Annotated in this window: 85 protein-coding genes, 4 tRNA genes and 2 pseudogenes (2 of these 91 cut by a window edge); 63 read left to right on the forward strand and 28 right to left on the reverse strand. The window is 71.7% G+C overall.

The genetic code is table 11. From position 1 onward, the window contains the following. The 3 genes in view from Sru02f_RS05515 to Sru02f_RS05525 are tightly spaced (at most 33 nt apart) and all read left to right on the forward strand, a layout consistent with a single transcriptional unit that may run on beyond the window. On the forward strand, positions 1-288 hold the 3' portion of the coding sequence (locus tag Sru02f_RS05515; RefSeq protein WP_109032900.1) for an EamA family transporter. Its footprint begins 675 nt before the window's first position; only the last 288 of its 963 coding nucleotides appear in the window; its start codon lies beyond the left edge, outside the window; it ends in the stop codon at positions 286-288. A 33-nt stretch (positions 289-321) separates the two neighbouring features. Continuing rightward, positions 322-1,263, forward strand: coding sequence for a DMT family transporter (locus Sru02f_RS05520; RefSeq protein WP_109032901.1), 942 nt, complete (start codon positions 322-324; stop codon positions 1,261-1,263). Between the two features lie 29 nt (positions 1,264-1,292). Further along, positions 1,293-2,195 (forward strand): LysR family transcriptional regulator, encoded by a 903-nt coding sequence (locus Sru02f_RS05525; protein ID WP_109032902.1) that lies wholly within the window; start codon positions 1,293-1,295, stop codon positions 2,193-2,195. Positions 2,196-2,305: 110 nt separating this feature from the next. On the opposite strand, the gene pepN (Sru02f_RS05530) is transcribed toward Sru02f_RS05525, so the two are convergent. Further along, positions 2,306-4,879 (reverse strand): aminopeptidase N, encoded by a 2,574-nt coding sequence (gene pepN / locus Sru02f_RS05530; protein WP_109032903.1) that lies wholly within the window; start codon positions 4,877-4,879, stop codon positions 2,306-2,308. Positions 4,880-4,991: 112 nt separating this feature from the next. On the opposite strand from pepN (Sru02f_RS05530), the gene Sru02f_RS05535 reads away from it, so the two are divergent. Continuing rightward, a complete protein-coding gene (locus tag Sru02f_RS05535; protein WP_109032904.1) occupies positions 4,992-5,468 on the forward strand; it encodes a DUF1203 domain-containing protein in 477 nt (158 codons plus the stop codon). 12 nt (positions 5,469-5,480) lie between these two features. Here the strand turns inward: Sru02f_RS05535 and Sru02f_RS05540 are convergent, their stop codons facing one another. Both Sru02f_RS05540 and Sru02f_RS05545 read right to left on the reverse strand, forming a co-directional pair. Further along, positions 5,481-6,704 (reverse strand): TerD family protein, encoded by a 1,224-nt coding sequence (locus Sru02f_RS05540; protein WP_109032905.1) that lies wholly within the window; start codon positions 6,702-6,704, stop codon positions 5,481-5,483. Positions 6,705-6,826: 122 nt separating this feature from the next. Further along, positions 6,827-7,849, reverse strand: a complete 1,023-nt coding sequence (locus tag Sru02f_RS05545) for an aspartate-semialdehyde dehydrogenase (protein WP_109032906.1) — start codon at positions 7,847-7,849, stop codon at positions 6,827-6,829. Between the two features lie 266 nt (positions 7,850-8,115). Between Sru02f_RS05545 and Sru02f_RS05550 the strand changes: the two genes are divergently transcribed. Further along, the gene (locus Sru02f_RS05550) at positions 8,116-8,652 is read left to right on the forward strand and encodes an RNA polymerase sigma factor (protein ID WP_087809326.1); all 537 of its coding nucleotides are present in this window, start codon (positions 8,116-8,118) and stop codon (positions 8,650-8,652) included. A 1-nt stretch (position 8,653) separates the two neighbouring features. Further along, a complete protein-coding gene (locus Sru02f_RS05555; protein ID WP_109032907.1) occupies positions 8,654-9,406 on the forward strand; it encodes a hypothetical protein in 753 nt (250 codons plus the stop codon). Positions 9,407-9,477: 71 nt separating this feature from the next. Here the strand turns inward: Sru02f_RS05555 and Sru02f_RS05560 are convergent, their stop codons facing one another. The 3 genes from Sru02f_RS05560 to pepN (Sru02f_RS05570) form a co-directional block, all read right to left on the reverse strand. After that, a complete protein-coding gene (locus tag Sru02f_RS05560; protein ID WP_109032908.1) occupies positions 9,478-12,774 on the reverse strand; it encodes a S8 family serine peptidase in 3,297 nt (1,098 codons plus the stop codon). 329 nt (positions 12,775-13,103) lie between these two features. Beyond that, positions 13,104-14,174: a hypothetical protein gene (locus Sru02f_RS05565; RefSeq protein WP_174855127.1), complete on the reverse strand. Its 1,071-nt coding sequence runs from the start codon at positions 14,172-14,174 to the stop codon at positions 13,104-13,106. Positions 14,175-14,377: 203 nt separating this feature from the next. Continuing rightward, entirely contained in the window at positions 14,378-16,951 is a 2,574-nt protein-coding gene (gene pepN, locus Sru02f_RS05570; protein ID WP_167469636.1) for an aminopeptidase N, read from the reverse strand. Between the two features lie 145 nt (positions 16,952-17,096). On the opposite strand from pepN (Sru02f_RS05570), the gene Sru02f_RS05575 reads away from it, so the two are divergent. Then, complete coding sequence (locus Sru02f_RS05575; protein WP_164278471.1) at positions 17,097-17,735, forward strand: mycothiol-dependent nitroreductase Rv2466c family protein; 639 nt, start codon at positions 17,097-17,099, stop codon at positions 17,733-17,735. A 60-nt stretch (positions 17,736-17,795) separates the two neighbouring features. Here the strand turns inward: Sru02f_RS05575 and Sru02f_RS05580 are convergent, their stop codons facing one another. The 9 genes from Sru02f_RS05580 to Sru02f_RS05620 all read right to left on the reverse strand — a co-directional run bounded on the left by Sru02f_RS05580 (position 17,796) and on the right by Sru02f_RS05620 (position 27,088). After that, positions 17,796-18,020, reverse strand: coding sequence for a hypothetical protein (locus Sru02f_RS05580; protein ID WP_109032911.1), 225 nt, complete (start codon positions 18,018-18,020; stop codon positions 17,796-17,798). Positions 18,021-18,119: 99 nt separating this feature from the next. After that, a complete protein-coding gene (locus Sru02f_RS05585; RefSeq protein WP_109032912.1) occupies positions 18,120-19,013 on the reverse strand; it encodes a TauD/TfdA dioxygenase family protein in 894 nt (297 codons plus the stop codon). A gap of 14 nt (positions 19,014-19,027) precedes the next feature. Beyond that, positions 19,028-20,407, reverse strand: a complete 1,380-nt coding sequence (locus tag Sru02f_RS05590; RefSeq protein WP_109032913.1) for an LLM class flavin-dependent oxidoreductase — start codon at positions 20,405-20,407, stop codon at positions 19,028-19,030. Further along, positions 20,407-21,138 (reverse strand): ABC transporter ATP-binding protein, encoded by a 732-nt coding sequence (locus Sru02f_RS05595; protein WP_109032914.1) that lies wholly within the window; start codon positions 21,136-21,138, stop codon positions 20,407-20,409. Before Sru02f_RS05595 ends, Sru02f_RS05590 begins: the two co-directional genes overlap by 1 nt. Beyond that, complete coding sequence (locus tag Sru02f_RS05600; protein ID WP_109032915.1) at positions 21,114-21,968, reverse strand: ABC transporter permease; 855 nt, start codon at positions 21,966-21,968, stop codon at positions 21,114-21,116. The genes Sru02f_RS05595 and Sru02f_RS05600 overlap by 25 nt, the downstream gene beginning before the upstream one ends. After that, positions 21,965-23,029, reverse strand: a complete 1,065-nt coding sequence (locus Sru02f_RS05605) for an ABC transporter substrate-binding protein (protein WP_109032916.1) — start codon at positions 23,027-23,029, stop codon at positions 21,965-21,967. The genes Sru02f_RS05600 and Sru02f_RS05605 overlap by 4 nt, the downstream gene beginning before the upstream one ends. A 237-nt stretch (positions 23,030-23,266) precedes the next feature. Beyond that, a complete protein-coding gene (locus Sru02f_RS05610; RefSeq protein WP_109032917.1) occupies positions 23,267-24,466 on the reverse strand; it encodes an ROK family protein in 1,200 nt (399 codons plus the stop codon). Positions 24,467-24,913: 447 nt separating this feature from the next. Further along, positions 24,914-25,555: a superoxide dismutase gene (locus Sru02f_RS05615; protein ID WP_109032918.1), complete on the reverse strand. Its 642-nt coding sequence runs from the start codon at positions 25,553-25,555 to the stop codon at positions 24,914-24,916. Positions 25,556-25,702: 147 nt separating this feature from the next. Continuing rightward, entirely contained in the window at positions 25,703-27,088 is a 1,386-nt protein-coding gene (locus tag Sru02f_RS05620) for an amino acid permease (RefSeq protein ID WP_109032919.1), read from the reverse strand. A gap of 390 nt (positions 27,089-27,478) precedes the next feature. On the opposite strand from Sru02f_RS05620, the gene Sru02f_RS05625 reads away from it, so the two are divergent. Further along, a complete protein-coding gene (locus Sru02f_RS05625; protein ID WP_167469637.1) occupies positions 27,479-28,060 on the forward strand; it encodes a biotin transporter BioY in 582 nt (193 codons plus the stop codon). 77 nt (positions 28,061-28,137) lie between these two features. Here Sru02f_RS05625 and Sru02f_RS05630 read toward each other — a convergent pair whose 3' ends face one another. Continuing rightward, positions 28,138-29,583, reverse strand: a complete 1,446-nt coding sequence (locus Sru02f_RS05630) for an amino acid permease (protein WP_109032920.1) — start codon at positions 29,581-29,583, stop codon at positions 28,138-28,140. Between the two features lie 208 nt (positions 29,584-29,791). Here Sru02f_RS05630 and Sru02f_RS05635 point away from each other — a divergent pair, with 208 nt between their 5' ends. Next, complete coding sequence (locus Sru02f_RS05635) at positions 29,792-30,277, forward strand: ribose-5-phosphate isomerase (protein ID WP_109032921.1); 486 nt, start codon at positions 29,792-29,794, stop codon at positions 30,275-30,277. 120 nt (positions 30,278-30,397) lie between these two features. Then, a complete protein-coding gene (locus Sru02f_RS05640; protein WP_109032922.1) occupies positions 30,398-31,240 on the forward strand; it encodes an Fpg/Nei family DNA glycosylase in 843 nt (280 codons plus the stop codon). A gap of 10 nt (positions 31,241-31,250) precedes the next feature. Here Sru02f_RS05640 and Sru02f_RS05645 read toward each other — a convergent pair whose 3' ends face one another. After that, the gene (locus Sru02f_RS05645; RefSeq protein WP_239106862.1) at positions 31,251-32,531 is read right to left on the reverse strand and encodes a GNAT family N-acetyltransferase; all 1,281 of its coding nucleotides are present in this window, start codon (positions 32,529-32,531) and stop codon (positions 31,251-31,253) included. Positions 32,532-32,693: 162 nt separating this feature from the next. Here Sru02f_RS05645 and Sru02f_RS05650 point away from each other — a divergent pair, with 162 nt between their 5' ends. After that, positions 32,694-33,881: a PP2C family protein-serine/threonine phosphatase gene (locus Sru02f_RS05650; RefSeq protein WP_109032923.1), complete on the forward strand. Its 1,188-nt coding sequence runs from the start codon at positions 32,694-32,696 to the stop codon at positions 33,879-33,881. Positions 33,882-33,904: 23 nt separating this feature from the next. Continuing rightward, a complete protein-coding gene (locus Sru02f_RS05655) occupies positions 33,905-34,390 on the forward strand; it encodes an HD domain-containing protein (RefSeq protein WP_109032924.1) in 486 nt (161 codons plus the stop codon). Positions 34,391-34,400: 10 nt separating this feature from the next. Here the strand turns inward: Sru02f_RS05655 and Sru02f_RS05660 are convergent, their stop codons facing one another. Beyond that, positions 34,401-35,570 carry an acyltransferase family protein gene (locus Sru02f_RS05660; RefSeq protein WP_109032925.1) on the reverse strand — a complete coding sequence of 390 codons (1,170 nt, stop codon included), beginning with the start codon at positions 35,568-35,570 and terminating at the stop codon, positions 34,401-34,403. 622 nt (positions 35,571-36,192) lie between these two features. Between Sru02f_RS05660 and Sru02f_RS05665 the strand changes: the two genes are divergently transcribed. Continuing rightward, positions 36,193-36,387, forward strand: coding sequence for a hypothetical protein (locus Sru02f_RS05665; RefSeq protein ID WP_003976178.1), 195 nt, complete (start codon positions 36,193-36,195; stop codon positions 36,385-36,387). Positions 36,388-36,500: 113 nt separating this feature from the next. Here the strand turns inward: Sru02f_RS05665 and Sru02f_RS05670 are convergent. After that, a tRNA-Gly gene (locus Sru02f_RS05670) sits at positions 36,501-36,571 on the reverse strand. A gap of 163 nt (positions 36,572-36,734) precedes the next feature. Here Sru02f_RS05670 and Sru02f_RS05675 point away from each other — a divergent pair. The 5 genes from Sru02f_RS05675 to clpX all read left to right on the forward strand — a co-directional run bounded on the left by Sru02f_RS05675 (position 36,735) and on the right by clpX (position 41,561). Next, positions 36,735-36,811: transfer RNA gene (locus tag Sru02f_RS05675), tRNA-Pro, on the forward strand. 167 nt (positions 36,812-36,978) lie between these two features. Further along, positions 36,979-38,385, forward strand: coding sequence for a trigger factor (gene tig / locus Sru02f_RS05680; protein WP_109032926.1), 1,407 nt, complete (start codon positions 36,979-36,981; stop codon positions 38,383-38,385). A gap of 331 nt (positions 38,386-38,716) precedes the next feature. Continuing rightward, positions 38,717-39,322, forward strand: coding sequence for an ATP-dependent Clp protease proteolytic subunit (locus Sru02f_RS05685; protein ID WP_030186848.1), 606 nt, complete (start codon positions 38,717-38,719; stop codon positions 39,320-39,322). Between the two features lie 50 nt (positions 39,323-39,372). After that, positions 39,373-40,083, forward strand: a complete 711-nt coding sequence (locus tag Sru02f_RS05690) for an ATP-dependent Clp protease proteolytic subunit (RefSeq protein ID WP_076974315.1) — start codon at positions 39,373-39,375, stop codon at positions 40,081-40,083. Between the two features lie 191 nt (positions 40,084-40,274). Next, on the forward strand, positions 40,275-41,561 hold the full coding sequence (gene clpX, locus Sru02f_RS05695; RefSeq protein WP_007449827.1) for an ATP-dependent Clp protease ATP-binding subunit ClpX: 1,287 nt from the start codon (positions 40,275-40,277) through the stop codon (positions 41,559-41,561). 547 nt (positions 41,562-42,108) lie between these two features. Here clpX and Sru02f_RS05700 read toward each other — a convergent pair. Beyond that, positions 42,109-43,113, reverse strand: coding sequence for a hypothetical protein (locus tag Sru02f_RS05700; protein WP_109032927.1), 1,005 nt, complete (start codon positions 43,111-43,113; stop codon positions 42,109-42,111). 137 nt (positions 43,114-43,250) lie between these two features. Between Sru02f_RS05700 and Sru02f_RS05705 the strand changes: the two genes are divergently transcribed. The 20 genes and pseudogenes from Sru02f_RS05705 (at position 43,251) to Sru02f_RS05800 (ending at position 73,073) form a co-directional block, all read left to right on the forward strand. Beyond that, complete coding sequence (locus tag Sru02f_RS05705; protein ID WP_109032928.1) at positions 43,251-45,875, forward strand: valine--tRNA ligase; 2,625 nt, start codon at positions 43,251-43,253, stop codon at positions 45,873-45,875. A 276-nt stretch (positions 45,876-46,151) separates the two neighbouring features. Next, positions 46,152-47,666: a bifunctional tetrahydrofolate synthase/dihydrofolate synthase gene (gene folC, locus Sru02f_RS05710; protein WP_109032929.1), complete on the forward strand. Its 1,515-nt coding sequence runs from the start codon at positions 46,152-46,154 to the stop codon at positions 47,664-47,666. A gap of 6 nt (positions 47,667-47,672) precedes the next feature. After that, a complete protein-coding gene (locus Sru02f_RS05715; protein ID WP_109032930.1) occupies positions 47,673-48,029 on the forward strand; it encodes a DUF4233 domain-containing protein in 357 nt (118 codons plus the stop codon). 124 nt (positions 48,030-48,153) lie between these two features. Further along, positions 48,154-48,567, forward strand: a complete 414-nt coding sequence (gene ndk, locus Sru02f_RS05720) for a nucleoside-diphosphate kinase (protein WP_003976187.1) — start codon at positions 48,154-48,156, stop codon at positions 48,565-48,567. 319 nt (positions 48,568-48,886) lie between these two features. Beyond that, positions 48,887-49,906 (forward strand): rod shape-determining protein, encoded by a 1,020-nt coding sequence (locus tag Sru02f_RS05725; RefSeq protein ID WP_007449816.1) that lies wholly within the window; start codon positions 48,887-48,889, stop codon positions 49,904-49,906. Between the two features lie 182 nt (positions 49,907-50,088). Continuing rightward, positions 50,089-51,114, forward strand: coding sequence for a rod shape-determining protein MreC (mreC, locus tag Sru02f_RS05730; RefSeq protein ID WP_109032931.1), 1,026 nt, complete (start codon positions 50,089-50,091; stop codon positions 51,112-51,114). A 13-nt stretch (positions 51,115-51,127) separates the two neighbouring features. Beyond that, the gene (mreD, locus tag Sru02f_RS05735; protein WP_109032932.1) at positions 51,128-51,799 is read left to right on the forward strand and encodes a rod shape-determining protein MreD; all 672 of its coding nucleotides are present in this window, start codon (positions 51,128-51,130) and stop codon (positions 51,797-51,799) included. Positions 51,800-51,906: 107 nt separating this feature from the next. Next, positions 51,907-54,204, forward strand: a complete 2,298-nt coding sequence (gene mrdA / locus Sru02f_RS05740; protein WP_109032933.1) for a penicillin-binding protein 2 — start codon at positions 51,907-51,909, stop codon at positions 54,202-54,204. Continuing rightward, positions 54,201-55,397, forward strand: coding sequence for a rod shape-determining protein RodA (gene rodA, locus Sru02f_RS05745; RefSeq protein ID WP_109032934.1), 1,197 nt, complete (start codon positions 54,201-54,203; stop codon positions 55,395-55,397). The genes mrdA and rodA overlap by 4 nt, the downstream gene beginning before the upstream one ends. A gap of 90 nt (positions 55,398-55,487) precedes the next feature. Next, positions 55,488-57,431, forward strand: a complete 1,944-nt coding sequence (locus Sru02f_RS05750) for a TIGR03960 family B12-binding radical SAM protein (protein WP_164279568.1) — start codon at positions 55,488-55,490, stop codon at positions 57,429-57,431. Positions 57,432-57,488: 57 nt separating this feature from the next. Then, positions 57,489-58,598, forward strand: coding sequence for a hypothetical protein (locus Sru02f_RS05755; protein WP_174855128.1), 1,110 nt, complete (start codon positions 57,489-57,491; stop codon positions 58,596-58,598). A 48-nt stretch (positions 58,599-58,646) separates the two neighbouring features. Continuing rightward, positions 58,647-59,423 (forward strand): TIGR03936 family radical SAM-associated protein, encoded by a 777-nt coding sequence (locus Sru02f_RS05760; RefSeq protein ID WP_109032937.1) that lies wholly within the window; start codon positions 58,647-58,649, stop codon positions 59,421-59,423. Positions 59,424-59,695: 272 nt separating this feature from the next. Continuing rightward, a pseudogene (locus Sru02f_RS05765) lies at positions 59,696-63,683 on the forward strand (Rne/Rng family ribonuclease). Positions 63,684-63,831: 148 nt separating this feature from the next. Next, a complete protein-coding gene (locus Sru02f_RS05770) occupies positions 63,832-64,893 on the forward strand; it encodes an iron-containing alcohol dehydrogenase family protein (RefSeq protein ID WP_003976203.1) in 1,062 nt (353 codons plus the stop codon). Positions 64,894-65,092: 199 nt separating this feature from the next. After that, complete coding sequence (rplU, locus tag Sru02f_RS05775; RefSeq protein WP_003976204.1) at positions 65,093-65,413, forward strand: 50S ribosomal protein L21; 321 nt, start codon at positions 65,093-65,095, stop codon at positions 65,411-65,413. Between the two features lie 14 nt (positions 65,414-65,427). Then, the gene (gene rpmA, locus Sru02f_RS05780) at positions 65,428-65,682 is read left to right on the forward strand and encodes a 50S ribosomal protein L27 (RefSeq protein ID WP_003976205.1); all 255 of its coding nucleotides are present in this window, start codon (positions 65,428-65,430) and stop codon (positions 65,680-65,682) included. 110 nt (positions 65,683-65,792) lie between these two features. After that, positions 65,793-67,229, forward strand: coding sequence for a GTPase ObgE (obgE, locus tag Sru02f_RS05785; RefSeq protein WP_109032939.1), 1,437 nt, complete (start codon positions 65,793-65,795; stop codon positions 67,227-67,229). Positions 67,230-67,440: 211 nt separating this feature from the next. After that, positions 67,441-69,249, forward strand: a complete 1,809-nt coding sequence (locus Sru02f_RS05790; protein ID WP_109032940.1) for a stealth family protein — start codon at positions 67,441-67,443, stop codon at positions 69,247-69,249. Then, positions 69,249-70,238: a hypothetical protein gene (locus tag Sru02f_RS05795; RefSeq protein WP_109032941.1), complete on the forward strand. Its 990-nt coding sequence runs from the start codon at positions 69,249-69,251 to the stop codon at positions 70,236-70,238. Before Sru02f_RS05790 ends, Sru02f_RS05795 begins: the two co-directional genes overlap by 1 nt. Positions 70,239-70,244: 6 nt before the next feature. Then, the gene (locus Sru02f_RS05800; RefSeq protein ID WP_109032942.1) at positions 70,245-73,073 is read left to right on the forward strand and encodes a stealth conserved region 3 domain-containing protein; all 2,829 of its coding nucleotides are present in this window, start codon (positions 70,245-70,247) and stop codon (positions 73,071-73,073) included. 76 nt (positions 73,074-73,149) lie between these two features. Here Sru02f_RS05800 and Sru02f_RS05805 read toward each other — a convergent pair whose 3' ends face one another. From Sru02f_RS05805 to Sru02f_RS05820, 4 genes are all read right to left on the reverse strand, one after another. Continuing rightward, positions 73,150-74,880, reverse strand: coding sequence for an FG-GAP repeat domain-containing protein (locus tag Sru02f_RS05805; RefSeq protein ID WP_109032943.1), 1,731 nt, complete (start codon positions 74,878-74,880; stop codon positions 73,150-73,152). Positions 74,881-75,050: 170 nt separating this feature from the next. Continuing rightward, positions 75,051-78,644 carry a bifunctional glycosyltransferase/CDP-glycerol:glycerophosphate glycerophosphotransferase gene (locus Sru02f_RS05810; protein WP_109032944.1) on the reverse strand — a complete coding sequence of 1,198 codons (3,594 nt, stop codon included), beginning with the start codon at positions 78,642-78,644 and terminating at the stop codon, positions 75,051-75,053. Positions 78,645-78,667: 23 nt separating this feature from the next. Then, a complete protein-coding gene (locus tag Sru02f_RS05815; RefSeq protein ID WP_109032945.1) occupies positions 78,668-80,899 on the reverse strand; it encodes a bifunctional glycosyltransferase/CDP-glycerol:glycerophosphate glycerophosphotransferase in 2,232 nt (743 codons plus the stop codon). A 228-nt stretch (positions 80,900-81,127) separates the two neighbouring features. Continuing rightward, positions 81,128-83,275 carry a hypothetical protein gene (locus tag Sru02f_RS05820; protein ID WP_109032946.1) on the reverse strand — a complete coding sequence of 716 codons (2,148 nt, stop codon included), beginning with the start codon at positions 83,273-83,275 and terminating at the stop codon, positions 81,128-81,130. Positions 83,276-84,051: 776 nt separating this feature from the next. Between Sru02f_RS05820 and proB the strand changes: the two genes are divergently transcribed. The 5 genes from proB to Sru02f_RS05845 all read left to right on the forward strand — a co-directional run bounded on the left by proB (position 84,052) and on the right by Sru02f_RS05845 (position 89,050). Beyond that, positions 84,052-85,176, forward strand: a complete 1,125-nt coding sequence (proB, locus tag Sru02f_RS05825) for a glutamate 5-kinase (RefSeq protein ID WP_109032947.1) — start codon at positions 84,052-84,054, stop codon at positions 85,174-85,176. A 135-nt stretch (positions 85,177-85,311) separates the two neighbouring features. After that, a complete protein-coding gene (locus tag Sru02f_RS05830) occupies positions 85,312-85,842 on the forward strand; it encodes a hypothetical protein (RefSeq protein WP_109033100.1) in 531 nt (176 codons plus the stop codon). Positions 85,843-85,914: 72 nt separating this feature from the next. Further along, complete coding sequence (locus Sru02f_RS05835; RefSeq protein WP_109032948.1) at positions 85,915-87,201, forward strand: glutamate-5-semialdehyde dehydrogenase; 1,287 nt, start codon at positions 85,915-85,917, stop codon at positions 87,199-87,201. Between the two features lie 122 nt (positions 87,202-87,323). Then, positions 87,324-87,893 carry an SCO2584 family spore wall biosynthesis protein gene (locus Sru02f_RS05840; protein ID WP_164270298.1) on the forward strand — a complete coding sequence of 190 codons (570 nt, stop codon included), beginning with the start codon at positions 87,324-87,326 and terminating at the stop codon, positions 87,891-87,893. 86 nt (positions 87,894-87,979) lie between these two features. Then, on the forward strand, positions 87,980-89,050 hold the full coding sequence (locus Sru02f_RS05845; protein ID WP_109032950.1) for an SCO2583 family membrane protein: 1,071 nt from the start codon (positions 87,980-87,982) through the stop codon (positions 89,048-89,050). A 13-nt stretch (positions 89,051-89,063) separates the two neighbouring features. On the opposite strand, the gene Sru02f_RS05850 is transcribed toward Sru02f_RS05845, so the two are convergent. After that, on the reverse strand, positions 89,064-90,254 hold the full coding sequence (locus tag Sru02f_RS05850; RefSeq protein ID WP_109032951.1) for a M48 family metallopeptidase: 1,191 nt from the start codon (positions 90,252-90,254) through the stop codon (positions 89,064-89,066). Between the two features lie 141 nt (positions 90,255-90,395). Here Sru02f_RS05850 and Sru02f_RS05855 point away from each other — a divergent pair, with 141 nt between their 5' ends. The 9 genes from Sru02f_RS05855 (at position 90,396) to Sru02f_RS05895 (ending at position 95,613) form a co-directional block, all read left to right on the forward strand. Beyond that, positions 90,396-90,557: a hypothetical protein gene (locus tag Sru02f_RS05855; RefSeq protein WP_174855129.1), complete on the forward strand. Its 162-nt coding sequence runs from the start codon at positions 90,396-90,398 to the stop codon at positions 90,555-90,557. Between the two features lie 97 nt (positions 90,558-90,654). Beyond that, positions 90,655-90,822 carry a hypothetical protein gene (locus Sru02f_RS05860; protein WP_003976223.1) on the forward strand — a complete coding sequence of 56 codons (168 nt, stop codon included), beginning with the start codon at positions 90,655-90,657 and terminating at the stop codon, positions 90,820-90,822. Between the two features lie 59 nt (positions 90,823-90,881). Further along, complete coding sequence (gene nadD, locus Sru02f_RS05865) at positions 90,882-91,598, forward strand: nicotinate-nucleotide adenylyltransferase (protein WP_109032953.1); 717 nt, start codon at positions 90,882-90,884, stop codon at positions 91,596-91,598. A gap of 16 nt (positions 91,599-91,614) precedes the next feature. Then, positions 91,615-93,408 (forward strand): polydiglycosylphosphate transferase PdtA, encoded by a 1,794-nt coding sequence (gene pdtA / locus Sru02f_RS05870; protein ID WP_109032954.1) that lies wholly within the window; start codon positions 91,615-91,617, stop codon positions 93,406-93,408. 94 nt (positions 93,409-93,502) lie between these two features. Continuing rightward, positions 93,503-93,949 (forward strand): ribosome silencing factor, encoded by a 447-nt coding sequence (gene rsfS / locus Sru02f_RS05875; protein WP_109032955.1) that lies wholly within the window; start codon positions 93,503-93,505, stop codon positions 93,947-93,949. Beyond that, the gene (locus tag Sru02f_RS05880) at positions 93,946-94,617 is read left to right on the forward strand and encodes a histidine phosphatase family protein (RefSeq protein WP_109032956.1); all 672 of its coding nucleotides are present in this window, start codon (positions 93,946-93,948) and stop codon (positions 94,615-94,617) included. Before rsfS ends, Sru02f_RS05880 begins: the two co-directional genes overlap by 4 nt. A 108-nt stretch (positions 94,618-94,725) precedes the next feature. Beyond that, positions 94,726-94,798 (forward strand) — tRNA-Ala (locus Sru02f_RS05885). 378 nt (positions 94,799-95,176) lie between these two features. After that, positions 95,177-95,410 (forward strand): hypothetical protein, encoded by a 234-nt coding sequence (locus Sru02f_RS05890; RefSeq protein WP_030779348.1) that lies wholly within the window; start codon positions 95,177-95,179, stop codon positions 95,408-95,410. 130 nt (positions 95,411-95,540) lie between these two features. After that, positions 95,541-95,613 (forward strand) — tRNA-Ala (locus Sru02f_RS05895). Between the two features lie 55 nt (positions 95,614-95,668). On the opposite strand, the gene Sru02f_RS05900 is transcribed toward Sru02f_RS05895, so the two are convergent. Together Sru02f_RS05900 and Sru02f_RS05905 are read right to left on the reverse strand one after the other, a co-directional pair. Next, positions 95,669-97,279, reverse strand: a complete 1,611-nt coding sequence (locus Sru02f_RS05900; RefSeq protein ID WP_164270301.1) for an NADH-quinone oxidoreductase subunit NuoF family protein — start codon at positions 97,277-97,279, stop codon at positions 95,669-95,671. Beyond that, positions 97,276-98,559 carry a ferric reductase-like transmembrane domain-containing protein gene (locus Sru02f_RS05905; RefSeq protein WP_109032957.1) on the reverse strand — a complete coding sequence of 428 codons (1,284 nt, stop codon included), beginning with the start codon at positions 98,557-98,559 and terminating at the stop codon, positions 97,276-97,278. The genes Sru02f_RS05900 and Sru02f_RS05905 overlap by 4 nt, the downstream gene beginning before the upstream one ends. Positions 98,560-99,095: 536 nt before the next feature. Here Sru02f_RS05905 and leuS point away from each other — a divergent pair. The 9 genes and pseudogenes from leuS to holA all read left to right on the forward strand — a co-directional run bounded on the left by leuS (position 99,096) and on the right by holA (position 110,859). Further along, positions 99,096-101,996, forward strand: coding sequence for a leucine--tRNA ligase (gene leuS / locus Sru02f_RS05910; RefSeq protein ID WP_109032958.1), 2,901 nt, complete (start codon positions 99,096-99,098; stop codon positions 101,994-101,996). 170 nt (positions 101,997-102,166) lie between these two features. Beyond that, positions 102,167-102,943, forward strand: a complete 777-nt coding sequence (locus tag Sru02f_RS05915) for a hypothetical protein (protein WP_109032959.1) — start codon at positions 102,167-102,169, stop codon at positions 102,941-102,943. Between the two features lie 91 nt (positions 102,944-103,034). Beyond that, entirely contained in the window at positions 103,035-103,880 is an 846-nt protein-coding gene (locus Sru02f_RS05920; RefSeq protein WP_109032960.1) for a DegV family protein, read from the forward strand. A gap of 154 nt (positions 103,881-104,034) precedes the next feature. Further along, complete coding sequence (locus Sru02f_RS05925) at positions 104,035-105,063, forward strand: ComEA family DNA-binding protein (RefSeq protein ID WP_109032961.1); 1,029 nt, start codon at positions 104,035-104,037, stop codon at positions 105,061-105,063. After that, positions 105,060-107,626, forward strand: a pseudogene (locus Sru02f_RS05930) (ComEC/Rec2 family competence protein). Before Sru02f_RS05925 ends, Sru02f_RS05930 begins: the two are co-directional and overlap by 4 nt. A gap of 4 nt (positions 107,627-107,630) precedes the next feature. Then, a complete protein-coding gene (locus tag Sru02f_RS05935) occupies positions 107,631-108,488 on the forward strand; it encodes an arylamine N-acetyltransferase family protein (protein WP_109032963.1) in 858 nt (285 codons plus the stop codon). A gap of 170 nt (positions 108,489-108,658) precedes the next feature. After that, positions 108,659-109,540: a YceI family protein gene (locus Sru02f_RS05940; protein ID WP_109032964.1), complete on the forward strand. Its 882-nt coding sequence runs from the start codon at positions 108,659-108,661 to the stop codon at positions 109,538-109,540. Between the two features lie 25 nt (positions 109,541-109,565). Beyond that, positions 109,566-109,811, forward strand: a complete 246-nt coding sequence (locus tag Sru02f_RS05945) for a hypothetical protein (protein WP_164276875.1) — start codon at positions 109,566-109,568, stop codon at positions 109,809-109,811. A gap of 58 nt (positions 109,812-109,869) precedes the next feature. Then, entirely contained in the window at positions 109,870-110,859 is a 990-nt protein-coding gene (gene holA, locus Sru02f_RS05950; RefSeq protein ID WP_218030719.1) for a DNA polymerase III subunit delta, read from the forward strand. A gap of 259 nt (positions 110,860-111,118) precedes the next feature. Here the strand turns inward: holA and rpsT are convergent, their stop codons facing one another. Continuing rightward, entirely contained in the window at positions 111,119-111,385 is a 267-nt protein-coding gene (gene rpsT / locus Sru02f_RS05955; RefSeq protein WP_109032966.1) for a 30S ribosomal protein S20, read from the reverse strand. 237 nt (positions 111,386-111,622) lie between these two features. Between rpsT and lepA the strand changes: the two genes are divergently transcribed. Together lepA and Sru02f_RS05965 are read left to right on the forward strand one after the other, a co-directional pair. Further along, positions 111,623-113,491, forward strand: coding sequence for a translation elongation factor 4 (gene lepA, locus Sru02f_RS05960; protein WP_109032968.1), 1,869 nt, complete (start codon positions 111,623-111,625; stop codon positions 113,489-113,491). Between the two features lie 307 nt (positions 113,492-113,798). Next, on the forward strand, positions 113,799-115,343 hold the 5' portion of the coding sequence (locus Sru02f_RS05965) for an AMP-dependent synthetase/ligase (protein WP_167469640.1). The gene runs 333 nt beyond the window's last position; the window shows 1,545 of its 1,878 coding nt (coding positions 1-1,545); it begins with the start codon at positions 113,799-113,801; the stop codon falls past the right edge of the window.

A 115,343-nucleotide genomic window follows, 5' to 3' on the forward strand; every position in this document is an offset into this window, starting at 1 on the left:
CTCTGGTTCCGCGGCATCGGCCGGCTCTCCGCCACCCAGGTCACCTTCCTAGGACCGCTCTCGCCGCTGACCGCCGCCGTGATCGGCTGGGCGGCGCTCGGCGAGGCGCTCGGCCCGGTGCAACTGGCGGGGATGGCGCTGGCGTTCGGGGCGACCCTCGCGGGCCAGGCGGTGCCGAGCGCACCGCGCACGCCGCCGGTCGCCATGGGCGGCGGATCTTTCAGTTCTGCTTCACGGAACGGTCGAAAAGATTCGATGGACCTGACGGGTACGGCCCTGCGACGGTAGGCCCGCCAGGCCTCCGACCAGGAAAGGACCTTCGTGGCCACAGCCGCCCGCCGCATCACCACCCACCCCGCCGAAGCCCCCACGCCGATCGGCGACCCGGCGCGGCCGACGGCGCCCGTCGCCCTCGGTCTCGCGCTCGCCGTCCTGGCCACCCTCGTCTGGTCCGGCAGCTTCGTCACCTCGCGGGCACTCGGCGACAGCGTGCCGCCCGTCCAGCACGCGTTCTGGCGCTGGGTGGTGGCCCTCGCCGTCGTCGCCCCCTTCGGCGCCCGGCGGGCCTGGCGGCAGCGCGCACTGATCCGGCGCCACCTCGGCTTCGTGGTCCTCGCCTCCCTGCTCGGCGTGACCGTCTACAACACCCTCGTCAACCAGGCCGGCGTCACCACCCCCGCCGCCAACATGGGCATGATCATGGCGGCGTCCCCGGTGCTCATGGCCCTCTACGAACGCGCGGGCGGCGTCCGGCTCGGCGCCCGCCGGGTCGCCGGTCTGGCCGTCGCCTGTGCGGGCGTCCTGCTGCTCGTCGGAGGGGACGGCGCGTCCTTCTCGGCCGGCGACCTGTGGATGATCGCCGCCGCCTGCTGCTTCGGGTCGTACAGCGCGCTGCTGCGCCGCAGGCCCGAGGGACTGGACGGGGCGGGGTTCCTGTTCACCACGTTCCTCGTCGGCACCGTCCTGCTGCTTCCCGCGCAGGGCGTCAGCCTCGCCGTCCAGGGCGGCTTCCGGCCGACACCGGGTACCGTCTGGCCGCTCCTTTACGTCGGTGTCGCCTCCTCCGCCGTCGCCTTCTTCGCCTGGAACAAGGCGATCTCCCTGATCGGACCGTCCCGCGCCGGGGTCGTCTACTACCTCCAGCCGGTGTGCGTCGCCCTGCTGTCCTGGGCCCTGCTCGCCGAGCCGACCGGCTGGGCGCAGGCGGGCTGCATGGCGCTGATCCTCGGTGGCGTCGTCCTGGGGGCGGGGGCCCGCCGGTAGGTCGCGGGGGCCGCCGGTAGGTTGCCGCCATGGCCGACTGGGACATCCGCAAGCTGCAGATCCTGCGGACGCTGCGCGAGAGGGGCACGGTGACCGCGACGGCCGAGGCGCTGCACATGACGCCGTCCGCCGTCTCCCAGCAGCTGACGAACCTTTCCAGGCAACTCGGCGTGGAGCTGCTCCAGGCGCACGGCAGAAGGGTCCGGCTGACGGACGCGGCCCGGCTGGTGCTGCGCCACGCCGAGGCGGTGTTCGAGCAACTGGAGCGCGCCGACGCCGAGCTGGCGGCGCACATCCGGGGCGAGGCGGGCGAGGTCCGGGTCGGTGCCTTCTCCACCGCCGTACCCGCCCTCGTCGTACCGGCCGTCACCGCGCTGCGCGCCACGCGCCCCGGCATCGCGGTGCGGGTGCGGGAGGCCGAGGCGCAGGAGGCGTACGAGCTGCTGGCCGCCGGGGAGGTGGACCTCGCGCTGTCGCTGGCCGCGCAGGCGCCGAGCGCCGTCGACCCGCGCTTCACCCGCGTCCCGCTGCTCGCCGACCCGCTGGACGTCGCCCTGCCCGGGGACCACCCGCTGGCCCGCGCGGAGCGGCTGCGGCTGGCCGACCTCGCCGCCGAGCCGTGGATCTTCGGCGGCAGCGGGCCCTGGTCCGACATCACCCGCGGCGCCTGCGAGGCCGCCGGGTTCCGGCCGCACCAGGGGCACGCGGCCGCGGGATGGCCGGCGATCCTCGCCATGGTCGAGGCGGGCATGGGCGTCGCCCTGGTCCCGCGCATGGCCGCCGTCCCCCGGGACGGGGTGGCGATGCGCGAACTGCGCGCGGACCGCCCCGTCCGGCACGTGGTCGCGGCCGTGCGCAAGGGGGCGGAGGAGGACGCCGCCGTCGCCACCGTGCTGACGGCCCTGCGCACGGCGGCGGACGCGCGCCCCTGAACACCCGCCCGAGCGCACGCGAAGGGGCGCCCGGCGCGACACGCGCACCGGACGCCCCCTCCTGCGCAACTGACCTTGTACGCAACTGACTGCGTACGCGGCAACCGCCCTTACTCGGCCGCCGCCGCGTCCGCAGCCTGGGCCTTCAGCGCGCGCTCGATGCCCGAGCGGGACTCCGAGACCAGGCGGCGCAGGGCCGCGTTCGGCTCGGCGGAGGACAGCCACGCGTCCGTGCGGTCCAGGGTGTCCTGCGACACCTGCACCGCCGGGTACAGGCCGACCGCGATCTGCTGGGCCATCTCGTGCGAACGGGACGCCCAGACGTCCTTCAGCGCCTCGAAGTACCGCTCCGTGTACGCCGCCAGCAGCTCGCGCTGGTCGGTCTGGACGAAGCCGGCGATGACCGCCTCCTGGACGGCGTTCGGCAGCTTGTCGGACTCCACGACCGACTCCCAGGCCTCCGCCTTGGCCGCCTCGGTCGGGCGGGCCGCCCGTGCGGTGGCCGCGTGGCGCTCACCGGCGGCGGTCTTGTCCCGCTCGTACTCGGCCGCGATCTCCGACCCGCCGAACCGGCCCACGGCCGCCAGCCGCTGCACGAACGCCCAGCGCAGCTCGGTGTCGACGGCCAGGCCGTCGATCGTCTGCGTGCCGTCCAGCAGCGCGTCCAGCAGGTCCAGCTGCTCCGGCGTCCGCGCCGTCGCCGCGAACGCCCGCGCCCACGCCAGCTGGTGGTCGCTGCCCGCCTCGGCGGCCCGCAGGTGGGCCAGCGTGGCCTCGGTCCAGCGGGTGAGCAGCGCCTCGCGGGCGGTGGGGGCGGCGTACTGGTCGATGGCCAGCTTCACCTGGCGGTGCAGCGACTGCACGACACCGATGTCGGACTCCTTGCCGATGCCCGACAGGACCAGGGCGAGGTAGTCGCGGGTCGCCAGCTCCGCGTCCCGGGTCATGTCCCACGCCGACGCCCAGCACAGGGCGCGGGGGAGGGACTCGGTGAAGTCGCCCAGGTGCTCGGTGACCACGGCGAGCGACTGCTCGTCCAGGCGGACCTTCGCGTACGAGAGGTCGTCGTCGTTCAGGAGCAGCACCGCCGGGCGGGCCTTGCCGACCAGCTGCGGCACGGCCGTCAGCTCGCCGTCCACGTCCAGCTCGACGCGCTCCCCACGCACCAGCTTGCCGTCGCCGTCGAGGTCGTAGGCGCCGATCGCGATGCGGTGGGGGCGGAGGGTCGGCTCGCCCTTCGCGCCCGCCGGGAGCGCCGGGGCCTCCTGGCGAATGGCGAAGGAGGTGATGACACCGTCGGCGTCGGTCTCGATCTCCGGGCGCAGCACGTTGATGCCGGCCGTCTCCAGCCACGCCTTCGACCAGGTCTTCAGGTCGCGGCCGGAGGTCTCCTCCAGCGCGCCCAGCAGGTCGGACAGGCGGGTGTTGCCGAACGCGTGCCGCTTGAAGTACGCCTGCACGCCCCGGAAGAACGCGTCCTCACCGACGTACGCCACGAGCTGCTTGAGGACGCTGGCGCCCTTGGCGTACGTGATGCCGTCGAAGTTGACGAGCACGTCGTCCAGGTCGCTGATGTCCGCCATGATCGGGTGCGTGGACGGCAGCTGGTCCTGCCGGTACGCCCAGGTCTTCATCTGGTTGGCGAACGTCGTCCACGAGTGCGGCCACTTCGAGCCCGGCGCGGCGGCCTGGCAGGCGGCCTCGGCGTAGGTGGCGAACGACTCGTTCAGCCACAGGTCGTTCCACCACTCCATGGTGACCAGGTCGCCGAACCACATGTGCGCCAGCTCGTGCAGGATGGTCGCCGCCCGCACCTCGTACGCGGCGTCCGTCACCTTGGAGCGGAAGACGTACTGGTCGCGGATGGTCACCGCGCCCGCGTTCTCCATCGCGCCCGCGTTGAACTCCGGCACGAAGAGCTGGTCGTACTTCTTGAACGGGTACCGGTAGTCGAACTTCTCCTGGAACCAGTCGAAGCCCTGCCGGGTGACCTCGAAGATCGCGTCCGCGTCGAGGTGCTCGGCCAGCGAGGGACGGCAGTAGATGCCGAGCGGGACGGACTGGCCGTCCTTCTCGTACACGCTGTGCACCGAGTGGTACGGGCCGACGATCAGCGCCGTGACGTACGACGAGATGCGCGGGGTCGGCTCGAACTCCCAGACGTTGTCCTGCGGTTCGGGCGTCGGCGAGTTGGAGATGACCGTCCAGCCCTCGGGGGCCTTCACGGTGAACTGGAACGTCGCCTTCAGGTCCGGCTGCTCGAAGCTGGCGAAGACGCGGCGCGCGTCCGGCACCTCGAACTGGGTGTACAGGTACGCCTGGTCGTCCACCGGGTCGACGAACCGGTGCAGGCCCTCGCCGGTGTTGGTGTAGGCGCAGTCGGCGACCACGCGCAGGATGTTGCGTCCCGGCAGCAGGCCCGGCAGGGCGATGCGGGAGTCCTGGAACACCTCGGCGGCGTCGAGGGCGTCGCCGTTCAGCGTCACCTCGTGGACCGTCGGCGCGACCAGGTCGATGAAGGACTCGCCGCCGCCCTCGGCGACGTCGAAGCGCACCGTGGTCACGGACCGGTAGGTGCCGCCCTCCTGCGCGCCGGTGAGGTCGAGATCGATCTCGTACGAGTCAACGGTCAGCAGCGTCGCCCGCTGCCGCGCCTCTTCGCGAGTCAGGTTTGTGCCAGGCACGCGGTCATCTCCTCGTTATGTGTGGGTTGCGCCATCCTTCCACGTGCCCCGCACCGAACGCGATGTCCGTTTCCCGCCGGTGCGCGGACCTCCCGCGCGTGAGCCTGGACGCATGAACGCCCACACGGCACGACCCATCCCCGCGGCCACCCTCGAGGAACTGCGCGTCGCCGACGACGCGGGCCGCGTCCCCGCACCCGTGACCGACGACGAGGGCGGCGCGCCGCTGCGCTGCTGCCTGCGCCGCAGCCGCGCGGGGGAGCACATCGCCCTCGTCTCCTACGCCCCGCTGCGCCGCTGGGCGGCGGACACGGGCGCCGACCCGGGCGCCTACGACGAGCAGGGCCCCGTCTTCATCCACGCCGAGCGGTGCGCGGGACCGGACGGCGACGGCCTCGCGTTCACCAACGCGCACCGCACCGTCCGCCGCTACTCCGCCGACGGACGCATCCTGGGCGGACGCCTGGTCGGTTCCGGCGACGACTTCGCGCCCGCCCTCCGGGAAGCGCTCGACGACCCGGCCGTGGCGTTCGTCCACGTCCGGGCCGTCGAGTACGGCTGCTTCCTGTACGAGGTGCGCCGGGACTGAGCCCCGCCCGGCTCAGCCGCCCACCCCGAGCCGCCAGGGACCGTCGGCCTCGATCCGCAGGAGGCCGGGCGCCCGGACGGGGGCCAGCACGTCGAGGTGGCCGACCTCGTTGACGAGAAGGTCCTCCTCGTCTCCCTGCCACTCGGGGTCGTCCGAGGCGAAGTAGTGCCAGACGACGAAGTTGCTCCGGCCCTGGTGGGCGAAGGAGAGCACGCCCGGCGGGCCCTCGTACACCAGCAGGTCCGGACCCCGCCCGTCGAGGCTGCGCTCCAGGCGCCGGGCGTGGGCGAGCGGCAGCACCCGCAGCGTCCAGGGCGTGTCGGCGCGCACCACCAGGGACAGCGGGCGGTCCTGGGGGACGGTGGCGAACGTACGGGCGTGCACCTCGTCCTCGTACGTGGACAGCAGGTCCTGGTCGGCGCGGCCGTACGCGTCGCAGGAGTCGATGTTCACCGAGAGGCTGTCCCTGCACTCGATCTCGACGACCACGCGGGCGCCGGGCGGCAGGTTCGGCGGGCAGGTGACGCGCTCCTTGCCCGCGGCGCGGTGCGTGAACGGCGGGAAGGAGAGCGCCAGCTCCGCCGCCAGGCGGTCGGCGGGCGGGAACACGGGGACGGGTGGGGCCACGGGGGCGGGTGGGGCCACGGAGGCGGGCGGCAGGGGAGCGGGGGGCACAGGGGCCGGGGCCGGGGGAACCGGCTGCGGGTCCTCGGCGACCGAGATGCCGAAGTCCGTGGCGAGCCCGGCCAGACCGGAGGCGTACCCCTGCCCCACCGCGCGGAACTTCCAGCCGCCGTTCCTGCGGTAGAACTCGCCGAAGACGAAGGCGGTCTCCGTCGAGGCGTCCCCGATCGGGAAGGACGCGACCTGCTGCCCGTCCGGCAGCGCGACCCGGACGTCCAGGGAGGGCACCTGCCCGAACGTTCCGCCGTCGGCGGACGCGGCCACCACGACCCGGTCCGTGCCGGGCGCGACGGCCGCGAGGTCCAGCCACAGCCAGTCGGCGCCCGTGCCGTCGACCCCCTGGCCCTTGCCCAGGTGGCGCACGGCGCCCGACGGGTGGGCCGGCTGGTTGTAGAAGACGAGGTCGGCGTCCGAGCGGACCCGGCCCGTCGCGTCGAGCAGCAGGGCCGAAACGTCCACGTCCGGTACGTGAACCCCCTGCCGCCAGGTCACCGCCACCTGGAGGGCGGCCCCGGGAACGGGCAGGTTGCCGCCCTTCGTCATCTGCGTCATGGCGTGATCTTCACACGATCGGCACGACCGGTGGGGCGGATTGTCATACTCCGCATCGAGCGGTCGGGATACGTGAGGGGCGGCCACCCCGCACCGGGTGACCGCCCCTGGACAGCGGTGGACTACTTGGCGGCGGACAGCTCGGCCGCCACCAGCTCCGCGATCTGCACCGCGTTCAGGGCCGCGCCCTTGCGCAGGTTGTCGTTGGAGACGAACAGGGCGAGCCCGTTGTCCACGGTCTCGTCCTGGCGGATCCGGCCCACGTACGACGGGTCCTGGCCGGCCGCCTCCAGCGGCGTCGGCACCTCGGTGAGCGCCACGCCGGGGGCGCCGGCCAGCAGCTCCTTGGCGCGCGCCACGCTGATCGGCCGGGCGAAACGGGCGTTGATCTGCAGGGAGTGGCCGCTGAAGACGGGCACGCGCACGCAGGTGCCGGACACCTTCAGCTCCGGGATCTCCAGGATCTTGCGGGACTCGTTGCGGAGCTTCTGCTCCTCGTCCGTCTCGTGCAGGCCGTCGTCGACGATGGAACCGGCCAGCGGCAGCACGTTGTACGCGATGGGCGCCACGTACTTGTCCGGCTTCGGGAACTCGACCGCCGAACCGTCGTGGGTCAGCTTGGGGGCGTCCGCGCCGACCTTCTGGACCTGCTCGAACAGCTCGTCCACGCCGGCCAGGCCGGAGCCGGACACCGCCTGGTAGGTGGCGACGACCACCGCCTCCAGGCCCGCCTCCGCGTGCAGCGGGCGCAGCACCGGCATCGCGGCCATCGTGGTGCAGTTCGGGTTGGCGATGATGCCCTTGGGGCGGTCGGCGATCGCGTGCGGGTTCACCTCGGAGACCACCAGCGGGACGTCGGGGTCGCGGCGCCAGGCGGAGGAGTTGTCGATCACCACGGGGCCCTGCGAGGCGACCTTTTCGGCCAGCGCCTTGGAGGTGGCGCCGCCCGCCGAGAACAGCACGATGTCCAGCCCGGAGTAGTCGGCGGTGGCCGCGTCCTCCACCGTCACGCCGTCCAGCTCCTTGCCGGCGCTGCGCGCCGAGGCGAACAGGCGCAGCTCGGTGACGGGGAAGTCGCGCTCCGTGAGGATCCTGCGCATGACCGTGCCCACCTGACCGGTGGCTCCGACGATTCCGACCCTCACGGTGACTCCTTCTCCGTTTGTACGCGTGTCCTCACGCGCGCTTTGCTCGGCCGAGACTTTTCCATCATGGGGCGAAGCCCGGCCCGCCTGTCCAATCCTTTGCACGGTGTTCCCGCACCTTGGGACGCGGTGGCTCGGTCCGCCCCTGCCCATCCCTTCCCGCCCCACACGACGATGTGACGTACGCCTCGCGCCGATAGGCGGCCGTCGGGGCGAACGTTTCGGGCCGCTCGCGCGTCGTAGGGGAAACGTGGCCGGGGGAGGAAATGGCTTTGCTGCGCAGAAGGGCCCGCCGCGGCCAGGGGGACGACGTACGCGACGACCCCCTGGACGCGGCACAGGAACGCCGGGTGCGGGCGGTGCTGGCGCTCGGCGGGGTACCGCAGGCGGACCTGCCGGACGGGGTGCAGCAGGTCCGTCTGCGGCTGCTGGAGCGGACGGCCAGTGGCCGCGAGGCGCCGCGCGACGTGTCGGCCTGGGCGGCGGTCGTCGCCTCCAACCTGGCCATGGACTGGCACCGGGCCAGACGCCGCCAGGACCGGCTCGGTGAACGCCTGGCCGCGTTGCGCCAGACGGAGCACCCCGGCGACGAGGACGCCAGCGTCCTGTCCCTGGCCGTCGCGCAGGGCCTGGACGAGCTGCCCGACGCCCAGCGCCAGGTCCTCGTCCTGCGCTTCTACGCCGATCTTCCGGTGCGCGGCATCGCCGAGGAGCTGGGCATCCCCGAGGGCACGGTCAAGAGCAGGCTGCACACGGCGGTACGGGCCCTGCGCGCCCGCCTGCACGAGGACGAGGTGGTGTGAGATGGCCGCCGAACAGCACCCCGGTGGGTACGACGCGCTGATGGCCGCGATCACGGGCGAGCCGCTGCCGCCGGACGCGGGGGCGGACGCCCGGGGCGAGTACCGCTCGGCGACGGCCGACGTGGCGTTGCTGCGGGAGCAGCTCAACCTGATCGGCGAGGCCCTGGGCGACACCGTCCCGGAAGACCGCCCGGCCCCGGCCCCGGCTCCGGCCCCCGTCCGGGCTCCGGCACCCCGCCGTCGCCCCTTCCGCCTCGCGCTCGGCGTCCTCGCGGCGGCCTGCGCGGGGGTCCTGGTCACGGGGCTGGGCTGGCTGGTCGTGCAGGGCGGCAGCGGTGCCTCCGACGACGCGGCGAGCGGCAGCGCGGCCGACAGTTCCGCGGCGCGGCCGGACAGCCCGTCCGCGGGCCAGGAGGCCGCCCTGGTCTTCGGCACCCCCCGCTACCTCGCGTGCGCCCGGCTGGTCGCCGAGGGCACGGTGACCGCGGCCGAACCGGTACCGGGCACCGCACGGCACCGGATCACCCTCCGGGTGACGCACGCCTACGCACCCGCGAAGAGCACCGGGCCGACGACGGCGTTCGTCCTGGACGACGCCCTCGCCCGCCTCGCCCCCGGCGACCGGGTGCTGGTCGGCGCCCTGCGGGACCGGCCCACCGCGGACACGGTGATCACCGGCGACCGGAACATCGCCACCGCCCGCGCCTGGGTCACCGCCTCCCTGCCCGAGTCCCGCACCCTCACCTGCGACTGACCCCCGCGGGGCAAGCGAAAGGGGCGGGCGCCCGAACCGGCACGCCCGCCCCCTCCCCGTACCGCACCGGACTACGGCACGACCTTCCCGATCCGCACGCTGCCCAGGCCCGCGACCGTGCCGTGGGTGTTGACCAGCTGGACGCGACCGAAGAACTCGCGGCCCTCGGGGGCGGCGGCCAGGGCCGTGACGCTGCCGGAGACCGTGGCGGAGGCGCCCGTGCCGAGCTTCACCGTCGCCGAGTCGTCCACCGTCACCGAGCCGAGCGTGGCGGCGAAGTACACGTCCCGGTAGTCGTACTCCGTGCTGCCCGACGGCACGGAGTAGCCCGCGACCTCGACGGTGTACGTGCCGGCGGCCGGCTTCGCGACGGAGACCGACTCCTCCGAGTCGCCGTCGGCGGACTGGGCGACGACGGCGCCGTCCTCGCCGTAGACCGTCAGGTCCAGGTCGGCGGCCGCGTCGGAGACGCCCCCGATGGCGACGTCCAGCGAGTCCGCGCCCTCGGGCACCTCGATCGTGGAGGTGGCCGTGTCACCCTGCTTGATCGTCGGCCGGGACGTCTCGGAGGAGCCGAGCGGACCGCCGACCAGCTTGCCCTCCAGGGCGGCGTACTTGTTGGTCACCGTCCAGGAGGCGTCGGCCGGGGTGCCGGCCTTGGCCTCGGGCACGGTCACGACCTCCGGGTCGAAGTCCGCGCCGAGCACGGTGACGTCCAGCTCGTAGGGGTTGTCGAGCAGCGGCGAGGTGCGCCGCGCCTCGACCTCGACCTCCCAGACACCCGGCTGCGGGTCCGCGTAGGCGCGCACGTCGGGGCGGCAGCCGTTGCCGTCGAGGTAGTTGTTGTAGCAGTACGGCGTCGAGGTGTTGTCGGAGGGGACGCCGTACGGGTGGATGGAGATGAACCGGGTCTGGCTCTCGCCCTTGAGCCCGCCGATCGCCACCTCCAGCGCCTTCGCGCCCTCGGGGACGGTCACGAAGTACGACTCGGTGCTGTTGCGCTGCACCGAGTTCTTCGCGGAGAAGTCGTACTTCAGCGGGGCGGAGACCACGACCGTGGTCAGCACCTGCTGGTCGACGCCCTCGGTGCGCGGGTCGTCCACCTCGAGGATGGCGCTCTTGAGCCCGGCGGAGCCGGGGCGCGCCTCGACCTTGACGGTCACCGGCTCGTTCAGCGGCAGCTTCACCTCGTCGCGGCCGACGATCCGGAAGGTGTGGCCCGCGTTGTTCTCGAAGTCCAGCTCGTGCGGGATCGGCCGGTCGGCGCCGGAGGTACGGGTGAGCGTGATCTCGTACGTCTTCTTCTGCCCGGCCTTCAGGCCGCCCTCGCGGTCGTAGAGGCCGGTGCCGTAGCCCGGCGTCTCGAGGAACTGGTCGATCGCGGTGTCGACCGGCGCCTTCACCGTGTACTCGTGGGCGCTCGCGCCGCGCCGGATCGACTTCCAGGCGTCGGGGATGTTGATCAGGCCCGCGCCCTCCTCGTACGCCTGCACGCCCTTGATGTGGTCGGCGGTGGAGGTCAGCGCCGTGCGCAGCTTCGCCGGGGTGAGGTCGATGCGGGCCTGCTTGGCCGCCGACAGCAGCAGCGCCGAGGCGCCCGCGGCCTGCGGGGAGGCCATCGAGGTGCCCTGGAGCATGCCGTAGCCGGCCGGGAGGTCGTAGCCCGCCTCGGGGACCGGCGCGCCCGGCATCCAGGTCTGGATGGAGTTGACCGCGGCGCCGGGCGCGGTCAGCGTCGGCGTGAAGCCGCCGTCCTCACGCGGTCCGCGCGAGGAGAACGGCATCATCTGGTACTTGGTCCTCACCGCGGAGCCGTAGTTGGCGGCCCAGGTCTCGCGGGAGATGGAGGCGCCGACCGAGATCACCTTGTCGGCGAGGCCGGGGTCGCCGATGGTGTTGGCGCCGGGGCCGGAGTTGCCCGCGGAGATGACGAGCTGGACGCCGTAGGTGTCGATGAGCCGGGTGTACAGCTCGGCGCGGGCGTTGTTGCCGTCGTTGAGGGCGGGCAGTCCGCCGATCGACATGTTGACGATGTCGACGCCGCGGTCGACCACGAGGTCGATCATGCCCTCGGTGAGCGCGACGTTGGTGCAGCCGCCGCTCCAGGTGCACGCGCGCGAGGAGACGATCTTCGCGCCGGGTGCGGCACCGTCCATCCGGCCGCCGAACAGCCCGTTGGCGGCCGCGAGTCCGGCGACGTGGGTGCCGTGCTCGGACTCGATGACGCCGATGTTGACGAAGTCGGCCTTGGCACCCGCGGAGTTGTAGACGACGTCCTTGCGGACCTCGACCACGAAGGGCTGGCGCTCGGCCACGTCCGTCTTCGGGTCGTCGGTGCCGAAGTACCCCACCTGGAAGCCGTCCTTGTAGGGCTTCATCGGGGTGTCGTCGGCGAAGTCGTGGTTGTTGTTCAGGTCGACGCGGACCGTGCCGGCCTTCGCGTCGTACAGCACGCCCCAGGAGTCGGTGGTGTCGCCGTCCCGGTTGGCGTCGCCCGCGGCGTCACCGCCGGTGGTGTACGACTCCAGGAAGGTGCTGACCCGGTACGAGCCGGCGGGCGCGGTCCAGGTCTGCCCGTCGTAGGTGAAGGTGGGGCCGGAGACCGAGGTGGTCATCGGGCGCCAGGTGCGGTCGCCGTCGACGACCGGGTCGGTGGCGGTGACCCAGTCGACGATCTTGCGCTCGCCGGTGGTGGTCTTCTGCAGCGCCGGGTGGCCGAGGTCGACTCCCGAGTCGAGGATGCCGATGGTGACGCCGCGGCCGTCCGACTTCGGGTACTTCTTCACGAAGTCGACGGCGCCCGTCTCGAAGGACGGGTTGTACGGGTTCTCGGCCGGGGTCCAGCGGTTGGGCGCCGGGTAGGAACGGCCCTTGTGCGCGGCGCCCTTCGCCATGTCGGCGCTCGGCGTCGGGTCGTCCAGCGGGATCTCGTCGCGCAGGTCGATGCCGTGGACGGAGGAGAGCTTCGCGGCGGCGGCGATGGCCGAGTCCGCCTTGGCGGTGGGCACGGTGGCGCGCACGTAGCCCAGCTCGTCGTAGGTGCGGCCGACGGTGCCGCCGGAGACCGCGTCCAGCTCCTTCGCCACCTGCTCGGTCCGGCCCGGCGCGGTGGCGACCATCATCGTCACGTTCTTCTCGCCGGCGGCCTTCGCCTCGGCGAGCAGGTCCGCGTCGTCGGAACCGAGCTTGTCGTGGGCGGACTTGACGGACGCGTCGACGGGCGGCGCGGTCGTCGCGGGCCCGTCGGCGGCGAGGGCCGCGGGCACCGGCCCGACGGCGGCGAGCGCGGCGGCGAGACCCGTGGCGAGGGCCAGGCGGGCCGCGCGTCTCGCGCCCGGTATCGGTTCGCGCTGGGGGCTGTTGGTCATCGGCATCCCTTGGGGTGAAGGAACGAGCGGTACGACCAAGGCCGACCGGCCCTGGCCGAGGCAGTCCGGAATCCGATCCCGAACGACCGCTCAGCTTTACTCAAGAGATCACTGATTGGGGAGAGTTGTCCGGGACGGGATGAAGCCATGGCGTACTTCCGCCATGCGCCATCGGGGACACAAGGGGCGGGTCATGACAATCCCGTTTCCCGTCCCCCGCCTCCCGGCCCCCGCCCCCGGCCTCCCGGTCCTCCGCCCCCGGCCTCCCGGTCCTCCGTCCCCGGTCTCCGGTCTCCGGTCCCCGTCACCCGCCGGCCCGCCCGGCGCCTCTACCGGGGCAGTACCACGACGTACGCGGCGGGCTCCCGGTCCCCGGCCGCCATCAGCGCCGTCCGTACGACGGCCGCCTCGTGCTCCGGGCAGTCCCGCAGCTTGCGCGGGGTGAGGTGTACGACCGTGATCCCCAGCCGTTCCAGGTGCTCGCGCTTGCGGGCGTGCTCCGCCCGCGCTACGTCGTCCTCCTGCTGCCGGTGCGCCCGGGTGTCCAGCTCCAGCGCCACCGCCTGCTCGGGCCAGAAGGCGTCCACGCCGCCCAGGTGCGGGCCGCCGGGCAGGCGCAGGCCGACGTTCCAGACCGGCTCGGGCAGGGCGTACTCGCGCACCATCCGGTACAGCCGCTGCTCGGCCAGGGCCCGCCCCTCGGCGACCAGCGAGTCCACCGCGTCCACCACGTGCGGGCGGCTGAGCAGCCGTGCCCGGTTCAGCTCCCGTACCACCGCGGCCGGCTCGCAGTGACCGGCGCGCACCGCCTCGGTCAGCAGCCGGCGGACCGTGCCCGGGTCGGTCAGCTCGGCGACCGCGTCCGCCAGGGCCCGCGCCACCGGCGCCACCGGAACCCCCGTCAGCTCCACGGCGGTCGGCAGCGCGGTCGTGCGGACGACGCGCGCACATCCCGTCGTGCGCAGCCGGCGCAGCCGCGGGACCAGGACGTCGATGAGCTCCAGGGCCGACAGCGGGGGCGCGGCGGAGAAGCCGTGCAGCGTCAGCGCGGCCAGGCCCGTGATCATCGCCTCCGCGTAGGCCGGTACCGGCGGGTGCTCCCCGCCCGGCTGGACCGGGACCGAGGCGATCGCGCCGGGCGCCGTGCCGGAGGTGCGGTCCCGCGCCGCGTAGAGCAGCACCGCGTGCAGGCGCTCGTCGCTGGTCGGCGGCCCCGGGTGCAGCAGGACGACGTTCGGCAGGAGCTGCTGCCAGGGTCCGCCGGGCCGGCACTGCTCGTTGGTCTCCGCGGCGGAGACGCCGTGCGCCCGCAGCTGGGCGGCCGTCATCAGCCGGCGCCGGCCGTCGGCCAGGACGTGCAGCGGGCGGGGGCGGGGGGAGAGCGGGATGTTGTGCGTCATGACCGGCAACTTCCCGCGCCCGATCGGCCCCTTAACCGCTGTTACACGCCCATCGCCGAACCGGGACAAGCCCGCCCTAAAGGACTCCTGTTCGGATGCCGAAAACCCCTGGTCCACCACAGTGCGGCCCAGGGGTTACGGCTGCTATTGCCTGAATTCCGTAACGACGACGGAACGCTCAATCGTTGGCCAAAGCAGAACCCTCACGCACCCCCGTCACAAGCCTGCGCCCGCAGCGCCCGCGCCAGGTCGTCCCGCGCCTCCAGCACCAGCCGGCGCAGCGCCGGGGCCGCGTCCTGGTGCGCCGACAGCCACGCGTCGGTCGCGTCCAGGGTGTCCTGGGAGTCCCGCAGCGACGGGAACAGGCCCCGGACCACGTCCATCCCGATCTGGATGGACCGCTCGGCCCACACCCGCTCGATCGCCGCGAAGTACTTCTCGGTGTACGGCGCGAGCAGGTCCCGCTGCGAGGGCTGCGCGAACCCGGCGATGGTCGCCTCCACCAGCGCGTTCGACAGCGCGTCCGACTCCACGACCTGCGCCCAGGCCTGCGCCTTCACCGCCGCCGAGGGGCGGGCCGCCAGACAGCGCACCTGGTGACGCTTGCCGGAGGCCGTGTCGTCGCGGGCCAGCTCGGCGGCCAGGACGCCCTCCTCGGCGGCGCCGTGGGCCGCCAGCGGCGCGAGGAAGGCCCAGCGCAGCTCCTGGTCCACGTCCAGGCCCTCGATCTTCTCGGTGCCCTCCAGCAGCCCGCGCAGCAGCTCCAGCTCCGCCTCGCCGGACGCCACCGACGCGAAGAACCGCGCCCACGCCAGCTGCTGCTCACTGCCCGGCGCCGCGTCCCGCAGCTCGCGCAGCGCACCCTCGCCGAGCAGCCGGCCGCCGGTCTCCCGCCAGTCGGGGGCCGCGTAGTGCACCAGCGCCGAGTTCGTCCAGGCGTGCAGCATCTGCAGGACGCCGATGTCGGACTCGCGTCCGGCGAACCGCAGCACCAGCGCCGCGAAGTCCCGGGCCGGCAGCAGCGCGTCCCGCGTCATGTTCCACAGCGCCGACCAGCACAGGGCACGGGCCAGCGGGTCGGTCAGGGACCCCAGGTGCTCGCGCAGCGTCTCCAGCGAGGTCGCGTCGAACCGCGTCTTGCAGTACGTGAGGTCGTCGTCGTTGACCAGGACCAGTTCGGGCGCCTCGGCACCGGCCAGCTCCGCCACCACCGTGCGCGGCCCCTCGACGTCCACCTCGGCGCGCGCGTAGCGCTCCAGCGTGCCCTCGGCCGTACGCCGGTACAGGCCCACCGCGACGCGGTGCGGGCGCAGTTCGGGGTGCGACTCGGCGGCCTCCTGCACGACCGCCAGCTCGTCGACCGTGCCCGCCTCGCCCAGCAGCACCTGCGGGGTCAGCGAGTTGACGCCGGCCGTCTGGAGCCAGGAGCGGGACCAGGCCGCCATGTCCCGGCCGCTGGTCTCCTCCAGGACCGACAGCAGATCGCCCAGGCGCGTGTTGCCGTACGCGTGCCGCTTGAAGTAGCGCCGCGCGCCCTCCAGGAACGCGTCCTGCCCGACGTACGCCACCAGCTGCTTGAGCGCGGAGGCGCCCTTGGCGTAGGTGATGCCGTCGAAGTTGAGCTTGGCGTCCTCCAGGTCGCGGATGTCGGCCGTGATCGGGTGCGTGGAGGGGAGCTGGTCGGCGCGGTAGGCCCAGGCCTTGCGGCGGTTGGCGAAGGTGATCCAGGCGTCCTTGAAGCGGGTCGCGCCGACGTTCGCGAAGGCGCCCATGAAGTCGGCGAAGGACTCCTTCAGCCACAGGTCGTCCCACCACTCCATGGTGACCAGGTCGCCGAACCACATGTGCGCCATCTCGTGCAGGATCGTGTTGGCGCGGCCCTCGTACGACGCCCGCGTCACCTTCCCGCGGAAGATGTACTCCTCCCGGAAGGTCACCATCCCCGGGTTCTCCATCGCGCCCAGGTTGTACTCGGGCACGAACGCCTGGTCGTACTTCCCGAAGGGGTACGGGTAGTCGAAGTGGTCGTGGAAGAAGTCGAAGCCCTGCTTGGTGATCAGGAAGACGTCGTCGGCGTCGAAGTGCGGGGCGAGCCCCTTGCGGCACAGGGCGCCGAGCGGGATCTCCAGCCGGGTGCCGTCCTCGAAGGTCCGCTCGTAGGAGTCCGTCACGTAGTGGTACGGACCGGCCACCACACACGTGATGTACGTCGAGATCGGCTTGGTCTCCGCGAACCGCCACACCCCGTCGGCGCGCTCACCGGCGCCGTTGGACCACACCGTCCACTCCTCCGGCGCCCGCACCTCGAAACGGAAGGGCGCCTTGAGGTCCGGCTGCTCGAAGTTGGCGAAGACCCGGCGCGAGTCGGCCGGCTCGTACTGGGTGTACAGGTACACCTCGCCGTCCTCCGGGTCGACGAAGCGGTGCAGTCCCTCGCCGGTACGGGAGTACGCGCACTGGGCGTCGACCACCAGCTCGTTGTCGGCGGCCAGGTCCTCCAGGGCGATCCGGGAGCCGTCGAAGACCTCGCTCGGGTCGAGGTCGCGGCCGTTGAGGGACACGGCGGTGACGCTCGGTGCGACCAGGTCGGCGAAGCTGCTCGCGCCGGGCTCGTTGCAGCGGAAGCGGAGCGTGGTGACGGACCGGAACGTGCGCGGCCCCTCGCCCTGCGCGTCACCGACGGCGGAGCGCACGTCGAGGGACACCTCGTACCCGTCGACGGACAGCAGGGCGGCCCGCTCCCGGGCCTCGTCGCGGGACAGATTCTCACCGGGCACGGGCGGCACTCCCTCGGATGGTGTTCAGTATGCGGACAGCACCGATCCTGCCATGCGCCCCTGACGCGCGGCAGCCGGGAATGGGCGGGCCGGTCGTTCGGTTGCGGGGTTGAGTACTCGTTCGCGCCGCCTCATGAGGAGAGACATGTCGGAGAAGACGCCCGTCGACTTCTGGTTCGACCCCCTGTGCCCCTGGGCCTGGATGACCTCCCGCTGGATCCTGGAGGTGGAGAAGGTCAGGGACATCGAGGTCCGCTGGCACCTGATGAGCCTGGCCGTCCTCAACGAGGACAAGCTCGACGACCTGCCCGCCGAGTACCGCGAGCTGCTGGAGACCAAGGCCTGGGGCCCGGTACGGGTCGTCATCGCCGCCCAGGAGGAGCACGGCGCCGACGTGCTCGGCGACCTCTACACGGCGCTGGGCACCCGCATCCACAACCAGGACGAGGGCTCGGGCAGGGAGACGGTCGCCGCGGCCCTGAAGGACGTCGGCCTGCCCGAGTCCCTCATGGACCACTGGGACGACACCCCCTACGAGCCGCAGCTGCGCGCCTCCCACAAGGAGGGCATCGACAAGGTCGGCCAGGAGGTCGGCACCCCGGTCATCGCCGTGCCCGGCGCCGACGGCGGGCAGCTCGCCTTCTTCGGCCCGGTCGTCACCCCCGCCCCCAAGGGCGAGGACGCCGCCAAGCTCTGGGACGGCACCCTCGCCGTGGCCTCCGTACCGGGCTTCTACGAGATCAAGCGCACCCGCACCAAGGGCCCGGACTTCAGCAACCTCTGAGCAGGGCACGCGTGTCCCCGCGCCCCCTCCCAGGGGGACGCGGGGAAAGGGAGGGGGCGGTCAGTCCTCCTCGGGCAGCGTCGCGCCGACGCGCCACCGGTCCTTGCGCTGGATCCGGCGGCAGCCGTTGTACGTGCAGCGGTGATAGGCCTTGGCGACGAAGACCTCCCCGGGCGCCAGCAGCTCCCCGAGGGCCAGCCGGGCCGCCGTCTTCTCCTCGTCCCCCTCCAGGTCGCGGAACTCGTGCATCGTGTCGCCGCAGTTGGGACACCGTACGTACGCCATGAGCGCCTCCTCGGGGGAACGGTGAGTCATTTCCCCCGCAGGAGGCGCCCCACCCCTGCCCTGCCCCCTGTGCTCGCAGGGGCCGTGTCCGGCCCGCCGTTACGCGGCGACCGGGGTGTAGTGCGAGGCGTTCCCCTCGATCGAGTAGCTCTCCTTGCCCTCGATGCCCACCGGCACGGGACCGGCCAGCGTCACCCGGTGCAGGCGGCGCGGCCGGTCGTCGTAGTTGTCGACGGCGTAGTGCTGGGTGATGCGGTTGTCGAACAGCACCAGCTGGTTCTCCGACCAGCGGTGGCGCAGCACGTTCTCCGGGCGGGTGACGTAGGACTGGAGCAGTTCGAGCAGCTTGCGCGACTCGCCCACCGACAGGCCCACGATCCGCTGCGCGAACCCGCCGATGAACAGTCCGCGCTCGCCGGTCAGCGGGTGGACCCGCACCACCGGGTGGGCCGTGCGGTACTTGATCGAGGTGAACCGGGACCGGTGCGCGGCCTTCTCGGCGTCGATGTCCTCGTCCGCCACCGCGTAGTCGTAGTCGTTGGTGTGCTCCGCCCACAGGCCGTCGGCCAGCCGACGCAGCGGCTCGGGCAGGTCGCGGTAGGCGCCCGCCGAGGACGCGATCAGCGTCTCGCCGCCGTACGGCGGGACCGTCAGGCTGCGCAGCGAGGTGGCCTGCGGCGGGTTGAGGACGAAGGTGACGTCGGTGTGCCAGTGGTTGGCGCGGCCCCGCTCGCTGTCGACCGGCAGCACGTTCGGGGCGCCGTTCACCGCGTCGACGGTCGGGTGGGCGGTGGTGAGGTCCCCGAAGGCGCGCACGAAGGCCTGCTGGCCCTCGTCGTCGAGGTTCACGTCGTCGAAGACCAGCGCCTTGTGCTCGGCGAGGGCGGCCCCCAGCGCGGTGACGGTGGCCCCGTCCAGCGGCCGGGAGACGTCGACGCCGGACACCTTCGCGCCGATACGGGACGTGATCTTGGTGATCCGCAGATCGCTCATGCCGGGTTCCTCTCTCAGATGCGGGTGAGTGCGGCCGGTGCCGGTGCCCCGGCCGCGGCCGGGTCGGTGGCCTCGGTGACGTACTGGTTGCGGGGCCGGGGCAGTCCGTAGCGCTCGCGCAGGGTCTGCCGGGGCCCGTACGCGGTGCGCAGCAGTCCGCGCTCGCGCAGGACCGGGACGACGTGGTCCACGAAGGTCTCCAGGCCCGAGGGCAGTACCGGCGGCATGATGTTGAAGCCGTCGGCCGCGCCCTGCGTGAACCACGACTCGATCCGGTCGGCCACCTGCTCCGGTGTCCCGGTGAAGGTCAGGTGGCCGCGCCCGCCGCCCAGCCGCCCGATCAGCCGCCGCACGGTCAGGCGCTCGCGCCGGGCCAGCTCCACGATCAGCGTGTAGCGGCTCTTGGCGCCCTCGATGGCGCTCTCCGGCGGCAGGTCGTCCGGGAGCGGACCGTCCAGGTCCAGGGTGCCGGGCTCCAGCCGCAGCAGGTCCTCCAGGCGCCGCACGCCGTGCGCGGGCACGATGTGGTCGTCCAGGATCCGCTCCGCGGCGCGCGCCTCCGCCTCGGTGGAACCGAGCACCGGGACGATGCCCGGCAGCACCTTGAGGTGCCCGGGGTCGCGCCCCGCGAGCCGGGTGCGGGACTTGACGTCGGCGTAGAAGGCCTGCGCGTCCCCGAGCGTCTGCTGCGCGGTGAAGACCGCCTCCGCGTACCGGGCCGCGAAGGCCTTGCCGTCCGTCGAGGACCCGGCCTGCACCAGCAGCGGGTAGCCCTGCGGGGTGCGGGGCACGTTGAGCGCGCCCTCGACGCTGAAGTACGTCCCCTTGTGGCGCGGCGGATGGACGCGGGCGTCGTCGCCCCACACGCCGGCCGCCTTGTCGGCGAGGACCGCGTCGTCCTCCCAGCTGTCCCACAGCTTCAGTGCCACGTCCAGGAACTCGGCGGCACGGGCGTAGCGTTCGGCGTGCGCGGGCTCGGCGTCCAGGCCGAAGTTGCGGGCCGCCTCGGCCCCCGCGGTGGTGACGATGTTCCAGCCGGCCCGGCCGCCGCTGACGATGTCCAGCGAGGCGAACCTGCGGGCCAGGTTGTAGGGCGAGTTGTAGGACGTGGACGCGGTCGCGATCAGCCCGATGTGCTCGGTCGCGGTGGCCAGCGCCGTCAGGAGGGTGAGCGGTTCCAGCGCGCCGGCCGGCCGCTGCGCGAGGTCGCTCCACAGCTGCGGGCCGTCGGCGAGGAACAGCGAGTCGAACGTGCCCCGTTCGGCGGTCCGGGCCAGCTTCACGTAGTGCGCGAGACTCACGTGCGCGTACGGGTCGCTCTCCGGCAGCCGCCAGGACGCCTCGTGGTGACCGGTGTTCATCAGGAACGCGTTCAGATGCAGTCGGCGGGTCATCAGTGGTCCTCCGTCACACCGAGGGCGGCCAGCAGCCGCTCCCGGTACTCGCCCAGCTTCGGCTCCCGGTAGGAGCGCGGATGGGGGCGGTCGATGGTCAGGTCGAGGCCGATACGGCCGTTCTCCAGCACCAGCACCCGGTCGGCGAGCACGATCGCCTCGTCGACGTCGTGGGTGACCAGCAGCACCGTGGGCCGGTGGCGCTTCCACAGCTCCCGCAGCAGGCCGTGCATCCTGATCCGGGTCAGGGCGTCCAGCGCGCCGAACGGCTCGTCGGCGAGCAGCAGTTGCGGCTCCCGCACCAGGGCCCGGGCCAGCGCCGCCCGCTGGGCCTCGCCGCCGGACAGCTCCCCGGGCCAGGCCCGTTCGCGCCCCGCGAGACCGACCTCGGCCAGGGCGGCCCGGCCGCGCCCGGCGGCCTCCTTGCCCTCCGCGCCGAGCAGCACGTTGTCCAGCACCCGGGACCAGGGCAGCAGCCGGGAGTCCTGGAACACCACCGACACCCGCTCCGGTGCCGACAGCCGGCCGTCGCCCTCGACGCCGTGGTCCAGTCCGGCCACGGCCCGCAGCAGCGTGCTCTTGCCGGAGCCGCTGTGCCCCAGCAGCGCCGTGAACTGGCCCGCGGGCAGTTCGAGGTCGATGCCGTCGAGCACCGTACGGCCCTTGAACGACCTGGTCAGACCGTGTAGCCGGACGGCCGGACGGGTCAGCTGCTCAGTGTGCGTCGCCACGACAGCACCCTCCGCTCGATCAGACGGACCACGCTGTCGGAGACCAGGCCGAAGACGCCGTAGATCAGCAGGCCGACGAGGATCACGTCCGTCTGGCCGTAGTTCTGGGCCTGGAACATCATGTAGCCGAGGCCGCTGGTGGCATTGATCTGCTCCAGCACCACCAGGCCCAGCCAGGAACCGGTGACACCGAGCCGGAGCCCCACGAAGAAGCCGGGCAGCGAGCCGGGGATGACCACCCGGCGGATGAACCGCAGCCGGGACAGCCCCTGCACCTCGGCCAGTTCGACGTAGCGGCTGTCGATGCCGGACAGCGCGGCGTGCGTGTTCAGGTACATCGGGATGTACACGACGATCGCGATGATGGCGATCTTGAAGGTCTCCCCGATGCCCAGCCACAGGATGAACAGCGGGATCAGGCCCAGCGTCGGGACGGCCCGGTTGAGCTGCACCGTCCCGTCGATCAGGGCGTCGCCCACCCGGCTGAGCCCGGCGGCCAGCGCCAGCAGCACCCCGGCGCCCAGCCCGATCGAGAACCCGGTCGCCGCCCGGCGCAGCGAGGTGACGACGTCGGTCGCGAGCGTCCCGTCCGACCACAGCCGGCCGGCCGTCTCCGCCACCGTCCAGGGCGCCGGGATCGCGCCGGGATCCAGCGCCCCGGCGGCCGAGGCGGCCGTCCACAGGACGACCACCAGCAGCGGACCGGCGAGCCGGGCGGCCGGCCACCGCTTCCCGGGCGAGAGGCGGCGGCGCCTGCGCACCTGGTGGGTGTCCTCGGCGACGGTGACCGCGCTCTCGGCGGTCGCGAGGGTGGTGGTCACGGCGCTCACCTCCGGTACTCCGCCGTCGCGGCCCGCGCCGCGATGGCCTCGAAGCGGCGGTCGAAGAGCTGTGTCACGTCGAACTCCTTCACGAAGCCGCCCTCCGCCAGCAGGTCCGCCGTCTCCTGCTCCCACCTGATCGCCTCGTCCCAGCTCGGCGGGAACAGCGGCTTGTTGGCCAGTTCGGTGACGGCCTCCGCCTGGGCGAGGGTCAGGTTCTGCGTCTTGACGTAGTACTCCCTGTTCCACTGGTCCGGGTGCTCCCACGTCCAGACGAGGCCCTTGACCCACTGCGGGATGTAGGCGGCGACGGCGGCGGCCTTGGCGGGATCGTTCAGTACGGACTGCGGCGCCCACAGCAGGCTGAGCAGGTCGACCACGTCGGTCTCGATGGTGTGCGCGCCCTTGGACCCGTACTGGTTCAGATAGGCGGGCGCCTGGCTGTTGGCGAGCGGGGCGACGTCCACCTGACCGGACTGGAGCGCGGTCAGGAACTGGTTGCTGGTCAGCGGCACCAGTTCGACCTGGTCGTAGTCGAGTCCCGCCTTCTTGAGCGCCCGCAGCAGCACGACGCCCTGCGCCTGCCCCTGCGAGAAGGCCAGCTTCCTGCCCTCGAAGTCGGCCGGGGTGCGAATGTCGCTGCCGGGCTTCGTCGCGAACAGGTAGTTCGGTTTACGGGTGAGGTTGACGGCGACGATCCTCGCCTTGAAACCCTGGTAGTAGGCCTGGATCGGCGGAATACCCGCATTGTTGGCGAGGTCCAGGGAGTCCGCCCGGAAAGCGTTGATGACGTCCGGCCCCGCACCGATGTTCAGCCAGTCCGACACCTTGAACGGAACCGTCAGCCGGGCCAGTTCGAACTGGATTTGCTGAGTGTTCTGATAAGAGGAGATCTTCAGGCTGGTGCCCTCGGGCACCGTGTCGGAGAGCGGAGCGGTGGAGGCGCCCTCCGTCTCGGCGGCGGCACTGCCGCCGGCGCAGCCGCCGAGCCCGGCGACGGCTGCCGAAGCACCGATCAGCGAGGTGAGGAAGAGACGGCGGTCAATGCCTGTGGCAGGCGGAGAGGGCATGGGAGAACTCCCTGATCTCATACGGACGGGAAACGGCGGCAGCCGGCAAGACGGGACGGCACAGCAAGGTGGTGCCGGGCAGTGAGGCATGCGGAATTCCGGTGTCGGAAAAGGGAATTCACGCAGCGGGATACGCGCTCCGGGCGCGCCGGGGCGTCAGCAACAGAGGGTGCGACAGCTCATGGGGTGAATGCTTCCGGTCAGCGGTGATCCGTGTCAACATTCCGAGGCGCTGAATTAATTAGCCTCAGGTGAGGCGCCCAGCGGATCCCGGTACAGCACGTCCAGGACGACCGAGCCACCCGCGACGGCCGGCACGGATTCGGGAAAACTCGTCGGGAAGACGGTCGCCGCGCGTTCCGTGCCGACCTCCTCGCGCAGCGCCGCCAGGCAGTCCGTGCGGTGCGTGGCGCCGATCTCGGTCACCACCACCGTCTCCGGGTTGAGGACGTCCGCCAGCAGCCCCGCCGCCCGCCCGGTGGCCCGCGACCGCTCCAGCAGCAGCGCGGCGGCCAGCGGGTCACCGGCGTTCGCCGCGGCCAGCACGTGCCGCGGATCGGCCCCGTCGGTGATCCCGGCCGCGCGGGCCCGGCGGCACAGGGTCCGCTCGCTCAACTCCGCCTGGAGGCAGCCGGTACGCCCGCACGCGCACGGCTCGCTGCCGCCCGGCACCGGCAGATGTGCGATGGAGCCCGCCTGCGAACGCGGACCGTGGTGCACCTCGTCGTGCGTGGCGAAGGCCGCGTCGACCACGTTGCCGACGAACAGGTGCAGCACGCTCCCGCCGCCCCGCGCCCGCCCGAACAGCCGCTCACCGTTGACCAGCGCCCGGGCGTGCCCGTCGACGTGGACGGGCAGCCCGGTGTGCGCGCCGAGCACCTCCCGCACCGGTACGTCCCGCCAGCCCAGCAGCTCGTGCTCGACGATCACGCCGCAGTCCCGGTCGACCCAGCCGCCGGCCGCGAACCCCACCCCGAGCGGTCGGGCGTCGCGGACCTCGGCCAGCATCGCCGCCAGTGCCTCGGCCGCGCGGGGCAGCACCCACCGCGGAGCGGTGCGCTCGTGCTTCAGCTCCCGCTGCCGCAGCACCCGGCCGCGCAGGTCGAGCAGCGCGACCGTGGTGTGGGGGACGGCCACGTGCATTCCGCCGACGACGAACCGCGAGTCGTCGAGGTCCAGGGGCACGTGCGGACGGCCCACCCCCTTCGACCGCCGGGGCGGCTCGGCCTCGCGGACCAGCCCGAGCCGGGTGAAGCGGGCGCAGTAGTCCGTCACGGACGCCGGGGACAGCCCGGTCAGCCGGGCGATGGTGCTGCGCGCCACGGGCCCGTGCTCGAGCACGGAGCGCAGCACCACACCGGCGGTGGCCCGCCGCCGGTCGCGGTCGGCGCCGCGCGGTACGGGGGAAGCGATCAGGGTTGCCGCGGTACGGGGCATGGGGTGGGTCTCCTCCGGAACGGGTCCGACACTGCGCCGTCTGAACGGACGGAGGCGCGCCGGGTCCATCCCGCCCGCCTCACGGATCTGCTGACTCGTTCGCCGGGGGCACCCGTGTGGTGGTGCCCCGTCAGCTCACGCGAGGACGGCGACAGGTGGCGGTGCCCTGGCGTCGCAGGTCGACATAGCGACGCGACGTGAAGTTCCGGGCCTGGGCAACCATGTGCTCGAAGCTAGCAAAACGCCACCGCCCTGCCCAGACGGCGACCGACGGGCGAGACGGGGAGCGCCGTCCGGCGAGACGGAGGGTGCCTTCCGGCGAGCCGGAGGGCACCGGCAGGCATGACAGAAGGCCCCCGCGAGTCACGTCCTCGCGGGGGCTTTCCTCATTCCGCCCGCCCGGTGAAGGTTGAGAAGACGATCACGAGGCAGGACGACTCAAGGGGCTCAGGGGGCCAGCAGCAGCGTGTTGCTGCGGGACTTGGCGGCCTCGTAGCGCCTGGCCACGTCCTGCCAGTTGACGACGGCCCACATGGCGTCGATGAAGTCGACCTTCTGGTTCTTGTACTGCAGGTAGAAGGCGTGCTCCCAGGCGTCGAAGACCAGGATCGGGGTGGAGCCCTGGCCGACGTTGCCCTGGTGGTCGTAGATCTGCTCGACGATCAGCCGGCCGCTCAGCGGCTCGTAGGCCAGCACGCCCCAGCCCGAGCCCTGGGTGGTCGCGGCGGCCTTGGTGAGCTGCGCCCGGAATCCGGCGAAGGAGCCGAAGGACTCGGCGATCGCGTCGGCCAGCTCGCCCACGCCGTCCTTGTCCAGGGGCTCGCCGCCGCCGTCACCGGTCATGTTGTGCCAGTAGATCGAGTGCAGGATGTGGCCGGAGAGGTGGAAGGCCAGGTTCTTCTCCAGGCCGTTGATCGAGCCCCACGTCTCCTTGTCCCGCGCCTCGGCGAGCTGCTCCAGCGTGTCGTTGGCGCCCTTGACGTACGCGGCGTGGTGCTTGTCGTGGTGCAGCTCGATGATCTCGGGACTGATCACGGGAGCCAGCGCGGAGTAGTCGTACGGCAGTTCAGGAAGCGTGTAGACGGACATGGCGGATCCCCTCCGACCTCTTATTGCAAAAAGCTTGCAAGTGCACGCTAGCAGCAAGAGGCTCGGGAGGGGTGGCGGGGCGGACCCGGCGCACACGAACGGGCCCCCCGCACGCCTTCGTGCGGGGGGCCCTCGTGATCAATGCACCTAGCCGCGGGCCGTATCCCGCCGCTGCCGGGCGTAGCCGACGGCCGCCAGGACCAGCGTCATCCCGCCCGTCGAGTACAGCTGCACCCGGGTGTCCGGCTCGCGGGCCATCAGGACGAACACCGCGGCCATGCCCGCCAGCGCCACCCAGGTCAGCCACGGGAAGGCCCACATGCGCACGACCAGCTTCTCGGGCGCCTCCCGCTCCAGGTGGCGGCGCAGCCGCAGCTGCGAGGCGGCGATGAAGATCCAGACGACCAGGATGACCGCGCCGATCATGTTCAGCAGCCAGGAGAAGACGTCGTCCGGCCGCCAGTAGCTGAGCAGCACGCAGCCGAAGCCGAAGAGGGAGGAGACCAGCACCGCGACCCGCGGCACCCCGCCCGACACCCGGCCCAGCACCTTCGGTCCCTGCCCCCGCTCGACCAGCGAGTAGCCGATGCGTGAGGCCCCGTAGATGTTGGCGTTCATCGCGCTCAGCAGCGCCACCAGCACCACGATGTTCATGAGCTGCCCCGCGCCCGGGATGCCCAGCTCGTCGAGGGCCGCCACGTACGGGCCCTTCTCGACGACCTCGGGGGAGTCCCACGGGACCAGGGTCACGATGACCGCCATCGAGCCGATGTAGAACAGCGCGATGCGCCACATCGCCGTCCGCACGGCGCTCGCCACGCCCCTGACCGGGTTCTCCGACTCGGCCGCCGCGATGGTCACCGTCTCCAGACCGCCGTAGGCGAACACCGAGGCGAGCAGGCCGATGATCAGGCCGTTGCCGCCGTGGGGCAGGAAGTCGCCCAGGTGGGAGGTGCCGGGGGAGTCGGTGCCCGGCAGGATCCCGCAGATCGCCAGCACGCCCAGCACCAGGAACAGCGAGATCGCGCCGACCTTGAGCGCGGCGAACCAGAACTCGAACTCGCCGAAGTTCTTCACGGCGGCCAGGTTCGTCCCGCAGAACACCACCATGAACAGCGCCACCCACGCCCACTCGGGCGTGCCCGGCAGCCAGCCGTGCACGATCTGCGCCGCGCCGATGCCCTCGAGCCCGACGGCCGTGCACAGCAGCACCCAGAACGCCCAGCCCGCGGTGAATCCGGCCCACGGGCCGATCGCCCGCTCGGCGTGCGCGGAGAAGGAGCCTGAGGAGGGATACGCGGCGGACATCTCGCCCAGCATCCGCATCACCAGCATCACGAGGAGGCCGGAGACGGTGTAGGCGACGACGATCGAGGGCCCCGCGGCGGCGATACCGGCGCCGGAGCCGACGAACAGCCCGGCCCCGATCACCCCGCCGAGGGCGATCATCGACAGGTGGCGCTGCTTGAGGCCGTGGGAGAGGGCGGCGTCCGCCGGCTGCCGGGGCGCCTTGGCGGTGGTGCTGTTGGACATGGAGCGGCTCGTCCAATGCGTGGGGGGACGGGGGGAAGTGGGGTGCGGGGAGGTCGGGTGCGGGGAAGTGGGGGCTGGGCAGGGCAAAAGCGCCCACAGTTTCCGGTCTCGCGCCGCCCGGCGACAGCGGCGGCCCACGATGCGGACGGACCGGATACGGAACGCGATCATCCGAATACGGCGTTCCGCATGCCGGCGTACCCGGGTGACGCCCGCCTCACCCCCTCGGTGACCGGTCTCACCCGAGTCCGTGTGTATCCCGCGGTCTTTGTCGGGAGCCCACCAAGTCCACGAGCGGGCCTTTGTCGTGCGCCCCTGGTGATCGGTCCCGCCCGCTGGGATAGCGTCGCGGTGTCCGACATGTCCACACCACCCCACCGCGGAGTCCCCATGAGCACCGCTGCCGTCCCCGCCCGATCCGGGCAGGTCCTCGCCGACCTCATCCCCTCATCCCGAGTCCGGGACGTCGCGCTCGTGGCGGGCGGTGCCGTGCTCACCGGCATCGCGGCCCAGATCGCGGTGCCCGTGCCCGGTTCCCCGGTGCCGGTGACCGGCCAGACCTTCGCGGCACTGCTCGTCGGCACCTCGCTCGGCGCCCGCCGCGGCCTGCTCTCCCTCGCGCTCTACGCCCTGGTCGGCATGGCGGGCGTGCCGTGGTTCGCCGAGGGCGGCTCCGGCACCGCCGCCCCCTCCCTCGGCTACGTCTTCGGCATGCTGCTCGCCGCCACGGTCGTGGGCGCCCTGGCCCGCCGCGGCGCCGACCGCTCGGTGCTGCGCACGGCCGGCACGATGCTGCTCGGCGAGGCGATCATCTACGCCGTCGGCGTGCCGTACCTGGCCCTCGCCGCCGACATGTCCCTCACCGCCGCGATCGCGGCCGGCCTCACCCCGTTCCTGATCGGCGACGCGCTGAAGGCCGCGCTGGCGATGGGCGTCCTGCCCACCGCGTGGAAGCTGGTCGACAAGCGGTAACCGGCGCGGGCCCATACGAAGAGGCTCGCCGGAGCGCGACAGCGCCCCGGCGAGCCTCTTCCGTTTCCCCGCGAAGGTCAGCCCTTCGCGGCGTCGGTCTTCCGCGTCGCGGTGATCCGCTGCTTGACGAGGGCGACGGCGACGACGAGCGCGGCGACGAGCAGCGACAGCAGCACGGTGCTGCGCCCGTCGTGCTCGGTGTCGGTCAGCATGTAGCCGAGCACGAAGACGATGACCGCGGCGGCCGCCCAGGTCAGGTACGGGTACAGCCACATCCGCACGATCAGCTTCTCCGGCGCCTCGGCCTGGATGATCTTCCGCAGGCGCAGTTGCGAGAAGCAGATGGCCAGCCAGACGAAGAGGGCCACGGCGCCCGAGGAGTTGAGCAGGAAGAGGAAGACCGTGTCGGGGAACTTGTAGTTGAAGAAGACCGCGACGAAGCCGAAGACGACGGACGACAGGATCGCCGTCTGCGGCACCCCGCGCCGGGTGGTCCGGGCGAACGCCTTCGGCGCGTCCCCGCGCTGACCGAGCGAGAAGGCCATGCGCGAGGCGGTGTAGAGCCCGGAGTTCAGACAGGACAGCACGGACGTCAGCACGATGAAGTTCATGATCTCGCCGGCGTTCGGGATCCCGAGCGAGTCCAGCGCGGCGACGTAGGAGCCCTGGTCGACGATCGACCGCGAGTCCCAGGGCAGCAGCGCGACCACGACGAAGATGGACCCGAGGTAGAAGACGGCGATGCGCCAGATGATGCTGTTGGTCGCCTTGGTGACGGCCCGCTGCGGGTCCTCGGACTCACCGGCGGCGAGCGTGGGGATCTCGCTGCCCATGAACGAGAAGACGACGAGCAGTACGCCGGTGAGAACGGCCCCGGCCCCGTGCGGCAGGAACCCGCCGTGCTCGGTGAGGTTCCCGAGTCCAGCCTGGTCGCTGTCCACGCCGGGCAGCACCCCGAAGACGGCCAGCCCGCCGACGACGATGAACGCGGCGATGGCGACGACCTTGATCCCGGCGAACCAGAACTCGAACTCGCCGTAGGAGCCGACGGAGGCGAGGTTGGTGGCGGTGAGCACGACCATCACGATCAGCGCCCAGCCCCACTGCGGCACGGCGGGGATCCACCCTTCCAGGATCTTGGCCCCGGCGGTGGCCTCCACGGCCAGCACCACGACCCAGAAGAACCAGTAGAGCCAGCCGATGGAGAACCCGGCCCAGGGGCCGAGCGCGCGGTCGGCATGTGCGGAGAACGAGCCCGAGGTCGGATTGGCGGCCGACATCTCCCCGAGCATCCGCATCACCAGCACCACGAGCGTGCCGACGAGGGCGTACGAGAGGAGGATGCCGGGTCCCGCGGTGGCGATTCCCGAACTGGAACCCACGAACAGCCCGGCTCCGATGACGCCGCCGATGGCGATCATCGAAAGGTGGCGGTTCTTGAGTCCGGCCTGAAGGCCGGAGCCGGGTCCGGAGGGGCCCGCGGGCCCTTCCTCGGGCTTGGTCAAGGTCGGCTGCGAAGTCATGGGGGGAGGGTTTCCTTTGCGCCGGTCGAGCACTTTCCCGTACGAGCGGTGTACGAGCCGGACCAGTGAAACGGAGGCGAACGAATTCAGGAACCTTTGAATCCGGATCGTTACTTGAGCTTTCCCTGAGCTTTTAAAGCTTCACAAGTCGTTTTCCCAGGCGCGACCCGAAGCGTCCACCGCTTGGCGCGCGTGTCACACTCGACGCATGCGCGTGTATCTCGGCTCGGACCATGCGGGCTTCGAACTCAAGAACCACCTCGTCGAGTGGCTCGCGGCGGCGGGTCACGAGCCCGTCGACTGCGGTCCGCACATCTACGACGCCCAGGACGACTACCCGCCCTTCTGCCTGCGCGCCGCCGAGCGCACGGCCGCGGACCAGGGCGCCCTCGGCATCGTGATCGGCGGTTCCGGCAACGGCGAGCAGATCGCGGCGAACAAGGTGAAGGGCGTGCGCGCGGCGCTGGCCTGGAGCGAGGAGACGGCGTCGCTGGGCCGCCAGCACAACAACGCCAACGTCGTCGCGGTCGGCGCCCGCATGCACACGCAGGAGGAGGCGACGAAGTTCGTCGAGACCTTCCTCGGCACCCCGTTCTCCGGCGACGAACGCCACATCCGCCGCATCGACATGCTCACGGCCTACGAGACGACGGGCGACCTCCCCCCGGTCCCGCCCCACCACCCGCAGCAGTAGGACCCCCGCAGCAGCACCCTCCGCAGTAGCACCCCGAACCCCCGACCGCCCTGCCGCCCCCCACCGCACGAGCACCGGGGGCGGCACCGGCCTCGCGGGCCGGGCGAAAGGACACCGCACGTGCCAGAGGGGCACACGATCCACCGGCTGGCCCAGGACTACACCGCGGCCTTCGCCCGCACGGCAGTCCGCGTCACCAGCCCGCAGGGCAAGTTCGCCGACTCGGCCGCCCTTCTCGACGGCACCGTCCTGACCACCGCCGACGCCCACGGCAAGCACCTCTTCCTCGGCTTCGGCGCAGCCGGGAACGCGGCGGAGGACGCCGCCGAGAACCCCGTCTGGGTCCACATCCACCTCGGCCTCTTCGGCAAGGTCGCCTTCGGCCCGGCCCCCGCGCCCCCGCCCACGGACACCGTCCGCCTGCGCCTGGCCAACGACACCGCCTACGTCGACCTCCGCGGCCCCACCACCTGCGCCCTGATCACGGAACCGGAGAAGCGGGCGATACACGACCGCCTCGGCCCCGACCCGCTGCGCCCGGACGCCGACCCCGCGGCCGCCCACCGCCGGATCTCCCGCAGCCGCACCACCATCGCCGCCCTGCTCATGGACCAGAAGGTCATCGCCGGCGTCGGCAACGTCTACCGGGCCGAGGTGCTCTTCCGCCACGGCATCGACCCGTACCGCCCCGGCAAGGACCTCACCCCCGCCGAGTGGGACACCATCTGGCAGGACCTCACCGCCCTGATGCGCGAGGGGGTGCGGAACAACCGCATCGACACCGTCCGCCCCGAGCACACCCCCGAGGCCATGGGCCGCCCGCCCCGCGTCGACGACCACGGCGGCGAGGTCTACGTCTACCGCCGGGCCAACCAGCCCTGCCACCTGTGCGGCGGCCCGATCAGCACGGCCGACCTCGCCGCCCGCAACCTCTTCTGGTGCCCCACCTGCCAGAAACGGTGAGAGTCCGGACTCAGAACCCGTGCGGCAGCCACGGCGCCACGTCCGACCCGAACCCCACCGACGCCTCCGCCAGCGCCCCGGACCGCACCTCGCGCACCCGCCCGGCCGCGCCCAGCGCACCCAGCCGCACACCCCCCAGGTACGCCGCACCCAACTCCCGCACGGACAGCGCCAGATCAGCCCCGTCGGACGTACGCTCGCACGACGCGCCCTTCGCGTCGCCGCTCAGCCGCCAACGCCCCGCGTTCCAGGGGCAGAAGGCGTCCTCGACCTCGAACACCACGTCCACCGGCGCCTGGTAGGTCCGCGCCGCGAGCGCCGCCCCCACGTCCACCAGCCGCACGTACAGCGCGTCCCGCGACTCCGGCCGGCACCGCCGGATGTCCGACACCTGGTACTGCCACGCCTCGTCCACCGGCCGCCCCCGCACCGCCAGCCGGGAGGTCAGGTCGACGTCGTACAGGAACCGCCACAACGCCGCCTCGGTCGCCGGGTCGAGACCCGCCAGGTCGTCGAGGACCACCGTGCCCCCGGCCCCCTCGGGCCCCCAGGCCGGCCGCACCCGGAAGCGCGCGAACCCGGTGACCTCGCCGCCCCGCCGGGCCACGACGCACTGCAGGGGCGAGGCGCCGTCCCGCCCGCTCTCCGGATCCAGCAGCGCCAGCCGCTCCCAGCCGGGCCGCCGGGCCAGCATCCCCGGCCGCCCCGGCACCAGCCGTGCGTACACCGCCTCGCACGCGTCGAGCACGTCGGCGGGCGCCGCGTACCGCAGCCGTACGTCATCCGTACCGGCCGGCACCGACAGCCGGACCCGGCTCGTGTCGATCTCCGCGCTCAGCGAGAAGGTCGCGGCGCCGTATCCGAACCGGCCGTAGATGGCCGGCTCGGAGGCCGTCAGGACCGCCAGCGGCTCGCCCCAGGCCCGTACGTCGTCCAACTGCCGCCGCATCATCGACGTCAGCACGCCCCGGCGCCGGTGCGTGGCGGCGACGCTCACCATCGTCACGCCCGCCGCGCGCACCTGCGCGCCGCCCGGCACGGTCATCCGGAAGTCGAACGACCCCGTCGTTCCGACGCACGCCTCGGCCGCCCCGTCCCCCTCCCAGACGCCGATCGACCGGTCCACCCGCGTCAGCTCCCGGAACAGCTCCAGCTCCTCGGCCGGCTCCGGAACCCCGCCGAAGGCACGGATCAGCGACCCGTACCAGCTGTCCCACTCCTCGCGCCGCAGCACCCGCGGCTGGGTCATCGTCGTCGTCACGCCGCCGTCATCACCTGTGGACCGTTCCATACGGCATGCGTACCAGGGCGGCACGAGTCGGGCGAGGCAATTTCCGCAGGGGTGCGGCGCGGGAGCCGTTCGTGAAGTTCACTGTGAAGTCCGGTCTCGGACGGGGGATAAGTGGGACCTCCCGTGCCAAGCGGCCGGTCCGATGGATAGGGTCCCGAACTAATGGCAGCAGGACGACAGCGGCGCGCGGAGGCCGAGACGTTCACGGCCCGGTGGAAGAAGCAGTGGCACCGGGCCCGCGTCGGCGTGCGCCGGGCCGCCGTCGACTACTTCCGCGGCGACGGCTCGGACTGGATCGCGCTCGCCGGACTGCTGCTGACGATCCCCGTCATCGCGGCCACCACGATGGCCAACTCCGTGTGGTGCTCGCCCTCCGCGCTGGTCATCCCGATCGTCGCGGGCGGCCTGCTGCTGCGCCCGGCGAGCCTGCTCGGCCTGTACGCCGCGGCGGCCACCGCGCTGATCGTGGAGTCGGTGCAGCTCGGCCCGTACACCGAGGGACCGTCGCGGGTCACCCCCGGCGTGGTCCTCGTCGTCGCGGCCTGCGGCTTCTTCGGACTCCTCGTCGCCCAGTTCCGCAGCCGGGTCGGCGTGCCCTGGCGGCGCGGCGGCACCATGCTCTTCGACCTGCGCGAACGCATCCGCGTCCAGAGCAAGCTGCCCAAGCTGCCCAAGGGCTGGCACCGCGAGATGGCGCTGCGCCCGGCCGGCGGCCAGTCCTTCTCCGGCGACTTCGTCGTCGCGGCCCGCACCAACGGCGGCCGGACGCTGGAGGTCGTCCTCACCGACGTCTCCGGCAAGGGCATGGACGCCGCCTCGCGCGCCCTGCTGCTGTCGGGCGCCTTCGGCGGACTGCTGGGCAGCCTGCCCCCGCACGCCTTCCTGCCGGCCGCCAACGGCTACCTGCTGCGCCAGGACTGGGACGAGGGCTTCGCCACCTCCATCCACCTCGTCCTGGACCTCGACTCCGGCGACTACGAGCTGTACTCCGCCGGGCACCCGCCGGGCCTCCAGCTCAGCGCGGGCACCGGCCGCTGGGAGGAGAAGTCCGCCGAGGGGCCGCTGCTCGGCGTGTACGACGGTGCGCAGTTCGACCAGGTGAAGGGCACCCTGCGGCCCGGAGACGTGCTGATGCTGTTCACGGACGGCCTGGTGGAGACCTCCGACCGGGACATCGCCGAGGGCATCGACCGCCTCACCGGCGAGGCCGACCGCTATGTCGCGGGCGGCTTCCACGGCGCGGCCTGGCACCTGATCGAGGCCGTGGCCAAGGACGTCAACGACGACCGGGCGCTGCTGCTGATCTGCCGGGAGGGCCCGACGGCCCAGTCCACGCCGGCCACGGACTGAGGCCCGCCCCGCATACTGGGCCCATGCCGCCCACGCCGCCCGTGCCCCGCGACTCCGGACCGCCCGCCCCGCCGCTCTCCCTGGCCGAGGTCGAGGCCACGGCCCGCGCCGCCCACGCCGGACAGACCGACAAGGCGGGCCGGCCCTACGCCGAGCACCTGCGGGCCGTCGCCGAGGGCGTGCGGCGGCGCGGCGGCGACGACGAGCAGATCGCGGCCGCCTGGCTGCACGACGCCGTGGAGGACGAGGCGCTGACCGAGGGGTGGCTGGCCGAGGCGCCGCTGAGCCGCCGTACCAAGGACATCGTCCTGGCCCTCACCAAGCGGGCGGGGGAGCCGGCCGAGGCGTACGCCGAGCGGATCCTGGCCACCCCCGGCGCGCGGCTGGTCAAGGAGGCGGACCTGGCGCACAACGCCGACCCCGCGCGGCTGGCCGTCCTCGACGCGGCCACCCGCACACGACTGACCGAGAAGTACACGCGGATGCGCGCACTCCTCGGTCAGGGGTGACCCACCGGTTCTAGACGGAGATCTTCTCGCCGCCGGCGTTCGAGGCGGCGGGCTCGGTGGACGTCCCGCCTGTCCCGGTACCGGCTGCCCGGTCCCGCTTCTCACGCCCCCGGGCGGCGTCGCCGGGATCCCGTCCGAAGGCCCAGTCCATCCTCGGTTCGACCACGTACCGCAGGACCCGCTGGACGGGCTTGGTGCACAGCAGGGTGACGGCGGCGGCGCCGAGTACGGTGAGCCCGATCTCGCCGAGCGGCCGGTCCAGGAAGGGCTGCTGGAACCAGCCGGTGTAGTCGCCCTCCTTCACCAGGAAGCCGTGCAGCAGGTAGCCGTAGATCGTGCCGGCGCCGAGCGCGGTGAACCACATGCGCCGGCCGGGCACCCAGGCGAAGAAGCACGCGGTGAGCACCACGGAGCAGCCGAAGAGCGCGAGGGTCAGGACGGGCCCGGACCACCAGGGGGCGCTCGTGTCCTGCACCGAGGCGTTGCGGTAGAACCAGCCGGTCTCCATGCGCGGCACCGACCACCAGGCGATCACCAGCGCCGCCGCGACCACCGGCACGGACCAGATCCGCACCGAACGGCGCCGCACCAGCTGGAAGTGCTCGGGGCGCAGCAGCAGACCCAGCACGAAGCACGGCAGGAACTGCAGCACCCGCTGCATGTTCAGGTCGTTGCCGACGGTGGGCGTCACGGAGGCCAGCGCGGCGATGGCGAGGGCGATCGGGAGCGGCCAACGGAGCGTCTGCCAGAGGGGGGTGGTCAGCCGCCACACGAACAGCGCGCACAGGAACCACAACAGGTAGGTGGGGTCCAGCAGGCTGATGTCGTTGCCCGGGTCCTCGCTGACGCGGCGGTGCAGCGCGTAGGCGACCTCGAAGACGACGTAGGGGACGACGACGCCGGTGATCAGCCGTTTGACGCGCTTGGGGCTCAGGTCGAAACTGCGCGAGAAGTAGCCGGAGATGACGATGAACGCCGGCATGTGGAACGTGTACAGGACCCGGTAGAGGGTCTCCACGGTCCGGTTCCCGTCCAGGATCTGACCCCAGGCGTGGCCCACACCGACCAGGACGATCGCCAGGTACTTGGCGTTGTCGAAGAACGCGTCGCGCTGCCGGCTCGGGCGGGTGCGTGGGGACGGCGACTTCCGGTCGCCGTCGGATCGCAGCGAGCTAGTCATGCAACCCCCCGCCGAAAAACCGGCGAGTAGTCACAGGACCTCGCTGCTCTGGTGGGGGACGAGGCAGCGTAGAACATCTGAGGCACCCTAGCGTTCGCCGTCGCATTCCGTAAAACGCTCGACGTCATTCCCGCATTTCGGGTCTTGGGCACGGTGTGAGTACCGTGCGAGTACCCCTATTCCGTGAACTCGGCCTCCCCGGACGGGTGACGGCCCCCACGCTGAGCGCCCTGTTTGTCCTGACACATCATGACTGAACGGTGCACTTACCGGCTTCATGAGTGATCCTGTGATCTCCCTGTGATCTCCCTGTGGTGATGCTTCCGGCGTACCCGTCGATGTGTCCGCCGCGACAATTCGAAATACCTGCGAACGCGTTGTGTGGGCATGGAAACGAAACGGCTCGAATTTCTCGTTCGAGTGGACCGTCGAAATCGTGTGCGGGAGGCGACGGCGGGCCGCGCCCGCGTGCGCGGGGGAGCGTGCCGCTCACGGAACCGACCGGACGATGTGTCACCTGCCGCATGACGGGGCCCGGTTGGTGGCACGATGGTTCTGGCGGGGGTGTTGCGTTGCCACACCTCCGGGCGGGAGTGCGGACCGACCGAGGGTGTGATCAGTTGTGGCCATTTCACTGTCAGTGGTGCTGCTCTTGGGGATCATCCTGGTGGTGCTGCTGCGGGGAGGGTCGATCAAGGCGGGGCCGGCGGTCGTCGCGGTCCTCTTCGGCTTCTTCCTCGCCTCGACCGGGATGGCCGACGACATCCAACGCTTCCTGGACTCGATAGCGGACACCATCAACTCGATCCAGTTCTAGCCCGCCGCCTCCGAGCCCCGTGCGGTCCGGGCCCCAGTACGGTCCGGGCCTCCCCGGGACCGCACAAAGGCCTCCGGCCCGATCCCTGCGGGACCGGGCCGGAGGCCTCTCGGAGCGGGCGACGGGAATCGAACCCGCGTAGCCAGTTTGGAAGACTGGTGCTCTACCATTGAGCTACGCCCGCACAGCACGCGCCGCAGGTCGGTGACCGCGGCACTGCACGCATCGTAGCGGGTCGTCCCCCCTCGACGCACACCCCTTCCGGTCCGCGCCGGACCTTCGCGGACGCTCGGGAAACTCTGCGGTCCCCGGTGGCCGGCGGCATGTACCCTACGTGTCGCACCAGACGGGGTGTGGCGCAGCTTGGTAGCGCGTCCGCTTTGGGAGCGGAAGGCCGTGGGTTCAAATCCCGCCACCCCGACCATCGACCGACCACCGAGTGATCGCCTTTTGGGCCGTGTAGTCGCTGCCGTTACTATGCAAGCTGCACGCCCGTGTGTCATCAGCGTCTGAAGTCTCCGGGCGGCGAAATTTGCCGGACACTCTGGTTCCGGCAGAACCCAAGAAGTCAGCCACCAAGGAGACCGAACCGTGAAGAGCGCCGTGGAGACCCTGAACCCGACCCGGGTTCGGCTCACTGTCGAGGTGCCCTTCGAGGAGCTCAAGGACAGCCTCGACGCGGCGTACAAGAAGATCAACCAGCAGGTCACGGTGAAGGGCTTCCGCAAGGGCAAGATCCCGGCCCGGGTCATCGACCAGCGGTTCGGCCGCGGTGCGGTGCTGGAGGAGGCGGTCAACGACGCGCTTCCCAAGTTCTACACCGACGCGGTCAACGAGGCCGAGCTGAACCCGCTCGGCCAGCCCGAGGTCGACATCACGGAGCTGAAGGACGGCGAGACGCTGAACTTCACCGCCGAGGTCGACATCCGCCCCTCCATCGAGATCCCGGACTACTCCGGCATCGAGGTCGAGGTCGACGCCGTCGAGGTCACCGACGAGGACGTCGAGAAGTCGGTCGAGCAGCTGCGCGAGCGCTTCGCCTCCACCTCCCCGGTCGAGCGCGCCGCCGCGGACGGCGACGTGCTCACCCTCGACCTGCAGGCCAAGGTCGACGGCGAGGTCCTCGAGGACGGCGTCGCCGACGGTGTGTCCTACACCATCGGCTCCGGCGAGCTGCTGGACGGCATCGACGAGGCCGTGAAGGGCCTGGAGGCCGGTGGCGAGGCCACCTTCACCTCCGAGCTCAAGGGCGGCTCGGCGGCCGGCAAGGAGGCCGAGGTCACCGTCAAGGTCTCCCAGGTCGCCGCGCGCGAGCTGCCCGAGCTGGACGACGACTTCGCGCAGCTCGCGTCGGAGTTCGACACGCTGGAGGAGCTGCAGGCCGACAGCCGCAAGCGCCTCGCCAACATGAAGCAGTACGACCAGGCGACGCAGGCCCAGGAGCGCGTCCTGGACAAGCTGCTCGAGCTGGTCGAGGTCCCGGTCCCCGAGAAGCTCCTCGAGGACGAGATCAACACCCGCAAGCACAACCTCGAGCACCACCAGCTCGGCCAGATGGGCCTCGACCTCGAGAAGTACCTCGAGCTCCAGGGCAAGACCGCCGAGGAGTTCGAGACCGAGACCCGCGAGGCCGCGGTCAAGGGCATCAAGACCCAGTTCGTCCTCGACGAGCTGGTCAAGCAGGAGAAGCTCAACGTCAGCCAGGAAGAGCTGACCGAGCACCTCATGCGCCGTGCCGCCTCCTCCGGCATGTCCCCCGACCAGTTCGCCCAGGCCGTCGTCGAGCAGGGCCAGGTCCCGCTCCTCGTCGGTGAGGTCGCCCGCGGCAAGGCCCTGGCCGCCGTGGTCGAGAAGGCCACGGTCAAGGACACCAACGGCGAGATCGTCGACCTGGACGACGAGGAGGACGAGGAGACGGAGGCCGCCGAGGCCGACGCCCCCGAGGCCGCCGACGCCGAGAAGGCCGACGACAAGGCCGAGGAGAAGACCGAGGGCTGATCCCCTCGCGCCGTCCCCGACGGATGTGAAACGGGCCCCGGACGTTCCTACGCCGGGGCCCTTTCACTTACGGCTGGACAGCGCCGCAAGGGGCGCGGGGAACTGAGCGACCAGCCACCCACGGACCCGCACCCGGCAATGAACAGGCACCGTCACGGCGCTACGCCCGAGGCGAACACCCGCAGAACCGGGATGGCACCGGAGGGTCACCGCGTTAGGGTCCATGAATACGAGGGCAGGGGAGTCCCGGAAAGCGGCTCCAGCCCCGCAGGGAAACGTGAGACGGCCCGGCGCCGTCGTAAGACGAGCAGGTGGATACGTGACGAATCTGATGCCCTCAGCCGCCGGCGAGCCCTCCATCGGTGGCGGCCTCGGCGACCAGGTCTACAACCGACTGCTCGGCGAGCGGATCATCTTCCTCGGCCAGCCGGTCGACGACGACATTGCGAACAAGATCACCGCACAGCTGCTGCTCCTCGCGTCCGACCCGGACAAGGACATCTTCCTGTACATCAACAGCCCGGGCGGTTCGATCACGGCCGGCATGGCGATCTACGACACCATGCAGTACATCAAGAACGACGTGGTGACGATCGCGATGGGTCTCGCGGCCTCCATGGGACAGTTCCTGCTCAGCGCGGGCACCCCCGGCAAGCGCTTCGCGCTGCCGAACGCCGAGATCCTGATCCACCAGCCCTCCGCCGGCCTGGCCGGTTCGGCCTCGGACATCAAGATCCACGCCGAGCGGCTGCTGCACACCAAGCGGCGCATGGCCGAGCTGACCTCCCAGCACACCGGCCAGACGATCGAGCAGATCACCCGCGACTCGGACCGCGACCGCTGGTTCGACGCCTTCGAGGCCAAGGAGTACGGCCTCATCGACGACGTCATCGCCACGGCCGCCGGCATGCCGGGCGGCGGCGGCACGGGCGCCTGAGCCATCCTCCGCCCCGAGCCGACCGCCTCAGCCCCTTTACAGGAGACACTGTGAACGACTTCCCCGGCAGCGGCCTGTACGACCGCATGAACGCCACACAGGACATGCGCGCCGCCTCCCAGGGCCGCTACACCGGCCCCCAGGCCGAGTCCCGCTACGTCATCCCGCGCTTCGTCGAGCGCACCTCGCAGGGCGTGCGCGAGTACGACCCGTACGCGAAGCTCTTCGAAGAGCGCGTGATCTTCCTCGGGGTCCAGATCGACGACGCCTCCGCCAACGACGTCATGGCGCAGCTGCTGTGCCTGGAGTCGATGGACCCCGACCGGGACATCTCGGTCTACATCAACAGCCCCGGCGGCTCCTTCACCGCGCTCACGGCCATCTACGACACGATGCAGTACGTGAAGCCGGACGTCCAGACGGTCTGCATGGGCCAGGCCGCCTCCGCCGCCGCCGTCCTGCTGGCCGCCGGTACGCCGGGCAAGCGCATGGCGCTGCCGAACGCCCGCGTCCTGATCCACCAGCCGTACAGCGAGACGGGCCGCGGTCAGGTCTCCGACCTGGAGATCGCCGCCAACGAGATCCTCCGGATGCGCTCGCAGCTGGAGGAGATGCTGGCCAAGCACTCCACCACGCCGGTCGAGAAGATCCGCGAGGACATCGAGCGCGACAAGATCCTCACGGCCGAGGACGCGCTGAGCTACGGCCTGATCGACCAGATCATCACCACCCGGAAGATGGACAACTCCTCTCTCCGCTAGGCGGGAGGCTGTATCGTCTGCCGCTCCTTGGCACGGTTTGACGCGATTCACGTCAAAGGGAACCGTGCCAAGGGGGGCCCGGACGAGGGGCCCGGCAAGGTACCGTCGGACATAAGGCAGCACCAGGAGTCCGCCCGCCGTTGACGTGACGTCGACGTCCGGGAGTCTCCCAGGCGAAGGGGAAGCACACCGTGGCACGCATCGGTGACGGCGGCGATCTGCTCAAGTGCTCGTTCTGCGGGAAGAGCCAGAAGCAGGTCAAGAAGCTCATCGCAGGGCCCGGTGTGTACATCTGCGACGAGTGCATCGACCTCTGCAACGAGATCATCGAGGAGGAGCTGGCCGAGACCAGCGAGGTGCGCTGGGAGGAGCTTCCCAAGCCCCGCGAGATCTACGAGTTCCTCGAGAGCTACGTGGTCGGTCAGGAAGCGGCCAAGAAGGCCCTCTCCGTCGCGGTGTACAACCACTACAAGCGGGTCCAGGCTGGCGAGAACGGCGGCGCCCAAGGCCGCGAGGACGCCATCGAGTTGGCGAAGTCCAACATCCTCCTGCTGGGCCCCACGGGTTCCGGCAAGACCCTCCTCGCCCAGACCCTCGCCCGCATGCTGAACGTCCCGTTCGCGATCGCCGACGCCACGGCGCTCACCGAGGCGGGGTACGTCGGCGAGGACGTCGAGAACATCCTGCTGAAGCTGATCCAGGCCGCCGACTACGACGTCAAGAAGGCCGAGACCGGGATCATCTACATCGACGAGATCGACAAGGTCGCGCGGAAGAGTGAGAACCCCTCCATCACGCGCGACGTGTCGGGCGAGGGCGTCCAGCAGGCCCTGCTGAAGATCCTGGAGGGCACCACCGCCTCCGTGCCGCCGCAGGGCGGCCGCAAGCACCCGCACCAGGAGTTCATCCAGATCGACACGACGAACGTGCTGTTCATCGTGGGCGGTGCCTTCGCGGGCCTGGAGAAGATCATCGAGGGCCGGGCCGGCGCCAAGGGCATCGGCTTCGGCGCGCAGATCCGCTCCAAGCGGGAGATCGAGTCCAAGGACCAGTTCGAGCAGGTCATGCCGGAGGACCTGGTCAAGTTCGGCATGATCCCCGAGTTCATCGGCCGGCTGCCCGTCATCACCTCCGTCCACAACCTCGACCGCGAGGCGCTCCTCCAGATCCTGGTCGAGCCGCGCAACGCCCTCGTCAAGCAGTACGAGCGCCTCTTCGAACTCGACGGCGTCGAGCTGGACTTCGAGCGCGAGGCCCTGGAGGCCATCGCCGACCAGGCCATCCTCCGCCAGACCGGCGCCCGCGGCCTGCGCGCCATCATGGAGGAAGTCCTCCAGGGCGTCATGTACGAGGTCCCCTCCCGCAAGGACGTAGCCCGCGTCGTCATCACCGCCGACGTGGTCCTCTCCAACGTCAACCCGACGCTGATCCCCCGGGATTCACGGGGCCGGGGCTCGGGCGAGCAGAAGACGGCATAACTCGGACACACGAGAGGCACCCCATCGAGACCTGTGGGGTGCCTCCTTCGTTCGCTGCGCCGGAACCATCGACTTCGCGCTGATCTTCAAAAGGATCCGGACATGCCCGTCCGCCCCGCTGGTGACATGGGCATCTCACCTGGTCTGCTCCTTGTTGACAGGATTGACCAACCTCGTCCTATAGGAGCCGTGGGGACCGCATGAAGCTGAAGCGTGCATTGACGGCGTTGGCTGTAGCAGCAGCCGCAGGAGTTCTGCCTCTGGCTGCGGCTACGCCGGCCAGCGCCTATGGACCTTCCTACTGTGAGAAGTACATCGCCTCGAAGGGCTACCTCGTCGGCCCGAAGGTGAAGGGCGCCTGCAAGTATGCGGGGCATCCCGCGACTGCAACGATATGCGGTGCAGGGCTGAGTAACTCGGGAGTCAGGACTGAGCACGCGATACAGGCGTGTCGAGCAGTCTGAGACTTGGTACATGCTGCTGAGTTCGATGCACGTGCGACGAAGGGGAGCCATCAATCGATGGCTCCCCTTCGTCGCACACGACATCAGGCCTTGACGCGGATTTCCTTGCGGAGCTTGGTGGTGATGTCGACGGCGACGTCCTTCGTCACACCCTTGGTGGCGTCACCCGGGGAGACCAGGGCGATTGTGCTGTAGTCGGCCCAGGCACAGATCCAGTCGGTCTTCTCCTTCTTGGAGACCGGGTTGGTGCCCTCGACGCCCTGGCACTTCATGACCGCGCCGTCGATGTCGACCGACTCGGGTTCGCCCACGGCCTTGCCGCCCCCCGTCTCGGAGGAGGACGACGAGTTCTTCTCGGACTCCTTCTTGAACTCGGCGAAGAACTTGTCGAGCACTGTCTCGGGGTCCGAGATCTTCCCGTACGCACCGATGTAGGTGATGCCCTTGGCGGTCGCCATTTCACTGGGGTCGGGGGCAGTGCTCGGGTCCGAAGGGTCGTACCCGGTGAGGTCCGCGGTGGTGTAGAACCCGGTCACGCTCGTGCCGTCCTTGACGCCACTCTTCTCAAGGTCCTTGACCGTGTCCGAGTCGGTCTCGGCGGCCTCGTCGCTGGCGCGCTTGTAGTCGGTGAGCACCGTCGCCGGCGTCGTCAGCTTGTGGGCGCCGTCGTCCTCCAGGCCGCCCGCGCCGCCACCGCCGCCGATCACGAAGTAGGCCCCCACGCCGATCGCCGCCACGACGGCGACCGCGCCGATGATCAGACCGGCCTTCTTCTTGCCGCCACCGCCCGGCGCCGGGGGCTGGGGCATGCCGTAGGGCTGCTGACCGTAGGGCGGCTGCTGACCGTAAGGGGGCTGCTGGCCGTAGCCGGGCTGCTGGCCGTACGGCGGAGTCTGCGGCGGGACGCCGCCCTGCTGGGGCTGCTGCGGGTAGCCGTAGCCCGGCTGCTGCGGGGGAGGCGTCTGCTGGGGGTAGCCGTAGCCGGGCTGGGGAGCCTGCGGCGGCTGCTGGCCGTACGGGCCCGGCTGGCCGTACGGTCCGGGCTGCTGGGGCTGCCCGCCGTACGGGCCCGGCTGGTTGTGACTCATTCCTGGGTTCCCCCTCAGATGCTTTACGTGGTTCTGACATCCTGACTCAGACCTGGCGTGCGCAGGTCACCGGGGGCCGCACCGTTACAGAAGAAACGCGTTTCGGGACAGCGCCGTGACGCCCGTAAACTGACCCCGTGACCGAGAACTCTCAGCAGCCGCAGCCCGCACCCAGCACCGAACTGCCGACCCAGTACACGCCGGCCGAGGTAGAGGGGCAGCTGTACGAGCGCTGGGTGGAACGGGGTTACTTCGAGGCCGACGCGAAGAGCGACAAGCCGCCGTACACCGTCGTCATCCCGCCGCCGAACGTCACGGGCAGCCTGCACCTCGGGCACGCCTTCGAGCACACGCTCATCGACGCCCTGACCCGCCGCAAGCGCATGCAGGGCTACGAGACGCTGTGGCAGCCCGGCATGGACCACGCCGGCATCGCCACCCAGAACGTCGTCGAGCGGGAGCTGGGCAAGGAGGGCAAGTCCCGGCACGACCTCGGCCGGGAGGCGTTCGTCGAGCGCGTCTGGCAGTGGAAGAGCAAGTCCGGAGGGCAGATTTCCGGCCAGATGCGCCGCCTCGGCGACGCGGTCGCCTGGTCGCGCGAGCGCTTCACGATGGACGAGGGGCTCTCCCAGGCCGTCCAGACCATCTTCAAGCGGCTCTACGACGACGAGCTGATCTACCGCGCCGAGCGCATCATCAACTGGTGCCCGCGCTGCCTGACCGCGATCTCCGACATCGAGGTCGAGTACCAGGACGACGACGGCGAGCTGGTCTCCATGAAGTACGGGGAGGGCGACGAGACCATCGTCGTCGCCACCACCCGCGCGGAGACGATGCTCGGCGACACCGCAGTCGCCGTCCACCCCGAGGACGAGCGCTACAAGCACCTGGTCGGCAAGCTCATCAAGCTGCCGCTGACCGACCGCTCCATCCCGGTCGTCGCCGACGAGCACGTCGACCCCGAGTTCGGCACCGGCGCCGTCAAGGTGACTCCCGCCCACGACCCGAACGACTTCGAGATCGGCCAGCGCCACGGCCTGCCCTCCATCGCCGTGATGGACGAGCACGCGGTCATCACCGCCCACGGTCCCTTCCAGGGCCAGGACCGGCTCGAGGCCCGCTCCGCCATCGTCGCCGCGCTGCGCGCCGAGGGCCGGATCGTCGCCGAGAAGCGGCCCTACGTCCACAGCGTCGGCCACTGCTCGCGCTGCAAGACCACCATCGAGCCGCGCCTGTCCATGCAGTGGTGGGTCAAGGTCGGCCCGCTGGCGAAGGCCGCCGGTGACGCGGTCCGCGACGGCAAGGTCAAGATCCACCCGCAGGAGATGGAGAAGCGGTACTTCGACTGGGTCGACAACCTCCACGACTGGTGCATCTCGCGCCAGCTGTGGTGGGGCCACCGCATCCCCGTCTGGTACGGCCCCGAGGGCGAGGTCGTCTGCGTCGGACCCGGCGAGGAGCCGCCCGGCGGCGAGGGCTGGTACCAGGACTCCGACGTCCTGGACACCTGGTTCTCCTCCGGCCTGTGGCCGTTCTCCACGCTCGGCTGGCCCGAGCAGACCGAGTCGCTCGCGAAGTTCTACCCGAACTCCGTCCTGGTCACCGGCTACGACATCCTCTTCTTCTGGGTCGCCCGGATGATGATGTTCGGCCTCTACGCGATGGACGGCACCCCGCCGTTCCACACCATCGCCCTGCACGGCATGGTCCGTGACCAGAACGGCAAGAAGATGTCCAAGTCCTTCGGGAACGTGGTCAACCCGCTGGACTGGATGGACAAGTACGGCTCCGACGCCCTGCGCTTCACCCTCGCGCGCGGCGCCAACCCGGGCGTCGACGTCCCGATCGGCGAGGACTGGGTCCAGGGCTCCCGGAACTTCGCCAACAAGATCTGGAACGCCACGCGCTTCGCGCTGATGAACGGCGCGACGGTCGAGGGCCCGCTGCCGGACGCGTCGAGGATGTCCTCGACCGACCGCTGGATCCTCTCCCGCCTGAACTCGGTCGTCGCCGAGGTCGACGCGTACTACGAGGACTACCAGTTCGCGAAGCTCTCCGACGCCCTGTTCCACTTCGCCTGGGACGAGGTCTTCGACTGGTACGTCGAGCTGTCCAAGACCACCTTCCAGGCGGGCGGCGAGGCGGCCGAGGTCTCCAAGCGGGTCCTGGGCGAGGTCCTGGACGTGACGCTGCGTCTCCTCCACCCGATCGTGCCCTTCGTCACCGAGACGCTGTGGACGACGCTGACCGGTGGCGAGTCGGTCGTCATCGCCGAGTGGCCGCAGGACTCGGGCTTCCGGGACGCGGACGCCGAGCGGGAGATCGGGACCGTCCAGTCGGTCATCACCGAGGTCCGGCGCTTCCGTGCCGACCAGGGGCTCCAGCCCGGCCAGCGGGTCCCGGCCCGGCTCACCCTCGCGGGCAGCGCGCTCGCGGCCCACGAGGCGGCCGTCCGGCAGCTGCTGCGGCTCCAGCCGGAGGGCGACGCCTTCACGGCGACGGCCACGCTGCCGGTCGCCGGCGTCGAGGTGGCCCTCGACCTCTCCGGCGTCATCGACTTCGCCGCCGAGCGCAAGCGGCTGGCGAAGGACCTCGCCGCGGCGGAGAAGGAGAAGGCCCAGGCGAACGCCAAGCTCGGCAACGAGGCGTTCCTGGCGAAGGCACCGGACCAGGTGGTGGACAAGATCCGCGGCCGCCTCGCCAAGGCGGACGAGGACATCACCCGCATCACCGCCCAGCTGGAAAAGCTGCCGGAGGCGTAACGTCCGTACGTCGACGAAGATCCCCGGAGCATTCTTGCGCCGGGGACCTTCGTTACCTAGGGGCGCGGGGAACTGCGCGACCAGCCACAACGGCGCCGCACTCGCCCGGGACCCAAGCCACCCCCTCCGTTGGGCCCCCCGCAGGGAGTCGCGCAGCCCGGCGCTCACGGGGTGCCGCCGCGCCCACCCTCCCCCACTCTCGGCTACGCTCGAGCGGGGGCCCCCATCGCCCCAGCGGCACGACTGCCCGCGGCGGCGGGTACGTAGACTGTCCCCGTGAGCGACAACCCCGGCCAGAACGACCAGCCCGACCCCCTCGACTCCTTCGACGAGATCATCGACGCGGAGACCACCCGCGACCCCGACCTCGCCGTCATCGAGGCCGGCAGCCGCACCCTGCGCACCCAGGGCGGCCCCCCGGAGGCCGACGTCCCCGGGCGCCCGGAGGACCCCGAGGTGGACGCGGCCCTGCGCGATGTCGAGACGGAGCTGGCCAGCCGCTGGGGCGAGACCAAGCTGGAGCCGTCCGTCACCCGGATCGCCGCGTTGATGGACGTACTGGGCGAGCCGCAGCGCTCGTACCCCTCCATCCACATCACCGGGACCAACGGCAAGACCTCCACCGCCCGCATGATCGAGGCCCTGCTCGGCGCCTTCGAGCTGCGCACCGGGCGGTACACCTCGCCGCACGTGCAGTCGATCACCGAGCGGATCAGCCTGGACGGGGCGCCGATCGCCGCCGAGCGGTTCGTCGAGACGTACCAGGACGTCAAGCCGTACGTCGAGATGGTCGACGCGCAGCAGGAGTACCGGCTCTCCTTCTTCGAGGTGCTGACCGGCATGGCGTACGCCGCCTTCGCCGACGCGCCCGTGGACGTGGCCGTCGTCGAGGTCGGGATGGGCGGCTCCTGGGACGCCACCAACGTCATCGACGGGGACGTCGCCGTCGTCACCCCCATCGACCTGGACCACACCGACCGGCTCGGCGGGACCCCCGGCGAGATCGCGGTCGAGAAGTCCGGGATCATCAAGCAGGACGCGACCGTGATCCTGGCCCAGCAGCCGGTGGACGCGGCGCAGGTGATGCTGAAGAAGGCCGTGGACGTCAACGCCACCGTGGCCCGCGAGGGGCTGGAGTTCGGCGTCGTCGCCCGCGAGGTCGCAGTCGGCGGGCAGCTGGTCACCCTGCGCGGACTCGGCGGCGAGTACACCGAGGTGTACCTGCCGCTGCACGGCGCGCACCAGGCGCACAACGCGGCGGTCGCGCTGGCCGCCGTCGAGGCGTTCTTCGGCGTCGGCGCGCAGCGCCCCGAGCCGCTGGACGTCGACACCGTGCGCAAGGCCTTCGCCTCCGTCGCCTCGCCGGGGCGGATGGAGGTGGTGCGGCGCTCGCCGACCGTGGTCCTCGACGCCGCGCACAACCCGGCCGGCGCCCGGGTCACCGCCGAGGCGGTGGGGGAGGCCTTCCAGTTCAGCCGCCTCATCGGGGTGGTCGGCGCCAGCGGCGACAAGAACGTGCGGGGGCTCCTCGAAGCCTTCGAGCCGGTCTTCGCCGAGGTCGTCGTCACCCAGAACTCCAGCCACCGCGCGATGGACGCCGACGAACTGGCCGCGGTCGCCGTCGAGGTCTTCGGCGACGACCGCGTCCAGGTCGAGCCGCGGCTGCCGGACGCCCTGGAGGCCGCGATCACGCTGGCCGAGGAGGAGGGCGAGTTCGCGGGCGGCGGTGTGCTCGTCACCGGTTCCGTCATCACCGTCGGCGAGGCCCGACTGCTCCTGAGGAGGGGCTGAGAAACCGTGCGTACGCTCTGTGCTTCGACTCTGATCGGCGAGTTCTTCGTGATCGGCTTCGCCGGACTGGTCGCCATGAAGGACCCGGACCTGTCCATGGGGACGGTGTGGACGGTCAGCGGCATCGCGATGTTCCTCAGCGTGCTGCTGTGCGGGGTCATCACCCGGCCCGGCGGGATCGCCCTCGGCTGGGCGCTGCAGATCGCGCTGATCGCCGCCGGCTTCGTGGTGCCGACCATGTTCTTCCTCGGCGCGATCTTCGCCGCCCTGTGGTGGGCCTCCGTGCACTACGGGCGGAAGATCGACGAGGCGAAGGCGCGGTTCGCGGCCCAGGCCGAGGCCTCCGCGCCCGACCCCGCCTGAGTGCGCAGCGCGGCCGACGGGGCCCGGTATGCCTGACGCTGCGTGACGGACGCCGCGACACGCCCGGTAACCTCAGTCATCACCCGCACGACCGCACATCTCGAACCTTTCCAAGGGAGCCCTCGTGACCCAGCGCAGCCTCGTCCTCCTCAAGCCCGACGCCGTCCGTCGTGGCCTGACCGGCGAGATCATCAGCCGCATCGAGCGCAAGGCCGGCTGGCAGATCACCGCGCTGGAACTGCGCACCCTGGACACCGAGACGCTGGAGCAGCACTACGGCGAGCACAAGGGCAAGCCCTTCTACGAGCCGCTGGTCGAGTTCATGGCGTCCGGGCCGGTCGTGGCGATGGTCGTCGAGGGCGAGCGGGTCATCGAGGGCGTGCGCGCGCTGGCCGGTCCGACCGACCCGATCGCCGCCGCCCCGGGCTCGATCCGCGGGGACTACGGCGTGATCGTCCGCGAGAACCTGATCCACGCCTCCGACTCCGAGGAGTCCGCCGAGCGCGAGCTGAAGATCTTCTTCCCGGGCCGGGTCTGATCCTTCTTCGGGACACGCCGGGAGCGCCTTTTTTCTGACGCCATGTCAGTCGAATGGACCGGGCGGAGCCGGGGCGGTCGCGTAAAAGCGACCGCCCTGTGGCATATGCGCGCCTGATCGGGGGAACGGATCCCACCGTTGGCCCGTCTCCACAAGCGAGGCGGTGCGCCATCTGCTGACAATGGCGAAGACCCTCGCGCAGTGTTCGCGAAAGCGCGTCTACGATGGAAGCCTCCACGCGTCACTGCACCCACTTCGCCTACCTGAAAAGCCCTCAAAAGCTCCTGGGAAGGCCAGTCGAATCCTGATGGGGAACTCAATGTCGTTCATCGGCCGTGACATGGCTGTCGACCTCGGGACCGCCAACACGCTGGTGTACGTCAGGGGTCGCGGGATCGTACTCAACGAGCCGTCCGTCGTCGCGATCAACACCAACACCGGTGGCATCCTCGCGGTCGGCGCCGAAGCGAAGAAGATGATCGGGCGCACGCCCGGCAACATCGTTGCCGTGCGCCCGCTGAAGGACGGCGTCATCGCCGACTTCGAGATCACCGAGCGGATGCTCCGCTACTTCATCCTGAAGATCCACAAGCGGCGGTATCTGGCTCGGCCGCGGGTCGTCGTCTGTGTGCCCTCGGGCATCACCGGCGTCGAGCGCCGCGCCGTCATCGAGGCGTCGTCCCAGGCCGGCGCCCGGCAGGTGCACATCATCGAGGAGCCCATGGCCGCGGCCATCGGCTCCGGCCTGCCGGTCCACGAGGCCACGGGCAACATGGTGGTGGACATCGGCGGCGGCACCACGGAGGTCGCGGTCATCTCGCTCGGCGGCATCGTCACGGCCCAGTCCATCCGCGTCGCGGGTGACGAGCTGGACAACGCGATCATCCAGCACGTGAAGAAGGAGTACAGCCTTCTGCTGGGTGAGCGCACGGCCGAACAGATCAAGATCACGATCGGTTCTGCGTACGACCTCGACTCCGACGAGCACACCGAAATCCGCGGCCGGGACCTCGTCTCCGGGCTGCCAAAGACCGTCGTCATCTCCGCCGCCGAAGTGCGCAAGGCGATCGAAGAGCCGGTCAACGCCATCGTCGACGCCGTCAAGACGACCCTCGACAAGTGTCCGCCGGAGCTGTCCGGCGACATCATGGACCGGGGCATCGTCCTGACCGGCGGCGGCGCGCTGCTGCGCGGGCTCGACGAACGGCTGCGCCGGGAGACCGGGATGCCGATCCACATCGCCGAGGACCCGCTGGACAGCGTGGCGCTCGGCAGCGGCAAGTGCGTCGAGGAGTTCGAGGCGCTCCAGCAGGTGCTGGACGCCTCGCCCCGCAGATGACGTAACACTTCGGTTCCGCCGTACGAGACGATCTCCTCTCGTGCGGCGGATCGTTGATATAGAGGGTTGCGGTACCGGATGCGCGTGAAGCGCCCGACGTACCGAATCAGCTCAATTCCTGAACACCGCCACGTACATTCCGAGATTCCCGAATTTCGACGAGGAAGGCACGGCCGCCGCACGTGAGGGACACGAAAGAGAGCCGGCTGCTCCTGGTACTGCTGATCGCCATCGCGTTCGCACTGATCACGGTGGACATCCGCGGCGGGGAGGACTCCCCGGTCGACGGTGCCCGGCAGGCCGCCGCCAACGTCTTCGGTCCGATCGAGAACGGGGTCTCCTCCGCGGTCGACCCCGTCGGCAACGCGGTCTCCGCGATCCGCGACTCCGGCGACCGGCACGACCGGCTCGCGCGGCTGGAGACGGAGAACGCGGCCCTCAAGGCGAAGCTCGGCAGCGACGAGCGCGGCCGCAGCCGGCTGAAGCAGTTCGACAAGATGCTCGGGCTGGCCGGCGCCGGGCAGTACGGCATCAAGGGCGCCCAGGTCATCGCCATAGGAGCGGCCCAGGGCTTCTCCTGGACCATCACCATCGACGCCGGTGCCAACGACGGCGTGAAGCGCGACATGACCGTCCTCAACGGCGACGGCCTCGTCGGACGCGTGACCACCGTCGGCCCCAACACCGCCACCGTGCTGCTCGCCAACGACCCGGACTTCACCGTCGGCACCCGGATGGAGTCCGGCGACGAACTCGGCTTCGCCTCCGGCCAGGGCAGCCGCCCGCTGCGCGTCGAACTCCTCAACGGCAAGGCCGACGTCAAGAAGGGCGACCGCCTCGTCACCTTCGGCTCCCAGGCCGACAAGCCCTTCGTGCCGGGCGTGCCCGTCGGCACCATCACCCGCGTCGACCCCAACGGCGGCGACCTGACCCGCATCCTCGACGTCACGCCGTTCGTCAGCTTCACCAAGCTCGACATCGTCGGCGTCGTCGTCCAGGCCCCGTCGAAGGACCCGCGCGACACGGTGCTGCCGGAGAAGAAGCAGCCGAAGCCCACGCCGACCGTGACCGTCACCGTCACCCCCGGGGCCGACCCCGAGGGCCAGGCCCAGAACGACGAGGCCGGGCAGAACGACGCGACCGGCCAGAACGACGCGACCGGCCAGAACGACCAGACAGAGCAGCAGAACGAGCAGCCCGAGCCGTAGGAGCCTTCACCCCATGCGCGTCAACCGGATCCTGCTGTCCGTCGCCCTCGTCGTCGTCGCCCTGGTGGTCCAGGTGAGCGTCCTCGCCCGCCTCCACCTGCCCGGCGCCGTCCCCGACCTGCTGCTGCTCACCGTCCTCGGCCTCGCCCTGGTCTACGGCCACGTCGGCGGCGCCCTCATCGGCTTCGGCGCCGGACTCCTCGCCGACCTCGCCCCGCCCGCCGATCACGCCGCCGGCCGCTACGCCCTCGTGCTCTGCGTCATCGGCTACCTCGCCGGACTCGCCAGACCGGACAACGGACGGCTCCGCTCGGCCACCGGCCCCATGGTCGTCGTGGTCGCCGCCGCCGTCGGCACCACCCTGCTCTACGCGGGCGTCGGCGCCCTCGTCGGCGACACCGCCGCCCGCCACGTCGGCCTGCCCAGCCTGCTGTTCACCGCCGCCCTGTATGACCTGCTGCTCGCGCCCTTCGTCGTCCCCGGCATCATGGCGCTCGCCCGGCGCGCCGAGCACGACCCGCTGGCCGACACCAACTCCGCCGCCCAGAGCGCCGACATCTCCTCGGGCTGGCTTTCCGGAGGCACCGGCCTGCGCATCGGCAGACAGCGCAACGCGCTGCGGGTGAAGACGGCCCGCGCCCGCGTGGCCCGCGCCGGACGCATCAAGGGGGTCAAGCGGCTGTGACGACGCGGCAGCATTCCAGCAGCACACACTTCGTGAGGGGGAGCCAGAACCAGTGACCAGCTCCCACCCGTCGCCCACCACCACCCTCAACCGGATGGGCCGCGCCCATGACTAACATTCCGGAGACCGGCCGCAGCACCCGCGTCCAGACCCGGCTCGTCGTCATCCAGATCCTCGTCCTCTCCCTCCTCGCCACCCTCGGCGGCCGCCTCTGGTACCTCCAGATCCGCCAGGGCGACGAGTACGCCGAGGAGGCCTCCGGCAACCACGTCCAGCAGGTCGTCCAGCCCGCCACCCGCGGCTCGATCCTGGACGCCCGCGGCGTCGCCCTCGCCGACAACGAGACCCGGCTCGTCGTCTCCGCCTCCCGCACCGACCTGCTGAAGATGAAGGACGACGGCAAGGCCGTCCTCACCAAGCTCGCCGGCGTCCTCGGCATGAAGCCCCAGGACGTCATCGACAAGGTCCGCCTCTGCGACGCCGAGACCCCGCAGCCCTGCTGGAACGGCTCGCCCTACCAGCCGATCCCCGTCACCGACGAGGCCACCGTCAAGCAGGCCCTGCAGATCCGCGAACGCGCCGAGGACTTCCCCGGCATCACCGCCGAGCCCATGGCCGTACGCCGCTACGCCGCCCCCGGCAAGTCCAACACCGCCCAGGTCCTCGGCTACCTCTCGCCGGTCACCGACGAGGAACTGCAGAAGGCCCAGGACACCGACTCGCCCTACCTGCGCTCCGACCAGGTCGGCCGCTCCGGCCTGGAACGCCAGTACGACAAGGCACTGCGCGGCAAGGCCGGCGTCACCCGCTACGAGGTCGACAACCTCGGCCGCGTCATCGGCGAGGCCGAGTCCGACCCGGGCACCCCCGGCTCCAACCTCGTCACCAGCATCGACGCCCGCGTCCAGCGGGTCGCCGAGTACGAGCTGAACGAGGCGATGAAGGCCGCCCGCAAGGAGATGGACCGCAACACCAACCGGACCTACGAGGCCGACGCCGGAGCGGTCGTGGTGATGGAGGCCAAGACCGGCCGCGTCGTCGCCATGGCCTCCAACCCCGACTACGACCCCAACGCCTGGGTCGGCGGCATCTCCGCCAAGGACTACAAGAAGCTCACCGGCAAGGACTCCAACTACCCGCTGCTCAACCGCGCCACCCAGGGCCAGGCGGCCCCCGGCTCCATCTTCAAGGTCGTCTCCTCGGCCGCCGCGGTCGAGGCCGGCTACGACTTCGACGGCAACTACGACTGCTCCAGCGCCTACGACGTCGGCGGCCAGGTCTTCAAGAACTTCGAGTCGGCCAACGAAGGCATGATCACCATCGGCCGCGCCCTGGAGCTCTCCTGCGACACCGTCTTCTACCGCCTGTCCCACCAGGAGTGGAAGAAGGACGGCGGGATGAACCCCAAGAACCCCCACGACTACTTCTACAAGGCCGCCCACCAGTTCGGCCTCGGCGCCACGACCGGCATCGACCTCCCCAACGAGGTCACCGGCCGCGTCCCCGACCGCCAGTGGAAGCAGGACTACTGGGAGGCCAACAAGGACGCCTGGTGCAAGTCCGGCAAGAAGGACGGCTCCTACGTCGAGAAGATCGCGTACGAGAACTGCCACAGCGGCAACAAGATGCGCGCCGGTGACTCCATCAACTACTCCATCGGCCAGGGCGACACCCTCGTCACCCCCATCCAGATGGCCACCATCTACGCGGCCATCTCCAACGGCGGCACCCTCTACGACCCGAGCATCGGCAAGGCCGTCGTCAGCCCCGACGGCAAGACCGTCCGCGAGATCGAGCCCACGGCCCACGGCAAGCTGCCCATAAGCAAGACCACGCTGACCAAGATGGACGAGGCCCTCGCCGGCGTCGCCAGCCGCGGCACCGCAGCCTGGCGCTTCGCCCAGGTCGGCTGGCCGCAGGACAAGATCCCGATGCACGCCAAGACCGGTACCGCCGAGGTCTACGGCAAGCAGACCACGTCCTGGTTCGCGACGTACACCAAGGACTACTCGATCGTCATGACGATCTCCCAGGGCGGCACCGGCTCCGGCGCCTCGGGACCCGCCGTCCGCAACATCTACGACGCGCTGTACGGGGTCTCCGACGACGGCGACATCGACCCGAAGAAGGCGCTGCTGCCCAAGCCGCAGGCGAGCCTCCCGAAGATCAAGACGGACGGCACGATCCTCTCGCCGAAGATGCCGAAGGACGTCGTCAAGCAGCTCCAGCCCGACGAGAAGGCCTCCCCGGACGAGGAGTACGCCCCCGTCGAGGACGGGAACCAGCCCGCGACCACCCCCAACCAGAACGGGGAGAACCGCGACACCCGGCGCCACCGACGGCGCGGCGCCGGGCGCGGCGCCCGGCCGGGCGGCAGGGGAAGAAGCCGGAGGGCACGCGTATGACCGGCAACAGCTTCCACGTCTCCGGATACGGCCCCGACAAGGGAGGCTGGACCCGCCTCTTCGCCCGGGACTCCATGGCCCGGCGGCTCGACTGGCCGATACTGCTGGCCGCCGTGGGGCTCTCCCTGATGGGCTCGCTGCTCGTCTACTCCGCGACCCGCAACCGCACCGAACTCAACCAGGGCGACCAGTACTACTTCCTCACCCGGCACCTGCTGAACACCGGCATCGGGCTCGCCCTGATGGTCGCCACCGTCTGGCTCGGCCACCGCGCCCTGCGCACCGCCGTGCCGCTCCTGTACGGCTTCTCGGTGTTCCTGATCCTGCTGGTGCTCACCCCGCTCGGCTCGACCATCAACGGCGCCCACTCCTGGATCAAGCTCCCCGGCGGCTTCTCGCTGCAGCCCTCGGAGTTCGTGAAGATCACGATCATCCTGGGCATGGCGATGCTGCTGGCCGCACGCGTCGACGCGGGGGACCGGCCGCACCCCGACCACCGCACCGTGCTCCAGGCCCTCGGCCTGGCCACCGTGCCGATGCTCATCGTGATGCTCATGCCCGACCTCGGGTCGGTCATGGTCATGGTCATCATCGTGCTCGGCATCCTGCTCGCCTCCGGCGCCAGCAACCGCTGGATCTTCGGCCTGCTCGGCGCCGGTACCGCGGGTGCGCTCGCCGTCTGGCAGCTCGGCATCCTGGACGACTACCAGATCGCCCGCTTCGCCGCCTTCGCCAACCCCGCCCTCGACCCCGCGGGCGTCGGCTACAACACCAACCAGGCGCGCATCGCCATCGGCTCCGGCGGACTCACCGGCTCCGGCCTCTTCGAGGGCTCCCAGACCACCGGCCGCTTCGTCCCCGAGCAGCAGACCGACTTCGTCTTCACCGTCGCCGGCGAGGAACTGGGCTTCCTCGGCGCCGGACTCATCATCGCCCTGCTCGGCGTGGTCCTCTGGCGCGCCTGCCGCATCGCCCGCAGCACCCCCGACCTGTACGGCACGGTGGTCGCCGCCGGGATCGTCGCGTGGTTCGCCTTCCAGACCTTCGAGAACGTCGGCATGACCCTCGGCATCATGCCGGTCACCGGCCTGCCCCTGCCCTTCGTCTCCTACGGCGGCTCCTCCATGTTCGCCGTCTGGATAGCGGTCGGCCTGCTCCAGTCGATCACCGTGCAGCGACCGATGTCGGCGTAGCCCGGCAACGAGGGGCGAGCGGTAAGGGGGACCGGTCCGGCCGGGTTAGGCTGGATGGTCCCCCTTGTCAGCACACGAAGGTCCCGTGAGATGCCTGCCGAAGCCTCCCCGGCCGCCGAGTCCGTGTTTCCGCAGCTCGAAGCACTGCTCCCGCATGTGCAGAAGCCGATCCAATACGTCGGCGGAGAGCTGAACTCCACGGTCAAGGAGTGGGCATCCTGCGACGTCCGCTGGGCCCTGATGTACCCCGACGCCTACGAGGTCGGCCTGCCCAACCAGGGCGTCATGATCCTCTACGAGGTGCTCAACGAGCAGCAGGGCGTCCTCGCCGAGCGCACCTACAGCGTCTGGCCGGACCTCGAGGAGCTGATGCGGGAGCACTCCGTCCCGCAGTTCACCGTCGACAGCCACCGCCCGGTCGGCGCCTTCGACGTCTTCGGCCTCTCCTTCTCCACGGAGCTGGGCTACACCAACATGCTCACCGCCCTGGACCTGGCGGGCATCCCGCTGGAGGCGAAGGACCGCGGCATCGACGACCCGATCGTCCTGGCCGGCGGCCACGCGGCGTTCAACCCCGAGCCGATCGCGGACTTCATCGACTGCGCGGTCATCGGCGACGGCGAGCAGGCCGTCCTGGAGGTCACCGCGATCATCCGCGCCTGGAAGGCGGAGGGCCGCCCCGGCGGCCGCGAGGAACTCCTCCTCCGCCTGTCGAAGACCGGCGGCGTCTACGTCCCCGCCTTCTACGACGTCGAGTACCTCCCCGACGGCCGCATCGCCCGCGTCGTCCCCAACCGCTCCGGCGTCCCGTGGCGGGTCTCGAAGCACACCGTCATGGACCTCGACGAGTGGCCCTACCCCAAGCAGCCCCTGGTCCCGCTCGCCGAGACCGTCCACGAGCGCATGTCCGTGGAGATCTTCCGCGGCTGCACCCGCGGCTGCCGCTTCTGCCAGGCCGGCATGATCACCCGACCGGTGCGCGAGCGCTCCATCACCGGCATCGGCGAGATGGTCGACAAGGGCCTGAAGGCGACGGGCTTCGAGGAGGTCGGCCTTCTCTCCCTCTCCTCCGCCGACCACACCGAGATCGCCGACGTCGCGAAGGGCCTCGCCGACCGGTACGAGGAGGACAAGATCGGCCTGTCCCTCCCCTCCACCCGCGTCGACGCCTTCAACATCGACCTGGCCAACGAGCTGACCCGCAACGGCCGCCGCTCCGGCCTCACCTTCGCCCCCGAGGGCGGCTCCGAGCGCATCCGCAAGGTCATCAACAAGATGGTCTCCGAGGACGACCTCATCCGCACCGTCGCCACGGCCTACGGCAACGGCTGGCGCCAGGTGAAGCTGTACTTCATGTGCGGCCTGCCCACCGAGACCGACGACGACGTCCTCCAGATCGCCGACATGGCCACCCGCGTCATCGCCAAGGGCCGCGAGGTCTCCGGCTCCGGCGACATCCGCTGCACGGTCTCCATCGGCGGCTTCGTCCCCAAGCCCCACACCCCCTTCCAGTGGGCCCCGCAGCTCTCCGCCGAGGAGACCGACGCCCGCCTGCAGAAGCTCCGCGACAAGATCCGCGGCGACAAGAAGTACGGCCGCTCCATCGGCTTCCGCTACCACGACGGCAAGCCCGGCATCGTCGAGGGCCTCCTCTCCCGCGGCGACCGTCGCCTCGGCGCCGTCATCCGCGCCGTCTACGACGACGGCGGCCGCTTCGACGGCTGGCGCGAGCACTTCTCCTACGACCGCTGGATGGCCTGCGCCGACAAGGCCCTGGAGCCCACCGGCGTCGACGTCGACTGGTACACCACCCGCGAGCGCGGCTACGAGGAGGTCCTGCCCTGGGACCACCTCGACTCCGGCCTCGACAAGGAGTGGCTCTGGGAGGACTGGCAGGACGCCCTCGACGAGACCGAGGTCGACGACTGCCGCTGGACCCCGTGCTTCGACTGCGGCGTCTGCCCGGCGATGGACACCGAGATCCAGGTCGGCCCGACCGGCAAGAAACTGCTGCCGCTGACTGTGATCAAGTAGGGCCGTACGGCGCGACGCCGCGGGATCCGGATCGGGTTCCGCGGCGTCTTCCTGTGCATGGTGGATCTGGAGAAGGCGCCCGGTGCGGCCCGGCCGGGGGAGACGGCGCAGCAGGCGGGGCAGGGGGAGCCGGCGCGGCGGGCGGACGCCGAGGGGTGTCTTGCCGTGGCGATCCGGATTCCGGTGCGCATCGTGGTGCTGGTACTGGTCGTGCCGGTGCGCATGGTGTGGGACGCGCTGGTCGTCGCGGGACGGTTCCTGCGGGACACGGTGCTGCGTCCCGTCGGGCGGGCGCTGGCGTGGCTCGGGCGGGCCCTCTTCGTGTGGCCGCTGGTCGGGCTGTGGCGGTACGTCCTCGTGCCGCTCGCCAAGGGCGTGGGGTGGCTGGGGCACGTGCTCCTCGTGGTGCCCGCGGCGTGGCTGTACCGGAGGGTGCTGACGCCGGTCGGGCACGGGCTCGCCTGGTTCCTCACCCGGGTGGGCGCGGTGCTCGCGGCGATCGGGCGGGGGCTGTACGCCGGTCTGGCGTGGCTCGGGCGGTACCTGCTCGTCGTACCGGCGGGGTGGTTGTACCGGTGGCTGCTGACGCCGGTCGGGCACGGGCTCGCCTGGTGCGGCAGGGGGCTTGTCTGGTGCGGCCGGCAGGTGGCGCGGGGCGCGGGGCTGGTCGTCACCGGAATCGGCTTCGTCCTGTACTGGACCGTCCGGGTGCTGCTGGTGCTGCCGGCCCTAGCCGTGTGGCGGTGGGTGCTCGCTCCGCTCGGCCGGGTCCTCGCCGTCGTCGGACGGGAGGTCGCGGACGCCCTCGGCCACGCCTGGCGGATCGCCGGGCACCTCTCGCTCGCCGTCGGGCGGTTCCTCGGCACCCTCCTGCGGTGGACCGTGGCGGAACCGGCGCGGTGGGCGTACCGGAGCGTGCTGACCCCGGTGGGGCACGCCGTGCGGGACACCGTCCTGCGGCCCCTCGCCGAGGCCGGGCGCGGCGCGGGCCGGGCGACCCGGCAGGCGCTGGCCACGGCCCGGCTCACCGTACGGCAGGCCCGCGCCGACGTACGACGCATGCTCTTCGGGGAGCCCGCCGAGCCGAATCCGGTGGACCGGAGGGAACCATCCGCCGTCGAGGCACGTACTCTTGGTAGCAGTACGACCGCTCTCACGAAGGACTGAACGACACTGGGCAAGCGACAGCCCGTAGGCCCGCCGCCCGTTCCCGCGGTGCAGCGCATTCGTCTGCGCTACACCAAGCGCGGCCGCCTCCGGTTCACCAGCCACCGTGACTTCCAGCGCGCCTTCGAGCGTGCGCTGCGCCGCGCCGAGGTGCCGATGGCGTACTCGGCGGGGTTCACCCCGCACCCGAAGGTGTCGTACGCCAATGCCGCACCCACCGGCACGGGCAGTGAGGCGGAGTACCTGGAGATCGCGCTCACCGAGGCGCGCGATCCGGAGCGGCTGAGGCTGCTCCTCGACGAGTCGCTGCCCGCCGGGCTCGACGTCGTCGACGCGGTAGAGGCCCGGACCTCCGGGCTCGCCGACCGGCTGACGGCCTCCGTGTGGGAGCTGCGGCTGGACGGTGTGGAGCCCGCCGAGGCCGAGAGGGCCGTCGCGGCCTTCGACGCGGCCCCGGTGGTGGAGGTGCAGCGTCGTACGAAGAACGGCGTCCGCACCTTCGACACCCGCTCCGCCGTCGCGCATCTGGAGTGCGTCACCACGCACGGTTCACCGGCTGATAGGCCGAGCGACCGGCCCTGTGCGATACTGCGGCTGGTTGTTCGGCACGTGACGCCTGCCGTACGACCCGACGACGTCCTGTCCGGTCTTCGCGCCGTGGCCGACCTGGCGCCGCCGGTCCCCGCAGCGGTGACCAGGCTGGCGCAGGGGCTGTTCGATGAAGAGACCGGTGCGGTGACCGACCCGCTCGCGCCCGACCGCGAGGCAGAAGCGCCCGAGCCGCATCCGGCCGCCGCTTCCGCCGCCGCGACGGCGTCGGCGTAAGGAAGGTTCCGCCAGGGACTACGTCGTAGCGCCGCCCTCGAACTCGGGAGCCACCTGGGTCGGGCAGCGCACCGACCACAAGACTTTCGCCAGGCCGTGCACGCCAAGGGGTACGGAACCGGCGAGACAAGACACGGATGAGCTTCCGAGCGGCGCCCGCGCCCCGGACGGCGGCGACCGCGCACCGCGCGAGCCGCGGACGTCACCGGCGGTCGACATGTCGATGCCGGACCAGGCGCGGCGCCCGGGAGCCTGACGGGAGAAACCCCCGCATGCTCGAACCGACCGAATCCACCGAGTCCTCGACCACGACGGACTCCGAGTCGAACACCCCCAGCGACACCCTGCCGCCGCGCCGTCGGCGCAGGGCCGCTTCCCGCCCGGCGGGTCCGCCGTCCGGCGGTTCCGAGGCGCCGGCGGAGACCGTCGCGCTCAGCCGAGTCGGCCCCCGCCGAGGCGGCCGAGGCCCCCGAGCCGGCGCCGGAGCCCGCGGCTCCCGCCCGGCCCAGGCGCCGTGCGGTACGTCGTGCCTCCGCGCCGGCCGGGGCTCCCGAGGCTGCGGAGGCGGCCGAGACCGTCGTGTCCGCGGCCCCCGCCGCCGAGACGCCGGTGTCGGTCGAGGAGACCACGGAGCCCGTCGCGGCCACCGAGAGCGCCGCTCCGAAGGGGCGTACCCGCCGTCGTGCCACGCGCAGTGTGACCTCGGCCGCCGAGCCGGCGGCTGCCGAGCCGACCGTCAGCGAGCCTGCCGCCGCCGCGGCCCCGGAGCCCGCCGAGGCCGAGACGGAGGAAGCCGAGGCCGAGGCCGAGAGCGCCGCTCCCAAGGGCCGCACCCGCCGCCGTGCCACGCGCCGCGTGTCCGCCCCGGCCGAAGCGGGCGCGTCCGAGGCCGCCGCGGCCCCCGAGCCCGCCAAGGCCGCGGAGAGCGCCGCGCCCGCCAAGGCCGCGGAAGCCGCCGAGTCCGGCGAGGACGCCGCGCCGCGTCGTGCGCGCCGCCGGTCCACCCGCAAGGCCGCCACCGGTTTCGCTGCCCCGGCGCAGACCGCCGCCGCGTCCGACGAGGCGGAGGCGCCCAAGCGCCCGTCGCGTCCCGCGGTCGCCGTGTTCCAGGCGCCGGTGTTCGCCGAGCCGCAGTTCCAGACGCCCGAGCGGGCCGCGGCCGAGGCCGCCGCCGAGGCGGCCGGTGCCGAGACGGCGAAGCCGGCCGAGGAGAGCGTGGAGGCCGCTCCGGAGGAGCAGTCCGCCGCCTCCCGCCGCCGTCGCAAGCGCCGGGGTGCCGCCGCCGAGGAGGCCGCCGAGGAGCGGGCCACGTCCGCCGTCGCCGAGGACGAGCCCGCGGCCGAGGCCCAGGCTCAGAGCACCGCCGAGGCCGAGGCCGAGGCCGAGTCCGAGGCCGACGCCGACGAGTCGGGCGACGAGCACGACGACGCCGACGGCTACGAGGAGTCCGGTTCGCGCCGCCGTCGTCGCCGGGGCGGCCGTCGCCGTCGCCGGGGCGACTCCGCCGACGGCGACCCGGCCGACGGCGAGGGCGAGCACACCGCCGACCAGGCCGATCAGGAGGGACCGGACACCGCCGAGCAGGCGGACGAGGACGCCGAGGAGAGCGAGGAGGCCGCCGGCGAGAGCGGCGGTTCCAGCAGCAGCCGTCGCCGCCGTCGCCGTCGCCGCCGGGCCGGGGACGGCTCGGGCGAGGCCGACTCCGCCACCGACGACCCCGAGCGCACCGTGGTCAAGGTGCGCGAGCCGCGGCCGGCGCGGGAGAAGAGCGAGCCGTCCGACGAGGTGCAGTCCATCAAGGGCTCGACCCGTCTGGAGGCCAAGAAGCAGCGCCGCCGCGAGGGCCGCGAGCAGGGCCGCCGGCGCGTGCCGATCATCACCGAGGCCGAGTTCCTGGCCCGCCGCGAGGCCGTCGAGCGCGTCATGGTCGTCCGCCAGCACGGCGAGCGGACCCAGATCGGCGTCCTGGAGGACGGGGTGCTCGTCGAGCACTACGTCAACAAGGAGCAGGCCACCTCGTACGTCGGCAACGTCTACCTCGGCAAGGTGCAGAACGTGCTGCCGTCGATGGAGGCCGCCTTCATCGACATCGGCAAGGGCCGCAACGCCGTCCTGTACGCCGGTGAGGTCAACTTCGAGGCGCTGGGCATGGCGAACGGCCCGCGCCGCATCGAGTCCGCGCTCAAGTCCGGCCAGCCGGTCCTGGTGCAGGTCACCAAGGACCCGATCGGTCACAAGGGCGCCCGCCTGACCAGCCAGGTCTCGCTGCCCGGCCGCTACCTGGTCTACGTGCCCGAGGGCTCGATGACCGGCATCAGCCGCAAGCTGCCCGACACCGAGCGGTCCCGGCTGAAGTCGATCCTGAAGAAGATCGTCCCGGAGGACGCGGGCGTCATCGTGCGCACCGCCGCCGAGGGCGCCAGCGAGGACGAGCTGCGCCGCGACGTCGAGCGGCTCCAGGCGCAGTGGGAGGACATCCAGAAGAAGGCGAAGAGCGGCGGCAGCTCGAACGCGCCCTCGCTGCTCTACGGAGAGCCGGACATGACAGTCCGGGTCGTGCGCGACATCTTCAACGAGGACTTCTCCAAGGTCGTCGTCAGCGGCGACGACGCCTGGCAGACCATCCACGGCTACGTGTCCCACGTGGCGCCGGACCTCGCCGAGCGGCTGTCCAAGTGGACCAGCGAGGTCGACGTCTTCGCCACGTACCGGATCGACGAGCAGCTCGCCAAGGCGCTGGACCGCAAGGTCTGGCTGCCCAGCGGCGGTTCGCTGGTGATCGACCGGACCGAGGCGATGGTCGTCGTCGACGTCAACACCGGCAAGTTCACCGGTCAGGGCGGCAACCTCGAGGAGACGGTCACCAGGAACAACCTGGAGGCGGCCGAGGAGATCGTGCGCCAGCTCAGGCTGCGCGACCTCGGCGGCATCATCGTCATCGACTTCATCGACATGGTGCTCGAGTCCAACCGGGACCTGGTGCTGCGGCGCCTGCTGGAGTGCCTGGGCCGGGACCGGACCAAGCACCAGGTCGCCGAGGTGACCTCGCTGGGCCTGGTCCAGATGACCCGCAAGCGGGTCGGCCAGGGCCTGCTGGAGTCCTTCTCGGAGACCTGCGTCCACTGCAACGGCCGCGGTGTCATCGTCCACCTCGACCAGCCGTCCGCGGCCGGTGGCGGCGGCGGTGGCAAGCGCCGCAAGCGGGCGCGGGCCGGGGCCGAGCAGCCGCACGAGCACGAGCACGAGGCGGTCGCCGGGGTCGAGACCGGCCCGACGCCCGAGCAGGAGGCGGACACCGAGTCCGAGGCCGAGGTGGCCGCCGAGGTGGCCGAGCCGGTCGCCCTCCCGGCGCCCGACTTCAGCGCGGACGAGGAGCTGTACAGCAGCGCCGCCGAGGCCGAGGCGGCCGCCACGCGCGGTCGCGGCCGGCGTCGCGCGAGCCGTAGGGCGTCCGCCCCGGCGGGTGCGCCCAGGGCGGCGAAGGGCGAGGCGAAGGCGGAGTCCGCGAAGGCGGAGGCCGCGCCTGCCGAGGCGCCGACCGCGCAGGACGTCACGGTGCGGGAGGAGGTCGAGCGTCCGGTGCGGCGCGAGCCCGCCGCCGAGGTGCTGGCCGAGCCGGCCGCCGTCGAGGACGCCGTCTCCGGCGCCCCCGCCCCGGCCGCTGTGGCCGAGCCCGCGGCGCCCGCGCCGGAGGAGGCCGCTCCCAAGGGCCGTACCCGCCGTCGGGCCACCCGGAAGGTGTCCGCACCGGCCGGTTCGCCCGAGGGGGCCGAGGCCGCCGTACTGACGGTCCCGGAGACCACCAGCACGGTGTCCGAGCAGTCCGCGCCGGAGCCCGAGCAGGCACCGGAGGCGGCCCCCGCCGCCGCCGAGTCGGCCGAGAGCGCCGCCCCGGCCCGTCCGCGGCGCCGCGCGGTGCGCAAGCCCACCACCTCCACCGCGTCCGAGGAGGCGGCCGTCGTGGTCGTCCCGTCGGCCCCGGCGGACGAGGCCCCGGACGCGCAGCCGGAGGCCGAGGAGGCCGCCCCGGCCAAGAAGGCGGCGGCCCGCAAGACGGCCAAGAAGGCGACGGCGAAGAAGGCCGCCACCAAGAAGACCGCGGCCAAGAAGACGACGACCGCGAAGAAGGCCACGGCCAAGAAGGCGGCCAAGACGACGACCGCCAAGAAGGCCACGGCCAAGAAGACGGCGTCGAAGAAGACCGCGGCGGCCGCCCAGCAGGCGCCGTCCTCGGTCTCGGCCGCCACCGACGAGGGCTGATCCGGCACCCGCCCGATCCGGCACCTGGCGCACGACGCGCGGCCCCGGCCGAACGGAATCCCGTTCGGCCGGGGCCGCACGTTTCCCCGGCCGCCCCCGCGCGCATCATCAAACAGCCGGGGGCGCCCCGGCGAGGAGAGGAGACCACGTGCCGGTACTGACGAGGCTCATCCCCTCGCCGCTCGTCGTGGACGTCCGGCCGGGCGCCCTGGACGACCTGGCGAGCGTCCTGGCGGACCAGCGGATCTCGCAGTCCGGCAAGCTGGCCGTGGCCATCTCCGACGGCTCGGGGGCGCGGCTGCGCCGGCGGCTGGAGCCGTCGCTGCCCGGCGCGGACTGGTTCGAGGTCGGCGGCGGCACGATCGACGACGCGGTGCGGCTGGCCGACGGCATGAAGTCGGGGCGCTACGACGCGGTCGTCGGTCTCGGCGGCGGCAAGGTCATCGACTGCGCCAAGTTCGCCGCGGCCCGGGTGGGCCTGCCCATGGTCGCGGTGGCCACCAACCTGTCCCACGACGGCATCTGCTCGCCGGTCTCCATCCTCGACAACGACGCGGGCCGCGGTTCGTACGGCGTGCCGACGCCCATCGCGCTCGTCGTCGACCTCGCGGTGATCCGGGAGGCGCCGATCCGGTTCGTGCGCTCCGGGATCGGCGACGCCGTCTCCAACGTATCCGCGGTCGCCGACTGGGAACTGGCCCACCGGGTGAACGGCGAGAAGGTCGACGGCCTCGCCGCCGCCCTCGCCCGGCAGGCCGGCGAGGCCGTGCTGCGCCACCCCGGCGGCTGCGGCGACGACGGGTTCCTGACCGTGCTCACCGAGGGCCTGGTGCTGTCCGGCATCGCCATGACCATCGCCGGGCACACCCGTCCCTCCTCCGGCGCCTGCCACGAGATCAGCCACGCCCTCGACCTGCTGTATCCCCGGCGCGCGGCCAGCCACGGCGAGCAGGTCGGCATCGGCGCGGCCTTCGCGACGTACCTGCGCGGCGACCGGGAGGGCGCCCTGCTGATGGCGGACACGCTGCGCCGGCACGGGCTGCCGGTGGTGGCCCGGGAGATCGGGTTCGGCGACGAGGAGTTCGTGCGGGCCGTGGGGTTCGCGCCGCAGACCCGGCCCGGCCGGTACACGATCCTGGAGCACCTCGACCTGACGCCCGCGCGGGCGGGGGAGGCGTACGCCGAGTACGTCGCGGCGGTCTCCGGTTGAGGCGCGGGGCCCGGTTTGACCCCTGTCGTGCGGCCCCGTAATCTTGACCGTCGGCGTGTCGACTGACGCGTCACATCCCCGTAAACCTCTTTCCTTCCGGGTGCGGGCCCTCGTGGGCCCCGGCCGGGAGAGGCTGTCCGTGTGTCACCGGGTGGCTGGACTGCGGGGGTGCCGTTCCGAGCGAGAGAGTGAGATCCGCGTGTACGCCATCGTGCGCAGCGGTGGTCGCCAGCACAAGGTTGCTGTCGGCGACATCGTTGAGGTTGACAAGATTTCCACCGGCAAGGTCGGCGACACGGTCGAGCTCTCGACCCTGCTCGTCGTCGACGGCGACGCTGTGACCAGCGACCCGTGGGTGCTGGCCGGCATCAAGGTCCAGGCCGAGATCGTGGACCACCACAAGGGCCAGAAGATCGACATTCTGCGCTACAAGAACAAGACCGGCTACCGCCGTCGTCAGGGCCACCGCCAGCAGTACACGGCGATCAAGGTCACTGAGATCCCCGCGGCTGCGAAGTAAGGGACTGAGGAGACATGGCACACAAGAAGGGCGCATCGTCCACCCGGAACGGTCGCGACTCGAATGCCCAGCGGCTCGGCGTGAAGCGCTTCGGCGGTCAGGCCGTCAACGCGGGTGAGATCCTGGTCCGCCAGCGTGGCACCCACTTCCACCCGGGCGCCGGTGTCGGCCGCGGTGGCGACGACACGCTGTTCGCGCTGCAGGCCGGTGCGGTGCAGTTCGGCACCCACCGTGGCCGCAAGGTCGTGAACATCGTTCCGGTCGCCTGATCGGACACTTTCGCGAGGCGGGCCTCACTTCCCCGAGGGGAAGCGGGTCCGCCTTTCGCGTGTTAACCAAGAGACATTCCCGCAGTAGGCAGTAACTGGAGGCACATCCCATGACCACCTTCGTGGACCGCGTCGAACTGCACGTCGCCGCGGGTAACGGAGGCCACGGCTGTGCCTCCGTCCACCGTGAGAAGTTCAAGCCGCTCGGCGGCCCGGACGGCGGCAACGGCGGCCGGGGCGGCGACGTGATCCTCACCGTGGACCAGTCGGTGACCACGCTCCTCGACTACCACCACTCCCCGCACCGCAAGGCCACCAACGGCAAGCCCGGCGAGGGCGGCAACCGCTCCGGCAAGGACGGCCAGGACCTGGTCCTGCCCGTACCCGACGGCACCGTGGTCCTCGACGGCGCGGGCAACGTGCTCGCCGACATGGTCGGCCACGGCACCTCCTACGTCGCCGCGCAGGGCGGCCGGGGCGGCCTCGGCAACGCGGCGCTGGCCTCCGCGCGGCGCAAGGCGCCCGGTTTCGCGCTGCTCGGTGAGCCCGGCGACCTCCAGGACATCCACCTGGAGCTGAAGACCGTCGCCGACGTGGCGCTGGTCGGCTACCCGAGCGCCGGCAAGTCCTCGCTGATCTCCGTGCTGAGCGCGGCCAAGCCGAAGATCGCCGACTACCCCTTCACGACGCTCGTGCCCAACCTGGGCGTGGTGACGGCGGGCGAGACCGTGTACACCGTCGCGGACGTCCCCGGTCTCATCCCCGGCGCCAGCCAGGGCAAGGGCCTGGGCCTGGAGTTCCTGCGGCACGTGGAGCGGTGCAGCGTGCTGGTGCACGTCCTGGACACGGCGACGCTGGAGTCCGAGCGCGACCCGCTCTCCGACCTGGACGTCATCGAGGCCGAACTGCGCGAGTACGGCGGCCTGGACAACCGGCCGCGGATCGTCGTCCTCAACAAGATCGACGTGCCCGACGGCAAGGACCTCGCCGAGATGGTGCGGCCGGACCTCGAGGCGCGCGGTTACCGGGTCTTCGAGGTGTCGGCCGTGGCGCACATGGGCCTCAGGGAGCTGTCCTTCGCGCTGGCCGAGCTGGTCGCCACGGCCCGGGCCGCCCGGCCCAAGGAGGAGGCCACGCGGATCGTCATCCGGCCCAAGGCCGTGGACGACGCGGGCTTCACCGTCACCCGCGAGGAGGACGGCCTGTTCCGGGTGCGCGGCGAGAAGCCCGAACGCTGGGTGCGCCAGACCGACTTCAACAACGACGAGGCCGTCGGCTACCTCTCCGACCGGCTCAACCGCCTCGGTGTCGAGGAGAAGCTGATGAAGGCGGGCGCCCGCAACGGCGACGGCGTGGCCATCGGTCCCGAGGACAACGCGGTCGTCTTCGACTGGGAGCCCTCGGTCACGGCGGGCGCCGAGATGCTCGGCCGCCGCGGCGAGGACCACCGCTTCGAGGCACCCCGCCCGGCCGCCCAGCGACGCCGGGACCGGGACGCCGAACGGGACGAGGCCCAGCAGGAGTTCGACGGCTTCGAGCCCTTCTGAGCGAAGCGCGAGGCAGCCCCCGACGCTTGAGACGGCGTCGGGGTTGCACGGCTGCCTGTCTCCTATATCACAGATGCTGATGTTCGTTGGTGCGCCGCGCGCAGGGGGACGTGGAGTGAACGCGTTGCATACTTGACGTGTCTGTATCCGCCCGCGTCGTCGTCAAGGGGATCGTGGTCTCGGCACCGGTCCCGTCGGAGGAGTTCCCGCAGTGCGAAATCCTGAAGCACCCCGGTTGGTCGGTGTCTACCGGCGTGTAGTCCCGGTGGGTGCGCGACGTGTGATCGCCGAGCACGTGGACAGCGGCTTCCGGCAGCAGGTCAAAGAGGGCATCGCGGCCGCCGCAGCCAAGCGGGACCAGATCAATCGCGTGCGCGTCGCCCGCAGCCACCGCAAGCTGCTGGCCCGCCACGACCGGCGGGTCGTCAGCGTGGGCAAGGCGCCGCGCATCGCCCACGTCGTACCGAGGGCCACTCCGCTGGACGCCCGGCGCGCCAACCTCGACGACGTGACCGAGGCGCTGCGGCACGCGGGCATCGACTACTTCTGCGTGCGGTCGGCCTCCGAGACGTCCACCGCGGTGGCGGTCCGCGAGGACGACCGCGAGCAAGTGATCACCGCGCTGCGTCAGGCCTGCCGGGTCAGACCCGGCTACGTGATACCCATGGGCAAGGGCGAGCCTCTCGACGAGGCCGCCCTGCCTGCCTTCGGGACCGGTCCGTGGAAGCGGGTGTCGGGATCCCCGGTCTTCCGCTGCACCTGGTACCGCACCGACGAGACCGGCCGCATGGTCTTCGGCCTGCGATACGGCTGCGACATAGAGTTCTGGAACCACGAGGGCGGCGAACTGGTCTCCCCCCGCCGCAACCCGGTCGCCGAGGCCGTCCCGGTCGAGGAGGAGGCGACGGAGGCCGACGAGTCCCTGTTCACCGACCTCGCCCCGTTGCCCGAGGACCGGATCCCGCGGCCCGACGAGGACCCCGACGCCGAGGCAGGCGCCGGAGACGGCCCGCGTCCCGGACGGGTGCGGACCCGCCCCGCCTTCGCCGCCGGGAGCGTCGGACGCCGCACGTTCCCCATCGACGTCGTGTACACCTGGGTCGACGGCTCCGACCCCGCGTGGATACGCAGCCGGGCGGAGTTCTCCGACCGCCCGTACCACGAGGAGGCGGCCAACGCGGCGCGCTACCTCAGCAGGGACGAACTGCGCTACTCACTGCGCTCCCTGAACCTGTACGCGCCCTGGGTGCGCAACATCTACCTGGTGACCGCCGATCAGACCCCCGACTGGCTGAACACGGACCATCCGCGGCTGAAGGTGGTGAGCCACAAGGAGATATTCAGCGAGCCCACGTCGCTGCCCACCTTCAACTCGCACGCGATCGAGAGCCAGCTGCACCACATCGACGGGCTCTCCGAGCACTTCCTCTACTTCAACGACGACGTGATGCTCGGCCGGGAGACGCTGCCCCAGCACTTCTTCCTGCCCAACGGCCTCGGCCAGTACTACCTCTCGCCGGCCCTCATACCCTTCGGCGAGCCCAACAGCGAGGACCCGCCGGTCGCCGCCGCCGGCAAGAACAACCGCCGGCTGATCGCCGAGCGCTTCGGCGGCAGCACCATCTTCCGGAAGATGAAGCACGTGCCGCACGCCCTGCACCGCGGCGTGCTGGAGGCGATCGAGACCGACTTCGCCGACGAGCACCGGCGCACCGCGGCGAGCCGCTTCCGCAGCGCCGGAGACATCTCGGTCACCTCGTCGCTCCACCACTACTACGCGTTCCACACGGGGCGCTCCTTCCCCGGCGACCAGCTCGTGTACCGCTACCTCGACGTCGGCAAGCCGGGCGCCGAACGGGTGCTCGGCCGACTTCTCGCCGAGCGCGAGGCCCACGTCTTCTGCCTGAACGACACGACCTCCACCGAGTCCGAACTCGCCCACCAGCAGGTTCTGATGACCCGCTTCCTGGACGAGTACTTCCCGTTTCCGAGCCCCTACGAGCGCGGTGCAGACGACTGATGAAACAACTTCCCACCCCCCACCAGGTGATGCGCAAGGGCTACGCCGCCGTGCGTTCGGCGCGCTCACGCCTGGACAGCCTCGTCCTCGTCCCGCCGAGTCCTGACGACTGGCCGCGCGTCACCGCGGACCACCTCTCCCTCCTGGACGGCCGCACCCTCAACGTCTGCGTCACCGTGCCCGACGACCTCACCGCGGCGTCCGCGTCGCTGGTCCTCGGCGGAGGCTCCTCCCCGGTCGTGATCCCGCTGACCCTGGTGCAGCGCGGCGACGGACGCGTCGAGGCCCGGGGCACCTCGGTCGTCGACCTGCTGGAGAACGTGCGCGCCGACAGCCCGCCGGTGCCCGCGGGGATGCGCAGGTTCCTGCTGGAGGCCGGGCAGTGGCGGTTGTCCGTCGTCTTCACCGACGTCCGGGGCCAGGAACGCCGCTTCGCGCTGGCCGCGGCCCCCCGGCTGATGCCCGACGGCCCCACGCTGCCCGAGCCCGTGCGGGCCGACGGCACCTACTGCCGCGTCATCGCGTCGAGCACCGGCCGTGCCTACCTCTCCCTGGGCAGGGACCACGCCGAGGCCGAGATCGTGTCCGTCGACATCGGCTGGTCGCAGATCACGCTGCGGGGCCGGCTCGTCAACTCCCCGGCGGAGGCGTGCAGCGGGGACGTGGAACTGATCCGCAGGAACGGCAAGGTGAGCCGGACCCTCCCGGCGACCTGGCAGGGGGACGTCTTCACCTGCACCGTGCACACGGCCGACTTCGGCGCCTCCGGCACCAAGGAACAGATCTGGGACGTACGGCTGCGCCGGCCGCGCGGCCGGTCGCTGAAGCTGTGCCGGCGACGGACCGACGTACGCAGCCCCGGGGACGTCTTCCGGATGCCGAACCGGCTGCTCACCGCGGACGACGGCACCGCGCTGCGGATCAACCCCTACTACACGCCCGTCGGCAGCCTGGCCTTCCGTGCCGCGCTCATTCCCTCTGGAAGTTGACAACAGATGAAAATCACCTTTCTCCTCACCTGGGGTGACGAGATGGGCGGCACGGAACAGGCCGTCTACACCCAGGCGACCCACCTGGCTCCCCGCCACGACATCGAGGTGCTCAGCGTCTTCAAGACGCGCGAGCAGCCGTTCTTCTCCGTCGACGAGCGGGTGTCGGTGCGTTACCTGGTGGACCGCACCGGCAAGACCGAGCGCCCGGTGCGCGAGAGCGACCTCAGCGCCGAGGACTGCCGGCACCTCGCCGGGCTGCCGAGCGACCTGATCAGCCCGAAGTGGGAGGCCACCTTCGACGCGCTGTCCGACGTCGAGATGCAGCGCGCGCTGCGGACCATCGACACGGACGTGCTGATCACCACCTCGCCCGCGCTGATGTCGGCGGTGGCCGACCTGGCGCCCTCCCGCGTGATCACCATCCAGCAGGAGCACCGGCCCTCCCAGCTGCGGGGCGGCACGGGCGAGCCGCTGCTGCTGCGGGCGCCCGCCATCGACGCGCTCGTGGTGCTCACCGAGCGCACCAAGCAGTGGCTCGAGGAGTCCCTCGGCAAGGCCGCTCCCCGCCTCGCCGCGATCCCGAACGCGATCCCGGAGGGCTTCCGGCCGCGCTCCAGCCTGACCGGCAAGACCATCGTGATGCCGCGCCGGCTGGTGCCGGACAAGCAGGTCGACCACGCCATCCAGGCCTTCGCCAAGGCGTTGCCGGACCACCCGGGCTGGCGGCTGCGCATCTTCGGCGACGGACCCCAGATGTCCCGGCTGCGCAACCTCATCCAGGGCCTGGGCCTGCACGACTCCGTGGAGCTCCTCGGCCCCAGCCAGCACATGACCGAGGAGTGGGCCAGGGCCAGCCTGACCATTCTTCCGTCGCAGGACGGCGAGGCCTTCCCGCTGGTGCTGCTGGAAGCGTTCGCGGCCGGTGTCCCGGCCGTGGCGTACGACATCGTCACCGGGCCCGCCGAGATCATCCGGCACGGCGAGGACGGCCTGCTGGTGCCGCCCAACGACGTCGAGTCCCTGGCCGAGGCGATCTCCCGCCTGATGGGCGACGAGGCGTTGCTGCGCTCCTACGGCGAGAAGGCCCACGAGGGGTCCACCCGGTTCGCGGCCGAGGTGATCGTCAAGCAGTGGGAGGAGCTCTTCACCGAGCTCGTCTCCCGGCGCGACGACCCGCGGCGGATGGCGGAGCGCGCCGACCGCATAGCCCACCGGGTGGCCCACGGCGGCGCGGGCCGCTTCCACGCCGCCGTGGCCGCCGACCGCACGGCGCCCTCGTCGGGCGACCAGCGGGCCCGCGAAGTCGTCATCGGCGCGTCCGACCGTTCCCTGGTGCGGGCCGGCGGCCGCCTGTCCGAGGTCCGTGACGACCTCCAGGGCTCGGAGATCGTCCAGCGCAACTTCGAGACGGTCGTCGCGGCGCTCGAGTCGAGCGGCATTCCGTACGTGCTCCTGCGCGACCGGGACGACAACCCCAGGCGCCGGCTGGCCGTCGACACGGTCGAACAGACCCGGGTCCGCAAGGCGCTCGCCGGCGCCTACGAGGGCAAGGCCGTCTACGCCGAGCTGCTCAAGCCCCGTACGCACGCGCCGGGTGTGCTGCTCGCCGAGCGCCTCGAGGCGGTGGGCGAGGTGGCCGGACTGCGGGTGTTCCGCCCGGTGGTGACCTCCACCCGTACGCTGCGCTTCGGCCCCGCGTACGGCTGCGACATCGAGTTCTGGCGGCAGGTGCCGGAGGAGGAGGGCGGGGACGGTCAGTTCGTCGCGCCGCTCAGGCCCAGTGCCGTCGGTCCCAAGCTGCCGTCCCTGACCCCCGACGCCCGTACCCGCGTGAAGGACCGCGAGTACCCGACGCTGGAGCCGCTGACCAGGAAACTGGTGAGCGACATCACCTTCCCCGTCGACGCCGTGTACACGTGGGTCGACGACTCCGACCCCCGCTGGCAGGAGCGCCGGGCGCGTCGGCGCGCCGACCTCGGGCTGGAGGCGGAGAGCTCCGGCGACGAGGCCGCCCGGTTCCGCAACCGCGACGAACTCCGCTACTCCCTGCGGTCGCTCGCCATGTTCGCGCCCTGGATCCGGAAGATCTACCTCGTCACCGACGACCAGACCCCCGAGTGGCTCAACACCGAGCACGAGGGCATCGAGGTCGTCTCGCACCGGGACATCTTCACCGACCAGGACTGCCTGCCGACGTTCAACTCCCACTCCATCGAGAGCCAGCTGCACCACATCGACGGCCTCTCCGAGCAGTTCCTGTACCTGAACGACGACGTGTTCATCGGGCGGCCGGTCGGGGCCCAGCGCTTCTTCCTGCCGAACGGCGCGAGCCGGTTCTTCTGGTCGCCGACGACGGTGCCGGTCGGTGAGCCGACCGAGGAGGACGAGGGCTACTTCGCCGCGGCGAAGAACAACCGCTCGCTGCTGGAGGAGCGGTTCGGCGTGACGGTGGCGAACAGCTTCGTGCACGCGCCGCACCCGCTGCGCCGGAGCGTGCTGGAGCGCATCGAGGAGGACTTCCCGGAGAGCGTGGCCCGCACGGCCGCCACCCCGATGCGCGGGTGGCAGGACATCTCCATGGTGTCCTCGCTGCACCACCACTACGGCTACCTCACCGGGGCGTCGGTGCCGAGCAGCATCCGGTGCGCCTACATCGACGTGGGCACCTACAGCCGCCACCCGGAGCTGACGCGCCTGCTGGCCATGCGCGGTCACGACGTCTTCTGCCTCGGCGAGTCGCAGGACGCCGAGGTGCCGGAGCACGAGCAGGCCCGCATCGTCGAGGCGTTCCTGCGGGCCTACTTCCCCGTGAAGAGCCCGTACGAGCGCTGACGCGGAGTCACCCGGACAACGGGAAGGGGGCTGCCGGCACGAACGTGCCGGCAGCCCCCTTGGTGTGCTGTCCGCGTCAGTACAGGTTCCGGTAGGTGTCCCAGCCGGTGCCCAGCTTCACCCGGGCCTTGAACCGCCCGTCGGTGTAGGACGTGTAGCGGTACAGGTCGCCGCGGGAGTTGGCCGCGAGCAGGTCGGCCCGGCCGTCGCCGTCGATGTCGCCGGGCGAGGCCAGCTTGTTGTACTGCTGCCAGCCGGAGCCCAGGTCCACCTTGCCCGCGAACGGCGAGGTGCTGACCCCGGTACCGCGGTAGAGGTACAGCTGGCCGGCCGGGGTGCGCGCGACGATGTCGGTACGGCCGTCCCCGGTGAAGTCACCGGCGCCCACGAGCTTGTCGTAGGCGTTCCAGCCGCCGCCGACCTTCAGCGGCGAGGACAGGGAGGCGCCGTGGCCCTTGCCCCGGAAGAGGTACAGGGTGCCGGAGGTGTCCCGGGCGAGGAGGTCGCCCTTGCCGTCGTCGTTGAGGTCGCCCGGACCGAGGAACAGGTTGTACTTGCCCCAGCCGGTGGCCAGGCTCTCGTCGGCCGTTGCGGCGTAGTTGTACAGCACGCCGTCGTACAGCTCCAGCAGGTCCGCGTACCCGTCCTTGTCGAGCGACGACGCGTAGGCCACCCTGGCGCCCGACCAGCCGCCCGTGTCGCTGACCTGCGAGCGGGCGGTGAGCTGGCCGTCGTTCTTCACGCCGTACCAGTAGAGCGTGCCGCGGGTGTCCATGCCGATCACCGACGACTTGCCGAAGTGCGGGTACACACCGCTGCCGGCGAAGAGCTCCACCGGCTGGAAGCCCGTGCCGGCCTGCTGCTTGGCCTCGAAGTTGCCGGTGCCGTCGGCCCGGTAGTAGTACAGGTCACCGGAGCGGGTGCGGCCGAGCAGGTCGCCGAGCCCGTCGCCGTCCCAGTCGTCGGCGGCGATGATCTGGTTGTAGTTGGTCCAGCCCTCGCCCAGGAGGTCGCGGGTGGCGAGCGGGGCGGTGGCGCTGCCCTTGCCGGCGTAGAAGTAGAGGTAGCCGAGGCGGGTGCGGGCCACGACGTCGCCGATGCCGTCGCCGTTCATGTCGCCCATGCCCACCAGCTGGTCGAACATCTCCCAGCCGCCGCCGACCTTCACCCGGCCGCGGAACGGGGAGTTGAGGCTTCCCGTGCCCTCGTACAGGTACAGCTCGCCGCCGTAGGTCCGCGCGAGCAGGTCGGGCCTGCCGTCACCGGTGACGTCCCCGGGCGTGATGACCTTGTTGTAGATCTGCCAGCCGGTCCCGCTCCAGGTGGTGAACCCGGTGTTGTCCGCGCCCCAGCTCTCGAACAGGGACAGGGTGCCCGTCGACGACAGCGTGAGGACCTCCGGCGCCCCGTTTCCGTCGAGGTCGCCGGGGGTGAGGATGTCCTTCTGCTTCTCCGTGTAGTCGTCGACGTTGATCGAGTACGGGGTGAACTCGCCCGACGTGGTGCGCCAGACCTCCGTGCTGCCGTCCTGCAGGCTCAGGAGCATGTCGCTGAACCCGTCGCCGTCCACGTCGAAGCGGGGCGCGGGAGCCGCGGCGGCGCGCATCCGCGGGGCCTGCTTCCGCTCGGGCTGGGCGCGGTCCAGCTTCGGCAGTTCCGACTTGGGCGTCGGCACCTCGATGCCCGGCGAGGGCTTGTCGGCGGCGAGGGCGGGAGTGGTGACCAGCATGCCCGCCGCGACCGCGAGGGCGGTGCAGGTGAGCAGCCGGGAACGGCGCGTTCTGAGGCGCGCGCGTGATGTGAACAAGGGGCCCCCACAAGTGATGTCGAAGAGTCGGCAGGGTGAAGAAGATGTGATCACTGCCGATGATCGTCGGATTGTATGTGAAACCTGTGACTCTCTGACAGATGTTTTCCGGCACGGGAACGCCGAAGCCGGGCCCGGCGCGATCCCGGACCCGGCTTCGACGTGACGGTTCAGACCTCCCGCGCCTGCTCCAGCATCAGGTCCACGACGCGCGCCGCGGCCCGGCCGTCGTCGAGGTCGCAGAACAGCTCCTGGAAGCGCCGGTAGCGGTCCGCGTACTCGGCCGACACCTTGTCCAGGTCGCCCAGCGCGCTCACCAGCTCCTCCGAGGTACGGATCAGCGGACCCGGCGCGTCGTTCTCGAAGTCGAAGTAGAAGCCCCGCAGCTTGTCCCGGTAGTGCTCCAGGTCGTAGGTGAAGAACAGCATGGGCCGCTTCAGGTGCGCGTAGTCGAACATCACCGAGGAGTAGTCCGTCACCAGCACGTCGGCGGCGAGATACAGGTCCGCGATGTCCGGGTACTCCGAGACGTCGTGCACGAAACCGTTGCCCGCGCCGGGAATGCTGTCCACGACGTTGGAGTGCCGGCGGATCAGCAGCACGTGGTCGTCGCCCAGCCGCGCGCGGGCGTCCTCGACGTCGATGCGCAGATCGAACTTGAACTGCCCCCGCCGGTGCGAGAGGTCGTCCCGCCAGGTCGGCGCGTAGAGGATCACCCGCTTGTCGGCGGGCACGCCGAGCCGCTCCTTGATCTCCCGGGCACGCTCGGCGAGGTCCGGCGCGTAGAGGTAGTCGTTGCGCGGATAGCCGGTCTCGATGATCTTTCCGTCGAAGCCCATGGCGCGCTTGAGGATCGGCGTGCTGAAGCGGTTGGAGGAGACCAGCATCGTCCAGTTGCGGGCCTCCTGGATCAGCCGCTCGTGGTACTGGGGGTCGAACTTCGGCGCCTCGATGTCCAGGCCGATCTTCTTCAGCATGGTGCCGTGCCACGTCTGCACGATCACCTGTCCCGGACGGCGCTCCATCCAGTGCGGCAGGTGCGCGTTGGTGACGATGTAGCGGCAGCGGGCCAGCGCCTCGTACCACTCGGTGCTCCAGAACCGCACCTTGCGCGCGGTGTCGGGCAGGTCCACCTGACCGTCCCGGACCAGCCACAGGTACTCCAGGTCGGCCCCCCGGCGCAGCAGCTCCTCGTGCATCGCGCGCGGCGAGTCCGAGTACTGCTTGCCGTTGTAGCTGATGAACAGCACCGCGTCCCGCAGCGGCTGGGTCCGCCCCGCTTCGTACACGTCCTTGCGCAGCCGCTCCTGACGGTAGGCGCCGCGCTCCAGGACGGACAGGTCGGACGGGCAGTGCAGCTGAGGGAAGTTGTACCAACGGGACTCGAACTCGTACTCCCGGTCCTTCGCGGCGCCGAGCACCGGGAAGCCGTCCACGGCGAGCCGGTCGACGAGGAACGGGATGTCGTGGCCGTCGGGGGTGCGCAGGAAGAAGTTCCAGCGCCCGCTCTTGAGCGGCAGCGTTCCGTCGGGACCGGACATGGACGCCGGGGTGAACTCGGCGCCGAACGAACCGTCCGGTGAGGTCCGCAGGGCCACGGTCTTCTCGTCGAACCGGTCCCGGGCCTTCACCACGAAGTCCGCCCCGTCGATGTCGGCGGCGGTCACGCCCTCGACGACATAGCGGTCACCGGCCCAGCGCACCGACGTGATCTTCGCCTGGATGGGGCGGCCGGAGAACTTCAGATAGCCGTTGTGGCCCGAGACCAGGGCTATCTCGTTGCGGTCGGCGTTCTCCGCGAGGGACGCCGGCAGCCGCATCTCCCCGTCCGCGAGCCCCTCACGGACCACGGTGGAGAAACGGCGCTCGCCCCCGTCGGGAGCCACCGCCACCAGCTGAGTGCTCCAGTTGCGCCGGGAGGCCGCCGCGGGGTCGGCACCGCCGGCCGCGTTCTCCTCCTTCACGACGTCCTGGTGCTCCGGCAGCAGGGCGACGTCCCGCATCGGCACCCGCACGGTGAACGGGGTGTGCCCGCCGTCGGCCGCGCTCAGCGTGACCGGGTAGTGCAGCCGCTCGCCGCTCTTCTTGTTGGTGACGCGCAGCGAGACACTCTCTCCCGCGCGCAGCGGCACGCGGATCTCACCGTCGATCTCGATGTCCGAGCCGACCGCCCGGTGGCCCGTGATCAGCGCGCGTACCCGCTCGACGGTCAGCCGCAGCGCCCCGTTGACCGGCGTCGGCAGCAGCCGGAAGTCGTCGTCCAGCCACTGGTAGGGCGGGTGGTTGGCCCGCGTCGGGCCCTTCACCTGGACCGCGCGCTTGCGCAGCAGACCCGCGGTGGCGATGCCGATGCCCACCCGCCAGGTCCCCTCCTCCCACTGGGAGCCCCTGCGCAGCTTGAGCGGGTCGAGGTCCGCCGCCCAGCCCGACCAGTCGTAGTTGTTGTGCTTGCGGCCGGACAGCGACGTGGCCTCGGGCACGTGGGTGTTGCGCAGCGGCACCACCGTGGCCCGCCGGGAGCCGTCCTTCTTCAGCACCAGGACCTTGGCGGCGCTGCGCCTGCCCGACTGGTCGATCTGGTCGACCCACGCGTGCCCGGACAGCCGCAGTCTGCCGCCGTCCCAGCGGATGTCCTGCAGCGGGGCGTGGAGCCTCAGGTCGGGGTCGATCCGGCGCGCCTTCTTCGGCAGTCCGGCGGCGGCCGCCTCGACCGTGGGGTAACTGACGTACTTGCGGACCAGCCCGCTGATCTTCACGGCGTCACCGCGCCGTTCCGCCTTGATCAGGTCCACGAGGTCGTCCAGCGCGTGCTTGCGCACCAGCAGCCACTTGATACGGGCGGTGGCCGGCAGCTCCATGACCACCCGCGGATCGACCTGGTCCAGGTACTTGTTGATCACCCGCAGGAACTCGGCACGGAACTCCTCGTCACCGTCCGGCAGGACGTTCAGGAAGATCCGCAGGTCACCGGTGAGGGCGGTCTGGTCGTACGCGTGCTTCAGCTCGGCGCCCGACTCGCCGGGCCGGGAGGCGAAGAACCGGCTGACGGACTCCACCGCCGCCGCACGGTCCCGCACCGCCTTCGGCTCCGTCCGGCGCTGGGTGATGGAGGGGGCGGCCTCGCCCTCGCGCAGCCGCCAGTAGTACGTCGGCTCGCTGATGATGTCCACGGCCTCGGCGAGGAACTGCGCCGGGAGGATCACCGGGACGTCCTCGTACAGCACGCCCTCGGGGAAGGAGAGGCCGTGCTTCTCCCAGAACGAGCGGCGGAACACCTTGTTGCAGGCTATTCGGTCGGTCAGCAGCTTCTTGTTCCGCGATATGTGCGTCCGCCTGACCGCACCGCCGGCGAGGATGCGGTGCATGGGGGACTGCCAGATCTTGGTGCTGTTGATGTGCTGGACGTTGCCCGTGACGAAGTCCGAGCCGCTCTCGTCGAGAGACTCCACCATCAGCCGGTAGGCGTCCGGCGGGATCATGTCGTCGCTGTCCACGAAGGCGACGTACTCCGACTCGGGGGCCAGCCGTGTCATCCCGGTGTTCCGCGCCGCGCCCAGACCGGCGTTCTCCTTGCGGATCAGCTTGAAGCGCGGATCGCGGGCCTCGTAGCCGGCGGCTATCGAGGCCGAGTCGTCCGGCGAACCGTCGTCCACCATCAGCACCTCGAGGTCGCCGAAGGTCTGCGCGGCCAGGGAGTCGAGGCAGGCGGGGAGATAGCGCTCCACGTTGTAGATCGGGACGATGACACTGAGCCGAGGGGCCATGCTGGGTGCGATTCCTTCCGAGGTCAGGCCCGCTCGACCGGTTCGAGCGCCTGGGCAGGGGTCGGGGCGTGGGAACGGTCGTCGAACGGGACGACGGGCAGCAGGCTCTCCTCGCCCAGGAAGACACGTCGTACGACCCGTTCGGCCGCGTGCCCGTCGTCGAACTCGCAGAAGCGCCTGCGGAAGCCGTCCCGGCGCTTGGTCGTCTCCGGGGTGTCGTAGGTGCCGGAGGTGAGCAGCCCCAGCAGCTCCGTCTGGGTGGTGGCCACCGCGCCGGGCGGCTCCTGGAGCAGGTCGAAGTAGGTGCCGCGCACCACGGAGTAGACGTCCCAGTCGGGGACGTAGCTGACGATCGGACGGTCCAGTACCGCGTAGTCGAACATCGCCGAGGAGTAGTCCGTGATCAGCGCGTCGGCCGCGAGGTACAGGTCCTCCACCCGGGAGTGCCCGGACACGTCCAGGATGCGGCCGGTGCGGCGCAGCGCGGCGGTGTGCGGGGAGTCGCCGTAGAAGTAGTGGCCGCGCACCAGCAGCGTCACGTCCGGACCGAGTTCGCGGGCGAACCTGGCCGGGTCCAGGGCGGAGGTGAAGCCCGGCTGGTACTCGCGGTGGGTCGGCATGTACAGGAAGGCCTTGGTGCCGTCGGCCAGCCCGAGCGCGGCGCGGGCCGCGCGCACGTCCTCGGCGGTGGCGTTGACGAGGACGTCGTTGCGCGGGTAGCCGGTCTCCAGCGTGGCGTACGAGCAGGGGTAGACCCGCTCCCAGATGACGGTCGAGAACCGGTTGGCGCTGATGCTGTAGTCCCAGCGGTCGCACCGCTCCAGGAGCTTCTCGAAGTCCATGTCGGTGGAGGCCGGGTACTTCTGCTGGTCCAGGCCCATGGTCTTCAGCGGGGTGCCGTGATGGGTCTGGACGTGGATCTGGCCCTCGCGCTTGACCACGGAGTCCGCGAAGTTCACGTTGTTCACGAGGTACTTGGCGCGGGCCACGGCCGTCCAGTACTCGCGTGAGCCCACCCGGACGACCCGCACCCCCTTGGGCACCCGGTCCGCGTGGTCCGCGTGGACCGCCCAGACGCGGCGCATGCCCGGGGCCAGCCGGGCCAGTTCGGCGTCGATGGCGGCCGGGTTGCAGGAGACGCCGCGGCTCCAGTAGGCGGAGAACAGCGCCAGGTTGTCGTCGAGCGGCAGCCTGAGCTGCGACTGGTAGAAGGCGCCCATCGCGCCGCGCTTGGACCGGTTGAGCGCGCTGCGGATGCCCTTCTTGACCCTTCGGCGCGCCTTCACCGCCGCGAGCGCGCTCATCAGCGTGGTGTAGGCGTCGCGCTCCAGCATCGTGTACTTGTGGCCGCGGCCGCCGCCCGGCCGGGTGAAGCCCTTCGGCACGCGGGCGCGGTAGTCGGCGGAGGCGCGGTGGAAGAACTCGGCCCGCGCGTCCCGCGGCAGCCGGCCCGGACTCTCCAGGACGGTCAGGTAGTGGTCGACCATCTTGCGGAACAACGGGCCGCGCCACTCGGCGAGTTCCTCGTGCGCGTCGACGTAGTCGAAGACCCGCCGGTACTGGTCGAAGATGTCGAAGTGCTTGCGGCTGACCGTCTTGAGGATGTTGCCGCCCTCACGCCGCTGCCGGTAGTACACGCAGACCCGGTCCAGCAGGGCGATCCGTTCGGCGGTGATCAGGGAGCCGAACGTCCAGGGCGCGTCCTCGTAGTAGCCGGGCGGGAAGGTGAGCCCGGTGCGGGCGACGAAGTCGCGCCGGTACGCCTTGTTCCAGACGATCTGGAGCAGGTCGAGCAGCTGCGGACGGTCGGCGAGGGAGAAGACGTCCGGGCCGGTGTTGCGGAGCAGGTCCGCCCGCTGATTGCGGCTGACTCTGCCGTTCCAGTAGGTGCGGGCGTAGTCGTAGACGAGGATCTCGGGGTCGTCGGTGGCGTCGAGGCGGTCCGCTATCGCGGTGAGCGCACCCTCCGTCAGGGTGTCGTCACTGTCCAGGAACAGGACGTAGTCGCCCTGCGCCCGTTCCATCCCGGCGTTGCGCGCGCGTCCCAGCCCCACGTTCTCGGTGAGGTGCATCACGTGGATGCGCGCGTCGTGCCTCGCGTACTCGTCGAGGATGGCCCCCGAACCGTCCGGCGAGCAGTCGTTCACTGCGATGAGCTCGAAGTCCACGTAGTCCTGGCCGAGCACCGAATCGAGGCATTCGGGCAGGTAGCCCTGCACCTTGTGCACCGGGACGATGAGGGAGAACCTGGGCATCCTTGCAACCTGTTCGAAGGGGGAGCTGTCCGTGCGTTGCCGCGTACGGTAGTGGGAAAGCCTGTGATGTGCGGCCAAGGGTAACGGTCCTGTTGTCGGGTATGCCCGACCCCGTGCCGGATATGTCCGGTCCTGCCCCGGGGGTTCTTATGAGTATCCACACATGCGCCCAGAACGCCCACAGGGCGGTGACAACTTCTTCGCATGCCCGGCCGGGGGAGTGACCGACTAGTCGACGGGGCGGCCCGCCCGCTCAACTCCCCCTGTTGCCAGTGGTGTTGTGCCGGTCTCCAGTCGGGGGCCGGGGACGGCGAGGTCCGCGGAGAGGTCCGCGGCGAGGCGCTCGGCCCGGCGGGTGCGGTGTTCGCCGGCCGCCGCGCACAGGTCCCGCACCGCGCCGGCGAAGCGCTCCCGGGACGGCGGCTCGGCCGGGCCCAGCAGCCGCAGGGCCAACGCGGCACGCTCCTGGGCGAGTTCGTCCCGCTCCGGACGGCGCACCGCCGCCAGCAGGGCCGGTACCCCGGACGCGTCCGGCTCCAGCACGGTCGCCGCCGCCACCGTGGGGAACGACTTGCGGAACACGTCCTCGGCCAGCCCGCTGGTGTTGGCCACCGCGTACGGCTTGCCGCTCGCCAGGAAGTCGCTGATCACGCTCGACACGTCGCTGATCAGCAGGTCGGCCCGGTTGAAGCAGGCGTACAGCGGCGGCCGGGCGTCCGTGACGACCTGGTGCTCCCACCCGGGCAGCGACGCCCAGTACGCCTCCTCCCACGCGGCCTCGGCCCGCCGTACGGCCGCCGCCCGCCCGGCCTCCGGCGCCGGCTGCCGCAGCATCCGCTCCGCCTGGTCCGCCGCCGGCCGGAAGCCGGCCGCGGTGAGCCGGTCCAGCTCCGCCGCCCGCCGGGCCAGGGCGGTGGCCGCCGACACGTCGGGACGCGGACCGCCCCGCTCCCGGTTCGCCGCCCGCACCAGCTCCCGGATGCGCAGATCGGCGGCCCGGGCCCGCGGGTCCACCGACCCGGTCAGCGGATGCGGCTTGTACAGCAGCCGTACGCCCGGGTCGGCGAGCAGTGCCCGCACCAGGTTCTCCCCGGCCTCGACCACCGAGGTGTTGCCGGGATTGCCGTCCCAGCCCTCCCAGGTCGGCGCGTACAGGACGGTCGTGAACGCCCCCGGCGCGGGCGGCCCCGCGTACGGCCGTACGGCGTCCAGCTGCGGGCGGCCGATCTCCACCACGTCCTTGTCCTCGACGCCTACCTCCGCCAGCGCGTACCGCTCGCGCGCCGCCGGGCCCGCCACCCACACCTCGTCGTACGCCTTCGCGTACGGGTTGCACGAGGACAGCTTGTCGCTCTCCCCGTGGTTGACGAAGGCGTGCTTGATCGTCGGGATGCGCAGGACCTGTGAGGTCTTGCCGGAGTTGGAGGGGTGGAGGAGGACACGGAGCGTCGAGTGCTCCAGGCGCATCAGCGTGGACACCTTCGGCAGGCACACCACCGGGATGTCGGTGGCCGCGATCCGCTGCACCATGTGCCGCTCCCGCAGCACGATCACCGGCCGCCCGTCCAGCCGCGCCAGCGGCTCCAGCCACATGTTCGCCTGGTACGCCGAGGAGGCCCCGCCCGAGAAGTACAGGCCGACCGTCGGCCGGTACCGGGCGAGCCACGCGTCGAACCAGTCGAGCACCTCCTGCTCACCGGCGGGCCTGCGCCCCGGCAGCAGCCGCAGCAGCAGCGCGCCCAGGCCGGTCAGCGCCGCCCCCAGCGACAGCGCGAGCCCGGCCACCCCGTACACCGGCGCGTCGGTCGCCGCGGTCGCCAGCAGCCCGGCCGTCGCGGGCAGCCCGAAGACCGCCAGCCGGGGCCCCGGGCGGCGCAGCAGCGCCGGGGGCGCCGGGGTCAGCCGCAGCGCGGAGGCGTCGATGTTCCGGGTCACCACGGGCAGCGTCCGCGTGCGCCGGACCAGGACGGACACCGCCTGGATCGACCAGTGCAGGGCGTAGAGGACGAGCAGCCCGGCGACGAGTGGTGCGTAGACGCCCTCCCGGTGCTGTTCGCCGAGGCGCAGCAGACCCACCACGAGCAGCAGGTCGCGCAGCACGTGCCGGACCGTGACATCGGCGTGCGACTTGGCGAACAGCGACACCATCCCCCGCTGCCACCGGTACAGCACCCCCTCGGCGGCCAGTGAACCGGCGCTCGCCGCGAGCAGCAGCGGCACGTGCGGCATCAGGGCGCCCACGGCCTGTGCGGCGAAGGTGGCCGCCAGCACGGCCAGGACCAGCAGCTTCACGGCGATCCGCCGCCCGGGCGGGCGGGGGAGACGGCGGCGGGGCAGGGATAGGGGCACTGCGGTAGCTCCAGGCTCGTCGCGCATCGGACAACCGGGTTAACGCGGGGTGACCGCCCGACGACACGCGCGTGTTGCCCCGACCTCCGGGCCCGGCGGCGAAACCCGCGGTGACGGGGCCCCGGACCGGCGCGGACCGTGCCGAGAACGCGCCGACAACGTGCCGAGGACGCGACGGAGCCCCGCCCGGAGCGCGGGCGGGGGCGTCACGGGACGTAGCGGGACGCTACGGGGATGCGGCGCGGTCCCCGGCGAGAATGCGGCGGGGTGCGGCGGGGTGCGGCGGGGTGCGGCGGGAAACGGCGGTGCCGGGCGGGGACGCGGCGAGGGCCCGTTGAGGCGGCGGAGACGAGTACCGAGCCGTCGCGGGACGCGGCAAGGACGTCGCGGGGATGCGGCGGGGTACGGCGGGAACGCGGTGGGGTCCGCGGCGGGAGCCGTGGTGACGGCGCGTGGCGGGTGAGGCCGCGGCGGAAACGCGTCCCGAACCGGGCGAGGAAGTCGCGGGGCGCGGCCAGGAAGCCGCGGGGACCGGCTTGGACGTCTCGGGGACCGGCCTGGACGCGCGGGACACCGCCGCGACGTCGCCGGGACACCGCCGCGACGTCGCCGGGACGCCGCCGCGACGTCGCCGGGATGCGCGGCATCCGTGGCGCGGATGCGGTGGCGGCGCGGCGCGGATGTGGCGGCGGTCGTGGCTGTTGTCCGCAGCGTGAACTCCGGTGCGGTGTGCGTTCCCCTTCGCGTAGATTGCCTGGCGGGCGCAGGGATCGGCGCGTGTCGACGGGAGAGGCGGACGGGCCGTGGCAGGGGCAAGGCAGGCCGTGGGCGAGGCCCGCAGGATCGTGGTCAAGGTCGGTTCCTCCTCGCTGACCACCGCCGCGGGCGGCCTGGACGCCGACCGGGTCGACGCGCTCGTCGACGTACTCGCCAAGGTGCGCGGCGCCGACAAGGAGGTCGTCCTCGTCTCCTCCGGCGCCATCGCCGCCGGGCTCGCCCCCCTCGGCCTGCGCCGCCGTCCGAGGGACCTGGCCCGTCAGCAGGCCGCCGCCAGCGTCGGCCAGGGACTGCTGGTCGCCCGCTACACCGCCTCCTTCGCGCGCTACGGCGTCCGCGTCGGCCAGGTGCTGCTGACCAGCGACGACATGAGCCGCCGCGCCCACCACCGCAACGCCTCCCGCACCCTGGACAAGCTGCTGGCGATGGGCGCCTTCCCGATCGTCAACGAGAACGACACCGTCGCCACCGACGAGATCCGCTTCGGCGACAACGACCGCCTCGCCGCCCTCGTCGCCCACCTGGTCCGCGCCGACCTCCTGGTGCTGCTGTCCGACGTGGACGGCGTCTACGACGGCGACCCGAGCAGGCCGGGCACCTCCCGGCTGGCCGAGGTGCGGGACATGGCCGACCTCGCGGGCGTCGACATCGGCAGCGCGGGCAAGGCCGGGGTCGGCACCGGCGGCATGGTCACCAAGGTCGAGGCGGCCCGGATCGCCGCCGCCGCCGGCATCCCCGTGGTGTTGACCAGCGCCGTCCACGCGGCCGACGCCCTGGCCGGCGGCGACACCGGCACGTACTTCCACGCCACCGGCAGGCGCTCCGCCGACCGGCTGCTGTGGCTCCAGCACGCCTCCGCCCCGCAGGGCGCGCTCGTCCTCGACGACGGGGCGGTCCGCGCGGTCGTCGAGGGCCGCAAGTCGCTGCTGCCGGCCGGGATCGCGGGCGTCGAGGGCGACTTCGCCGCGGGCGACCCCGTGGAGCTGCGGGACGGCACGGGCCGGGCGGTGGCCCGCGGGCTGGTCAACTTCGACGCCAAGGAGATGCCCCGGCTGATCGGCCGCTCCACCCGGGAACTGGCGCGCGAACTCGGACCCGCGTACGAACGTGAGGTCGTACACAGGGACGATCTGGTGATCCTGCACCCGTAATGGGCCGAAACGTCCCCGAATCGGTGGTGGACGTTCCGCAAAACCGCCCCGCGATCTCGTGCGGCCTGCTCAACTTTCCTCAGGGACAAGTCCGGCCGACCACCGGGCCGAGCCGTGTGCGTGAAGGAGGCCGTCGTGAGCGGAGTACGCCCTGGGACGGCGGCGCCTCGCGGTGGTACCGCCTCCCGCGGTGGTGCGGGCGCCCGCGGCGGCACGGGCGCGCGCCCCGGCGGCGCCCGGGGCGCGAACCGGGCGGGCGGCGAGGAGCGCGCCCTGACCAGCGTCGCCGCCGGCGACCGGTTCCGCGGCGAGGAGCCCGAGCACACCCCGCGCCTGTGGCACGTCACGCTCAGCGTCTCCGGCGCCCGCGCCCCGCTCACCGAGGTGCGCCGGGCGCTCGAACAGCTCGCGCACGACCACCCCTTCCTGCTGACCAGCCGGTACGCCGACGACCACGCGGAGATCCGGTACTGGGAGGAGGCCCGCGACCTGCACGACGCCGCCGCCGTCGCCCTGCGCCTGTGGGGCGAGCACCGGCAGACCGCGGGGCTGCCGCCCTGGGAGATCGTGGGTCTGGAGGTCATCGACCGGGCCACCTACCACCAGCGCATCGCCGCGGGGTACGGACCGGCACCCGCCACGCCGGTCGGCGTTCACCCGTTTTGACCCACTCCCGGCCCATCTCGCGGGATGGGACGGCAGGGGGCCGCCCGGAGCGCGCGCACTACCCTTCCCCCCATGACCACGCTCTCGCCGTACGACTCGATGTCACCCGTCACCCGGGCCGCCTACCGGGCCAAGTCCGCCGCGGCCGACCTCGCGCCGCTGCCGCGGGCGGCCAAGGACGACGCGCTGCTCGCCGTCGCGGACGCGCTGGAGGTCCGTACGAGCGAGATCGTCGAGGCCAACGCCCAGGACGTGGCCAAGGCCCGCGCCGCCGGGACCAGCGAGGCCATCGTCGACCGGCTCACCCTGACCCCGGAGCGGGTCCGCGCCATCGCCTCCGACGTGCGCGACGTGGTCGCGCTGCCCGATCCGGTCGGCGAGATCGTGCGCGGCTCCACCCTCCCCAACGGCATCGACCTGCGCCAGGTCCGGGTGCCGCTCGGCGTGGTCGGCATCATCTACGAGGGCCGGCCGAACGTGACGGTCGACGCCGCCGCCCTGTGCCTGAAGTCCGGCAACGCGGTGCTGCTGCGCGGCTCGTCCTCGGCCTACCAGTCGAACACCGCCCTGGTCCGGGTGGTCCGGGACGCCGTGGGCGGGGCCGGGCTGCCCGCCGACGCCGTGCAGCTGGTGCCCGGCGAGAGCCGGGAGAGCGTGCGCGAGCTGATGCGGGCCCGCGGCCTGGTCGACGTGCTCATCCCGCGCGGCGGCGCCTCGCTGATCAGCACGGTCGTCCAGGAGTCCACCGTCCCCGTCATCGAGACCGGCACCGGCAACTGCCACGTCTACGTCGACGCGCACGCCGACCTCGACATGGCCGTCGACATCCTGATCAACTCCAAGGCCCAGCGCGTCGGCGTCTGCAACGCCGCCGAGACCCTCCTGGTGCACCAGGACGTCGCCGCCGAGTTCCTGCCCCGCGCGCTGGCCGCGCTCGCGGAGGCCGGGGTCACCGTGCACGCCGACGACCGGGTGATGGCCCACGCCAAGGACTCCGGCGCGAACGTCGTCGAGGCGACCCCCGAGGACTGGGAGACCGAGTACCTGTCGTACGACATCGCCGCGGCCGTGGTCGACTCCCTGGACAAGGCCGTCGAGCACATCCGGCTGTGGACCTCCGGCCACACCGAGGCCATCGTGACCACCTCGCAGCAGGCCGCCCGGCGCTTCACCCAGCTGGTCGACTCCACCACTGTCGCCGTCAACGCCTCCACCCGCTTCACCGACGGCGGGCAGTTCGGCTTCGGCGCCGAGATCGGCATCTCCACGCAGAAGCTGCACGCCCGGGGCCCCATGGGGCTGCCGGAGCTGACCAGCACGAAGTACATCGTCACCGGCGACGGGCACGTGCGGCGCTGACGGCGGGTGCGGCCGCGGGCGCCCCGGGGAGGGCCGCGGCCGCACCGATCGGGGCATCTCACCCACCGGATGAATTTCCCCGCCGTCTGCCCAAAACGACCTCCCAGGTCTACTCTGGAGCCGTGCCGGAGGACGTGGGGGGCACGCCGTTCCCGGACGGCAGGGAGCCCGACGACGACCACGACCGCGGGGTGTCGGACGAAGAGTTCGCCTCCGTGGTCTTCGACGAGGCCTTCGTACGGGCGGCCGCGGTGCACGAGCCGACCGCCGTCGAGCGCCTCCTGGCCGCCGCGCAGGCCAGAGCCGAGGCCACCGAGGCGGAGGCCGCCCGCCGGGGCCGCAGCAGAGCCGATCGCTACGACGACGGGTACGGCGATTTCGGCCATGATCCCGACCTCGACGACCCGGACGACGACCGCGACCTCCTCGACCGCCCCTACGGCGCTCCCGCGGCCTACGGCAAGCAGGTCCGCTGGCACCGCCCCGTCGCCTGGCTGCTCGCCCTCGCGATGGGCATCGGCATGGTCGCACTGGCCTTCGTGGCCGTCTACCGGGGCGCGTCCTCGGGCGGCGGCCCGCAGCAGGTGCCGCCCCCCGCCTCCACCGGCCCGGAGCAGGGCGGCACCGCGACCCCCTCGGCCTCCGCCGACTACTCCCAGCCGGCCGTCTCGGTGATCCCGCGCAGCCCCTGAGCTGCCCCCCGGGGCGTCGGCAAGCTGTCCCAACTTGACCTGTGGCGGCGCGTTTACGCGACCTTCCGCGGACCCACTCTGAAGGTATGGCAGGGCTTGGCGGTCCGCCCGGAGGAACGCCCGAGGGCGGCCCCGGAGGCGGAGAGGACGAGTACCGATCCGTCGTCTTCGACGAGTCGTTCGTGCGCGCTGCCCGGCTCCAGGAGTTCTCCGCCCAGGAGCGCATCACCGACCACGCGCCCGCCGTACGCCGCCGCCCGCCCCTGCGCCGGGCCGGACTGTCCCGGCAGGCGCTGATCCTCGTCCTGCTGATAGCGGTGGCCTTCGGCACCGCCATCTACATGGGCGTACGGCACCCCTACCAGGGCTCCGCCGGGCAGCGGGCCGCCGAGCCGGTGCGGATGACCGTCGTCCCGCTCGCCCCGCGGGAGAGGGTGCCCGGCGCCGACGACGCCGCGTTCCTGTTCGCGCACAGCCCCGCCGCGCACTTCAGGACCGCGGCCCAGGGCATCCCGCTGCCGGGCGCCGAGCGCACGGCGCACTTCTCCGAGGACCAGGTGTTCAACGCGCTCACCACCGCCAAGAACTACATCGTCCGCTCGGCGCTCGACCCGGAGGTGCTCGGCGGCGAGGAGGTGCGTTCGGTGCGGGTGCTGCTGGACCCGGACCAGCTCCACCAGTTCGACGAGAGCTTCGAGAAACCCGCCTCCGACGGCCGGCACACTCCCACGGGGTGGCTGGTCCGCTTCGACCCGGCCCGGGCCGAGCTGGCCGACCCCGAGATCCGGGTGGACGGGAGCCTGCGGGCCGTGGAGAGCGACGCGTCCACCCTGGAGGTCACCGCCGACCACACCATGGTGTACGCGCTGCGAGCCGCCGACGACGCCCGGGGCGAGGTGTCGCTGTTCACCCTCCGGCGCGAGCTGCACTTCCGCTTCGACCGGGACGACCTGCGGCTGCACCAGACCCGGCTCGTCGCCTCCTACGTCCAGGCCGGGCCGCTCTCCTGCGCCGAGGACGCGGCGAACCACCTCCGCCCGCTGCTGGCCGGCCAGGAGGCCGGGGCCGGCGTCCCGGCCGGCACCGACCCGTACACCTCGGACCACGCCACGGCGCTGTGCGGCAGCCTCGCGGAGAACGCCCGGCCGAAGGTGTGAGCGCGGGACGCGGTCAGACGCCGTCGCGCGGCGAGCCGTCCCGGGGAGACTCCGGACCGTCGCCGCCGGGCCCCTCGGACCCCTCGGACCCGTCGGACCCCTCGGGTCGGCCGGAACCTCCCGGCCCCTGCGCCGGCCCGCCGTCGTCCTTGGGCGGCCTCGGCTGGGAGCCCGTGAAGCCGCCGAAGCCCCGCCGCATCCGGTCACCGAGGTCACCGGCGCCGCCCGCGATGTCGTTGACCAGCTTCATCAGCGGGTCCTTGGAGCTGCGCACATGCGTGGCGTAGTGGGACGCCGACTCCCGGAAGGAGTCCCGCACCGAGGTGTCCTTGTCCTCGTCGCGGCGCGGGTAGTGGCCGTCCATGATCCGCTGGTAGTCCCGGGAGGCCGCCCACTTCTTCAGCTCGGCGGCCCGCACGGTGGTGAAGGGGTGCGAGCGGGGCAGCACGTTCAGGATCTTCAGCACCGAGTCGCGCAGGTCGCCGCCCGCCTCGTACTCCTCGGCCTGCTCCAGGAACGCGTCCACGTTCATCTCGTGCAGGTGGTTGCCGCCCGCGATCTTCATCAGGCCCCGCATGGAGGCCTGGAGGTCCTGGCCCACCAGCAGTCCCGCGCGGTCGGCGGACAGCTCCGACTTGCGGAACCACTCGCGCAGCGCGGTCACGATCGCCATGATCGCCACGTTGCCCAGCGGGATCCAGGCGACCCGGACGGCGAGGGAGGTCAGGAAGAGCAGGATCGTCCGGTAGACCGCGTGCCCGGACAGGGCGTGCCCGACCTCGTGCCCGACGACCGCCCGCATCTCCTCCTCGTCGAGCAGCTCGACCAGGCCCGTGGTGACGACGATGATCGGCTCGTCCAGGCCGATGCACATCGCGTTCGGCACCGGGTCCTGGTTGACGTACATCGGGGGGACCTTCTCCAGGTCCAGGATGTAGCAGGCGTCGCGCAGCATGACGTTCAGATGGGCGAACTGCCGGTCCGAGACGCGCACCGAGTCGGACAGGAACAGCAGCCTGAGGCTCCGCTCGGGCAGCAGGCCGCTCAGCGCCTTGAAGACCGTGTCGAAACCGCTCAGCTTGCGCAGCGCCACCAGCGCGCTGCGGTCGGCCGGATGCTCGTACGCCCGTGAGGAGATCCCGGGGAAGCGCCTGCGCTGCCTGCTCGGCACGTGCTCGTGCCCGTTGTGGTGGCCGTCGGACATCTCTTCCCCCATGCGCGTATGTGTGACCTGGACGTACGTATGGTCTTTGCGAACCCTTGTGCGGCCCTTTGCGCCCCCCGAGCCGGGCCCAGCCTAGGCGGAGATACCGTGGACGGGCAGTACGTCGAAGGAGTCCACGCCATGCAGCACATCCCCCACACCGACTGGCTCGCCGGGGCCGCGACCGCCGCCGAGCAGCAGGGGCCGGGGAGTCTGCTCCGGATCGTCCTGATCGTCATGGTGGTGGGCTGTGTGCTGACCGCGTGGTTCCTGCTGCGGGGGTACAAGCAGAAGGACGACTGAGGAGACCCGAAGGTTCCCCGGTCGCCCCGGTGCTCGCCCGCCCGCATACGATGAGCGGACGTCTTGTCCCGCCCACACCGGATAGGTCCTGCCGAAGATGAGCCTTCCCCTCAGCGCCGCCCAGTTCGTCACCCTCGCCGCCGAGGGCGGCGAGGAGCACGGCGGCAACCACGAGAGCCTCAGCCCCTACGTCACCGGCATCGGCGCGTTCGTCATCCTGCTGCTCCTGCTGTGGATCACCACCCGGTTCAACCGCGACCGCTGAGCCCGCGGCTCCGTGGGCGCGACCGGGTCACTCCGGGCGGGCCGGTAGGGTCTGCTCGCATGGGAGAGCACGACACGCCTACCGGCCCGGCGCACGCGCCGGCGCGCGGCACGCAGAACGCGGTGCCCGCCCGCGCCACCGGTCCGGTCCAGGGCCCGGTGAACGGTCCGGCCGACGGGCCGTCGGCCGGCAAGCGACGCCTGGGCGTCATGGGCGGCACCTTCGACCCGATCCACCACGGCCACCTCGTGGCCGCCAGCGAGGTCGCCGCGCAGTTCCGGCTCGACGAGGTGGTGTTCGTGCCGACCGGGCAGCCGTGGCAGAAGAGCCACCGTGCGGTCTCCGCGGCCGAGGACCGCTATCTGATGACGGTCGTCGCGACCGTCGAGAACCCGCAGTTCTCCGTCAGCCGCATCGACATCGACCGCGGCGGCCCCACCTACACCGTCGACACCCTGCGCGACCTGCGCGCCCTCAACCCGGACGCGGACCTGTTCTTCATCACCGGGGCCGACGCCCTCGCCCAGATCCTCACCTGGCGCGACAGCGAGGAACTCTTCTCCCTCGCCCACTTCATCGGCGTCACCCGGCCGGGACACACCCTCACGGACGCCGGGCTCCCCAAGGGCGGCGTCTCGCTCGTCGAGGTCCCCGCCCTCGCCATCTCCTCCACGGACTGCCGTGCGAGAGTCGCCAAGGGCGATCCCGTCTGGTACCTGGTGCCCGACGGAGTCGTGCGCTATATCGACAAACGCCACCTGTACCGCGGCGAGTGAGCCGAGAGGGGCACCGGTGAACGACGGATACGACGCGGGACACGGCGACGACCAGTACGAACTCGTCGGCTACGACGAGTACGGCCGCCCCGTGTACCGCCAGGCCCAAGGACAGGCGCAGGCCCAGGGACAGGGCCACGCCCAGCCCGGCCACCAGCAGCAGTACGACCCGTACGCGCAGCAGCAGGGGCAGCAGGGGCAGCAGGGGCAGCCGTACGGGCAGTCCGGGCAGCCCTACGGACAGCAGGGACAGCAGTACGGGCAGCAGCAGTACGGACAGCAGGGCTACGGCTACGACCCGTACGCCACCGGCAGTCAGCAGCCCGTCCAGCAGCCCTACGACCCCTACGGCTCCCAGGGCGGCTACGACACCGGCCGGCAGCCCGCGCAGCCGCCGTACGACCCGTACGGCCGGGCCGCCACCAGTGGCCCGCAGCCCCGGGTCGCCGAGCAGACCGCCCACATCCCGCAGCAGGCGGGCCCGCCCGAGGAGCGGGAGCGCACGGACCCCGCCGAGGCGGCCGAACCCGGCGGGGACTACCGCACCGAGCAGTTCGCCTTCGTCGAGGAGCCGGCCGGCGACTCCGAGGACGTCATCGACTGGATGAAGTTCACGGAGAACCGCACCGAGCGCCGCGAGGAGGCCCGCAGGCGCGCCCGCTCGCGCATCGTCGCCCTGGTCGTCGTGCTGGCGCTGGTCGCGGTCGGCGGCGTCGGCTACCTCTGGTACGCGGGGAAGCTGCCCGGGCTGTCCTCCTCCGACGACAAGACCGGCGGTACCACGACGGCCGGCGCCCAGAAGCGCGACGTGATCGCCGTCCACCTGCACGACACCAAGGGCGGCGGCACCTCCACCGCGCTGCTCGTGAACAACACCACCACCAAGCAGGGCACCGCCGTGTTGGTGCCCAACGCGCTCGCCCTGACCGGCGACGACGGCAGCACCACCACGCTCGCCAAGTCCGTCGGCGACGAGGGCCCCGACGCGACCCGCACCGCCCTCGACTCCGCCCTCGGCACCGACATCGAGGGCACCTGGCGGCTGGACACGCCCTACCTCCAGATCCTCGTCGACCTGGTCGGCAACATCGACGTCGACACCGACGCCGACGTCCCCGACCCGGAGTCCAAGGACAAGGGCGCAGCACCTCTCGTGCACAAGGGCGAGGGCCAGACCCTCAGCGGCAAGATGGCCGTCGCCTACGCCACCTACAGCGCCAAGGGCGAGGAGGCGAACGCCCAGCTCCAGCGGTTCGGGCAGGTCATGCAGGGCGTCCTGCGCAAGCTGTCCTCCGATCCGCAGGCCGCCACGACCACCGTCCAGACCCTGGGCATGATCCTCGACCCGCCGCTGACCGAGAAGGACCTCGGCACCTTCCTCGCCGGGCTCTCCGACCGTGCCAAGGGCGGCGACTTCAAGACCGCGCTGCTGCCCGTCCAGGACGGCGGCGGGCTCAGCGCCGAGGCCGGCGACAGCGTCGTCAAGGACGTCCTCGGCGGCACCGCCAAGAGCCCCGACAAGGACGCCGCCGTCAGCGTCTCGGTCCGCAACGCCACCGGCGTCGAGGACCGCACCGGCAAGGCCCGCGTCGTCCTCCTCAACGGCGGCTTCACCTTCGTGTCGGGCGGCACCGCCTCCGGCACCGAGGCCACCTCACAGGTCGTCTACGCGGAGGCCGCCGACAAGGAGAACGCCGTCCAGGTCGCCAAGACCCTGGGCCTGCCCACCGGCTCCGTCACCCAGGGGAAGGTCTCCGCGAACGCGCGGGTCTCGGTGGTGCTCGGGCAGGACTACAAGCCGGCGTCGTAGGGGGCGGAGCGCGGCGGACGGTTTTCCGCGTGGGCCCGTGTCGGCGGTCGTGAGACCCTTGAGGTCAACCGACCGCCGACCCGAAAGCCAGGCAGTGACCGCGACCGACCGCTCCATCGAACTCATCAACGCCGCCGCCCAGGCGGCGGCCGACAAGCTCGCGCACGACATCATCGCCTACGACGTCAGCGACGTGCTGTCGATCACGGACGCCTTCCTGCTGGCGTCCGCGCCCAACGACCGCCAGGTCAAGTCGATCGTCGACGAGATCGAGGAGCGGCTGAACAAGGATCTGGGCGCCAAGCCGGTGCGCCGCGAGGGCGACCGCGAGGCCCGCTGGGTCCTGCTCGACTACGTCGACATCGTCGTCCACGTCCAGCACAGCGAGGAGCGCGTCTTCTACGCCCTGGAGCGGCTGTGGAAGGACTGCCCCGAGCTGGAGCTGCCCGCCGACGCCAAGGAGACCCGCGGCAAGGCGGAGGAGCACGCGAAGCTCCAGGCCGCCGAGGAGGCGACGCCCACCGACGAGGACTGGCGGTGAGCGCCACCGGCGAGGTGACGGCGGGCAGGCCGGGCCGCGGCCGCCGCGTCATCCTGTGGCGTCACGGCCAGACCGCGTGGAACGTGGAGCGCCGCTTCCAGGGCAGCACGGACGTCGCGCTGACCGAGACCGGCGTGAACCAGGCCCGCCGCGCGGCCGGACTGCTCCTGCACCTGAGGCCCGACGCGATCGTCGCCTCCGACCTCGCGCGCGCCGCGGACACGGCCGCCGAGCTGTCCGTGCTCACCGGCCTCGAGGTGACCCTGGAGGAGGGCCTGCGGGAGACCTACGCGGGCGTCTGGCAGGGGCTGACCCACGAGGAGATCATCGCCCGGCACGGCGACGAGTACGCGGCCTGGAAGCGCGGCGAGCCCGTGCGCCGCGGCGGCGGCGAGCTGGAGACCGAGGTCGCCGACCGCGCCGCCCCCGTAGTGCTGCGGCACGCCGAGAAGCTCCCCGAGGACGGCACCCTCGTCGTGGTCAGCCACGGCGGCACGATCCGTACCACCATCGGCCGCCTGCTCGGCCTGGAACCGCACAGCTGGGAGAGCCTCGGCGGCCTGACCAACTGCTGCTGGTCCGTGCTGGGCGAGGGCGCTCGCGGCTGGCGCCTGCTGGAGCACAACGCCGGCACGCTGCCGGAACCGGTGATCGGCGACGACGTCTGAACCGCGATTTCACTTTCCGGCAGGTCGCAGGCTAAAGTTCTTCTTGTTCGCCCCGCCGAGCGGAGCGGACGAGGAGCAGGACCATGCGGCTCGGGTCGCGTGGCACCAGGGGCTATAGCTCAGTTGGTAGAGCGCCTGCATGGCATGCAGGAGGTCAGGAGTTCAATTCTCCTTAGCTCCACAACCCACGGACGAATCCCGTCCCCTTCGGGGGGCGGGATTTTTCGTCTCCGCCCGCTTGAGCAACATGCGCCCCACGGGCGTATACGTCGGTGGGACTCCGTGTCCGGACCGGTACTGATGCGTCGCTGACCGGGTCGGTCCGGCCGTGGCAGAATCAAACGGCCGGAAGGGGACCGCAGCCCGACGGGAGGGAGTGGCGATGCCTGGGAGCATCCTCGAGGAGGTCGGTCACCTCCTCGGCGGAGCGATGGCAAGGAACACGGTCACCCGCCTCAGCTGTCCTTCCTGCGGTTCCGGGCATGTGGCCCAAGTCCTCGGCGACAACGGCGGAATCTCTTACGTGTGCACGGCCTGCGGCCACAGCTGGAGCTGATCGATGGGTGCACACAGGCGGAAGTGCGACTGGTGCGGCGGCGGCACGCCCATCGTGCGCGACATGGAGCCGGTCAACCCGGACTACCAGTACTGGTGCGAGGAATGCGCGCGGGCGCTGATCATAAAAGGCGACCCCATCGAGACGTACCGCGAACTCGAGGGCGAGCCGATCTACGGCCGGCTCCTCGAGGAGCACTGCACGCTCAAACGCTTCTACTCGTTCGTGACGGCGTGACGGCTGGCGGCGGCGGTGTGACGAGCCCGCAAGAGGGCAAAGCGGGCAAAGCGGAAACGATTTGGTGTTGTGCCCGGTCGACCGTGTAATGTTGGCGTCGCCGCCGGGGAGACCGGGCGGCGGACAACAAGGGGCTATAGCTCAGTTGGTAGAGCGCCTGCATGGCATGCAGGAGGTCAGGAGTTCAATTCTCCTTAGCTCCACAGTTCGACGAAACCCCCCGGATCATTGATCCGGGGGGTTTCGTCGTTCGCGGCGTCAGCGGCCGAGCGCCCGCCGGCCCCGGCCCTGGGACAGCACCGGAAGGTTGGTGCGCGAGGCCGGCGCCTGCCCGCGGGTGTCCTCCTCGATCCGCAGCGCCAGCGCCGGGCAGCGGCGCACCGCCCGCACCGCCTTGGCCTCCGCGAACCGCGGCACCTCGGCCTGCGCGACGGTCGGGAAGCCGTCGGCGCCGAGCTGGAAGACCTCCGGCAGGATGTCCGCGCACAGCCCGTGCCCTCGGCACAGCGTCCAGTCGACGAAGATCTTCTGGCGGCTCGGGCCGTTCTCCTCCCCGCCGCCGGGGACGCCGGTCGGGGCCCTGCCCCCCTCGAAGAGCGGCAGGACGCCCTCCACGGGCCGACCGCAGCCGTTGCCGAGGACATGGGCGGCCAGGTCGTCCGTGAACGCCTTGACGGTCGACTCCAGGAACATCGCCGAGCCGTCCGGGTGCGAGCAGGCACCGCGCCGCTTCACGTTCTTCGCGACCTGCTTGACCGCCTCCAGGGCGGCCGGACCGCCGCCGTTCAGGATGTCCTCCAGCCCCCGTGCGGCGGCCGGCAGGCCCAGGTAGCAGGGGCCGCACTGGCCGGCGCTCTCCTCGGCCAGCCACTGCGCCACCCGCAGCGACTCGCCCAGCGGGCAGGTGTCCTGACCGATCGGCAGGATCGCGCCCGCGCCGAGCGAGCCGCCCACCTGCTGCAAGGAGTTGCGGGAGACGATCGCCTCGTCGACGGTCGCCGCGTCGATCCACTTGCCGTGGTAGCCGCCGGTCAGCACGCCCTGCGGCACCGGCGGAGCGCCGGCCAGCTGGAGGACGTAGCGCAGCGGCACGCCCGTCGGGACCTCGATCACCATCGGGCGGGCCACCGCGCCGGAGACCGTGAGCATCACGGTGCCCGGCTCGTCGTACAGGCCGGTGTTGCCGTAGCGCTCCGGGCCGATGCGGGCGGCGATCGCCAGCTGGGCGAAGGTCTCGGCGTTGGACAGCAGGGTCGGTGCGCCGCCGACGCCGCTCCTGGAGGCGCTCACCTTGCGGCCGGGCGGGATCGCCGGGCCGCCGTCGATGGAGCGGATCAGCGAGGCCGCCGCGCCGGTGACCATGCGCACCGGATTGCGCTGCACGCGCGCGCGGAGCGCGGACCGGCGGCCGTTGCTCAGGCCGCGCTCGGCCAGGGCGGCCTCCATGGAGCGCTGTGTGGACTCGCGGGTGACCCCGATGACGAGGGTGCGGGCGCCCATCGCCTCGGCGCACAGCAGCGCGCCGTCCAGGATCAGGTGCGGGGCACGGTTGATCAGCACCGTGTCCTTGCGGCAGGCCGGTTCGTCCTCGCTGCCGTTGACGACCACGACCGGCCGTACGCCGCGCTTGATCGCCGCCTCGGCGACCGAGCGCAGCTTCTTGTGGAAGGGGAAACCCGCGCCGCCGCGGCCCTTCAGGTTGATGCGTTCGGAGAGCTGCGCGAGCTGCTCCCCGCCCATCGGTTCGAGCGGGCCGTGCACCTTGAGGTGCATCGGGAGATCGAGCCGCTCGACAAGGTCGAAGCCCGACGTGAGCTGGGGAAGCCCGACCACGCGGACCTCCGGGACGTCGGGCAGGGCCTCGTTCAATTCAAGCCTCCGGAAGGCGTGTTCCAAGGTTCACCGGAACCCGGTGCGTCGAAGTCGTGGGACGGCGACGGCGCACCGGGGGTTGATTCAGGGGCGGGACCGCTGTTGTACGTGTCGCTGGGGTAGTACGTGTCGTATACCGCGTTCGTCTCACGGGTGTCGTACACGTCACTCGAGCCGTAGCCCGGGGCGGGGGGCGCGGAGTACTGCGCGGAGTAGGCCGCGGAGTGGTCCGCCGCCTCCGAGGTGCCGTAGACCGGGATGGTGTGTCCGGTGTCGTTGAGCGGGTCGTAGGCCGACGGGGGTGCCTCGCCGACCGGGGGCGGCGACGGTATGGGCCAGCTGCCCGAGGTGCTGCCGCCGCCGTCCACGACCGGCATCGCCTCGGTGGGCCGCAGGTCGGACGGCAGCCGGGCGGCGGCCGGGTCGGCCGTCAGCGGCGGCCGGCCCGCGCCGGAGGAGCCGGACACGGCACGGTAGGCCGCCGCGAAGCCGCTCGGGGGCTCCGGCGCGGTGAGGCGCTCCGCGGGTTCGTACAGCGGGGCGGACGGGGACGCGCCGCGTGACCGGGACCGCCCGGCGCCCTCGTAGCCGGGCAGGGCGGCGGCCCTCGGCCGGCTCTCCGCCGCCTCCTCGTCCTCCTCGCGAACGGGCCGCTCCCCGGTCCCGAGGAGACCGGCGATCCGGTCGGCGACCTTGCGCTTGACCGGGCGGGGCGCCGCGCGCAGCGCCAGGGCCGCCATGACGCCGACCACGGACAGGGCGTACAGGACCACGAAGACCGGCTTCGCGGCGCGACCCGCGTAGAGCCCGTGCAGCAGGGCCAGGCACCACGCCGGATAGGCCAGCATGTGCATGGCCCGCCAGCGGGCCGCCACCGGGGCCGGGGAGGCGAAGCGGTTGCGCAGGGCTCCGGTGACCCCCACGAAGATCATGAGCATGCTGGCCAGGGTGCCGAAGCCGATGAGGACGGCCCGGCCGCCGAACGCCTCGTCCTCCGTGGCCAGGAGCCCGAACGGGAGGACCGCGGCGACCCAGGTGGTGTGGTCCAGGACCAGCTTGACCACGATGTGCACCAGCAGGAAGACGACCGAGGCGACCGCGGTGGTCCGGTGCACCGCCTGGGCCAGGATCCGCTGCCGGGTGTCGAGGACGATCCGGTCCTGGGCGAGCAGACCCCAGATCACCGAGCAGCTGAGGAAGACGAGGGAGAGGACGCCGGCGCCGAAGTTCAGGAACTGGGCGAAGGTGTCGTCCACCGTGCTGTCGTTCGTCACCACGACAGGCCTCCCCACGTCAGGGACGTGAGGGGAGGCGGCGCACTGGTGTCGCGAGGGTGGATCGGGGGAGGGTTCATGGGGGCAACTCCGGAGCGGTTCGGGAAAGCGGTCCCGCTGCCGCACTCTAAGTGGCGCCATACCCGTGGGTAGGGGGTTTGAGTTATTGCGTTGTTATCAAATGACAGCGCGCTCGTGCTGGTGTCCCTTAGTGGTCGTTACGCGAAGTAACCTTTGACCTTGGTTCAGGTTCGCCTCCGTTTTCCGGATGCCGGGCCCCGGATTCCGGTCGGCCGCGCACGGCGCGGAAGCCCGTCGCGGCCCCCTCGGCGACTGCGGTACCCTGACGCCATGCGTGCCGTACGCCTTCTGCTTAGCGAGCCGCGCTGATCAGTCCCGACCCCGGTCGTAGTCCGGTGGCCGGAATCGGCGCGGCGTCCCCTCCTGTGCGAGGGGATTTTTCATTTCCCGGCCTTCGCAGCCGCTGGTCATGAAGGTCGCAGCCGCTGGCAGAGACGATCGATGGAGCTTTGAGGATCATGAGCGAGACGAACCCCGCGGCGACCGCCCCTGTGTCGGCGGATGCCGCGCCGCACCGCTACACGGCTGCCATGGCCGCCGAGATCGAGGCACGCTGGCAGGACTTCTGGGACGCCGAGGGGACGTACGCCGCGCCGAACCCCAAGGGTGACCTGGCGGGCGACCCGGAGCTGGTCGCCAAGCCCAAGAAGTTCATCATGGACATGTTCCCGTACCCCTCGGGTGCGGGCCTGCACGTCGGCCACCCCCTGGGGTACATCGCCACCGACGTCTTCGCCCGCTTCCAGCGGATGACCGGCCACAACGTCCTGCACACCCTGGGCTTCGACGCCTTCGGCCTGCCCGCCGAGCAGTACGCGGTGCAGACCGGCACGCACCCGCGCGTGTCCACCGAAGCCAACATGAAGAACATGCAGAGCCAGCTGCGCCGGCTGGGTCTGGGCCACGACAAGCGCCGGTCGTTCGCCACGATCGACCCCGAGTACTACAAGTGGACCCAGTGGATCTTCCTGCAGATCTTCAACTCCTGGTACGACGACGAGGCGAAGAAGGCCCGTCCGATCGCCGAGCTGGTCGCGCAGTTCGAGTCCGGTGAACGGGAGGTCCCGGGCCACGCCGGCCGGGCGTGGAGCAGCCTGGGCGAGGCCGAGCGCGCCGACGTGCTGGGCGAGTTCCGCCTGGCCTACGCCTCCGACGCGCCGGTCAACTGGTGCCCCGGACTGGGCACCGTGCTGGCCAACGAGGAGGTCACCGCCGACGGCCGCTCCGAGCGCGGCAACTTCCCCGTCTTCAAGTCCAAGCTGCGCCAGTGGAACATGCGCATCACCGCCTACGCCGACCGGCTGCTGGACGACCTGGACGAGCTGGACTGGCCCGAGGCGATCAAGCTGCAGCAGCGCAACTGGATCGGCCGCTCCGAGGGCGCCCGCGTCGACTTCCCCGTGGACGGCGAGCGCATCACGGTCTTCACCACCCGCCCCGACACCCTGTTCGGCGCGACCTACATGGTGCTGGCGCCCGAGCACCCGCTGGTCGAGAAGTTCACCCCGGCCGTCTGGCCCGAAGGCACCCGCGACGCGTGGACCGGCGGCCACGCCACCCCGACCGAGGCCGTCGCCGCGTACCGCGCGCAGGCCGCCTCCAAGTCCGACGTCGAGCGGCAGGCCGAGGCCAAGGACAAGACCGGCGTCTTCATCGGCGCGTACGCCACCAACCCGGTCAACGGCGAGCAGGTCCCGGTCTTCGTCGCCGACTACGTGCTGATGGGCTACGGCACCGGCGCCATCATGGCCGTCCCGGCGCACGACTCCCGCGACTTCGAGTTCGCGCGGGCCTTCGAGCTGCCCGTCAGGTGCGTCGTCGAGCCGACGGACGGCCGCGGCACCGACACGTCGACGTGGGACGAGGCCTTCGCCTCCTACGACGCGAAGATCGTGAACTCCTCCGGTACGGACGTCTCCCTGGACGGTCTGGGCGTCGTCGAGGCCAAGGAGCGCGTCACCGAGTGGCTGGAGCGCGCCGGAGCCGGTGCGGGCACCGTCAACTTCCGCCTGCGCGACTGGCTGTTCAGCCGCCAGCGCTACTGGGGCGAGCCCTTCCCGATCGTCTACGACGAGGACGGCATCGCCCACTCCCTGCCCGCCTCGATGCTGCCGCTGGAGCTGCCCGAGGTCGAGGACTACTCCCCGCGCACCTTCGACCCGGACGACGCCGACACCAAGCCCGAGACCCCGCTGTCCCGCAACGAGGACTGGGTCAACGTCACCCTGGACCTGGGCGACGGCCGCGGCCCGCGCAAGTACCGCCGCGAGACCAACACCATGCCCAACTGGGCCGGCTCCTGCTGGTACGAGCTGCGCTACCTGGACCCGCACAACGGCGAGCGGCTGGTCGACCCCGAGATCGAGCAGTACTGGATGGGCCCGCGCGAGGGGCTGCCGCACGGCGGCGTCGACCTGTACGTCGGCGGCGCCGAGCACGCCGTGCTGCACCTGCTGTACGCGCGCTTCTGGTCCAAGGTGCTGTTCGACCTGGGGCACGTCTCCTCGGCCGAGCCGTTCCACAAGCTGTTCAACCAGGGCATGATCCAGGCCTACGTCTACCGCGACAGCCGCGGCATCGCGGTGCCCGCCGCCGAGGTCGAGGAGCGCGACGGCGCCTACTACTACCAGGGCGAGAAGGTCTCCCGGCTGCTGGGCAAGATGGGCAAGTCCCTGAAGAACGCGGTCACCCCCGACGAGATCTGCGCCGAGTACGGCGCCGACACGCTGCGCCTGTACGAGATGGCGATGGGCCCGCTGGACGTGTCCCGGCCGTGGGACACCCGCGCGGTGGTCGGCCAGTTCCGGCTGCTGCAGCGGCTGTGGCGCAACGTCGTCGACGAGGACACCGGCGAACTGTCCGTGGCGGACGTCGCGGAGAGCGACATCGACGCCGACACCCTGCGCGCCCTGCACAAGGCCGTCGACGGCGTGCGGCAGGACCTGGAGGGCATGCGGTTCAACACCGCCATCGCCAAGGTCACCGAGCTGAACAACCACCTGACCAAGGCCGGGGGCCCGGTCCCGCGGTCGGTCGCCGAGCGCCTGGTGCTGCTGGTCGCGCCGCTGGCCCCGCACGTCGCCGAGGAGCTGTGGCGCAAGCTGGGGCACGAGTCCTCCGTCGTCCACGAGGACTTCCCGGTCGCCGACCCCGCATACGTCGTCGACGAGACCGTGACCTGCGTCGTCCAGATCAAGGGCAAGGTCAAGGCACGGCTGGAGGTCGCCCCCTCCATCTCCGAGGACGACCTGGAGAAGGCCGCGCTGGCCGACGAGAAGGTCGTGGCCGCGCTGGGCGGGGCCGGGATCCGCAAGGTGATCGTGCGGGCACCGAAGCTGGTGAACATCGTCCCGGCGTAGGCGGTGCACAGGGGGCGGCCCGGCCGCCCCCTACGGGTCCGGTGCGGGCAGGTTCGGGGTTCTTGCGGAACCCTGGGCCTGCCCGTTGCGTTTACCGTGGAAGAGCGGCACGACGGGTGCCGCGCCGTGGCCGGCCGGCCCGCGGGCCGGACGCTCGGAGGAGGAGCCCAGTGGAAGCAGCGCTCACCGTCTTCGCCCTGCTCTTCCTGCTCGCCGTAGTGCTGGGTGTCTACGCCACGGTGAAGGCCGTCGGCGCCGCCAAGCGCAGCGTGGACCGCGGCATCTCCCAGGCGCGCCGCACCGTGGAGGACCACACTCTGCGGGCCAGGTCCCTGGTGCAGGTGGGCCCGGCGGCCGAGCTGGCACAGCTGCGGCTGACGCTGCGCACCTCCATGCGGGCCACGCAGGACGCGCTGCACGCGCGCGTGGCCGAGGACGAGTCCCTCAAGGAGTCCCTCGCCCTCTTCGAGCGGCTCAGCGCCCACGGCTTCGAGCTGGACGGCGAGCTGCGGCGGCTGGAGTCCGAGCCGGACCGCGCCACCCTCGCCGAGCGCCTGCCCGGACTGCGCGAGCGCACCGAGCGCATCACGCGGTCGGCCGACGCCCTGCGTTGGGCGGCCCGCGACCGTGCCCGCCACTTCGCGGACGACGACCTGGACTCGCTGAGCGCGCAGATCGACGTGGAGGCCGGTGCCCTGCGGCACTGGACGGAGACGAAGACGCAGGCGGAGGCGGCGGCCGGGACCGGTCCGGGGGAGACGCCGCCCGCGCCGCCGTCCTGGCCCGAGGCCCCGCCCGCCGACGCCGCGTCCGCCCGGCAGACCTGGCCGGACTCCCCGGCGCGGGAGCCGGCGGAGGGAAACCCGGCCCGGCCCGCCATCACCCCGCCGGCCGCGAGCCCCGTCTACCCGTGGCAGAAGAAGGCCCGCCCGGAGAGTACGACCTGACCGACCCCGCCGAACCGGTCGCGGCCCTGTGAACGCCCGGTCGCCGGGGCCGGACTGCCGCACGGGCACTACGCCAGGTAACCTCCAGCTCATGTCCCGCCATGTCGCTATCGTCACGGATTCAACGGCCTACCTCCCGGCCCGGGCGATGGAGCGGCACGGCATCACCGCGGTACCCCTGACCGTCGTCCTGGGTGACCGGGCCCTGGAGGAGGGCACCGAGATCTCGACCCGTTCCCTGGCCCAGGCGCTGCAGAAACGGCGACCCGTCACCACCTCCCGCCCGAGCCCCGAGCTCTTCGCCGAGACCTACCGCAGGATCGCCGAGTCCGGCGCCGACGGCATCGTCTCCCTGCACCTGTCCGCAGAACTCTCCGGCACCCACGACGCGGCCGTCCTCGCGGCGCGCGAGGCGCCCGTCCCGGTCCGCGTCGTGGACACCGGGGTGATCGCGATGGCTCTGGGGTTCTGCGCGCTCGCCGCCGCGGACACGGCGGAGGCGGGCGGCACGGTGGACGAGGCCGTCACGGCCGCGGAGAAGCGGGCCGCGGGCACCTCCGCCTACTTCTACGTCGACACCCTCGACTATCTGCGCCGCGGCGGCCGGATCGGGGCGGCCCAGGCGCTGTTCGGCTCCGCCCTCGCCGTGAAACCCCTGCTCCAGCTGGAGGGGGGCCGCATCGAACCCCTGGAGAAGGTCCGGACGGCGTCCAAGGCCATCGCCCGGCTGGAGGAGATCGCCGCCGACCGGGCGGGCGGCGCGCCCGTCGACATCGCCGTGCACCATCTCGCCGCCCCGGACCGGGCGTCGGCCCTGGCGGACCGTCTGCGGGACCGGGTTCCCGGGTTGGCCGACCTGCACGTGAGCGAGGTCGGCGCGGTGATCGGCGCGCACACGGGGCCGGGGCTGCTGGGGGTCGTGGTCTCGTCGCGGTGAGCGGGTGCCGGGCCGTGTGGGGCGGGCGGGTGCGGGCGCTGCCTTGCTGCCGCCGCACCTCGTGAGGGGGACGGAGTTTTCCACAACCCGTGGGTAGTCCCCGGGAATCAAGCATGATCATCGCGGGTGTGCCGAAGTGCCCGATCCTCCTCGCATGGCTCTTCGATCACGCTCACGCACCGCGTCCGCGACCAGTGGCCCGGGCCGCCCCCCGGCCTCCGACGGCCGCCTCGCCCACCGCCGCGCACCCGGCTCCCGCACCCACGCCCGCCACCGCTCCCACGCCCGGCACGGCCGCCGGCACGCGGCGCCCGAGGAGTTGCGGCGGAGGGCGGAGACGCTGTTCGGGGAGCGCGCCGAGGGATACGACCTCGCGGGGCCCGAGAGGGCCCACGGGGAGACGGGGAAGGGGCCGCCGGTGCCCCGCCTCGACACTCCCACCGGCCCCGGGACGACCTGGCGGGAGCGGGCCGGGCAGGCACTGCGGGAGCGGATGCCGCTGTGGCTGCAGACCCGCTGCGGCCTGGAGCGGCGCAGTGTCGCGGCGCTCACGGTGCTGCTCGTCGTCGCGGCGGCCTTCGCGGTGCAGCACTTCTGGTCCGGCCGCACCCAGTCGGTGGCGGCACCCGAGGTGGTGCGGGAGGCGGCGGCATACGGAGCGGGGAAACCGGAGCCGACGGCCGAGGACCGCGACACGACCGGCGGGCCCGGACCCAAGGCGGCGGCCACGGCCACGGCCGGGCCCCAGATCGTGGTGGACGTCGGCGGCAAGGTCCGCGAACCCGGGGTCCACAGCCTCCCGGCCGGCTCACGCGTCGCGGACGCCCTGCGGGCCGCCGGAGGGGTGCGGCCCGGCACGAAGACCGACGGACTGAACCGCGCCCGCTTCCTGGTGGACGGCGAGCAGGTGATCGTCGGAGCACCCGCGCCCGTGCCCCGGCCGGGGGCGGGACCCGCCCCGGACGGGCCGACGGGTGCGGCGGGGCCCGCGGCGCCGGTGTCCCTCAACACCGCGACCACCGACCAGCTCGACACCCTCCCCGGCGTCGGCCCGGTCCTCGCCCAGCACATCATCGACTACCGCACCCAGCACGGCGGTTTCCGCTCGGTCGACGAACTGCGCGAGGTCAACGGCATCGGCGAGCGCCGCTTCGCCGACCTGCGGGATCTCGTGCGGCCATGAGCAGGCACGTGACCGGAGCGGACCGGCCGGACGGGCTCGCCGGTTCCGGCCGGCCCCCGGCCGGGCCCCCGCGCGCCGCCGTGCACGCCGCCTCCGGCCACCGGCTGGGCGCGGCGCACCCCGGCAGGAGGGCCCCGCCGACCTGCGCCTGGTCCCGCCCGCCCTCGCGGCCTGGGCGACGGCGGCGGTGGCGCTGGACGTGCCGGCCGGCTGGGCCGTGGGCGTGGTGACGGGCGCCCTGCTCCTGGCCGGGGCACTGCTGTCGGCGTCGCCGCGGGGACGGTCCCGCGCACCGGTCGCCGCCCTGCTCCTCTGCGTCGCCGCGTCCGCCGCCTCGGCCGCACTGCACGGCGCCGACCTGCGCCGCGGGCCCGTCCCCGAGGCGGCCCGGCACTACGCCACCGTCACCGCAGAGGTGGAGGTCACCGGCGACCCCCGCCTCACCCGGCCGCGCGTCCGGGGCGACCGTGCGGTGCCGCCCACGGTGCTCATCGAGGCCGAGGTGCGGCGGGTGAGCGGGGCGGCCGGGACGGCGGTGACGACCCGGACGCCGGTGCTCGTCCTCGTCGACGTCGGCGGGGGAGACGAGCGGTCCGCCACCCGGCCCGCGCCCGCCCGCTGGCTGACCCTGCTGCCCACCACACGGCTCCGCGTCACGGCACGGCTCTCGCCCCCGAGAGAGCGCGGCGACCGGATCGCCGCGGTGCTGCGGGTACGCGCCGGCCGACGGCCACCCGACGTGCTGGCGGAGCCGTCGGCGGCGCAGCGCCTGGCGGGACGGTTGCGCGAGGGCCTGCGCGAGGCGACCGAGGACCTGCCGACGGACGCGAGAGCGCTGCTGCCGGGCCTGGTCGTCGGCGACACCGCACGCGTCACACCGGAGCTGGAGGAGGCGTTCAAGGAGACCGACCTGACACACACCCTGGCCGTGTCGGGCGCCAACTTCACGATCGTGCTCGCACTGCTCCTCGGCCCACCGGGCCTGGCCCAGCGCAGTGAGCGCCGAGGACTGGCGCCCCGCCTCGGCCTGCCCCTGCGGACGACCGCGCTGCTCGGCGGGCTGCTCGCGTCGGCCTTCGTCGTCGTGTGCCGGCCCGACCCCAGCGTGCTGCGGGCGGCCGCCTGCGGGTCCGTCGCCCTGCTCGCCCTGGCCACCGGGCGCCGCAGATCACTCCTGCCGGCCCTGGCGACGGCGGTCCTGCTCCTGGTGCTCTACGACCCCTGGCTGGCCCGCAGTTACGGCTTCCTGCTCTCCGTGCTGGCCACGGGGGCGCTGCTCACGCTCGCTCCCCGGTGGAGCGCGGCGCTGCGCCGGCGCCGGGTCCCGCCCCGGCTGGCGGAGGCGCTGGCCGCCGCGGGTGCCGCGCAGGCCCTGTGCGCGCCGGTGGTCGCGGTGCTGTCGGCGCGGGTGAGCCTGGTGGGCGTGCCGTGCAACCTGCTGGCGGAGTTCGCGGTGGCACCGGCCACCGTGCTCGGCTTCGCGGCTCTGGCGACGGCGCCGGCGGCGATGCCCCTGGCCAAGGGCCTGGCCTGGTGCGGGGGCTGGCCGGCCGAGTGGATCGCGGCGATCGCCCGCACCGGGGCCGCGCTGCCCGGCGCGGGAGTGGACTGGCCGGGCAGCTGGGCCGGGGCGGCGCTGCTCGCCCTCGTCACGGTAGGCGTGCTGCCGGCAGGCCGGCGCTTGCTGCGGCACCCCTGGTGGTGCGGCGTCTGCGCGCTGCTCCTGATCCTCGTCGTAGTGCAACCGCCCCCGCTGGCCCGGCTGATCAAGGGGTGGCCCCCACCGGGGTGGCGGATGGTGATGTGCGACGTGGGCCAGGGGGACGCGCTGGTACTCGCGGCGGGCGAGGGGACGGGCGTGGTCGTGGACGCGGGCCCCGACCCCATCCTCGTCGACCACTGCCTGCGCGCCCTCGGCATCACCCGCGTGCCCCTCGTCCTGCTGACCCACTTCCACGCCGACCACGTGGCCGGGCTGCCCGGGGTGCTGCGGGGCCGCTCGGTGGGCGCGATCGAGACGACCGCCCTCGAAGAGCCCGCGGACCAGGCCGAGTTCGTCCGCCGCCAGGCGAGGGCCCGGGGCATCCCCGTGCGCCACGCGGCCACCGGCGAGCAGCGACGCTCCGGCCCGCTGTCCTGGCAGGTGGTCTGGCCCCCGCCGAGCCCGCCGACCAGCACCGCACCGGGCACGGAGGGCGGCCCCAACGACGCCAGCGTCACCCTCCTGGTCCGGACGGCGGGCATGCGCGTCCTCCTGCTCGGCGACCTGGAGCCCCCGGCCCAGCGGGAGCTGGCCCGCTCCCCGGCGGCAGCGGCGCTGAAAGGCGTCGACGTGCTGAAGGTCGCCCACCACGGCTCGGCCCACCAGGACTTCGGGTTCCTGCGCCGGGTCGCCCCGCGTCTGGCGCTCATCAGCTGCGGCGAGGACAACACCTACGGCCACCCGGCACCCGGCACCGTCGCGGCACTGCGCGCCCAGGGAGCGACGGTGCTGCGCACGGACCGGAGCGGGTCGGTGGCGGTCGCCGGGAGAGGGCAGGAGTTGCGGGTGGCGGGAGACTGAGGGCATGGATTCAGTTCAGGTCGATGCCTACCTCCGCCGGCTGGGAGCCGGGTACCCCGAGGAGCCCACCGCTGCATCACTGCGCGCGCTGCACCTGCGTCATCTGCGGACGGTGCCCTTCGAGAACCTCTCGGTCCATCTGGGCGAGGAGATCGTGCTGGAGGAGCAGCGGCTGTGGGACAAGGTCGTGGGCGGGGGAAGGGGCGGGTTCTGTTACGAGCTCAACGGGCTCTTCGGGGCGTTGCTCACGGCCCTCGGGTACGAGGTCACGCCGCTGGCGGCGCGGGTGTACGGCGACGGGGACCGGCTCGGGATCCCGTACGACCACATGGCTCTGCTGGTGCGGACGGCGGACGGGGGCGACTGGCTGGCGGACGTCGGATTCGGGGCGCACAGCCACGGTCCGCTGGCGTTCGCGGAGCGGGGCGGGCAGGTGGATCCCGGGGGGACGTTCCGGGTGGTCGAGGCGGGGTCGGACGCGGCGGGGGCACGGGGCGGACCCGGCGGCCCTGGCGAGGCCGGCCCGGCGGCCGACCTGGACGTCCTGCGGGACGGGAAGCGCGTGTACCGGGTGGAGGCGCGGCCCAGGGTGCTCGACGACTTCGTGTCCGGCGCCTGGTGGCACAGCACCTCCCCCCGGTCGCACTTCCTCCGGTCGCCGGTCTGCTCGCGGCTCACGGAGGACGGGGGCAGGATCACGCTCAGCGGTCGCCGGCTCACGACGACGGCCGCCGACGGTGGGCGGCAGGAGCGGGAGCTCGACACGGACGCCGACGTGCTCGCCGCCTACCGCGACCACTTCGCCATCCACCTCGACCACGTGCCGTCCGTGCCGTCCGTACCCCCTGTGTCCCGGCTGTGAGGAATCCCGCCCGTTGCGGTGAAACCGGAGCACACGTGTCCAGTCCTGCCCACTCCCAGCACATGCGACGGTTTCCCGCGATGTGGCCCCGTGTTGCCTCGAAAGCCACATCGGTGATCGAATGTTTCTCCGTCAACTAGTTTTCCGATGTCGTGCAGAGGGTGTCGCAAATGATCGGCCGCTTGCTGGGAAGCCGAACGAAGCGGATGCAACGGACGGGTCCCCTGGCGGCGGTGCACACCCCGCCGGACGCGGGAGTGCTGAGCTGCCGCGTCCTCGACCCCGTCAACGACCCGGTGACCCATGCGGAGTTCACGGTCAGCGACGCCATGGGGCGCAAGGTGGTCGGCGGCGGTACGGACCCCTTCGGGTCGTTCGTGGCGACGATGCCCGCGGGGGAGTACCGGCTGGCCGTGTCCGCCGAGGGCTACACCCCGTACCGGGCCTCCGTGACGGTCGTCGAGGACACGCTGGCCTCGCTCGGGGACGTGACGCTGCAGGTGGCCCAGCCGCCGGAGCTGCCCACGCCGGGTGACTGGGAGATCGAGCCGGCCCACTCCTCGATCGCCTTCACCGCGCGGCACATCGGGCTGGCCCGGATCCACGGCCGGTTCAACTCCTTCGCGGGCGCGGTGCGTATCGCCGACGACATGGAGCAGTCGGCGATGCACGTCGTGATCGACGCGGCCTCCATCGACACCAACGTGAAGATGCGCGACGACCACCTGCGGTCGGCCGACTTCCTGGACGTGCAGCGCTACCCGACCCTGGAGTTCTACAGCGACCGGTTCACGCACCGCGGCGGTAACCGCTGGGCCGTCACCGGGGCGCTGTCCCTGCACGGTGTGACGCGCACCGTCACCCTGGACACCGAGTACCTCGGACTCGGCAACGGCATGGAGGGCGAGACGCGGGCCGCCTGCCGCGCCACCACCGAGCTGCACCGCGACGACTTCACGGTGAGCTGGCAGACGATGCTGGCCCGCGGCATCGCCGTGGTGGGCCCCAGCATCCGCATCGACCTCGACGTGCAGACCGTGCCCAAGGGCTGACCGGAGCTGACCGACAATGGCTCCCGTGAGCGACGTGAGACATGTACTGGTGCTGCCCGACCGCGACGCCGCGGAGGAGGCCGCCCAGGAACTCGGGGAGCGGTTCGGGACGGACGAGGAACCGCGGATCCTGAGGGACGCCCTGGCCGGCGAGGACGACGCGGAGGACGCCCAGTGGCTCGTCGTCCTGCGGGACGAGCGGGGGCTGCTGGACCCCGGTGAACTGGACGCGTTCGCGGGGGAGTGGGAGGGCTGGCGCGAGGAGCCGTAGCCGCCGTCCGGCGGCGGCCCGTCCGGCGTTGTCAGTCGTGCGTGCGATGCTTGTCGCGATGGCCAGGAAGACTGCGAACGACGACCCTCTCGCCCCGGTGACCCTTGCCGTGGGCCAGGAGGACCTCCTGCTCGACCGTGCCGTGCAGGAGGTGGTGGCCGCCGCGAAGGCCGCCGACGCCGACACGGACGTACGCGACCTCACCCCCGACCAGTTGCAGCCGGGCACCCTGGACGAGCTGACCAGCCCCTCGCTCTTCGCCGAGCGCAAAGTCGTGGTCGTACGCAATGCGCAGGACCTGTCCGCCGACACGGTCAAGGACGTCAAGGCCTACCTCGGCGCCCCCGCCGAGGAGATCACCCTCGTCCTGCTGCACGCGGGCGGTGCCAAGGGCAAGGGCGTGCTCGACGCCGCCCGCAAGGCGGGGGCGCGCGAGGTGGCCTGCCCGAAGATGACCAAGCCCGCCGACCGGCTGGCCTTCGTGCGCGCGGAGTTCCGCACGGCCGGGCGGTCGGCCACGCCCGAGGCCTGCCAGGCGCTGGTCGACGCGATCGGCAGCGATCTGCGCGAGCTGGCCTCGGCGGTGTCCCAGCTGACCGCCGACGTCGAGGGGACCATCGACGAGGCGGTCGTCGGGCGGTACTACACCGGACGCGCGGAGGCCTCCAGCTTCACGGTCGCCGACCGGGCGGTCGAGGGACGTGCGGCGGAGGCCTTGGAGGCGCTGCGCTGGTCGCTGGCGACCGGAGTGGCGCCGGTGCTGATCACCAGCGCGCTCGCCCAGGGCGTGCGGGCCATCGGCAAGCTGTCCGCCGCCCGCGGCGGACGCCCCGCGGACCTCGCCCGTGAGCTGGGCATGCCGCCCTGGAAGATCGACCGCGTCCGGCAGCAGATGCGCGGCTGGACCCCGGACGGCGTCTCCGTCGCGCTGCGCGCGGTGGCCGAGGCCGACGCGGGGGTGAAGGGCGCCGGGGGGGACCCCGAGTACGCCCTGGAGAAGGCCGTGGTGACCATCGCGCGGGCGGCGCGTTCACGGGGCCGGACCTGACCTCAGGCCCCTGACCCGGGCAGGCCCCTGATCCGGGCAGGCCCCTGACCCGGGGCGGCACCTCCCGCTCACACCGAAGGCCCCGGCGTCCGTCCTGGGGAAGGACGGCCACCGGGGCCTTCGGATCAAGCTCGCGGATCCATGCCCGCGTGGCGAACGCAGGCCGCGCACGGATCCTGGGTGCCGGACGGGAGCGGATGAGAGAGGGCCCGCTCTGGGTCCTTCCGGCGGTCACACCAGATGAATCCAGACGAGGGGTTCAGCCCTTGAGAGCGCCGACCTTCTGCGCCAGCGCCGACTTCTTGTTGGCGGCCTGGTTCTTGTGGATGACGCCCTTGGAGACGGCCTTGTCGAGCTCGCGCGAAGCGACGCGCTGGAACGCGGTGGCCTTCTCGACGTCACCCGCGGCAGCGGCCTCGCGGGCCTTGCGGATCGCGGTCTTCAGAGAGGACTTGACCGACTTGTTGCGCAGCCGGGCCTTCTCGTTGGTCTTGTTCCGCTTGATCTGGGACTTGATGTTCGCCACGAATGAGCCTTTGCAGGTTCAGGCACGAGGCCGCGAGGGTCCCGTGCCGATGATTTCTTGAAGGAGTGCCTCGCGCTGAGAGGGCAAGAGACACAGCCACCCACACTACCAGCGGCCCGTCGAGGGTCCCAAACCCATCCCGGGTCCCCACCCGTGGGACCATGGAGGCTACGTATCGATCCGACCCGAGACCCGAGACCGCAGACACTGCGGACGCCTCAAGAATCAGGACCCTGCGTGCCCGCGATCCCCAGCCATGTGCCCGAGCCGAGCCGTACCGATCCCGCGCTGATCCGGAACTTCTGCATCATCGCGCACATCGACCACGGCAAGTCCACGCTCGCCGACCGGATGCTCCAGCTGACCGGTGTGGTCGAGCAGCGGCAGATGCGCGCCCAGTACCTCGACCGCATGGACATCGAGCGCGAGCGCGGCATCACGATCAAGTCCCAGGCGGTGCGGTTGCCGTGGGCCCCGACCCACGACAAGGGCGCCACGCACATCCTCAACATGATCGACACCCCGGGGCACGTCGACTTCACCTACGAGGTGTCGCGGTCGCTGGCCGCGTGCGAGGGCACCATCCTCCTCGTCGACGCCGCCCAGGGCATCGAGGCCCAGACCCTCGCCAACCTCTACCTGGCGATGGAGAACGACCTCACGATCATCCCCGTGCTGAACAAGATCGACCTGCCGGCCGCGCAGCCCGAGAAGTTCGCCGAGGAGCTGGCCAACCTGGTCGGCTGCGACCCCGACGACGTGCTCAAGGTCTCCGCCAAGACCGGCCTCGGCGTCGACGCGCTGCTGGACAAGGTCGTCGCCGAGATCCCGGCCCCGGTCGGCGTCAAGGACGCCCCCGCCCGCGCGATGATCTTCGACTCCGTCTACGACTCCTATCGCGGCGTCGTGACGTACGTCCGGGTCATCGACGGCCAGCTCAACAAGCGCGAGCGGATCCGGATGATGTCCACCGGCGCCACCCACGAGCTGCTGGAGATCGGCACCAACTCGCCGGAGATGCTCTCCGCCGACGGCCTCGGCGTCGGCGAGGTGGGCTACCTGATCACCGGCGTGAAGGACGTCCGCCAGTCCAAGGTCGGTGACACCGTCACCAGCCAGCACAAGGGCGCCGAGGAGGCGCTCGGCGGCTACAAGGACCCCCGGCCCATGGTCTTCTCCGGCCTGTATCCGCTGGACGGCTCCGACTACCCCGAGCTGCGCGAGGCGCTGGACAAGCTCCAGCTCAACGACGCCGCCCTGGTCTACGAGCCGGAGACCTCCGCCGCCCTCGGCTTCGGCTTCCGCGTCGGCTTCCTCGGCCTGCTCCACCTCGACGTGATCCGCGAGCGACTGGAGCGCGAGTTCGGCCTCGACCTCATCGCCACCGCGCCCAACGTGGTCTACCGCGTGATCATGGAGGACGGCACCGAGCACACCGTCACCAACCCGAGCGAGTTCCCCGAAGGCAAGATCAACGAGGTCTACGAGCCGGTCGTGCGCGCCACGATCCTCGCGCCGACCGAGTTCATCGGCTCGATCATGGAGCTGTGCCAGACCCGGCGCGGCACCCTGCTCGGCATGGACTACCTCTCCGAGGACCGGGTGGAGATCCGCTACACCCTGCCCCTCGCGGAGATCGTCTTCGACTTCTTCGACCAGCTGAAGTCGAAGACGCGCGGTTACGCCTCCCTCGACTACGAGCCCACCGGCGAGCAGACCTCCAGCCTGGTCAAGGTCGACATCCTGCTGCACGGCGACAAGGTGGACGCCTTCTCGGCGATCACCCACAAGGACGCGGCGTACGCGTACGGCGTGCGGCTGGTCGCCAAGCTGCGCGAGCTGATCCCGCGCCAGGCCTTCGAGGTGCCCATCCAGGCCGCCATCGGCTCCCGGGTCATCGCCCGCGAGACCATCCGCGCCATCCGCAAGGACGTCCTCGCCAAGTGCTACGGCGGTGACATCTCCCGCAAGCGGAAGCTGCTGGAGAAGCAGAAGGAAGGCAAGAAGCGGATGAAGATGGTGGGTTCCGTGGAGGTTCCGCAGGAGGCCTTCATCGCCGTCCTGTCCAGCGACGACAGCGCGGGGTCGGGCAAGGGCAAGAAGTAACCGACACGCCGCATGCCAAGTCCGGGTGAAACGGACATCGAGGGGCCCGTCGTACGAAAGTGCGGCGGGTCTCTTCGCATGTCACGGGCAGGCGTCTGTAGGAAATGACAGGGCGCGGGCTCTTACGCGGGGGCCGGTCGCCCCTTACCCTGATGCCTGCCCGGTAGTTACTCGTGAGTTAAACAAGTGATCGGACAACGGTCCGCGTCACCGCCTCAGCACCGTTGAACACCGCCCGAGAGTGAACCAGCCACACCTGAGCCAGCCGCAACGAGCCAGCCGCACCGTCGCGGGCCCGGAGGATGTCGTGAGCGACACACAGACACTGATCGAGAACCGTCCGCCCTCCGTGGCGGGACTCTTCCTGGAGCGGGTGGCCGCCACGCCGGACGCCGAGGCGTACCGCTACCCGGTGCCGCCGGCCGTCGGCGAGGGCCCGGACGACTGGAAGTCGCTGACCTGGGCGCAGGCCGCCGAGCGGGTCTACGCGATCGCGGCCGGCCTGATCGAGCTGGGCGTGCAGCCCGAGCAGCGGGTGGCCCTGGCCTCCGCCACCCGGCTGGAGTGGATCCTCGCCGACCTCGGCATCATGTGCGCGGGCGCGGCGACGACCACCGTCTACCCGCAGACCAACGCCGACGAGTCGGCGTACATCCTCTCCGACTCCGAGAGCCGGGTGCTGATCGCGGAGGACGCCGCGCAGCTCGCCAAGGCGAAGGAGAAGAAGGCGGAGCTGCCCGACCTCACCCACGTGGTCGTGGTCGACGCGACCGGCGCGGACACCTCCGAGGACTGGGTCCTCACCCTCGACGAGCTGGAGCGCCGGGGCGCGGCCCGCCTGGAGAAGGACCCGCAGCTCATCAAGGAGCGGGTCGGCGCGCTCACCAAGGACCAGCTCGCCACCCTCATCTACACCTCCGGCACCACCGGTCGGCCCAAGGGCGTCCGGCTCCCGCACGACTGCTGGTCGTACATGGCCAAGGCGATCGCCGCGACCGGCCTGGTCACCAAGGACGACGTGCAGTACCTGTGGCTGCCGCTCGCCCACGTCTTCGGCAAGGTGCTGACCTCCGGCCAGATCGAGGCCGGTCACGTCACCGCGGTCGACGGCCGGGTCGACAAGATCATCGAGAACCTGCCGGTCGTGCAGCCGACCTACATGGCGGCCGTCCCCCGCATCTTCGAGAAGGTCTACAACGGCGTCGCCGCCAAGGCCCGCGCGGGCGGCGGGGCCAAGTACAAGATCTTCCAGTGGGCCGCCGGGATCGCCCGCGAGTACGCCAAGGTCACCCAGGACAACTTCAAGCGCACCGGCACCGCGAGCGCCCCCGCCGGCCTGCGCACCAAGCACGCCGTCGCCGACCGGCTCGTCTACGCCAAGATCCGCGAGGCCTTCGGCGGCCGCCTGCGCGCCTGCGTCTCGGGCTCGGCCGCCCTCGCTCCCGAGATCGGCTACTTCTTCGCCGGCGCCGGCATCCACATCCTGGAGGGCTACGGCCTCACCGAGTCCTCCGCCGCCTCCTTCGTCAACCCCGGCGAGGCCTACCGCACCGGCACCGTCGGCAAGCCGCTGCCCGGCACCGAGGTGCGCATCGCGGACGACGGCGAGATCCTGCTGCGCGGCCCCGGCATCATGGAGGGCTACCACAAGCTCCCCGAGAAGACCGCCGAGGTGCTGGAGCCCGACGGCTGGTTCCACACCGGCGACATCGGCGAGCTGTCGCCCGACGGCTACCTGCGCATCACCGACCGCAAGAAGGACCTGATCAAGACGTCCGGCGGCAAGTACATCGCGCCGGCCGAGGTCGAGGGCCAGTTCAAGGCGGTCTGCCCCTACGTCTCCAACATCCTG

The organism is Streptomyces rubrogriseus, assembly GCF_027947575.1.
GTDB classification, from domain to species: domain Bacteria; phylum Actinomycetota; class Actinomycetes; order Streptomycetales; family Streptomycetaceae; genus Streptomyces; species Streptomyces rubrogriseus.

What these genes read in the sequence shown, in the direction of transcription:
- Sru02f_RS05565 (WP_174855127.1), bottom strand. Translation starts at nt 14,174, where the DNA reads ATGACGCACAACATCCCGCTCTCCCCCCGCCCCCGCCCGCTGCACGTC.
- Sru02f_RS05855 (WP_174855129.1), top strand. Translation starts at nt 90,396, where the DNA reads ATGCAGCACATCCCCCACACCGACTGGCTCGCCGGGGCCGCGACCGCC.
- Sru02f_RS05605 (WP_109032916.1), bottom strand. Translation starts at nt 23,029, where the DNA reads ATGCCCTCTCCGCCTGCCACAGGCATTGACCGCCGTCTCTTCCTCACC.
- mreD (WP_109032932.1), top strand. Translation starts at nt 51,128, where the DNA reads ATGCGCGTCAACCGGATCCTGCTGTCCGTCGCCCTCGTCGTCGTCGCC.
- Sru02f_RS05625 (WP_167469637.1), top strand. Translation starts at nt 27,479, where the DNA reads ATGAGCACCGCTGCCGTCCCCGCCCGATCCGGGCAGGTCCTCGCCGAC.
- Sru02f_RS05755 (WP_174855128.1), top strand. Translation starts at nt 57,489, where the DNA reads ATGGTGGATCTGGAGAAGGCGCCCGGTGCGGCCCGGCCGGGGGAGACG.
- Sru02f_RS05635 (WP_109032921.1), top strand. Translation starts at nt 29,792, where the DNA reads ATGCGCGTGTATCTCGGCTCGGACCATGCGGGCTTCGAACTCAAGAAC.
- Sru02f_RS05610 (WP_109032917.1), bottom strand. Translation starts at nt 24,466, where the DNA reads ATGCCCCGTACCGCGGCAACCCTGATCGCTTCCCCCGTACCGCGCGGC.
- Sru02f_RS05540 (WP_109032905.1), bottom strand. Translation starts at nt 6,704, where the DNA reads ATGACGCAGATGACGAAGGGCGGCAACCTGCCCGTTCCCGGGGCCGCC.
- Sru02f_RS05655 (WP_109032924.1), top strand. Translation starts at nt 33,905, where the DNA reads ATGCCGCCCACGCCGCCCGTGCCCCGCGACTCCGGACCGCCCGCCCCG.
- Sru02f_RS05575 (WP_164278471.1), top strand. Translation starts at nt 17,097, where the DNA reads ATGTCGGAGAAGACGCCCGTCGACTTCTGGTTCGACCCCCTGTGCCCC.
- Sru02f_RS05845 (WP_109032950.1), top strand. Translation starts at nt 87,980, where the DNA reads ATGGCAGGGCTTGGCGGTCCGCCCGGAGGAACGCCCGAGGGCGGCCCC.
- Sru02f_RS05525 (WP_109032902.1), top strand. Translation starts at nt 1,293, where the DNA reads ATGGCCGACTGGGACATCCGCAAGCTGCAGATCCTGCGGACGCTGCGC.
- holA (WP_218030719.1), top strand. Translation starts at nt 109,870, where the DNA reads ATGGCCAGGAAGACTGCGAACGACGACCCTCTCGCCCCGGTGACCCTT.
- nadD (WP_109032953.1), top strand. Translation starts at nt 90,882, where the DNA reads ATGGGAGAGCACGACACGCCTACCGGCCCGGCGCACGCGCCGGCGCGC.
- Sru02f_RS05620 (WP_109032919.1), bottom strand. Translation starts at nt 27,088, where the DNA reads ATGTCCAACAGCACCACCGCCAAGGCGCCCCGGCAGCCGGCGGACGCC.
- Sru02f_RS05550 (WP_087809326.1), top strand. Translation starts at nt 8,116, where the DNA reads ATGGCTTTGCTGCGCAGAAGGGCCCGCCGCGGCCAGGGGGACGACGTA.
- Sru02f_RS05800 (WP_109032942.1), top strand. Translation starts at nt 70,245, where the DNA reads ATGAAAATCACCTTTCTCCTCACCTGGGGTGACGAGATGGGCGGCACG.
- Sru02f_RS05935 (WP_109032963.1), top strand. Translation starts at nt 107,631, where the DNA reads ATGGATTCAGTTCAGGTCGATGCCTACCTCCGCCGGCTGGGAGCCGGG.
- Sru02f_RS05725 (WP_007449816.1), top strand. Translation starts at nt 48,887, where the DNA reads ATGTCGTTCATCGGCCGTGACATGGCTGTCGACCTCGGGACCGCCAAC.
- Sru02f_RS05535 (WP_109032904.1), top strand. Translation starts at nt 4,992, where the DNA reads ATGAACGCCCACACGGCACGACCCATCCCCGCGGCCACCCTCGAGGAA.
- Sru02f_RS05700 (WP_109032927.1), bottom strand. Translation starts at nt 43,113, where the DNA reads ATGAGTCACAACCAGCCGGGCCCGTACGGCGGGCAGCCCCAGCAGCCC.
- Sru02f_RS05555 (WP_109032907.1), top strand. Translation starts at nt 8,654, where the DNA reads ATGGCCGCCGAACAGCACCCCGGTGGGTACGACGCGCTGATGGCCGCG.
- Sru02f_RS05660 (WP_109032925.1), bottom strand. Translation starts at nt 35,570, where the DNA reads ATGACTAGCTCGCTGCGATCCGACGGCGACCGGAAGTCGCCGTCCCCA.
- Sru02f_RS05850 (WP_109032951.1), bottom strand. Translation starts at nt 90,254, where the DNA reads ATGTCCGACGGCCACCACAACGGGCACGAGCACGTGCCGAGCAGGCAG.
- Sru02f_RS05685 (WP_030186848.1), top strand. Translation starts at nt 38,717, where the DNA reads ATGCCCTCAGCCGCCGGCGAGCCCTCCATCGGTGGCGGCCTCGGCGAC.
- Sru02f_RS05835 (WP_109032948.1), top strand. Translation starts at nt 85,915, where the DNA reads ATGACCACGCTCTCGCCGTACGACTCGATGTCACCCGTCACCCGGGCC.
- Sru02f_RS05820 (WP_109032946.1), bottom strand. Translation starts at nt 83,275, where the DNA reads ATGCGCGACGAGCCTGGAGCTACCGCAGTGCCCCTATCCCTGCCCCGC.
- Sru02f_RS05585 (WP_109032912.1), bottom strand. Translation starts at nt 19,013, where the DNA reads ATGAGCGATCTGCGGATCACCAAGATCACGTCCCGTATCGGCGCGAAG.
- mrdA (WP_109032933.1), top strand. Translation starts at nt 51,907, where the DNA reads ATGACTAACATTCCGGAGACCGGCCGCAGCACCCGCGTCCAGACCCGG.
- Sru02f_RS05750 (WP_164279568.1), top strand. Translation starts at nt 55,488, where the DNA reads ATGCCTGCCGAAGCCTCCCCGGCCGCCGAGTCCGTGTTTCCGCAGCTC.
- Sru02f_RS05890 (WP_030779348.1), top strand. Translation starts at nt 95,177, where the DNA reads ATGGGTGCACACAGGCGGAAGTGCGACTGGTGCGGCGGCGGCACGCCC.
- obgE (WP_109032939.1), top strand. Translation starts at nt 65,793, where the DNA reads ATGACCACCTTCGTGGACCGCGTCGAACTGCACGTCGCCGCGGGTAAC.
- Sru02f_RS05590 (WP_109032913.1), bottom strand. Translation starts at nt 20,407, where the DNA reads ATGACCCGCCGACTGCATCTGAACGCGTTCCTGATGAACACCGGTCAC.
- rodA (WP_109032934.1), top strand. Translation starts at nt 54,201, where the DNA reads ATGACCGGCAACAGCTTCCACGTCTCCGGATACGGCCCCGACAAGGGA.
- Sru02f_RS05560 (WP_109032908.1), bottom strand. Translation starts at nt 12,774, where the DNA reads ATGACCAACAGCCCCCAGCGCGAACCGATACCGGGCGCGAGACGCGCG.
- Sru02f_RS05860 (WP_003976223.1), top strand. Translation starts at nt 90,655, where the DNA reads ATGAGCCTTCCCCTCAGCGCCGCCCAGTTCGTCACCCTCGCCGCCGAG.
- Sru02f_RS05925 (WP_109032961.1), top strand. Translation starts at nt 104,035, where the DNA reads ATGGCTCTTCGATCACGCTCACGCACCGCGTCCGCGACCAGTGGCCCG.
- Sru02f_RS05815 (WP_109032945.1), bottom strand. Translation starts at nt 80,899, where the DNA reads ATGCCCAGGTTCTCCCTCATCGTCCCGGTGCACAAGGTGCAGGGCTAC.
- Sru02f_RS05645 (WP_239106862.1), bottom strand. Translation starts at nt 32,531, where the DNA reads ATGGAACGGTCCACAGGTGATGACGGCGGCGTGACGACGACGATGACC.
- rpmA (WP_003976205.1), top strand. Translation starts at nt 65,428, where the DNA reads ATGGCACACAAGAAGGGCGCATCGTCCACCCGGAACGGTCGCGACTCG.
- Sru02f_RS05810 (WP_109032944.1), bottom strand. Translation starts at nt 78,644, where the DNA reads ATGGCCCCTCGGCTCAGTGTCATCGTCCCGATCTACAACGTGGAGCGC.
- Sru02f_RS05615 (WP_109032918.1), bottom strand. Translation starts at nt 25,555, where the DNA reads ATGTCCGTCTACACGCTTCCTGAACTGCCGTACGACTACTCCGCGCTG.
- Sru02f_RS05630 (WP_109032920.1), bottom strand. Translation starts at nt 29,583, where the DNA reads ATGACTTCGCAGCCGACCTTGACCAAGCCCGAGGAAGGGCCCGCGGGC.
- leuS (WP_109032958.1), top strand. Translation starts at nt 99,096, where the DNA reads ATGAGCGAGACGAACCCCGCGGCGACCGCCCCTGTGTCGGCGGATGCC.
- Sru02f_RS05580 (WP_109032911.1), bottom strand. Translation starts at nt 18,020, where the DNA reads ATGGCGTACGTACGGTGTCCCAACTGCGGCGACACGATGCACGAGTTC.
- Sru02f_RS05940 (WP_109032964.1), top strand. Translation starts at nt 108,659, where the DNA reads ATGATCGGCCGCTTGCTGGGAAGCCGAACGAAGCGGATGCAACGGACG.
- Sru02f_RS05650 (WP_109032923.1), top strand. Translation starts at nt 32,694, where the DNA reads ATGGCAGCAGGACGACAGCGGCGCGCGGAGGCCGAGACGTTCACGGCC.
- Sru02f_RS05920 (WP_109032960.1), top strand. Translation starts at nt 103,035, where the DNA reads ATGTCCCGCCATGTCGCTATCGTCACGGATTCAACGGCCTACCTCCCG.
- Sru02f_RS05795 (WP_109032941.1), top strand. Translation starts at nt 69,249, where the DNA reads ATGAAACAACTTCCCACCCCCCACCAGGTGATGCGCAAGGGCTACGCC.